Origin of the sequence: Streptomyces sp. NPDC006458 (assembly GCF_040612135.1) — a bacterium.
GTDB lineage: Bacteria > Actinomycetota > Actinomycetes > Streptomycetales > Streptomycetaceae > Streptomyces.
In genome coordinates this window covers 105,806-221,148 of the sequence record NZ_JBEXPR010000004.1, presented here as the reverse complement: position 1 = coordinate 221,148, position 115,343 = coordinate 105,806, and the positions used below count along the sequence as shown (strand labels likewise).

The following is a 115,343-nucleotide window of genomic DNA, read 5'->3' as shown; positions in this document are numbered from 1 at the left end:
GGGCTCCTGATCACCGGCCCCGCCCGCGACCTGTGGCCGATCTCCGCCGAGGACGAGGTGAATGAAGCCCTGGAGCGCATCCGCACAGCCGCGCTCACGGCACTGTCCTCGGTCGCGTCGGAGGCCGGCAACACCCTCGTGGTGATCGCCGTCTCCCTGGTGAGCTGCCTGGGCCTGATCCTCGTACCCCGGCTGCCGATGTGGCGCCAGGCCGCCTTCCTCGCCCTTGCGGTGTCCTTGCAGGCGTTGGTCTTCCTGGTCGTCACCGAGGCGGTCGACCGCAACCGCCCGGACGTGGAGCGTCTCGACGGCTCGCTGCCCACGTCCAGTTACACCTCCGGTCACACCGGCGCGGCCACTGCGGTCTACGGCGGTCTGGCGGTGCTGGCGCTGTCCCGGCTGCGTCGGCCCTGGCGGTACGTCGTGGGCGCAGTGCTGTGCTGCCTGCCGATCCTGGTGGGCGTGGCCCGGCTGTACCGGGGCATGCACCATCCGACCGACGTGGCGGGTGGACTCATGAACGGGTCCCTGTCGCTGCTGATCGTGGGACGCGCGCTGCTCACCGACGGCTTCGTGGCCGCGCCCGCCAAGTCCGCCGCCCTCGTGGCCGACGACGCACGGCGGATCCACGGCCGCACCGTCGTGATCTTCGATCCCCTGGTCACCGGCCCGGCCCTCCGGCAAGAGCTGAACCGGGTGCTGGCCCTGCACGGCTGTCACGAGACGGCGTTCATCGAGACCACGGTCGACGACCCGGGCCGTGGGCAGGCGGCCGCCGCGGCCCGCGACGGGGCGGCGCTCGTCGTGGTCTGCGGCGGCGACGGCACGTTCCGGGCGACCGCCGACGCCTTGGCGGGCACGGGAGTTCCCCTCGCCCTCGTGCCGTGCGGCACCGGCAACCTGATGGCCCGCAACCTCGGCCTGCCCCTCGCCCCGGTCGCGGCACTCGACGCCGCGCTGCGCGGCACGCGCCACCGCATCGACCTCGGCCGTATCGAAGGCGACCACCTCAACGGCACCCACTTCGCCGTCATGTCCGGCGCCGGTCTGGACGCCGCCATGGTGCAGCGCGCCAACGACGACGGCCGGGCCAAGACCCTCTTGGGCTGGCCCGTCTACGTGCTGGCCGCCCTCCGCGTCCTGCGCACACCGCCGCTGCGCATGAGTGTTCGCCTCGACGGGGCGGCGCCCCTGCGGCGCGAGGCCCGCATGGTGCTGCTCGGCAACGTCGGAACCGTGCAGGGCGGCGTCCGGCTGCTACCGCGGGCCCGTCCCGACGACGGGCGGCTGGATCTGCTGCTCCTGCGGCCGCGAGGATTCGGCGGCTGGCTTCGCGCCCTGGGGACGCTGTTGCGCGGCACACCGACACCCGCGCGCACAACGGATCTCGACGCCCGCGGGCCGGTGGAGTTCTTCACCTTCCACCGCGCCGAGTTCACCTTCGACGCCCCGCAGCCCCGCGAGGTGGACGGCGATCCGGCGCCCCCCGGACAACACCTGGTGGCCGAGGTGAACCCGGGAGCGCTGACCGTACTGCTGCCCGCGCGGGGGAAGTAGTGGGTACGGCGACCAAGGTTCCCGAGACACGGGACATGAGCGGTGAGGAGCTGTCCGCCGACGAGGCGTGGGCGACACTGCGTCGCTACGGCGGCTGGTCCCTGCTGCGGGACGCCTTCGTCCGCTTCCGGTACGCCGACGGCTTCAGTCACTCCCGCGCGCTCGCCCTGCAGACGGTGCTCGCGTTGGTGCCCCTGGCGATCGCGTTCGTCGGCCTGTCCACCACTCTGCACACGGAAGACGTGGGCAGGCTGGCCGAGCTGACGATCCACCGGATCGCCGAGGGACCCAGCGCCGACGTGGTCGACGACGCACTCGACCGCAGCCGTCGCTCGGCGGGCGACGGCGCGGAGGTCGCCCTCTGGTTCGGCGCGCTCTTCTCCCTGGCCAACGTCACCACCGCCATGTGCCAGATCGAGCGGGGAGCCAATCGCATCTACGGCAACGAGCGTGACCGGCCTTTCCACCTCAAGTACCTGCGCGGTCTCGTGATGTCCCTCAGCGCCGGGCTGCCGCTCGGCCTGGGGTTCGTCCTCATGGTCGCCGGCGGCGATCTCGCCTCGGCTGCGGTCACCGTCTACCACCTGGACGGCAGCGCCCAGCGGGCCTGGGACCTTCTGCGCTGGCCGTCCGGACTGCTGCTCGCCCTCATCTCGGCGAGCGCCGTCTTCCGCCGCTCGCCCCGCCGGAAGCAGCCGGGCTACACCTGGCTGGCCTTCGGTGCGGCGGTCTACCTGCTGCTGTGGATGACGCTGACCTCGCTGCTGAGCCTCTACCTCGACATCAGCGGCTCGTTCGACACCGTGTACGGGCCCCTCAGCGCGTTCATGTCCCTGCTGCTGTGGGCCTACCTGACCTCCATCGCACTGTTCCTCGGGCTGTCCTTCGCCGCGCAGCTGGAGGCGGCGCGGGGCCGGCGTCCGGGGCCGATCCAAGCCGATCCGGGAGTCTGAATGATGACGCGGGAGGCTGTCCGACACCTTCGTGAACGGCGTCGCGAACGCTGTCGGCGGGCGGACCGGAGATTCGGTGTGCGGCTGCTGGCCTCGGCGGCGGTCGCCGCGGTGGCCGCGGTCGCGTTCGGACTGCTGCTGATCCTCGTCGAGGGCCGGTGGCGGCCGTTGCTCCGGGTCGACACGGGCGCCGCGGAACGGCTGCACCAGGTCGCCCTTCGCCATCCGGGGTGGACGGACACGCTTGAACTGCTGTCCGACCGGGTCTGGGACCCGGTCACGCTGCGTGCGGCAGTCGCGCTGCTGACGCTCTGGCTGCTCCGGCGCGGGGCGTGGCGTCTGGCGGCCTGGGCGGCGGTCACGGCGGTGGGCGGCGGGTTGACTGGCCTGCTGGTCAAAACGGTGGTGGAGCGGGCCCGGCCCGCTCTGCAGGACCCTGTCGCGCACGCTCCGGGCTACTCGTTCCCGTCCGGCCACGCGATGACGGCCACCACCTCCTTCGCCGTGTTCCTGCTGGTGCTGCTGCCCCTGATCCCCCGCGCGTGGCGCATTCCCTGTTGGTGTGCCGCGGTGCTCTCCGTGGCCGGCGTCGGCTTCACCCGGGTCGCCCTGGGGGTGCACTGGTTCAGTGACGTCCTCGGGGGCTGGCTCCTCGGCCTGGCCGTGGTCGCACTCACGGGATGGTCCTTCGAGGCGTGGCGAGCCGACGCCGGGCGGGCACGGTCCGCGGTGAGTGAGGGCTTGGAGCCCGAACTGACCGAAGCGGCCCCGGAGCCGGATCCGGTTCCCCGTTGAGACGAAGTCGGCACGCATGGGTGTGCGAAGTCGGGGTAGACGCTGCGTCGGCAGCCGTTTCCGGCTGAACGACGGCGGGATCGCCCTTGGCGAATCGGGAGGGGAACAGTCATGGTGCCCACGATGGCAGTGACGACTCGGAAGGCAGAGATGCCCGACGTCGCCGATCCTTCACGGGTGGCGCCGAAGGACGCTCGCGAGCTGTCCAAGCTGTTCTTCGAGCAGTTGGCGGTGCTGGAGGAGGGAAGCGAGGAGTACAGCTACGCCCGCGGCACGCTGATCGAGATGAACATGACCCTGGTGCGTTTCGCCGCCGGCCGGTTCCGCAGCCGCGGCCCGGAGGAGATGGAGGACATCGTCCAGGTCGGCATGATCGGGCTGATCAAGGCGATCGACCGGTTCGAACTGTCGCGGGAGACGGAGTTCACCTCCTTCGCCATCCCTTACATCGTCGGCGAGATCAAGCGGTTCTTCCGCGACACCACCTGGGCCGTGCACGTGCCGCGCCGTCTGCAGGAGGCTCGCGTCCAGCTCGCCCGGGCGACCGAGGAACTCGGCAGCCGACTCGGGCGCATCCCGACGGACCAGGAACTGTCCGAGTTGATGAGCCTGCCCGAGGACGAGGTCCGCGAGGCCCGCCTGGCCGCCAACGGCTACAACTCCTCCTCCCTGGACGCCACGATCAACAACAGCCAGGACGGCGAGTCCGCCCTCCAGGACTTCATCGGCGCCGAGGACCAGTCCTTCGAACTGGTGGAGAACGTCCACGCGCTGGCTCCGCTGATCGCCGAACTCGACGACCGGGACCGGCAGATCATCCACCTGCGGTTCGTGGAGGAACTCACGCAGGCCCAGATCGGTGAACACCTGGGCGTCTCCCAGATGCATGTCTCCCGCCTGCTGTCGCGCTGCCTGGCTCGGCTCCGTGAGGGCCTGCTCACCTCCGACTGACCTCCAGGAGCGTCCCAGCGCCGTCCCGATTGGTCCCGCCCCACGCGATCTGCCGGCGCGTGGTTGTCGTATGACGCCTGGACGGCTCTGTCGCACCGGGTGTGACGGAGCCGTCCGGGAAAGGTGGGGCACGAACGGGGGAGAGGTAGATCGGATGGGCGCGGATTCGAGGAGTGGGTGTCGCGACGACCAGTCGTGCCCGGTACTGGCCGAGGCGACGATCGCTCTGTCCGGTGACGGGCCGTGTATCGCCGAGGCCCGGCACTGGGCGGCGGCTTTTCTGGTGGACGAGGCGGTGGCAGGGCGTGTCACGATGCCGGAACGCGTCGTGAGTCTGGCCCAGTTGATCGTCAGTGAGTTCGTCACCAACGCCTGCAAGTACGCTCCCGGCCCCATTCTGCTGCGGCTCTGTGTGACGGCTGGGGCGTTGGAGGTGGAGGTCTGGGACAGCCATCCGGTCCTGCCGGTGGCCGGGCATGCGGACCCTCACCGGGTCGGCGGTCACGGACTGGAGATCGTGAAGGCCGTCGCGGCCGACCTCGCCGTCGTGCCGGAAGTGGTCGGCAAGCGGGTCACCGCCCGCATTCTTCTGGACTCCCACGCCACGCCCGACGCCCGGTCGAGCGGACCGTCGACCAGCGGCCGCGCCCGGCAGGACCGATGAGCGCTGTCCGGCCCGCGGCGGTCACGCGGCGGGGGCGGTCAGCGGCAGCAGGGCGACGACCTGTTTGCCGACGTTCAGCGCGACAGTGTGCACCTGCTTGCACAACAGGTCCACCAGGAGCAGGCCATGTCCTCCGACGCGTTGGGCGTCGGGTGCCTGACGGCGGGGCGGGTCGGGGGAGCTGTCGCGCACCGTGATGCGCAACTGATCGGCGTCCGGCGGGATTTCGAGCAGAAGCTCGTACGGGCCGGGTGCGTGACGCACGGCATTGGTGACCAACTCGCTGACGACCAGCTGGGCATCCTGGCCCGGCCTGTGGTCGGGACGGTGCCCTGCCCGGGTCAGCAGTGTGCGCACTGCTTTCCGGGCGTCCGCGATCGAAACGTGCGACGTGTCCCAGACAGCGCGGTAGCGCCAGGACGCCAACCGTCCGGGGTCGCCGGATGTCTTCTTGCTGAGAGGGGTGACCATAGCTGTGATCCTGTGGGTCTTCTCCGTCTTTCATGGCACGGTGCGGTTGTTTCCCAGGTTCGTTTACCCAGTGTCGTCTCCGGTATGGATCCGTTTCTCGACGGGACGGTGAGAACGAGCCGACGGCCGCCCCGCGCGTGGCGCCGCTGCCGCACCGGCTCGCGGAAGGGTGCGGTGGCAGAGAAATGGCCTTCCCGATCAGGAAGGCCATTTCCGGCAAGGAGGAGGGGCGTCAGCGCTTGAAGACGTCCTTGGACTTCTCCTTGGCTTCCCGGGCGTCCCCCTTGCTCTTCTCCCTCTGCCCCTCCGCGGCCATGCGGTCATTGCCGATGGCGGTTCCCAGAGTCTCCTTGGCCTTGCCCTTGGCCTGCTCGGTCTTCGCCTTGGCCTTCTCGTGGGCGCTCATGGAAAAGCCCTCCTCGTGACGGGGAATACGATGTCGTGGTACTCCACGGGTACCCCGGATTCAATTTCATAAGCAAGGTAGTTCCAGTGAATGACATGGGATTCGGAGGGTATTCGCAGCGTCAGGAGGTCGATAAAGATGGTTCCTGTTCTGTTGGTTCTGCTGCTTGCCCTCATCCTCTTCGGTGCCGGATTCGCCATCAAGCTTCTGTGGTGGGTGGCCGTGGCCGTCCTCGTGCTGTGGCTGCTCGGGTTCGTCATGCGCTCCACGACCTCGGGCGGTGGTCGCGGGCGCTGGTACCGGTGGTGACCTGACACGCTCCCACGCCTCTACCGCAGGGCCCGGGCCACCTCGGCCGGGCCCTGCGGGTATGCCCGTGCGCGGAGAAACCGGCCTCGCGTGGGCGGTAGAACGAAACAGGGCAACTAGGCCAAAAGGTACTGTTGTCGTTTGACAACAATAGCTATGAGGCAACAAAGTAGCCGTGTCAGAGCGCACGGGGAAGGACCTGGAATGCTCCGGTGGACGGAGACCGCTCCGTGTGCCGGCCACCATCACCGCAAGGCGACGGTGGCATCGGCGCCACGCAGGGTCGATCAGGCGGTACGGCTGCCTGGATCCGCGGCTTCGTCGTGTATCTGCGTCGCGGCGGTGACGCAGAACGACTCCAGCCCCTCCAGCAGCGCGATCCGCTTGGCGGCGGGCATGTCCGCCAGCACTTTGTGCAGCTCCTGTTCCCGGCGAGTCCGCAGATCGCCGAGGAAGGTGCGCCCCCTGCCGCTGAGGTGCAGCCGCACCTCACGCCTGTCCGCCGCGCTCACCACGCGTTCGACGAAACCGGCGGCCACCAGCCGGTCGCAGAGCCGACTGGTGGACGGCGGGGTGGACGCGAGCGACGCGGCGAGGGTGCGCAGGTTGATGCCGTCGTGGTGCTCAAGGATGTGCAGCACGCGCAGCTGGGACGCGGAGGTGGGCGCGGTCGAAGCCCGGCCCCACACGACTTCCAGCAGCTCAGCGGCCTTGGTGGTCACACGTGCGACCTCGTCGGGCTCTGGGCGGCGGCGGAAGGCAGTCACGATCACACTCTCGCAGGCACTGGGGTGCCTGTCAGCGTACTAGGCGCACGCGCTGGCGGCAGACGACTCAGAGGTGACGGCCGTGGCCTTCCGGGAACCCGGCCTCATGGGTGAAGTCCGCGCGTGTCCGGTGAAAGATTGGTGTATTCCTCATCATGAAGAGACTTGTGGCCGCTGAACGCGCTCTGCGCACAGCGGCTCCCCACGGGTTGCTCGACGCCCTCCGCGCCGTACTGATCGATCAGTACGGCGCGGAGGACGCCGAACTGTTGCTGGCCGACTACGGCCTGACCGTGCTGCAACCGGTGTCGGCACGGCTGCACACCCTGGATCCGGTGTCGTTGCACAACAGCCCGGCGGGCCGCGCCTTCGGCTCTCAGGAGCCCTACCGTGAGCAGAAGCGGGACGGACGAGTCGACCTGCACCTGCCGGTGAGCGTGCGGGGCGAGCGGCTCGGGGTGCTGACGGTGACCCTGCCCGGAAGCGACCTCGCACGGGAGTGGGAGTCCGAGCTGGCCGAGATCGCCGACGTGCTGGGACGCGAGGTGCTCGTCGCCGAGCGCGACACCGACCGGTACCTTCAGGCGCGGCGCAAGGACCGGCTCACCCTGGCCGCCGAGATGCAGTGGCAACTGCTGCCCGGCCGGTCGTGCTCGCGCCCCGAGTACGACCTGGGGGCCCAGCTGGAACCCGCCTACGCCATCTTCGGCGACAACTTCGACTGGTCCACCAATGCCGACCACCTGATGCTTTACGTCACCAACGGCATGGGCCAAGGCATAGAGGCCTCGCTGCTGACGAATCTGGCCATCAACGCGCTGCGCAACGCCCGGCGTGCCGGGATCTCCATCGCCGACCAGGCCGCCCTGGCCGATCAGGCCGTCTACGCCCACTACCGGGGGCGCTGCTACTTGTCGGTCCTCATGTTCGATTTCGACCTGGCCACGGGCCGGGCGAGCGTCGTGGACGCCGGCTCCCCCCAGTTGCTGCGGCTGCGCGACGGCGTAGTGGAACGGGTCGCCTTCGAGGCCCAGCTGCCCCTGGGAATGTTCGAGGAGACCGACTACGTGGCGCAGGACTTCCACGCCGAGCCCGGGGATCGGCTCGTCTTCGTCAGTGACGGGGTGCATGCCGTGGCCTCGCCCAAGGGGGAGGCGTACGGGGAGGCCGCGCTCGCCCGGGCCATCCAGTCCACCCGGCTGCTGCCCGCTGCCGACGTGCCACGCGCCATCCTGAGGGAGCTGTCCGGTCATCGCGGCAGGCACCTGCCGGACGACGATGCCCTGGTGCTGTGCCTGGACTGGCACGGCAGGCCCTCCGGGCCTTGACGGTGAGCGGGCCCGGTCGAGGCGCCGTGTGGTGTCCGCCTGCGGCTTCGCCCGCCGGCAGATGCACCGGGCGGGCCGCCGCGCCGGGCCATGTCCGGCGGCTACCACCGGCGGGCGGTGTGGGGCGCGGGCCCGGGCGGGGCCAGGCGGTCGGTCCAGGACTTCACCTCGGCGCTCGCGCGGCCGCTCGTGGCCTCGGCCGCCCAGCCCCGCCCTCGCGGCTCCCTCCCGCGGGAGACTCGGGGACCGGGCGCGCGCGATCACGGTGGTGCGGTGTCCGTCCCGCCGGGCGTGTCGTGCTGCGCCGCGCGCAACGCGCGCATGCCCCGTCCCAGGGCCTCCCGCCCGGCGGGCTCCATGGCCGCGAGTATCTCCGCGAGTGAGTGCGACCTGCGCGAGGCCACCTCATCGAGTACCTGCCGTCCTCGTCCGGTGAGGTTCAGCCGTACCTCTCGGCGTTTGTGCGGATGCAGATCGCGCTCCAGCAGGCCTGCCGCCTCCAGGCGGTCACACAGCCGACTGGCGGTCGGCAGCCCTATGTCCATGCTCTCGGCCAGCGCGGTGAGATTGAGCCCGGGTGCCGCCTCAAGGATCCGCAGAGCCCGCAGCTGGTGCGGTGAGAGCCGCAGACTCCCCTCCTGGAGCGCCAGCGACCAGAGGTCCGCGAGGCCGTCCACGGCATCGGCGATCTCCAACGCGAGGGACAACGGATCTGCGCCCGGTCCGCCTGCCTGCCCGTCTCCGGAACCGCTGAGGCGCGTCACGAACTCTTCACTTCCGGCATTCGCTCGCCCATACGGGATATGACGCCCATTGAAACGCGGTACCCGAAGAGTTGCGGCCCAAGCGCGCCGGATCGGCCGTCCCTGAAATCCGGGCCGACCCGGCGCGGCGGTGCCGCGCGGCGTCGTCTTCGGGGATGCGTGGACGACAGCGACACACGCTGCCAGTAGGCTTCGTTCGTTGCCTTACGGCAATGAACGGGCTCCGAGGAGCTCGGCCCAGACCATCGAGCGGAAGCAGGGGCGAATGCTCCCAGCACAGCAGGGGATTGTCGGGGTGCGGGTCGGTCCGGGTTCCGCCGTCGCGGAGGGCGCCGCACGGGCCTGGCATGAGCCCTCGGTTCTCCTGATCGAAGACGACGAGGCGGACGCTCTCCTGGTGGAGGAGCTGGTCGCCGACTGTTCTCCGGGTATGCGGCTGACCTGGGTGCGCTCACTGGCCGGCGCGCGTCAGACGCTGGCGACGGCGTCGTTCGACTGCGTACTGCTGGACCTGCACCTGCCCGACTCCCACGGACTGGAGGGCGTGGCCCGGGTCCGGCAGCACGCCGATGTCGCCGTAGTGGTGCTCACGGGGCTGGCCGAGGAGAGCACCGGCCTGGCCGCGGTCGCCGCGGGCGCGCAGGACTACCTGGTCAAGGGCCGGGTCGACGCCGAACTGTTCGGCCGTGCGGTGAGATACGCCGTCCAGCGCAAGCTCGCGGAACAGGCGGCCGCGGCACTGCAGGCCGGTCAACTGCGGGCGGAGGAGAACAGACGACTGGAGCGCGGCCTGCTCCCCACCCCGCTACTGCGCGACACCGCCGGCCTCGAAGTGGTCGCCCGCTATCGTCCGGGCCGCGAACAGGCGCTGATCGGCGGGGACTTCTACGACGTCGTGCAGACGCCGGACGGCAGCGTGCACGTACTGATCGGGGACGTCTCGGGTCACGGTCCCGACGAGGCGGCGCTCGGCGTGGGTCTGCGCATCGCCTGGCGCACGCTCGTGGTCAGCGGTGCCACCGGTGCCCGGCAGCTGGGGACGCTGGAGGAGATCCTGATCGCCGAGCGAACCGGTGAGCAGATCTTCGCCACGCTCACCAGCGTGGAACTGCTGCCTGACGGCTGCACGGCGCAGGTGATGCGCGCCGGTCATCCGGGGATGCTGCTGCGGACCGGCGGCGGTGTGCGCTGGGTCGAGGTCGCCGGGGGGCCTGCGCTCGGCGTGCTCCCCGGCGGCGTGGCCACCTGGCCGGTGCAGCGGCTCGCCCTGCCGGATGACGGCGCTCTCGTGTTGTTCACCGACGGCCTGTTCGAGGGCCGGACCGGCCCGGGAGGCCAACGGCTGGGCGAGCGGGGTTTGTTGGAGCTGGCACATGCGGCGGCGCGACGGCCGGCCGAGGCGTTCGTGGACGAGCTGATCGGTCGTGCCGAGACACTGGCCGAGGACTACGGCGGACTCGTCGACGACGTGGCCGTACTGCACGTACGCCGGCACCGGCTGTCCACGGGGAGCGAGGAAGCGTGACCGAGACCATGCCCGCCGCGACCCGTTCCCCGGGCCGGCTCAGCCGGATCACCGTGCAGGGGTGGTTCCACATAGCCCTGGCGGCGATGATCGCGCTGGTCGTGACCGGATCGTTCATCGGCGCCGAACTGCTGTCACGGACCGCGCGCGTCTCCGACCAGCTGATCGACGACATCCAGCCGGCCCGTGCCGAGGCGCTGCGATTGCAGAACGCCCTGCTGAACCAGGAGACGGGAGCGCGTGGCTACGTCCTGGCCGCCGACACCCGGTTCCTCGTGCCGTACACCGAAGGGCAGAAGGCCGAGCGTGACTCCGCCGCCCGGTTGCGGGAACTCATCGGCGACCGGGCGACCCTGCGCCAGGACCTGGACGACATCGAGCGCGCGGCGGCCGCGTGGCGCCGCGAGTACGCCGACCCCCTCGTCTCCGGGGTCTCCCTGAGCGCTCCGCGCCCGGCCGACCAGACCGCCACCGCGCGCGGCAAGGCCGCCTTCGACCACCTCCGCACGCTGTTCACCACGCAGAACAGCCATCTGAACCAGGCCAAGGAGCAGGGGCGCGCTGAGCTGGAGCACACGCGCACCGTACGGAACTGGGTGCTGGGCGGCATGATCGCCGGGTTCCTGCTCACCGGCGTCACGCTGGCCCTGTTGGTCCACGCCCTGGTCGCCCGGCCGCTGGGAGGCCTGCGGGCCGCGTCCCGCAGCGTGGCCCAGGGCGACTTCCAGCACCGCATCCCGGCGGAGGGGCCCGCGGACATCCGGGCCATGGCCGGCGATGTGGAAGCCATGCGCCGACGTCTGGTGGCAGAGCTCGACGCCTCGCGCGTCCAGCACGAGCACCTCACACGACAGGCCGCCGACCTGGACGCGCAGGCGGTGGAACTGCGCAGGTCCAACACCGAGTTGGAACAGTTCGCCTACGTCGCCTCGCACGACCTGCAGGAGCCGTTGCGCAAGGTCGCCTCCTTCTGCCAGCTGCTGGAGAAGCGGTACGGCGACACGCTGGACGAACGCGGCACGCAGTACATCGCGTTCGCCGTGGACGGCGCCAAGCGCATGCAGATCCTCATCAACGACCTCCTCACCTTCTCCAGGGTCGGACGCGTCAACGACGCACACCAGCCCGTCGCCCTGGAGCAGACCCTGGACAAGGCGATGGCCAACCTCGCCGCCGCTGCCGAGGAGTCGGGGGCGATGGTCGATCGCGCCGACGCCCTGCCCGAGATCACCGGCGACCCCATGCTGATGGTCATGCTCTGGCAGAACCTGATCGGCAACGCCATCAAGTTCCGTCGTCCCGACCGCGCACCCCGCGTCTGCGTCACCTGCGAGCCCGATACCGACGCCGACGAGGCCACCAGGGCCTGGAAGGTGAGCGTGACGGACAACGGGATCGGTATCCCCGAGGAGTTCGCCGAGAAGGTCTTCGTCATCTTCCAGCGCCTGCACGGGCGCGACGCCTACACGGGTACGGGCATCGGCCTGGCCCTGTGCAAGAAGATCGTGGAGTTCCACGGCGGGCGCATCTGGATCGACACGGCCTACACCGGCGGCACCCGCTTCTGCTTCACCCTGCCCTCGACCACGGCCGCCCCGGCCGGTGTCACCGCCTCGGCCGACGGGACCGCCCCCCGTCGCACCACCCCGGAAGGACAACCCGTATGACCTCGCCCGACGCACAGCCCATCGAGGTCCTCCTGGTCGAGGACGACCCGGGCGACGAACTCATGACCCGAGAGGCGTTCGAGGACAACAAGATCGGCAACACCCTGCACGTCGTCCGGGACGGGGAGGAGGCCCTCGACTTCCTCTACCGCCGGGGCGCGCACACCCAGGCCCCGACGCCGGACCTGATCCTGCTCGACCTCAACCTGCCCAAGTACGACGGGAGGCAGGTCCTCGAACGCGTCAAGTCCGACCCGGACCTCGCGCACATCCCCGTGGTCGTCCTCACGACGTCCTCCGCCGAGGAGGACATCCTGCGCAGCTACAAACTCCACGCCAACGCCTACGTCACCAAGCCCGTGGATCTGGACCAGTTCATCGCCGCGGTCCGTCAGATCGACGAGTTCTTCGTGACCGTCGTGCGCCTGCCGCGTCCGGACATGACCCCCAGGTGACCGGGCCGCTCGGCTCGGAACGGGCTGACAGCCACCGACTCGGCGTCCGGCGGCACCGCCGGGATCCGGGCGGCCGCGTGAGCCGGGCGACTTCCGGGTATGGCTCGCGGAGAGCGACCGGCTCGCAGAGATGAGCGGCTCCAGTTCGAGGGGGATCATGAGCGGCGACGGCGGCGACGCACACGACGAGGACAAGCGCAGACGCACCGAGTTGCTCTGGCGCATCGGTACCGTGGTCGTCCTGGTGGCCTGGATCATCTTCCTGATCTCCATCGCCGATGACCCCGGCCCGGTCTGCGGAACGGGCCAGGACAAGGGCCCCTGTTGAGCAACACGCCGGAGGTCGGGCGCACGCATCGCGCCTCACCGGCATGTCCGGCCGCCGTGAACGGCCCGCGGCCACGCCCGTAGCAACGCCCGTCGAGCAGACCGCGCCTGACGCCCCGACGTCAACCCCTGCGCCCGCGACCGGCGTGCGGGACCACCTGCCCCTCGCCCGGGGCCGTCGACCCCTGCGACAGCGACTCCGCCCACATCGCCGCCGCCGTCTCCTCGGGTGCGTCCCACGGCTCCCTTCACCGTACGTCGACGCGGTCCCCACCCATATGCCCACGTCAGCGAGTTGAAACGGCTGGTCCGCGTGGTGCAGCCCACCGCGCGACCGCCGCCTCGCTCAGGCCGAAGCCCGCGAAGGTCTCCGCCGCCGTCCCCGCGACCGGCGGCGCCACCGTCAGCGTCGGCACCCTCGGTGTGAAGCTGTCCCAGGTGCCCGCCGCCCCGGTCCGGGGCAGAGCGGCCGCGAAGGCCACCGGCCCCGCCGAGAAGGTGGCACTGAACGTCCACGCCCAGGCGGCCGCGAGGAAGGCGGGCGTCAACGGCGTCCTGCTCACCGTCGACCCGGCGGGCGCCACCTCCGCGAAGTCCGCCCGGGACGACGACAAGCTCCGGCTGTCCCTGGACTACTCCTCCTTCAACGACGTCTACGGCGGCAACTTCGGCCCCCGGCTGCGCCTGGTGACGCTCCCGGCATGGGCGCTGACGACCCCGCAGAAGGCGTCCTGCCGTACCCGGACCACGGTGCCGGGCGCTGACAACGACGCCGGGTCCCGGACCCTGACGGGTACGGTCTCCGCCCGCTCCCTCGCCGCGGGCGCCCCCATGCTGCTCGCGGCGGCGGCCGACAGCTCCGGCGGCGGCGGTGACTTCGGCGCCACCTCGCTTTCCCCGACCGCCACCTGGGAGGCGGGCGGCAGCACGGGTGACTTCACCTGGAACTACGGTCTGCGGGTTCCCCCGGCGACGGCCGGCCCGTCCCCGAACCTGTCCATCTCCTACAACTCCGCCTCGGTGGACGGCCGTACGGCCGGGGAGAACAACCAGACCTCCGTGGTCGGCGAGGGCTTCTCGATCACCGAGTCCTACATCGAGCGCAAGTACGGCTCGTGCAAGGACGACGGCCAGTCCGGCAAGGGCGACCAGTGCTGGAAGTACGCCAACGCCACCCTCGTCCTCAACGGCAAGGCCGTCGAGCTCGTCAACACCTGTGCCGACAAGGCGGCCTGTGACACCGCCGCCCTGTCCCAGGCGAGCGGCGGTTCGTGGAAGGTGAAGAACGAGGACGGCACCCGTGTCGAGCACCTGACCGGCGCCACCGGCAACGGCGACGACAACACCGAGTACTGGAAGGTCACCGACTCCTCCGGCACCCAGTACTTCTTCGGCTAGCACCGGATGCCCAACTGGAGCGACAACGGCACCGCCGCCGACGACCCGGTCAGCAACTCGGTGTGGACCGTCCCCGTGTTCGGTGACGACACCGGCGAGCCCTGCTACAACTCGGTCGGCTTCGGCTCCTCCTCCTGCAACCAGGCCTGGCGCTGGAACCTGGACTACGTCGTGGACACCCACGGCAACGCCTCCACGTACTGGTACACCAAGGAGACGAACTACTACTCCAAGAACGCCGACACCACGGTCAACGGCACCGGCTACACCCGCGGCGGCTACCTCGACCGCATCGACTACGGCCTGCGCAGCGACCTGATCTACGCCAAGCCCGCCGCCCAGCAGGTCCGCTTCACCTACGCCGAGCGCTGCGTCGTCTCGGGCGGCTGCTCCAGCCTCACCGCCACCACCAAGGCGAACTGGCCCGACGTGCCCTTCGACATGATCTGCGCGTCCGGCACCAAGTGCACCACGCAGATCGGCCCGTCCTTCTTCACCCGCAAGCGCCTGACCGACGTCACCACCTCGGTGTGGACGGGCACCGGCACCACGCAGCGGGACGTCGACACCTGGCACCTGGACCAGGACTTCCCCGACACCGGTGACGCCTCCTCGGCGAGCCTGTGGCTGAAGTCCATCAAGAACACCGGCAAGGCCAACACCATGGCGGCCGACATGCCGCCGGTCGTGTTCGGCGGCGTCCAGCTGTCCAACCACGTCGAGGGCAGCGGCCCGGACACCCAGCGCTACATCAAGTGGCGTGTGCGCACCATCAAGTCCGAGACCGGCTCCACCCTCACCGTCAACTACTCCGACGTGGACTGCGTCTACGGCTCCAGCATGCCGTCGGCCGTCGACAAGAACACCCGCCGCTGCTTCCCCGTCAAGTGGTCGCAGTCCGGGGCGACTCCGGTCACCGACTGGTTCCACAAGTACGTGGTCACCTCCGTCTTCCAGGACGACCCCTACGGTCACGGCGACACCGGCGAGACGTACTACGACTACCAGGGCGGCGCCGGCTGGGGCTACGCCGACGACGAGGGCCTGACCAAGACGTCCAACCGCACCTGGGGGCAGTGGCGCGGTTACGGCAAGGTCGTGCAGACCTCCGGCGACTCCGAGGGCCCGCGCTCGAAGAAGTCCACGCTCTACATGCGCGGTCTGAACGGAGAGAAGGAACTCGACGGCACCGCCCGGGTGGAGAAGGTCACCGACTCCACCGGCACCGCCGTCGACGACTCCCGCCAGTACGCCGGCTTCGTCCGCGAGACCATCGTCTACAACGGCACCGAGGAAGTCAGCGGCACCATCAACACCCCCTGGTCCCACAGGACCGGCAGCCACACCTACAGCTGGGGCACCACCGAGTCCTGGATCAGCCAGGCCGGTGAGACCGCCACCCGCACCAAGACCGCCACCGGCACCCGCACGGTCCGCACGAAGACCTCGTACGACACCACGTACGGCATGCCGCTCTCCGTCGAGGACAGCGGCGACACCGCCACGACCGGCGACGAGATCTGCACGCGTACCACGTACGCCCGCAACACCTCCGCCTGGCTGGTGGCCAAGGTCAGCCGCGTCGAGGTGTACTCCAAGTCCTGCGACAGCACTCCCGTGATACCCGACGACGTGGTCTCCGACGTCACCACGGCCTACGACGAACAGGCCGTCGGCGTGGCACCCACCAAGGGCGACGTGACCGCCAGGAGACATCCGTCTCCCCGCCGTCGCGTCTATGCATGTTCACCTTGCAGTGGGATTCCTCGGCCCGGTCCAGAGCGCGCCCGATGGAGCGTGTACCTGTCGGCGACGGCTACGTCTCGCTGTTCGACCTGGTAGGTGTTACGCGCAGATCGAGGCGTCATTCACCACGTTGGTGGTGACGTCGTTGAAGGTGTTTCCGGTGCTGGCTGCGAGGCATGCTCGGTGGCTGAAGATGCCGTACTGCATGCCGGTGAATGTGTTGTCGGTGACGCGGGCGCTGACGGGGTGGTCGAGTTTGACTGCGATCTTGTCGGTGTTGCCGATGTCGTGGATGTCGTTGCCGGAGATGACCAGGCCGGTCACGGCGTCGAGGGGCTCACCGTCGGTGCCGATGGCGAGGATTCCGCAAGTGAGCCGTGTTCCGCTGATGTCGTTGTTGCGGATCCTGATGTCTTCGGCGGCGGCATTGCCCGCGTAGATGATGCCGGGGAGGGTGCCGGTGCCGGTGGTGGAGCCCGCACGGATGGTGTTGTCGTGAATGTCGATGTGTGTCAGGTGCTCATCGGCTGAGTTCGGCTCGATGTCGATCGGGCCGGGCATGCCGGAGCGTGAGCAGTGGGTGAAGGTGTTCCGGAAGACCTCGACCGTGTTCCCCGTGACGATGGAGACGCCGTTGCGGTTGTCGTGTCCGGCCGTGAAGGAGTTGCCGGGTCCGATCTTGGTGTTGCTCGACGTTCCCACGTTGACGTAGACGCCGTCACCGATGATGTTGACGAACTGGCAGTTCCTGACCACGGTGTCGGCCAGGGCACCGTGGATCCGGACGCAGTGCCGGTGCTGGGACCATGTCGGCCCCTGGTTGGCGGAATTGCCGTCGAACCTGAGGCCGTCGAGCGTGACGCCCGATCCGGTCACCCTGAGGATCTCGTCGGACTGCCGGTTCGTGGTCGTGGAGTTGTCCGGAAACCTGAGCGTGGATCCATTGCCCTGGACGTGGCAATCAGCGGGGATCGTGAGCGACTTCACGGTGTAGGTCTCGGCGGAGGGGAAGACGAGATTCTTGCCGCGGGCTGCTTCGGCCGCCTCCTGAGGCGAGGAGTGGTTCACCACGAAGACCGTGTCGGCGGTGTCGGGACCGCACTCGCGTGGGGGGCAGTCCTGGGTCCGAGTGCAGGCGCCGACGAGGGGCAGCGACATCAGCGCCAGCAAGGACCGCCGGGACACCTGGCCCCGCTCAGAGAACACCTCCATCTGCGACCTCCACTCAGTAGGGATTCTCGGGGCGATGCGATCACGGAGGCGGCGGATTTCGGGTGAGGCGCAAGCGAATGCGGCAGCAACACCTCGAACAGCCCGAACAGCCCGATCAGACCGGTGTACGCCGGTGAGGACATGGCAGTAGAGTCCGGCTGAAACTTGCTGCAAGCGATTGCATTTCCGAGAGGGGCCGGCCATGCCGGGATTCGCACCGCCCGCCGCCGATGAGCGCACGGCGCTGACCGCCTATCTCGCGCACCAGCGGCGCGCGCTGCGTGTCACCGCCCACGGTCTGACCGATGAGCAGGCCCGCCTGGCGGCCTCCGCCGGCGAGCTGAGCATCGGCGGGCTGATCAAGCACGCCGCACGGTGCGAGACCTTCTGGACCGACTTCACCCTTCAGCGGCAGCGTGGGCCGCAGCGGTCGTCCGACGAGTCGGACGCCGACGAATTCCGGCTCACGCCGGACGAGAGCCTGGCCGACGTCCTGGCCGCGTATGCCGAGGCGGCCGGGCGGACGGACGCGGTGATCGCCGGCATCGCGGACCTCGGACAGGCGGTTCCGGTGCCGCGGGGCCTTCCGTGGTTTCCCGCAGAGGTCGGGGAATGGTCGGTCCGCTGGGTCCTGCTGCACCTGATCGAGGAGACGGCGCGGCACGGAGGTCACGCCGACGTCATCCGGGAGAGCATCGACGGCGCGACCCTCTACCCGTTGCTCGCCGCGGCCGAGGCGTGGCCCGACCCGTGGTTCCAGCCGTGGGAACCTCAGATGTCGGAGACGAGGAGCCGGTAACCGACGTCCATGGTGTCGAGCGTGAGCAGTTCGGCATGACGTGCCTGCCAGCGGCCGCTCGCCAGGTCGTCCGCGAGTCGGGCGAGGCCGGGCGCGATGGTGTCCTCGCCGGTCTGCGCGAGCAGGGAGGTGCCCGCGCGAACCCGAGGGTCGAGGTATGCGTACGGGCGGCGCCAGAAGGCAGCGGCGAATCCGTCCACGCAGTCGTGAGGGACGTGGACCGGTTCCGCACGCGCACCGCCGAGCAGGTCGGCCAGGTCGCCGGGCGGTGTGGCACGGGAGTCGTCGAAGGCGGCTGCCTCGGGCAGGTAGTCCCGCACGAGCCAGAACCGCTCACGGAAGACGCGCTGATCCCACGTCAGGACGACGACGCGGCGGCGGGCGACCCTGCGCAGTTCACGGATTCCGGCGGCAGGGTCGGACCAGTGATGAACGGTCAGCAAGGCCATCACGGCGTCCGCGGCGCCGTCGACCAGCGGAAGGTGTTCGGCGACCGCCTGCACCGCGGGCGCGGAGCCCGGTGGCCGCTGGGCGATCATGACCCCGCTGGGTTCGACCGCGAGGGACGTCTCGGGCGGTTCGTACGAGCCGGTGCCCGCTCCGACGTTGATCACATCCGTGACGTTCCCCAGTGCGGCGTGGATCTGTGCCGCGATCCGCGGATCGGGCTGTCGCGTGCGGGCGTACCTCGCGCCGAGCGAGTCGTAGGTGGCCACTCCCTCAGTATGCGAGGCGGGCGTCCCTCCCGGCTCACGCCGTTCGCGTGTGCCGATTCTCCCTCCGGCGCGCAACCGGGTGCCCTACGATCTGGCTCTCGCGGGGAGACACAGACGGGGGACGCTGTGAACATGTCGACGTGGAGAGCATCGCGTCTTCTGGCGATGCTGGTCGCCCTGGTCGTCGCTACGACGCTCCACAGCCCGGCCGCCGCCGAGGGCGACGAGATCCCGTGGACCTGGCGCATGCAGTCGGGGAGTTGGAGGCCATGTCTGACGATCGCCCCGGCCGGCCTCACCGCCGTCTTCTCCTGGGACCAGGGAGTCGACGGCTGTGCGCCCAAGGACTCCTTCGCCGTGCACTCGTTCCGCGTCTGGGGTGTTCGACCCAGCTACTGGACGGTCTACGAGCAGTACCCCGAGCCGGGACCCTACGAGGTGACCATGCCGGGTGAGGGGCTGTACGTCGCGGACGCCACCTACAGTGATCCTCCCAACTCCTGGCACCCGAACAGCCACTTGTGGGTCACTGTGGGCAAGGACAGCGACGGCGACTTCTTCCCCGACAGCGCCGACGTGTGCCCCTCGGTGCCCGCATCGCCGGAACAGTCGTCGGGGGACGGCTGCCCTCCGCTGCCGGACAACACCGCTCCGGTGGTGTCCGCCGGAGCCGACATCACGCTGAAGGGCCAGGCCGGGACGGCCTTGCACGGAACCGTCTCCGACGACGGCCTGCCGAAGCCCGCCCGGATCACCACGTCGTGGTCCAAGGTGTCGGGTCCGGGCACGGTGAAGTTCGCGGCGCGGAACCAGACGAGGACGACAGTGACGTTCGGAGCGGCAGGTACCTATGTGCTGCGGTTGTCGGCGAGCGACGGGGAACTGTCGGCGCGGGACGAGGTGAAGGTCAAGGTCGTCGAGCACTACCGGGTGGAGATCCGGGCCTGGATTCCGCACCCGAAGGTCGTGGACCCCGTGCATCCCAAGGCCCAGGCGCTCGTGGGCAACACCCCTGACAGCTACAGTGCTTGCGGCGCTCTCTCCGGACCGATGGTGCAGTCCTCCACCTTCCGCGGTGACGACCACCGCACGTTCTCCAGCGGCTCGGACGGTTACCGGGGGCGGTCCTGGGCGGAGTTCGACTGGGACGGGACCGGAGTCACCGGGCTGAAGACCACCACGGACCCCGTGCAGCTGTTCGGCACGACCCACCGCGACTTCGTGATCAAGCGTCCCGGCCTGCCCGACAAGAAGTGCACCGCCAAGCGCCGTGTCACCAAGACGTCCACGGTGAAGGTCATTCGCGACGGAGCGGGCGTACACCTGGATCTGGCCACCCGTAATCCGCTGGTCGACCCGTCCCCGAACATCGACTCCGACCTCGACGTCTGGTTCCCCACGCCCGGCCGCCTCCAGTTCCAGGCCCGCACCGACCTGTTCCCCAGCCACGGGGTGCGGATCTGGCGCAACGGCACCGCCTTCTACACACGTACGACTCACCAGGCCGCCTGCGTCAACGCACTCGGCGTTCAGGGCGCGGCCAACCTGCTCGACCGGCTCACCCACCAGACGAACTCCCGCACGCTCCTGCTCGACATCAACGCCACGCCGAAGTCGGTCGACGAGAGCTGCTGAAACGGGTCCGGCACGGGCGGGCCGCCCTCTTCGACCCGGAGAAAGTGGCCTCGCTCTTCAACGATGGCGACACCTCTGCCGGCAAGCCTCACGAAGCCGATCTCGTGAACGCTGTGGTCCGCGGCTGGTGAGACGCCCTCGGCGCGGATGGTGCACTGCCGGGGCCCCGCGACCAGAACCCGACGTGCACCCGGCCGCCGCCGGTCCGCGGCGGCCGGGACAGGTAGTTGCAGGGGCCCCGGAACCGATTGTCAGTGGTCGCCGCTAGCGTTCTCACATCGTCGCACTGGGGCCGGGATTCCCTCGGCTGAACCGTGCTTTCTTCTTGTGCTCTTGACGCGGAAGGCTGTGGCTCGTGGGTTGGCTGTCGGCAGGTGACGGGTATGAAGTCGCCCTGGTGGAGGGGCGGGTGGCTGCGCGCGCCACCTCGGGCCGGGCGGCGGGGCGGCAGTTGAAATCACTGCCGCGCGCCCTGAAGGACCACCCGGAGGTGGAGCGGCTGCGACGGTTCGCCGAGTGGCTGGACCGGCACGCCGCCGGATGTGTCGCGCAGGTCGACGCCTGGATGGTGTCGTCGCTGCCCGTCCCCACCGGCCTGCTGGCCCGGGTCTGGCCGGACGAGGCGTGGCAGTCCGCGCTGCGCGACCTCGCCGTGGTCGGCGACGACCCCGACGAGGTCGGCTTCCTGCGTGGCGCCACCGAGTCCGGCGAACTGCGGATCGTGAACCTGGACGGCGAGACGGTCCGGCTCTCCCCGCGCACGGTGACACTGCCGCACCCGGTGCTGCTGCCGGACCTCGACGACGTGCGGGAGTTCGCGGCGGAGCTGGGCATCGTCCAGGGCGTCGAGCAGATACACCGGGCGACCTGGCGACGGCCCGACGACCTCGACGTCAAGGCCACCGAGGTACGGGACTTCACCGGGGGCTCGTTCCGCTCCCGCTTCGCCCTCGCCGCGCGCGCGTCCTCGCTGGGCTACCGCGTGTCCGGCGGCTACGCAACCGCCCGGGTCCGGGACGGCGGGCGGACCGTCGAGGCCTCCGTGTGGATCGGGGAGCCGTACTGGGACGACGAGGTGGAGACCGGCGCCCTCACCTGGCAGGACCAGGACGGCCGCGCCCTGCCGCTGCGCGAGGTGGGCCCGGTGGCCTGGTCGGAGGGGATGCGGATGGGCGCGGCGCTGTACGCCGGGCGCGTGATCGAGGAGGGCAAGGACGCATGAGCGGGGGGACCGAGGTGTCGTACGAGGAACTGCTGACGGCGGGCGGGGTGCTGCCGCCGGACACGGAAGGGGCCGGGGAGCGGGCCGTGCCGCTGACCACGCGGACGTACCGCCATCCGGGGCTGGACGACCGGGTGGTGGTGCGGCTGGTCGCCGGGGAGCTGGGCGCGGCGGAGGACCTGGCCGCGGGCTACCTCGGACTGGAGAAGGACGCGGAACCGGCCGTCGTGGGTCTCGGTCTGCGTCAGTCGCTGGGCTTCCCGGAGTGGGTGCTGGTGCATCACCCGGAGGACGGCCACCACGCGCTGGGCGTCGTACCGGACCTGGAGCGGGCGGCCCGGCAGGCGAAGACCAAGCCGAAGGCGGCCCTGGACGCCTACCTTGAGCTGGGCGCCCGGCTCGCGGCCTCGGTGCCGCACTTCCTGCCCACCTTCTACGAGCAGGCCGGGCGGGTGTTCCTGGCGTCGGAGAATGCCACGTACGCGGCCCAGTTGTTCACCCGCGCCCGCAAGGCCGAGGCGGAACACGGGCTGGTGGTCGAGGAGGAGCGGCTGGACGCCGTCTTCCTGGAGTTCGCCCTGGCGGGTGCGCTCCCGGTGAAGGTGCTCTCGGGGTACGCGAGGGAGCTGGCCGCGCGGGTGCCGGCCGAGGAGGCGCTGCGGCGCTTCACCCGGCTCTGCCTGCGCCGCACGGCCGGCGGCCTCCCGCCGTCCGCCCAGATGGCGAACGACCTGCGCAGGCTGGCCCGCGCCGCCGGCCGGGACGCGGAACTGACGGAGCAGGAGTACCTGACCGAGCTGCTCGGTCTGCCGGCCACGCTGCGCGCGGCGGCGGGCTGGTGGAAGGGGCACCGGGCGGCGCTGGTGGCGCTGGCCGCGCGTGAGCCGCGGGTGCGGGGTGCCCTGCTGGACCTGATCCCCTCCTGCCACGACGGCGAGATGCCGGCGATGTGGCTGGACGTCCTTCAGGCGTCCGGTGCCGTGGCGGGGCTGTGGGACGCCTCGCTGCCGGAGGAGGAGCGGCCGCGGGACGGCGCGGCGGGCTGGCTGGAGCGGTTCCTGACGTTCCGGGAACGGGTGCGGTCCTGGCGCGACTCCACCCGGATGGCGGAGCTGTACCCGCTGGTGGAGCGGGCCGCGGACCGGCTGCGGGCCGAACTCCTCGCCGCCGGGCGCGGGCTGAAGGCCGAGCAGGACATCGACCTGATCGACCTGCTGCTGTCCCTGGACGTGCCGGTGGCCGCCCCGGTGCAGGGCGCGCACCTGCCGCTGGTGGCGTGGGCGCCGGGCGAGGGGCACCGCGAGCTGCGGTCGCTGGCGGCCGACCCCCGCTTCCACGACGCCTTCCTGCGCGGCGCCGAACAGTTCGGGGACAACGACCACGCGCTGCGGGCGATCCGCCTGCTGGCGGCGTCGCCGGGCGGACAGCCGCTGCTCGCCGAGTGGGTGCGCCGGGTCGTGCGGCGGTTCACCGCCGTCGGCCTGCCCCAGCTGCCGGACGCGCTGAGCCGCCTGAAGTGGCTGCCCGCCGAGGCACTGGCGCTGGCGGAGGACGAGGTCCGCGCCGCCGTCCGCACCGACCTCGCGCCGGTGCTGGCGCGCACGCTGCGGGCCGGACTCTTCGACGAACTGGGCTGGCCCGCATGGGAGGACGCGGCGGCCGCCCTCGTCCCGAAGAACGACGTCGAGGACCTGATCGTCGCCGACGCCTGGCCCCACCTCATCGTGGCGGGCGCCGCCCAGGCCCGGGTGATCGGCGCGGAGGGCACCGTCCTCACCCACGACCTGCGGATCCCGGCCAACGACAGCTGGGGCGACCCCGGCTTCCACCACGTGGACGGCGAACTGCTCGTCTACTGGCGCCACCGCGGCGACGGCCTGCGCGGCTACTGGCACCCCCGCGCCGACCGGATCCAGACCCTTGAGGGCCCCGCATCCACCCGGGGCACCGAGATGGACTGGTACCGGGGCGACCTGCCGGTCACCCTGCCCCTGCCCGGCGGCGGCCGGACCACGGGCGCCGCAGTCCTGCACGCCGGGGACACCAAGCTGCCCGAGGAGCGCAGGATCATCTCCGACGGCGTCGCCCACTGGGTGTGGCGCGCCGGCGACGACGAGGAGCACGGCTGGTTCGAGTACGACCCGGCCACCGGGGAGACCGGCCGGGCGAGCCGGCCCGCCTTTCTGGCCGACGCGCTGCGCGACGCCCCCGCAGGCAGCACGTTCGACGGCGGCCACCTGCGGCCCTCGCCGACGGTGAGCCCCGCGCCGGCCGCCGCACCGGTGGACGGACTGGTCGGTCTGCGCCGGGTGGCGCTGCCCGACGGCTCCCGGCGCACCGAGGACCTCGCCGGCCACTCCGTCACCCTGCCCCAGGACGTGGGACGGCCGACCGTGCTCGTGGTGTTCCCCGGTGACGACCGCGCCCGCGCCGTCGTACGCGGCAGCTGGCAGCTCGAACTGGTCGATCCGGACGGTGTCGTCACCTCGGTGGCCAAGACGGACCGCACCCCGGGCGTCTTCGGCGAGGGCACGCTGCTGCTGCCTCCGACGCAGTACTGGGAGTGCCTGACGCCCCGCGACCCGGAGGGCTCCGTGGCCCTGCGGCGGATCGACCGGGACACCTCGGCGGCCCTGCTGGCCGCTGCCGCGCAGGAGGACGAGAAGGCGCTGGCGCGGGCCATCCGCAACCTGCTGCCCGTCACCCACGACGCGCTCGTCGCGGGCATCGCCGGTGTGGTGCGGCACGCCGCGGGACAGCAGGCCGTCCTGGACGCGGCGGCCGCCCGGCTGACCCGGGCCCTCGACGGCGACCTGGAGGAGGAGGGCCCGGCCGGCCCGGCCGACACCGTGGTCCAGGACGCGATGAGCGGTCTCGGCGCGCGGCGCGGCTACTGGTGGAACCGCGACGACGAGGCCGACACCGTCTTCCGCACCCTGCGCGTGCTCACCCGGGCCGCCGGTCTCGGCGACACCGCCGTGCCTGCGGAACGGACCGCGCCTCTCCACCTGGACGGGCCCGGACTGCCCTCCGGACAGCCGGACCTGGAGACGCTGCTCGACCGCGTCACCGCCCTGGCGTTCCGCGCGGCGGCCGCCACCACCACCGAGGAGCATCGCGAGGTGCTGCGCACCCTGCTCGCCGGGTTCGACGCGCTCGGTCTGCTGACGGACGCGTCCGGGCGCTGGCGCAAGGTGGTGCTGCACCTGACGGCCGGCCCGCTGCGCACCCCGGCGGGCGAATGGCGTGAGGGCTCGTGGACCGGAATGCTGCCGCTCGGTGGCGGTGCCTTCGTCGCCGTCACGGGACGCGGCTCGCTGGACGACGACGGCTGCGCGTTCACCGGGTTCTTCCACGACCCGGCCGGGCGGTTCGAGACGCCGGAGCCCTACACGCTCCGGGAGTCGGCCCCGCTCGGCGAGGCCGTCGACGCGGGACGCCTCGCCGAGGTCCTCGCGGAGCTGGCCGGCCGCGGACCGGCGCCCTGGTTCCCGGCGGCCGCCGAGGAGTTCGCCCGGCTCACCGGCGTCACCGACACGATGGCCCGGCTGATCGTGGCCGGTCTGCCCCGGGTCGACGAGTACGAGCGGACGTTCCTGACCGCTCAGGCGCGCACCCTGCTCGGTGTGAAGGTCGCCCCGGCCGCCGTCGCCAAGGACGAACTGAGCGGCGTCGACGGCGCCATCCGCGCCGCGGTGGTGGCCGCGCTGGTGCCCGCCGACCCCGCCCAGCTGTGGACCGACGGCCCGGACGTGGCCGCCGCGGCCGAGGTGTGGAACAGCAGGGTGGGCAGGCGGACGGCCGTGCCCGAGGAACTGCTCAGCGACGCGCTGCGCGCCGTCAAGCACACGCGGTGGGAGGTACGGCAGGCGCTGCCGGCCCTGCTGCACCCGGCCGGTGAGCCCCGGCTCACCCAGGACCTGGAGTGGGCGGTCGACGGCGACCGGGTCCGGCCCGTCGGGGAGAACCCGGTCGGGTTCACGGCGGAGACACTGACCGGCTCGGTCGGCCTCGCCGCCTGGCTCGCCCACCGCCTGCCCGCCGGCGACCCGGTCCGGGCGGCGCTGCCGTCGGCGCTCACCGTCGTGCGCGAGCGGCTCGCCCACCCCGGGCTGGTCCTCGACCTCGGGGAGTACATCAACCTCCCCGCCTTCCGGAAGACCGCGGGCGCCCCGACCGAGACCGGCCAGGGCTACGAGCGGTACGGCGCCGTCGTCCTCGCCACCCATGACGACCAGCCGGCCCCGGGCCTGCGGGTCGACCTGCTGGACGAGGCGGGCCAGGACCCGTATCTGCCCGCGCTGCGCGTCGAGCACCAGCGGCCCTACCCGGCCGAGGTGGCGCTGCGCCTGGCCCGGTCCTCCCGGTTCGCCGCCCTTCTCGCCGACCCGGGCGAGCCCCTGGCGGGCGAGCGGGACAAGGACGGCACCTGGTGGCCGCAGGATCCGAGCCGCTCCGTGCCCGACCTGGTCACCCAGGCGGCCAAGGAGCACCGCATCGGCGAGGACGCCGCCACGCTCTACCTGATGCTGCTCGCCATGCCCGACCCCACCGACCGTATGACGGCCCGGTGGACCGGCTGGAAGCCGGCCCGGCTCAAGGCCGCGCGCGCCGAACTGGCCGCCACCGACCTGGTGGTGGAGGCCAGCCGCACCCGGGCCGGGCGCTCGCTCTTCCTGCCCGGCGGCTGGAGCGACCTCGGCGCGCCGCGCGTCCCACTGGAGCCGTGGAAGCTGCCGCTGTACGGCGATCTGATGCATGGCGAGCGGACGTCGTTCGGGGTGGTCGTACCGACCGAACCCGCGGCGGAGCTGTACCGCAGGGCCTGGCAGCGGGTCCAGGACGGCGACGCGCCCCGGTTCGAGGAACTGAAGGTGCGGCGGGGGCGGCGGCGCTGAGGAAAGGGCGGTGGGGCGCCGGCTTCGTCCGGCGCCCAGCCCGGCCCCGTGCCGCGTTTCCACCGTCCTGCCCGGCATACCTCCCCGGCGGCCCGCCGCGCACGCCCTCCGTCCGGACCGGTAGCGCGCGGCGGCCTCACCGGCCCGCTCCGCACGCCGACTTGGCGGCCGCTGTCCCCATCGCGGCCCCACCGGGGCCTGGCGCGCACCCCGGTTCCCCGCCAACGAACCACCCCCACCATCCTGAGCACGACAGACAACCGGACAGACCGAAAGCCCGACGGCCCGGCCGGCCGCCATACGGACCGACAGACCGACAGACCGGCCCGACGACGGACCGACCTACCCGACAAGGAACCTGCATGCCTTCGACCGACACGGCGACGGCCCTTCCGGCCCGGCAGACCCTGCCCGCCGAGGAGCGTCACGCCACCGAACTCGCCTTCCTCGCCGCCCACGACGAGGGGCCCCGCCCGCCCGGCTGGCGGCTCACGCCGCGGGCCGTGATCACCTTCGTGTGCGGCAGCGGCGGTGAGGCGCTGAAGCTGCCCAAGCCGCACGAGACGCTGCCCGACCGGCTGGTGATCGCCCCCAAGTTCGTCGGCGAACGCGCCCTCGTGGAACGGTGCGTGGTCACTCTCGCCGGTGAGCGCGGCCTGCTGCTCGTCGGCGAGCCCGGCACCGCCAAGTCGATGCTCTCCGAGCTGCTGTCGGCCGCCGTCAGCGGCACCAGCGCCCTCACCGTGCAGGGCACCGCCGGCACCACCGAGGACGCGATGCGCTACGGCTGGAACTACGCCCTGCTGCTCGCCCAGGGCCCGACACCGCGGGCACTGGTCGACTCGCCGGTGCTCAGCGCCATGCGCACCGGCCGGGTGGCCCGGGTCGAGGAGATCACCCGCTGCCTGCCCGAGGTGCAGGACGCCCTGGTGTCGATCCTGTCCGACCGGCGGATCAGTGTCCCCGAGCTGTCCGGCACCGACGACGCCCAGGTCGCGGCCGCCCCCGGGTTCACCGTCATCGCCACCGCCAACCTGCGCGACCGCGGTGTTTCGGAGATGTCCGCCGCCCTCAAGCGCCGGTTCAACTTCGAGACCGTGCACCCGATCGCCGACGTCGACGCCGAGACCGAGCTGGTGCGGCGACAGGCCACCGCGGCCGTCGAGCGAGCGGGCGCGGCCTTCGGCGTGGACGACGCGGTGCTCGACGTACTGGTCACCGTCTTCCGCGATCTGCGGGCCGGCCGGTCCGCGGAAGGCTGGGACGTGGAACGCCCGGGAACGGTGATGTCCACCGCGGAGGCCGTACAGGTCGCCACCTCACTCGGGGTGGCCACCGCCTACCTGCCCGGCGGCGACGCCCTCGACCTGGTGCCCGGCCACCTCCTCGGCGTGGTCCGCAAGGACGACCCGGCCGACCACGCGCGGCTGCTCGGCTACTGGGACGGCCCCGTACGCCGCCGCGCCGAGGACGGCTCCGCGACCTGGCGCCGTCTCTGGGACCTGCGGGAGAACCTCCGGTGACACTCGCTCAGGACCCGCGGGACGCCGTCGAGGCCCTCGCCGACTCCACGGCGCCGTACCTGCTCGGGGTACGGCACCACAGCCCGGCGCTCGCCGCCGCGGTGCCCGCCCTGCTCGACGCCGCCGGCGCCGAGGTCGTGTGCGTGGAGCTGCCCGCCGACTTCCAGCCGTGGCTCACCCACCTGGCCGCCCCGGGCACCATGGCTCCGGTTGCGCTGGCCGGGGCCGGCGAGGGCGGGCGGCTCGGCTTCTACCCGTTCGCCGACTTCTCACCCGAACTCGCCGCGGTCCGCTGGGCCCGCGAGCGGGGAGTGGAGGTCGTGTGCTGCGATCTGCCGATGGCGGATCCGGCCTGGAACGGAGGCGACCGCACCACCCCCGCCGAGGACACCCGGAACGCGCTCGCCGACGCACCGCCCGCGCTCTCGCCCACCGCCTTCGCCGACGCGCTCACCGCCGCCGGCACCGGGCGGGACGGTGACGACCTGTGGGACCGCTGTGTGGAGGTACTCGCCCCCGGCTGCCCGCCCGAGGCGATCCGGCGGGCCGCGCTCGGCGTGGGGTGGGCACTGCGCCAAGACGCCGAGTCGGCGGGCGCGGTGCCGTCCATGGACCTGGCCCGCGAGACACACATGCGTGCGACGATCGCCGAAGCCTCGGCGGGTGGACGCCGGGTCGCGGCCGTCGTCGGCGCGTTCCACGCACCGGCCCTGACGGCCGCGGCGTACGGGACGGCCGGGACTGACGAGCCGGACGATCCTGAGGCGCAGCGCGCGGTGCGGGGCACGGGAGCGGCCGACGGGTCGCCGGCAGCGGTCGGTGCGCCCTCGGCCGGCACGCCCCTTACCAGGGAGCGGCCGCCGGTGGTCACCTCGCTGGTCCCGTACTCCTTCGACCTGCTCGACTCCCGCTCCGGCTACCCCGCGGGCATCCGTGACCCGCGCTGGCAGCAGGCGGTGTTCACGGCCGCCGGTGATCCCGAGCTGCTGCACGCCGCCGCCGCGCGGGCGATCACCGACGTGTGCCGGGAGCTGCGAGCGGCCGGGCACACGGCGGGCACCGGCGAGGCCGCCGAGACCCTGCGGATGGCCGGCGACCTGGCCGGCGTGCGGGGTCTCGCCGCCCCCGGGCGGGGCGAGGTGCTGGAGGCGCTGACGACCGTGATGGGCCAGGGCGAGCCCCTCGGCCGCGGCCGGGCCCTGGCGCGGGCGCTCGAAGTGGTCCTGGTCGGCACCGACCGGGGCCGGATCGCGCCGGGCACCCCGAGGTCCGGACTCGGCCCGTCCGTGGAGGCGGAGCTGGCCGCGCTGCGGCTGCCGGGCCCGGACGACCCCGCCGCCCGCGAGCTGCGGCTCGACCCGTTCCGTTCCGCCCTGGACGGCCGCCGCGAGATCCTTCTCCAACGGCTCGCCGTGTGCGGCGCGGGCTACGGCGAGGCCCAGGAGGTGGCAGGCACGGGCGACGGCACGGCCCTCACCACCCGGTGGCGGCTGGCGTGGACCCCGGCGGTCCCCGTGCGGCTCGACCTGGCCGGGACCCGGGGCGTGACCGCGGCCCTGGCCGCCGAGGGAACCCTGCGGGAGACCTTCCGACGGGACTCGGCCGAGAGCGGGCCCACCTGCGCGCTCGTCCTGACCGGGCTGCGCGCGGCGGCCCGCTGCGACCTGCCCGCACTGGTCGCGGAGCGGCTGGCCGACGCCGCCGCCGTACTCCCCGCCGCCGCCACGCTTCCCGAACTCCTGGAGGCGCTCGACCTGTTGGAGGCGCTGCGCCGCGGCCATCTGCCCGGCACCACCGCCGACGGCCGGGAGGCGGCCGCCGCGCTCGCCGCCGACCTGCTGGAGACGGCGGTCCGCGCGCTGCCCGGCCTCGCGGGCAGCGACCAGGCGGGGGACGCCGCCGCGCTGATCGCGCTGGCCTCGCGAGCCGGTGACCACCGGCTCGGACTGCGGATGGACGACGCCCTGGGCACCCTCGCGCGCACCGGCTCCCCGCTCGTCCAGGGCGCCGCGCTGGCCGCCCGGGCCCTGCTGGACCTGGACGACGCCGAAGTGCTGGGCGCGCGCACCGCCGGCTGGATCGACACGGCCACCGGCCCGGACGGGCGGCTCGCGCTGGCCCGCCGGCTTACCGGGCTGCTCAGCGGCGCCGCCCCGCTGCTCCAGTCGGCGCCGACCGCGCTCGACCCGCTGCTCAACCGCATCGACACCCTCACCGACCAGGGGTTCCTGGACCGGTTGCCCGCACTGCGCGGCGGTTTCGACACGCTGAGCCCGGCCGGCCGCGACCGTCTACTGGCCACCGTCACCGAGCGGCTCGGCGATCGCTTGGACCTGTCGCTCGGCGCCTCACCCCGGCTCCTCGCCCTGTGGACGGCGGCCGACGCGGCGGGTCTCGCGGCGGTGACCTCCCTGGGCCTGCCGACGGGGACGCAGACGCACCCGTCCGAGACCGCCGGCACCGCCGCCGCACAGGACGCGTCCCAGGTTTCCCCGGCTGGCGAGACGCCTGAGACACCGAAGGAAGCCGAGGCACCGGCCGACGGCACGGTGGACAACGCCGCGCCCGAGCCCAGGTCCCTGCCCGAGACCGAAGCCGAGGCCGAGCCCAAGTCCCTGCCCGAAGCCGAGGCCGAGCCCAAGGCCCTGTCCGAAGCCGAGCCCAAGGCCCTGCCCGAAGCAGAGGCCGAAGCCGAAGCCGAAGCCGAAGCCGAGACCGCGCCCGAATCCGTGTCGGGGGCCGCGCCCCGGGACGGCACGGCCTTCGCGCTCCACCTCTCGCCCACCGACCGCTGGCGGCTGCTGCTCGGTCGGGAGAGCGAGAAGTTGCCGTCGAACGCCCGCCGTTACGCGCATGCGCTGGACGAGCTGTACGGCACCGGACGGGGCGAGGGCGCCTCCGACCTCGGCCGGGAACGAGGCTCGGGCGGCGGTCAGGAGGCGGCCTTCCCCACCGCCCGCGAGTGGGCCGAGGAACTGGACGTACTGTTCGGCGCGGAGGTCCGCGAAGAGGTGCTGGCGCGCGCCGCCGACCAGGGCCGTACCGATGTGCTGGCCGAGCTGGATCCCGCCTCGGTGCGCCCCTCGGTCGACCTGCTGACCTCCGTGCTGTCCCTCGCCGGAGGCATGCCGGAACAGCAGCTGGCCAAGCTGCGTCCGCTGGTGCGCCGGCTGGTCGACGAATTGGCGAAGGAGCTGGCCACCCGGATGCGTCCCGCGCTGACCGGCCTGGCCACCCCGCGTCCGACCCGCCGCCCCGGAGGCAGGCTCGACCTGCCGCGCACCTTGCGCGCCAATCTCGCGACCACACGCCGCACCGCCGACGGCCGGACCCTGGTGGTGCCGGAGAAGCCGGTGTTCAGCACCCGTTCCCGCAAGGAGTCGGACTGGCGGTTGATCCTCGTGGTCGACGTGTCCGGGTCGATGGAGGCGTCGGTCGTCTGGTCGGCGCTGACCGCGGCCGTGCTGGGCGGAGTGCCGACCCTGTCCACGCACTTCCTGGCGTTCTCGACCGACGTGATCGATCTGACCGACCGGGTGGCCGATCCGCTGTCGCTGCTGCTGGAGGTGCGGGTCGGCGGGGGCACGCACATCGCCGCGGGGCTGGCGCACGCCCGCTCCCTGGTGACGGTGCCCAGCCGGACCCTCGTGGTGGTGGTGAGCGACTTCGAGGAGGGCTATGCGCTGGGCGGGCTCCTCGGCGAGGTGCGGTCCCTGGCCTCCTCCGGAGTGCACCTGATGGGCTGTGCCGCCCTGGACGACACCGGCACCCCGCGCTACTCGGTGCCGGTCGCCCGCCAACTCGTCGCGGCCGGGATGCCCGTCGCCGCCCTCAGTCCCCTCGCCCTCGCCCGCTGGGTGGGCGACCGCCTCCGCGGAGAGACCCGATGAACGCCCAACTGCCCCCCGTGGCACCCGACGTGGTCGCCGCCGCCGTCGAGAGTCTGACCGCGCGGCTGCGCAAGAAGCTGGACGCCGCGATCGAGTCGTACGGAGCCCTGCCCGTCGCCGTCGCCGACGGTGTGCTGCGCGTCAGGTGCGGTGAGGACGCCGAGGTCGCCCTGACGCCCGGCCCCTCCGGCGCGGTCACGGACGCCGGGCAGGCGGTGTGCAGCTGTCTGCTCGCGCCCCGGTGTCTGCACCGCGCCGCGGTGCTCGGCGCCTGCCCGGTCGCCGACGCCGACGCCGACGCCGACACCGACGTGGCCGCGGTCGCAGAGCCGGAGCAGGCCTCGGCGGACATCGGGGTCGACGCCGGGACACCGGTGAGCGCCGAGGCCGGAGCGCCGGCTGAAGCCGGCATATCGGACGCGCCGGAGGAGCCCCCGGCGCCCACCGGCCCGACCCCCGCCCAGGTCGCCGCGGCGACCGCTCTGTGGACGGCCGCCGCGGCCGTTCTCGCCGCCGGGGTGCCCGCCGCGGGCGCGGTGCCCCAGGCGGAACTGCTGCGGGCCGCCCACACGGCCCGGCTGGCCGGGCTGCACCGCGCCGAGGCAGCCGCCCTGCGGGTCGTACGGGGGCTGCGTGCGGCCCGCGCCCGGCACGACGGCCACCGACTGGCCGATCTGGTGGCCAATGTGCGCGAACTGCTGCTCACCACCGGCCTGTTGGCGGCGGCGAATCCGGATCCGGCACTGATCGGCACGGCCCGCCGCGCCTACCGTCCGGGCGGCGGGCTGAGGGTGCACGGCGTGTGCCGGGAACCGGTGATCGCGGCGACCGGCTACGGCGGTGTCGTCACGCATCTCGTCTCCGAGGACGGGCGCTGGTTCTCGGTGGCCGACGTCAAACCCGGCGGCCCCGCCCGGGCCAGGGGCGCGGGCACGGCGAGCGTCACACTAGGCTCGGGCACCCTCGACCACGCCCGGCTCTCCCGCGGCGGACTGCTGATCTCCGGCGCGACGCTCTCCCCGGACGGCCGTCTCGGATCCGGCAAGGGCGTGCGGGCGACTCCGGTCGCCGGTCTGTCCTGGACGTCGGGTGCGCTCGCCACGCTGTTCGCCCGTCCACTGACCGAGGCGGTGTCGGCACGGCTCGCGGGCAGCGCGGGGACCGACCCGGAGCGGGCCGAGCAGTCGGCCGGCGAGCTGATCGGCTGCGACGTGGTCCTCGTCGGCGCAGTGGGCGACCAACTGCTCGCCCGTGAGCTGACTCCGGGCCGTCCCGACGGGGACGGCCTGCTGATCCGCCTGACTCCCGCCAACGGTCACCCCGACCTCGCCCACACGGCCAACTTCCGTCGGCTGGCGTCCCTGCCGGGGCTGCGGCTGCGGGTGATCGGCCGACTGGACCCCGACCGGGCGGCGACGCTGCGGCCGCTCGCGGTGGGTCCGGTGCCGGACACCGAGGTGACGCTCCGGCTGCCGGCGGAGTGGGAGGGGCACGCCGACCTGGGCTACGACCGTCTCCAGGGCGCGCACTTCCCGCCGCCCGACGTCCTGCCGCCCGACGTCCTGCCGCCCGACGTCCCGCCGTCCGACGTCCTGCCGCTCGCGGACGGACGCGACGGCCCTCCGCCGGATCCGCTGGCCCAGGCCCCGCTGTGGCGGCTGCGGCGGCTGGTCGAGGTCGCCGTGTCGGGAGGCCGCCGGGCCGTCGCCGAGCCCGCTCGCGACGGTGACCGGGCCGGCGGAGGGGCAGCGCTGCGGCGCGGCGGGTTCCGGGCGGCGGCCGACCTGTCGGCCGCGCTCACCGCGGAGGCCGACCGCCGCACCCGGGACGTGTTCGGCCGCACCGCCGAGGCCGACCCGGACCGCTACGCCCGGGCGTGGCTCGCCGCGGCGGTCTATCTGGCCGGCACCGAACGGGCGCTGGTGCGGGCGACGTGGGAGCACGAGGAGGCACGCGCGTAGCCCAGGCCCCTGGGACGATCGCGGTTCACGACGGGAGTGGTGAGGCCGTCACTGCTCCCCGGCCGATGGCCCCGGCACACGGTCCGGAACCGAACGGCGCGGCCCGGTCCGCCCGCTGACGGTCCTGCTGTCGGCGACGCGGCGGAGTGCCCGGTGCTTCGCGCACCGGGCGCCTTGCTCGGGCGCCGTCCCCTCGAAGGACACGATCAGCGGTGGAAGCTGTCCTTCGCGCGCTCCTTGGTCGCTCGGGCCTTGCCCCGTGCCTCCAGTGCGGCGCCTTTGACCGCGGTGGTGTTCTTGCCCAGCGCGTGGGCCACCTTCCTGACGGCCTTACCGGCAATCTGCTCGGCCGTGGCCTTGGCCTTCTGCCCGGCGCTCATGTCGGTCCCTTCGTCGACGCTCTACAAGGCGTCTGCCCCCGATGCCGCGGCGGAAACGGGATCCCCGCCCGTCATCAGGCCCAGAGCCGCTGATGATGAAAACGGTGACCGTGGAGATTGCCGCCCCCGTCGATCCGGAGTTCCGTCACGCCTCAGGCGGACTGGCACCCTAGGGGAACCTACGGTGCGCTGGTCCGTCGGACCGGACGCGGACCTGCGGCGGGGTGCTCGTTGCCGACAGGGCCGGCGGTGAGCACGTCGTAGGTTTCGGTCAGGCGGAACAGCCGCGTGGGCTGGTTGCGCAGGCCGGTGACGGTGAAGGAGCCGCCCCCGGCCTGGAGGTGTCTACGCAGCTGCAGCAGCAGGTTCAGGCCGCCGGCGTCCATGAAGGAAACGCCTGACAGGTCAATCTGCAGCAGGGTGCATCCGGGCAGAATGAGGGCTGCGGCCTGGGAGAGTGCGGGACTTGTGGCGAAGTCCATGTCCCCGGTGACGGTGATCACCGTACGGTTGGGGTGCTGCCGCGTGGTCGTGCTGAGGTCGTTCATGGTTCGGCCCTCGATTCGGGGTCGAGCCCATCACGCCCTGGGGGAGAGGGCGTCAAGCACGCGGCGTGGGGCCGCGTACAGCCGAGCAAGACAACCCGTACCGCGTCCCGGCCAGGATGTTGGCCCTCAGGGGCGGCGCGGGGTCTCCCACCAGACCAGGCTGGTCGTCCGTGCAGCGTGACACAAATACCGCGGTCCCGGCCAGCCTGGCCGGCCGACGAGGAGCGACGATGGGCCGGTTACGGCCGGTCCGACGGAGGCGGCAGGCGGTTTCACCGTCCCGCGGGAGCGGGGCCATGCCCGGCGCGAAGAGCGTCAGCAAGGCGAGAGTTCGACCGTCGATGGATCGGGCCGGGCAGACGATGACCGACGGGGGAGAGGGTCTGTACCCCGACCACGGGCGCCGTCTCACAATGAGATCACTCGCACCAGGAAGAACGCCGCCACGAGAAGGCAGCCGAGCACGATCAGGGACAGCCACACATGCGGGTGCTCCCAGATGCCGCCGTCCGGCCGTTCGCGATGAGCCTCGGCGGTGGAACCTTCGGCGGGAGGGGTTTCACCGGGAGGAGGCAGTGACTCGTTCATGATCACGCCGCGTGGATGGCTTGGATCGGAAAGGCGTTTGGGGTGGGCTGCTCCCGTTCCTCGTAGTTCGCCAGGGCGAGACCCAGACCGAAGAACGTGGGAGCCCACTCGCCGACGAAGATGCCCCATCGGTCAGCACGCTCCAGGCTCTCGTTCCTGCTGGAGGTGAGCCAGGACAGGAGGGAGAGACCGATGGACGCGGTGGCGGCCAGGTAGGCGTGCTCACTGCGGACGCCTGTCTCGTGCAGCTTCTTCACGATCATGAGTACTCCTCGACAGTGCAGGGAGCGTCCCGCTTCATGCGGAAAAGCCGTACAGCGGGATGAAAGGTAGTTGATGATTCGGGTCGCGGGGACCGCTCGGATGCTGCTCGACGCAATTCTTTTTTCTCCCCGAGTGCATCCATCGACGGGCCTTGAGGGAACTTCTCGTTCGCAGGGGTTATGGGCTCGCGGTCTGAACCCCCGAGCCAGAGCGCGAGCCCGCCCCTCGGCGACACCGCGGCGACCCGCCGCGGTGTCTCGCTGGAGACCCATCGGCCTCGCCATGATCGGCGGTCCATGAGGCAGACGCCGGTGCCGCCGGTGCTGCCCGGCGGCACGGACAGCGTTCGGGGTTGCGGCTTCTTCCGCCACGCGACCCAGGTCTCAAACCGTGCGGGATCGCGGACGCCGTCGTCGAGGACAGCCGAAGGCGGGGACGTCGTCCACAGGTATGTTCCTGGCCCGGTCGGGCGGTTGGCCGCGTCGAGACGGTGCGGTGCAACCATCTGGCGGCTTCATAGGTCTTCTTGGCGATCACGTTGTGGTCGCATTGACGAGGAGGCCATCATCACCGCCCTACGTAAGACCCTGACCGCCACCGCAGTTGTCGGCGCCGTCCTGGCGGGTTCGGCCGCATGCGGCACCGTGGAGCAGCTCTCCGCGGGGAAGAAGCTCGACGAGGCTTTCGAGAAGCTCGCCAGTGAGAAGACGATCTCCTTCGAGCTCGATCTCGACACCGACGCCCAGAGCCTGAAGGCGCTGGACGCTTCGTCGGAACCGGAGCCCGGTGAGGAGTTGCCCGACGAGGCGGCCGAGCTGTTCAGTGGCGCGAAGATCAGTTTCACCGTGCATTCGAAGAAGCCGATCGCCGAGTCCGGGGAGAAGGACTACGTCGGCATGGCGGTGAAGATCAGCACCAAGGACGGCGACCTCACCGAGTACCGGGTCATCGGCGACTACGTCTACATCCGCTCCGACCTGGAGTCCGTCGGCAAGGCGATCGGCGCCCCCGTGCCGCAGGCGCAGGACCTGCCCCCGGAGGCGAGCGGGCTCAAGAAGGTGCTTGAGGGCGAGTGGGTGAAGATCAATGCCAAGGAGATGGAGAAGACCGCAGCCGAGATGGGAGCGGAGCCCGGTGCGAAGCCCGAGCCCGAGCTCGACGCCGCGACTCAGAAGCAACTGCTGGAGGCGCTCCGCGGGACCATCGCCCGCGAGGTCGACTTCAAGACCGCCGGTGACAAGGACGGCTCCGAGCACATCACCGCCACCGCTCCGTTCCGTACGCTGATCACGGAGTTCTTGGGCGAGATCCGTCCGCTCGCGAAGAAGCTGCCGCCCGGCGTGGAACTGCCCGCGGACAAGGACCTGAAGGACGCCCCGAACACCAAGGTCACGGCGGACTTCACACTCAAGAACGGCGAGCTGACCGAGGTCTACGTCGACCTCGCCAAGCTGGCCGAGAACGCGAAGGTGAAGAAGCTGGGCCTGGTGGTGCGGATGAGCGAGGGCCGGACGCCCACGGCCCCGGCCGGCGCCACCGAGCTCGACATCGAGGAGCTTCTGGGCGGTTTCGGCGCCGCGATGATGGAAGAGGAGGAGCTCGCCGAGGACGCGGCGTAGGCACGCCTCGGGACAGGCGTGCAAGGGGCGCTTCGGACGCCCCGCGCCAAGCTGCCCGTCCCGTGGGCGCTGCGGACGCGCCATGCGGCGCTGCCCGGCCCGTGAGTACTGCGGACGCGCCGTGCCGCGCTGCCCGTCCCGTGGGCGCTGCGAGCGGTGGCTACCGCGCTTCCGTGAGGGCACGTACGCCGCCTCGGGCCGACCCGGCAGGGCGGCCCGGGCGCCTGCTTCAGCCGTCTTCGGGCCGGTCGCACCATGGCCGTGGCCTCAGCGCGGGGGCTGGGCGACGATCGGAACGCTGTGGCAACGTACGGCGGCCAGGACGGCGGTGGGCAGGCGCTCGGCCTGACGGCACGGGCCAACGGGCTTGACCGGATCCGCAGCTCGTGGACAAGCGGCTGCGGCGCCGTCCTGGGTAATCGTCACGGACAAGTCCCAGCCAGGGGGTGTCCATCCACCACCGACTCGGCAGACTGGCCCCATGACAGCGCGATCCATCAGCAAGGGCGCCAATCTGCCGGTCGCCCCGTCCGTCGTCCGCGTCGAACTCAGCTGGTCCGAGCAGGGCGGTGGGCCGGACGTCGACGCGTCGGCCCTGCTGCTGACCGAGGCCGGACGGGTCCGTGACGACGGCGACTTCGTCTTCTACAACCAGCCCCGGCACGCCTCCGGTGCCGTGACGCACACCGGCAAACGAGCTGCCGGCGGTGTCATGACCGACACGGTCGAGGTGAACCTGGGCGCGCTGGAGAGCGGCATCGCGCGCGTGGCGCTGTGCGCGTCGGCCGATGGCGGCACTTTCGGCCAGGTCACCGGTCTGACCCTGAGGCTCCTCGACGCGGCGGGCCAGGCCGAGGTGGCCCGCTTCGAGATGACGGCCGGCACGGAGACGGCCTTCATCGGTGGCGAGCTCTACCGGCGCGAGGGACGCTGGAAGTTCCGTGCCGTCGGCCAGGGCTACGCCTCCGGGCTCGCGGGACTGGCCACCGACTTCGGGATCACCGTCGACGAGGAACCGGCAGCCGCGGTCACCCCGTCACCGGCAGCCGCGGTCACCCCGTCACCGGCAGCCGTCCAGCCCCCGCCTGGCCCGGCGACGCCATCGCCCTCGGCCCCGGCGTCCGGCCCCCGCCTCACCAAGGGCGAGGAGCGGCTCCCCGTGGACATGCGCAAGCGGCTGTCCCTGCGCAAGGAGCAGGTCGCCGTCAGCCTCAGCAAGCACGGCGCGGCCGGCATCACCGCGCGGGTGATCCTGGTGCTGGACGCCTCCGGCTCGATGGCGTTCCTGTACTCCGGCGGTGTGGTGGCGGACGTCGTGGAGCGCATGGCCGCGGTCGCGGCGCAGCTCGACGACGACGGCGAGATGCAGGCCTGGACCTTCGCCAGTAACGCGGCCCGCCTGCCGGATCTCAGGCTGGGCGAACTCCCCGAGTGGCTGCGACTGCATGTGCGGGTGGGGGAGATCAGTCTGTTCCGGCGCGGCAAGAAGCCCAGGAGAGGACTGGAGGCGGGGCAGGTCGACATGCGGTCGGTCGGCATCCAGAACGAGGAGCAAAAGGCGATCGCCGAGGTCAGAGCATACGTACGGGAGAACCCCGCACCCGTACCGACCCTGGTGCTGTTCTTCTCCGACGGAGGCGTCCACCGGGACGCGGCGATCGAGGTCGAGCTGCGCGAGGCGGCCGAGGAGCCGATCTTCTGGCAGTTCGTCGGCCTGGGCCGCTCCAACTACGGCGTCCTGGAACGGTTCGACACCCTGCCCGGCCGTCGCGTCGACAACGTGGGCTTCTTCGCCGTGGACGACATCAGCACCGTCCCGGACCAAGAGCTCTACGACCGTCTGCTGTCGGAGTTCCCGTCCTGGATCACCGCCGCCCGCCGGGCGGGAGTCCTCTGACCAGGGCCGATGCCGTACGGCGGGGGCGTTGTCAGTGGGGCCGGTTACGGTTCGTGACAGTGAGGATCACAGGACCCGTCGACGACTGGGCGACCGTGGCCGGACGGTGACGGTGACGGGGGCGGGGGCGGAGAGGACGGGGAGCGAAGGATGGCGGGGGACGGCATGGAACAGCCGGTATTGGTGTCGTACGCGGTCGGGTGGGACCTGTCCTCCCGCGCCGCGCTGGAGCCGCTCTCCCGGGCCGGGGCACAGGCCCGGGACGCCGCGGGGGAGCCGTATGTGACGGTCCATCGGCGCCCTGGCCGCGCAGAGCCGGTGGAGGTCCACCTGGTGGCGTGGAACGCCTCGTACGTGGGCGTGTGGGCCTACGACGACCAGGGGCGCCGGACGCGCGAGGCGGACTGGCGGCTGATCGAGCCGGAGCGGCTGTTCCTCCTCCGAGTCGCGCAGTGGTGCTACGACTCCCCGGACCAGCCCGAGTTCGGGCCCGGGGTCGCCCTTACGTATCAGGACCTCTGGCCGGACGGGAAGGGCAGCAAGGTGGTCGAGCGCCCGGGCGGCGGATCGACGCACACTCTCGCGGACCTGCCCCTGGCCGAGCGGTGGCTGAGCAGGGACCGGTTCGGTGCGGGAGGCGCCGGAGGGCTGCACTTCCCCGATGCCGGGGGCGGCTCGGGGTGGGCCGAGAACCCGCGGCGCGAGCCGGAGGCGGCCGCCGGGACACCCAAGCCCTGGCAGCCGCCCCGCCCGGGCCGGCCGGAGTGCCTGACCGAGCTCTTCCAGCCGGGCACCCGTCTCGGCACCGACCACCAGCCGGAGATGACCGTCACCGACGTCCGGGAGATCGCGCGGCTGAGGCTGCCCAGCGGCAGGCTGATCGTCGGCGACCCCGTCTCCGGGGGCTCCGACGCCGACCGTGAACTGACCGAGCGGTTCGCGCCGGGCAGTTACCCCCTCCAGACCGCTGTCCTCGCCTACGAGTACGAGTTCATGGGCGAGCACGTCGCCGTGGAGGAGCCGGTCGCAGTCCGCCTCCTGCTGAGCGACGAGCCGGTGGCGTCCTGGGAGTTGGCGCTCGGCGCGGACGACGACGTCCGGCTGCTCCGGGACGGCTCGGTCTACGGCTTCGACACCGACGGCGCCGCGGGGTCCTTCGCGGACGCTTCCGGCTGGGAGGTTCTCGCAGGCAAGGCACGCAGCCACCACGAGGACGGCGGGGACGCCGCGGAGGTGATCGCCGACGGCCACATACGCGCCACCGACGAGGCGACGGACAGCGACCTGGTCACCTTCTACACCGGCGGGGACGGTACCCACCCCGTCTGGCTGGGCCGTTCGCAGTCCGGCGCACCGGTCGGCGTCGCGGTCGTCACGGACTACCTGACCGGCCTGCACCTGCTCTGACAACGCGACCTCCCTTTCGGGCCCTGCGCGCTCGCTCCTGGCGGCCTGGTTGACGCGTACGCCTCCGAGAGCCGACTCATCCCGACCGCTGACCGCCGTGATCCGTCTACTGCCATCCGTCATGTTCAGCCGTGTCGTCGGTCAAGTCGTCATATGACTGGAACGGGCTTCCTTGTTGAACGGTCTCTGAGGGTGCCAGAATTCATCAACTCATCGGACCTCTTCCGGTGAGCGTCCGAAGACCGACCCCGGCCATGGAGACACGTGACCGAGACCGATCTCACCAGCGCTCCCCGTCCCCTGCTGCTGGCCGACGGCCGCCCGGCCGCGGATGCCTGGTCACTGGACCCCGGTGTCAGACACCTGAACCACGGTTCGTTCGGGGCCGTCCCGGTGGCGGCCCAGACGGCGCAGGAGGAGCTGCGCAGGGAGATGGAGCGCAACCCCGTCGTATGGTTCCCCGAGCTCCCCGCCCGGATGGGCCGGGCGCGCAGGGCCGTTGCCCGGTTCCTGAACGTGCCCGCAGGCGACCTCGCGCTCGTGCCGAACGCCAGCGGCGGCGCAAGCGTCGTCTACAACAGTGTGCGCTTCCCGGCGGGAGGCGAGGTCGTGGTCACCGATCACGGCTACGGCGCCGTCACCATGGGCGCCCGGCGACTCGCCCACCGCCACGCCGGCACGGTGCGGACGGCACACGTGCCCCTCGACGCCGACGAGGACGAGGCGTTCGCCGCCGTGATGTCCGCCGTCGGTGACCGGACCGCGCTCATCGTCGTGGACCACATCACCTCGCCCACGGCCCGCCGCCTGCCCGTGGAGCTGATCGGCAGGGAGGCGCGCCGCCGCGGTATTCCGCTCCTGGTGGACGGAGCGCATGTCCCAGGCATGCTGGAGAACCCGTTGCGGGACCTGGACTGCGACTTCTGGGTCGGCAACCTCCACAAGTTCGGCTGCGCCCCGCGCGGCGCGGCGGTGCTCGTGGCGCGATCCTCGTTGCGCGAGGGGCTGTATCCGCTCATCGACTCATGGGGAGCCGAGGATCCCTTCCCCGACCGCTTTGACAGCCAAGGAACCCTGGACGTCACCGGCTGCCTCGCGGCCCCCGCCGCCCTCGGATTCGTCGAAGACACCTGGGGATGGCCGGCCGCGCGCAGGTACATGCGCGAACTCGGCGACTACGCCGAGCGCGTCATCGGCGCCGCCTTCGCGGACCTGACCGGCGATGACCGGCCCGTCGACACCGGGATGCCGGTCGACGCGCTCCGTCTCGTCAGACTGCCGGACGGTCTGGCCGCCACCCGCCTCGAAGCCGACGCGCTGCGCGACCGGGTCGGGCGCGAACTCGACGTGGCGGCCGCGTTCACCAGCTTCGACGGCGTCGGGTATCTCCGGCTGTCCACCCACGTGTACAACACCGCCGCCGACTACGAGTACTTCGCCGAGAGGTGCGTCCCGGTGCTCGGTGAGTGGTCCCGTACCGCGACGCGGGATTGGAGGGGATGACCCGGCAGAACGGACGAACAGGGGCTGAGCGGGTGTGCCAGGAGCGTTCGCCGTCACCGCACAGGTGCCGCCGTACTGAGGGCAGGTGCCCCAGGGCATCCCGCACAGGGTTCGGGTGCCGGGCGACGCGTGGGACGCGGTCGAAGCTGCCTGAAGGTCTTTGCGGCGCCTGCCGGATACGGCGGATGTGCCCGGCCCTGCCCTTGAGTTCGTCTGGTTGCGGAACCGCGGCCGTCAGCCGTGTCAGCTTCCCGGCGGGTCCGTCAGCGCACTGCGCGACCACCGCCGCCGACGCTAGCGTGAGCCACTGGCCTGCACTCGGTTCTCCGCACGCCCGCCCGTTCCTGAGACACTCCCCGCTGGAGGACGTTCCGCCATGCAGCGCGACAGCGGTCCCGGCACGTGGATCCGCCGTTACCGACCCCGGCCGGACGCCACCGTACGGCTGGTCTGCTTCCCGCACGCGGGGGGCTCGGCGGTGGTCTTCCACTCGTGGGCGGCGGCGTTCCCGCAGGACGTGGAGGTACTCGCGGTGCAGTACCCGGGGCGGCAGGACCGGATCGCCGAACCGAGGGTCGAGGACCTCGCGGAACTGGCTAAGGGCGTCCTGCCGGCGCTGAGAGACGCTGTCGGGCATAGCCCCTACGCGCTGTTCGGGCACAGCATGGGCGCCACGCTGGCCTTCGAGGTGGCCCGCCGACTGGAGGCCGAGGGCGAAGGCCCCGAGATACTGGTCGCCTCGGCGCGCCGGGCGCCCTCCAGGCACCGCGATCAGCTGGTGCATCTGCTCGACGACGCCCAACTCGCCGCCCACATCGCCGAGCTGAGCGACGCCAACAGCCGGCTGATGGAGGACGCCAGGGCACGGGCCATGATCGTGCCGACCGTCCGCAGCGACCTGCGGGCGATCGAGACCTACCGCTGCCCGCCGGGTCTGGCGCTGCGCGCACCCATCCTGACGGTCATCGGGGACGCCGACCCCTGGACCACTCTCGACGAGGCGCAGGCCTGGGCCAGGCACACCCGCGGCGGCTTCGAGCTGCGTCTGCTGCCCGGCGGGCATTTCTACCTGGACGATCACCAGGACGAGGTACGCGAACTGGTCCGCGCCCGCCTCGGCCACCGCGTGGCATGAGCCGGGTGCGGGACCGGCGGGCCGCCGTGAGCAGCCGAGTAGGGCCGCGCACTCTGCGGTAAGGCGCACACCGGGTGCGTATGGGCGTCCCGCGAGGACTGCCCCGGCCGTGCGCGCGCATGCCCGGCACCGGACCCGTCGGCCCCGGACGCTGCGACCGTCCCCGGTCCCCCCGGTCCCCCGGCGGCGCGGACCCGCTCGGACTGCGTGGCTGTTCGGCACCCCCTTCGTCCGGTACCCGTACCCGTGAAGGCAGCCGGCAGTGATCTGCAACCAAAAGTTGCGCGTAAACGACTCCCGGCGTAGGCTGATGTGCAACTAAAGGTTGCGAAAGGTCGGGGCATGGAGTACGGCAGCATCGAGCGCGACATCCACGTCGACGCATCACCCGAGGTGGTCTTCGAGGTCATCAGCCGGCCGGAGCATATGCGGGAGTGGTGGCCGGACGAGGCCAGGTTCGAGCCCGTCGAAGGGGCGCCCGGCGAGCTCTTCTGGCGCGACGGGACGACCGGCGAGACGATGACCGTCGCGCTGACCGTCGTCGAGGTCGACCCGCCGTCGCGGTTCTCGTTCAGGTGGTGCTATTCCGGCGCCGAGCGTGACGGGGACTCGTTGCTGGTCACCTTCGATCTGCTGCCGACGGAGCAGGGGACCCTGGTGCGGATGACCGAGACCGGGTTCCGCGAGATGGGCTGGGAGATCGCCGTCCTGGAGGAGCAGTACCGGGACCACACGAGCGGCTGGGACCGCTACATCCCCCGGCTGGGCGCGTACATCACACGGCTGGAGTCGACCCCATGAGTACGCCCGGGGACGACGAGTTGTGGTCGGCGATCGGCGACCCGACCCGGCGCACACTGATCGACCTGCTCCTCGCGTCCGGACCCGGCACGGCCACCTCACTCAGCGCGGGCCTCCCCCTCACGCGGCAGGCCGTGTCGAAACACCTCGCCGTCCTCGACCGGGTCGGGCTGGTCCGCGCGGAGTCGGCAGGCCGCGAGCGGCGCTACCGGGTCGACGAGGCGCAACTCGCCCGTGCGGCCGCGCAACTGGCCACGGTCGGGGCCACCTGGGACGCACGACTGCGAAGGATCAAAAGCATCGCGGAGGCGATCGAACGCAGCCGCACCAACACCGAAGGAGCATGACAATGGTCGACATCCTGCACCGGGTCGGCGCCGTAGCGCCGCTGGACGACGTCTACCGGGCCCTCGCGACGCCCGAGGGCATCGCCGGCTGGTGGACGACCGACACCACCGGCAAGAGCGAGGTCGGCGGCACGCTGGCGTTCCGCTTCGGCGACGTCGGTGGCTTCGACATGGAGATCCTTGAACTCGACCCGGCCGGCCGGGTGCGCTGGCGCGTCACGGACGGCCCCGCGGAGTGGATCGGAACCGAGATCGACTGGAGCCTCAGCCGGCACGAGGAGTACACGATCGTCCTGTTCAGGCACGAGGGCTGGCGCGAGCCGGTCGAGTTCATGCACCACTGCAGCACGAAGTGGGCGATCTTCCTGATGAGTCTGAAGGACTTCGTGGAGACCGGGAAGGGCAGGCCGGCGCCCGACGACGTCCGGATCAGCGACTGGCACTGACTGCGGGGGCGGAGCACCGCACCGTGGCGACAAGTGCCGCTGCCGTACGCCGATGCGGCAGACGGCGTACGGCCCGACGGCGGGGGCGCACAGGGCCTTCAGTCGCTGATCGGCTCGCGGCCGCCCAGCACCCGGCGTACGGCCCACGATGCGCCGGTGCCGTGACGCCAGCGGAGTGGTGATCATCGCGGCAGCCACCGGCGCCACCGCGGAAGATGGTGCCGCAGCCGCAGCCGCAGCCGCAGCCGCAGCCGCAGCCGCAGCCGCAGCCACCGACGCCACCGACGCCACCGCGGACGATGGCGCCGCAGCCGCCGCCCCGGGCATGATTCCCGACGGGTTTCCCCCGTGCGACAGCCAACCGCGGCAGCGCACGGCGCGAGATCTCGTTCCCCTGGTCTGCGCCCCCGCACCGGCGGGAACACGCGTACGGCAGGCCACTCCGCGTCCGCCATGTCCGACGGACCCGGGCGCACCCGAACGGGACGACCGGCCGGGGCTGCCGTACGCACGGTCGAGAGGCGGGCCTCTCAGTAGCCGGAGGTCTGCCAGCTGTACTGGTAGCCGAGGCCCCATGTCGCAGTTCGCCTCGACGTACACACTCACGCCCCTGGGGGCGACGCTGCTGCGTGAGGCGGGACACGGCCCCCGGCCTGCTCCGGGCCCGCCTGCGCCTGCCCCATGACCGGGCGCGCCGACTCCTTCTCCGGCATGAGCGACTGAGGGGCCGACGGATCATGTGCGAATGCCAGACAGGCCCGGGGACATCCCGGGCCTGTCGACCGGCCTGCGCTCTGCCGGGCCCTCGGACGCGGACCGGCGAGGGGGACTCAGTCCGAGATCACCACGCCCTCCGCGAGCAGGACCGGGACACCCTCGCGGGTGCCCGTCCAGTGGCCCGACTCGTCGTCGTAGCGCAGGCGTTGGACGCGCTGGGCGCCGGGTGCCGCGACGAGGCGGCGTGCGGACAGGGTGCCCGGGACGCTCCTCGGGGAGTGGAGATCGGCCGCGCGCACGAGTGCCTCCACGGCTGCCGGGTCGATGGTGGGAGAGGGCGGGAAGGGGACCGTCCACAGGTCTGCCGGATACACGGCGGGGACCGTGTCCTCGCCGTCGAGGAAGTCGGGGGCGTCTTGGAAGACCACGCCCTCCCAGGCGAGCCGGTTGCCGTGTCGCTGCCCCGTGCGCGCGGCGCGGCTCGCGGAGCGGGTGTCCGGCAGGTCCTCCACCGGCTGCTCGCCGTAGACCAGCGTCAGCGACGCGACGTCCTCTCCGGCGCCGTCGCGGACGGAGACGTCCACGCACCACTCACCGTCGCGCCGGACTCCCCGCGCCTCGCGGTGCAGGGTGAGCACGTCGTCGGTGAACCGCAGCCGCGGGAGGCGAACCCGCAGCTCGCGCAGCTCGCGCAGATGCAGCAGGGGCCAGCCCTCGGGAACCACCCAGTCACCCGCGGCCACCGCGTGTTCCAGGACGACGCTGACGGGGACGGCGAGGTCCGCACCGACCCGGAACTCGGCCAGACACGGATGATCGCGCGCCGTCAGGGACAGCTTGGTGCGCAGCATGCGGAAGATCTCGTACTGCTCGACCTGACCGAGATAGTGGTCCAGGGCGTGCAGCCGGGACAGGTCGGGGTGGCCTGTGAGCGTGCCGAAGCCGCGTAGCTGGCCGGGGGAGAGGACGGCGCCGATCCGGCCGAGGAAGACGGACTCGCCGGTGTGTCCGGAGGCCAGTTCGGCGGCCCACAGCCGGGCCCCCTCGGCGGGGTCGAGGGTGGACACGTACCGCACGGCGGCCGCGTAGTTGGCGATGACGCCGAGCCGTTCCCAGGTGGGCCAGCACAGGGTCTGCACGGGCAGCCCGAGGTTGTCGCGTGCCCAGAAGCCCAGCCGGGCCAGCGCCTCGTTGCCTGCCGCGTAGTCGACCTGCCCCACCATGCCGCCCATGCGGCCGGCCAGTGAGCCGACGTTGCTCAACAGCCGCAGCCGCCGGCGGCGTTCGGGCCGGGCGAGGACGGCCGCGACCAGGTTGGCGAAGCCGGTGACCTTCACGTCGACGGTGCGCACGACGTCGTCGGCCGACTTGCGGTCGAAGCGGGCCGGCTCGTCGATGCCGGCGTTGTGCACGACATGGGTCGGTCCCTCGCCGAGCGCGGCGAAGACACGCTCGACCTGGTCGGGGTCCGTGCAGTCGCAGCGCAGGTAGTCGATGCGCAGCCCGTCGGCCGCCGCCCCCGCGAGGTTGCGGTGCACGGCGCGGTCGTCCTCGGCGCGGCGCACCTCGCGGCGTACCTCGGACAGCCTGGCGGGTGTCCGTCCAGTGGCGAGCCGCTCGCGACGCCAACCGGCGAACTCCTCGTCCTCCAGCAGGACTTCGCCTTCCGGCTGCGGGCGCTCGCCCCGTCCGGTGACCACGACCCGGCAACCGAAGGTCTCTGCGAAGGCGCGGGCCGCCGCGAAGCCGACACCTCGGGCGCCGCCCGTGACGAGGACCGTGTCGCCCGGGCCTGGTGCCGTCGCCTCGCCGGGCGGAGGGGTCGGCGCGGGCCGTCCGGCGAGCACATGGCGTCGTCCCGCGCGGTAGCAGACCTCGAAGTCCTCGGGGAGCGCGTACTCCTGGGCGGCCGCCTCGGCGATCACCTCGGCCTCGGCACGGTCCACGTCCACCACGACGATCCCGGCGGCGGGCAGTTCGCGGGGCAGGCACTTGGCCAGGCCGGACCAGATGCCGCTGAGCGGCTGCGGCACCGGTCCGTCGCCGTGGCCGCCGAGCCCGCCGAGATGGGTGACGGCCACGTAGATGTGGTGGCCGTAGCGGTGCTCGGCGGCCCAGCGCGCGTATGCGCCGCGGATGGCCTCGGTGGTGCGGCCGAGTGCCTGACGCCACGAAGTGTCGCCCAACTCGTAGGAGCGGCCGACCACGTTGAGATCGACGATGCCGTCCCAGCCGTCGGCCGGCAATCGGCTGCCGGGGGTGTGGGTCACCACGCGGGCGCCGCGCCGTTCGAGGGCGGCGCCGACCGCGTGGACCAGGTCCGCCACTTCGCCCACCAGCAGCAGCCTGCGCCCGGCCAGCGGTGTCTCCCTGGGAGCCGGGCGTGGTGCTTCGACGGGCTCCCAGACGAACCGGGTCACCGGGCGGACGAAGGCCTCGGGGTCGAAGGCGGACAGATGCGGCCGCAGCGCCGGCCAGTCCCGCTCGGCTTCTTCACGTGTGACAGTCGAGGTCATCGCCCGCGCTCCTCTGCCGTCACCCGGATGCCGTCCTTGGGGAAGAGGGTGATGTACGCGCCGCTGCGGGGCGTCTCGTCGACCAGGGTGAGACGGAAGCGGCCGTGCACCGTGGCCACCGCCTGGTGCAGCAGCCCCAGCCCCATCCGCTTGCCGATGCACTGGCGGCGTCCGCCGCCGAAGGGCACGTACGCGGACCGGTCGCGTTCGGCGGAGGCCTCGGTCGTGAACCGGTCCGGGTCGAAGGTGTCCGGGTCGTCCCACTGGTCGGGGTTGCGGTGGGCGGCGTACACGGAGATCAGGACCGGCGTGCCCGCGGCGACGCGCCGGCCCGCCAGCACGTCGTCCTCGATCGTCTGCCGGGGGAACTGCCACACCGGCGGGTGCAGGCGCAGCGCCTCGTCGACGGCCCGGCCCGTGTACGGCAGCGAGTCGAGATCGGCGGAAGTGGGCGGGCGCACCCCGCACACCTGGTCCGTCTCCGCCTCCAGCCGGTCGCGGACCTCCGGGTGGCGGGCGGTCTCGTACAGCGTCCACGCCAGGGCGAGGGCGGTCGTCTCCACCCCGGCGAGCATGAGAGTCACCAGGTTGGACCAGAAGGCGTCCTCCGGCAGGTCGGAGGCGCGGATGAGGGCGGCGACCTCACCGCCCGAGCCCTCGTCGGCGTCCCGGGCGGCCTGCGCGATGACCCGTTCCAGCGTGTGCCGGGCCCGCCGTACGCGGCGCCGGTAGGGGGTGGGGATGAAGGAGGGGACCAGCTTCTCCAGGGAGCCGACCTCCTTGAAGATGGCCTCCAGCGCGACACTCAGCGCCCCGGCGAACTCGCCGCCGTCTCTTGAGAGATCACGGCCCACCAGGGCGTGCCCGATGACCCGGCAGGTGAGCTGCATCGACTCGTCGTACAGGTCGAACGGGCGCCCCGTGCGGGCGTGTTCGGCCCAGCGGTCCGTCAGATCCGCCAGCGCCGCGTCGGTTTCGGCCGCTCGGGCGGCGATCGCGTTCGGTGTGAAGGCGGGGTTGACGACCTTGCGGTGCTCGCGCCAGTCGGCGTCGTCGAGCGTCAGCAGGCCGTGGCCCATGAACAGACGGAAGGCCTCGTAGTAGGCGCCGCGGCAGTAGTTGTCCGCATTGCCCTGGAGGATCTGCCGGACGGCTGCCGGATCGGTCACCTGCACGGTGGGGTTGTGCGGGATCATCGGCAGCTTCACCACGGTGCCGTGGGCGCGCTGCGCGCGCACCGCGAAGGCCGGCGGGTCGGCGGCGTACAGGATGGTGGAGCCGACCACGGGCCAGGCCAGCGGGCGTCCGGTCGGCCCGTCGGGCTCTGGCGGCGGGGCCTCGCCCGCCAGGGCTCCGGTCACGGGGCAGCGCACGGCGGTGTCCGTGTCACTGCCCTGCGGTGTGCTCTGACGTGTCACGATGTCGCCTCCTGGGCCTGCGCCGTCGCCCGATGGGCGAGGCCGGCGTCACGCGGGCGCTCGCGGTAGGCGCCGGTGGTCTGGTTGATGTGGCCGAGGACCACGCCGGTCATGTCCTTGATCTGCAGCACGACGTCCCCGGCCGCGGTGGCCGCGACGGCCCGGTTGGCCGCGCCGCTCTCCAGGTCGAGACGTGCGGGCAGTGAGTACAGCTCCACGCGGGTTCCGGCGGCGGCGAGTGAGGCGTCGGTGTGGCCGCCGTACAGGTCGATGCGGCGGATCGTGCGGGGGACGGCGAGCGGGGTCCAGTCGCCGCCGTGCTCCGCCAGTTCGGCCCGCTCCAGGACGCACACCCGGGCCAGACCGTCCAGCAGCACGGACGGCACGACGAGGTCGGAGAACCAGCGGTCGATGCCGGGCCGGTCGGGCGCGTAGTGGGCGCGCCGGCCGGACGGGTGGGTGCGGGTGCCGGCCGTGGAGACGAAGACACCGCTGAGGAGTACCGCGGGATTGGGCACGTGGTAGGGATCGGCCAGTGGCTCGGCGCCGTTGTCGTCCCAGTGCTGCCAGCGCGGCGCGGCCACCGGTTCGTCTCGCAGACGGACCCGGGCGCTGAAGTGCCGGCGGTCCTTCACCAGCACCCGCCCGTCCGGCGCCACGACGTCACCGGTCACCTCGACGGCGACGACCGACTCCTGCGGCCCGTCGGACACCAGCCGTGCCTTGATCTTCTTGACCTCGTCGCGGTCGGCCTTGTAGACGCGCAGGAACGACTCCAGGCGTACGTCCTCGATGACGACCGGCACGCGGCCGGGCACGAGGTGCATGGCGGCCTCCGCGGCGAGTTCGGGGACGAACGTGCCGGGCAGCGTGGGGTGACCGTCGACGACGTGCTCACGCAGATAGGCGTCGCGGTCCAGGCCGAAGCGGCGTACGACGGTCAGCCGGCCGGGGGCGCGGTCCACGATGTCGTCGACGTAGAACCCGGGCAGCCGGGGGGCGGGTGCGGTGGGAGCGGGTGAACTCCTCCGCGAGTCGGGCACCTTGCGGCAGAAGTCCAGGTAGCCCGGTGCGGCCGCCTCGATGGCGGCGCGTTCGGCGTCCCCGAAGAACACCGTCACCGGCGTGTGCTGCCCATGGTTCGCCTGGTCCAGTTCGTGCAGGAAGTGATCGATGCCCTCGGCCGTGGGCATCGCGGTGAACTGGGCACTCTTGGCGAGGAAGGTCCGCATGAGTGGGGTGGCGCCCAGGCCGACGTCCCGCCACAGTGTCCAGCCGAGGGTGAACTCCCGTGTGCCGTGGGCGGAGTGGTGCAGGGCGGCGGTGTTGAAGTAGTCGTTGGCCGCGCCGTAGTCGGTCTCGCCCGTCTGGCCCGTGAAGCCGACGAAGGAACCGAAGTTGCACCACAGGCGCGGCTGCCGGTCGCCGAACGCCGCCTTGAGGTGGGCGTAGGAACGGACCTTCAGATCACGGACGGTGCGGAAGTCCTTCAGCCGCTTCTGCTCCACCGAGGCGGCCCGGTTCGTACCGGCGATGTTGAGCAGCAGGTCGATGCCGCGCTCCGCGTCCGTGATCCGCCGTACGGTGGTCTGCACGTCCTCCGCGTCGCGCAGATCGCACCGGTGGTAGGTGACCCGGTCGGCGCCGCACAACTCCCGCAGCGCGGCGAGCGTGGCACGGACCTCGCGGGCGGAACCCAGCCGGTCGTAGGCGCTGTTCGCCTCGCGCACGGTGATCCGGTTCGGACCCGTGGTGCGGACGCGGATGAAGTCCTTGCGCTCCAGTTGCGCGTCTGCCTCGTCGCTGTCGAGGTCGGTCGAACCGATGAGGTGCAGCCGGGGCCGGTCGCGGCGGGCCAGGGCGAGCAGCAGTTCGGCGCCGATGCCGCGGGCGCCGCCTGCCGCGACCACCACCTGGTCGCCGGAGCTCGCCCGCGTCTCCGCACGCTCGCCCGGTTCGGTGACGGCCTGCCACAGCAGCCGGGTGCCGCCCGTGTGGTAGACGACGGGCAGCAGTTGCGGGGTCGCCAGCTCGCGGGCCGCGTCCGCCTCGGCCGTGATCAGGTCGCGTGCCTCGTGCACCACCGCCACGACCGAGGTGTCCGGCCACTCCAGCGCCAGGCTCTTGGCGAAGCCGGTGAACAGGCCGGCGCACGCGTGCGGGACCCGCGCGGAGTCGACGCCGCCGAGCACGAGCACGGAGAACGACTCCGGCCGGGCCGCGCGTTCGACGCAGGCCTTGGCCGTGCGGAACATCGCGTCGTGCACGTCGAGCAGTGCCTCGGACGGGGCCGCCTGCTCGGCGTGCAGATCGACGATGACGCGGATGTGGCGGGGCCGGGCCCGTGCGATGACGTCCTCGAGCGTTTCGTCGAGGGGGAGTGGCTCCGGTCCGCGGACGTGCTGGCCGGTGTTCGTCAGGAGGGCGGTGCCGGCCGGGAACAGTTCCGGTGCCGGGCCGTCGGTGCGGGCCCGGGCGGGAGCCGGGGCCAGCCGCAGGACGTGGCGGTCGAGGAGGTGCGGCTGTGTCGGGCCGGCCTCGTCGGGCTCCGCCTCGACCGCTGTCAGGTCGGGACTGCGCAGGGTGAGCCGGTGGACCGGGCCGCCCTTGCGCACGGGCCGTTCCAGCACCGCCGTGCCGGCCGCCCCGTTCGCCCGGGTCAGGAAGGCGATCAGTTCGCGGGCACCCTCGGCGCCCAGGAGAGTGGTGTCCTGATGGGTGGCGCTCATGCGGCCGCGCTCCTTTCCATGACGGCCAGTACGGGCAGGCCGGCCTCTTCGGCGAGGGAGCGGCGCGTCACCACGAACAGGAACGCGCCCTCGGTGGCGGGACGACCGTCCGCGTCGTTCCAGCCGGGCAGCGCCGCGCCGTTGACACCGGCGACCAGCGCCACGTCGATCTCCTTGAAGCCGAGGTAGAGCCCGGCCACGTCGAAGGCCTCCAGCAGCGAGGCCTCGCCGGCGTCGACGGTGAGACTCAGGCCGCGCAGATCGAAGTAGTTGCACAGCCGGGCCGCGATGACATTGGGCATCTCGCCCGGGAAGGAGTCCTCGGTGGGCGCGGCGATCAGACCGGTGGCCCGCTCCTGAAGCCGCTGCAGGAACTTCGCCGTCACGGCGGGCTCCTCGGCGCCCGTCACGGCATGGGCGATCTCGTCGAGATAGGCGCGGGTCTTGTACAGCAGCGCGTTGCGGGTCGCGCCGGTGTGTCCGACGACGACACCCGCCGTCGTGCGCCGGTTCAGGCAGAACTCCCGGACAGGCTCGTCGAGTTGCTGCACACAGCGGACCAGCATCAACTGCGAGCGGTCCGTGGTGCGGGCCGTCGGGGGCGGCATCCGCAGCTCCTGGAACGGCGGCACCGGGTAGACGGTCCCGAACGACGCCTCGGGATCCGGTCCTTCGCCCGCGGCCCACGCGGCGACCGCCGCGGAATCCGGGTCGCCGGGCAGCCGGGACGACCAGCCGACCACCACCAGATCGTCGTCCACGGGGGCGGGCAGCGCGATCGGGCTGCCGGACCGGGCGGCGGAGGGGTGGTCCTCGGTGAGGATCAGATGGGCGTTGGTGCCGCCGAAGCCGAAGCCCGAGACGGCCACCCGGCGGGTACGGTCCGGCCGGGCCGGCCAGGCCACCGGATCCTGCGGCACCCTCAGCGCCCCGGACAGTCCGGCGAGCGCGTCGGGCAGCCGCTCGAAGCGGTACTGCGCGGGGATGGTGTCGTGCCGCAGCGCGAGCAGCGCATGGATCACGGAGACCACACCTGCCGCCCAACCGCTGTGTCCCACAAGGGACTTGTTGGAGGTGACGTACATCGGCCGGTCGCCGGCGTAGCGTGCGTGCAGGCCGGTGAACTCCGCCTCGTCGCCGGCCGGCGTACCGGTGGCGTGGGCGATGATCCAGTCCACGTCCTGAGCGTCCAACCCGCTTCGGTCCAGGGCGCGTTCCACGGCGAGCTCCTGTCCGGCGGGCGCCGGAGCGTAGATCGCCTTGCCCCGGCCGTCGGCCGACAACCCGATCGCCGACAGCAGCCCGAGGACCCGGTCACCGTCCGCACGGGCCCGTGACAGCCGCTTGAGTACGACGAGACCGGCGCCGTCGGAGAACAGCGCACCGTCCGCTCCGGCGTCCAGCGCACGCACCGCGCCGCCCGCCGACAGCCCGTTGAGCTTGGCGAACAGCACCGAACCGCTCGGCGCCAGGGCGAACGAACCACCGCAGACGGCGACATCGCTCTGCCCGGACAGCAGGTCACGCACCCCGAGGTCCATCGCGTAGAGCGAGGAGGAGCACGCGGTGTCGACCATGTGCAGCCGGGTGCCCGCGGGCAGGATGCCGGCCATCGCGTCCTCCCCGACCCGGTGGGGGAGATACCCGGCCGACGGGTCGTCGCCGCGGTGGAAGCGGCTGCGCAGCGCCTCCCCGATCGGCCCCTCGACCGCGTCGTCACCGTCCTCGGCCAGCGTGTCCAGCGCGGCGCGCAGCACGAAGGCCTCTTCGAGGTGCTGGCTGCCGTCGGGGGTGTAGCCGACGCAGAAGGAGAAGCGGTCGTGGGGGTCGCGGCGTACGCCCTCCAGCGCCTGGTGGAGGCTGTGCCGCAGCCACAGGGTGGTGTGGTCGAGACCCGCGGTGGCCGGACCCTCGGCACGCAGCCGCTCGTGCGGCTCGAAGGAGGTGATGAAACCGGAGCGGCGCTGGTAGGTCTTGTCCGGCGCGCTGCGGTCCTCGTCGTGGAAGCGTGCGATGTCCCAGCGGTCGGCGGGCGCCTCGACGAAGAGTTCGCCGCCCTCCAGCAGCAGTCGCCAGAACTCGTCCGGGGAGGAGGCGCCGGGGACGGCCAGGCCCATGCCGACGATGGCGATCGGGTCGTCCTCGTCGGCCGTCGCCTCGGCCTCCGTCGCCGCCGCGGCTGCCCTCTTCGGGGTAGTCACCTCGGCGGGCGCTGTGAGTGGCGCGGTCACCTCCGCGGCTGCCGTCTTCGTCGCGGTCACGTCCGCGGCTGCCGTCTCAGGCGCGGTCGCCTTTGTGGCTGCGGTCTCAGGCGCGGTCACCTCCGCGGACGTCTGCCGCACGTGCGACGGCTGCTCCGGGCTCGGCGACATCGCCGACCGCAGCAGCGTCAGGCCGCCGTCCGCCAGCAGCGTCTGCCCCGTGACCCAGCCGGAGCGCTCCGAGGCGAGGAAGACCACGACCTCGGCGAGATCTTCGGGGCTGCCGAGACGGGCGAGCGGGGTGGCCGCGACGGTGTTGGCGCTGACGTCCTCGAAGGCCGGGAACATCTGGCCGACAGGGTTGTCGATCAAACCGCAGGACGCCGCGTTCACACGGATGCGGTCCTCGGCGAGCTCGGCGGCGAGGTAGCGGGTCAGCGACTCCAGCGCTGCCTTGGAGATGCCGACCGGAAGGTAGTTGGCCGGGGCGGTGATCGAGCCCAGGGAGGAGAGGTTGACGATGGCGCCGCCCTGCCGGGCAGCCCGCGCGAGCAGAGGCCGGGCGTAACGGGCGCACCACAGCGGGCCCTTGACGTTGGTGGCGTAGGTCCGGTCGAGGAGCTCCTCGGTGATCTCCTCGAACGGTACGAAGGAGCCGGCCGCGGCGTTGTTGACGAGGATGTCCAGGCGGCCGTACTCCTCGCCGATCTCGGCGAACATCCGCTCGACCTGCTCCGGCTTGGCGACCGAGGCCCTGACGACCCTTACGTCCAGACCCTGTGCGGTGAGGGTGTGGACCACGCCCTTGGCGGCGTCGTAGGAGTGGAAACAGTTGAGCAGCACGGTCGCGCCCTGCTGGGCGAGCCGTTCCACGATCACCCGGCCGACGCTTCCGGCGCCACCGGTGACCAGTGCGACGCGACCGGCGAACTCGCCGGTGGACACGGGCGGACGGGCGCTCATCGGGCGATCTCTCCCTCGGCGAACGCGCCGCCCGCGACACCGGCGGCCACGAAGTCGACGACCTTGCCGAAGGTGTCGTAGTCCGCCACACGCAGCCCGCTCGGCGGCGCGCCGAGGCCGAAGCGGTCGCCGAGCCGGCTCAGCAGCTCGGTCTGCTTCACGGAGTCGACCCCGAGGTCCGCCTCCAGCAGTACGTCGTCGGTGAAGACCTCGTGGGGGTACTCCATCGCCTCGGCGTACAAGGTCCGCACCCGGCCGGCGAGTTCGTCGCGGTCGACCGGCGCGGATGTGGCGCTGGGCGCGGCCTCGACGGTCTGAGCCGCGGCTTCCGCGGTCAGGTCCACGGTGACCGGGCCGCTGTCCGCGACCGGATCCTTCACGACCTCGGCCGACGTGACCGGACGGGCGTCGGCGAGCCCGCTGAACGGATCCCGCAGCGCCTTCGCGGCGGCCGCGAGCCCCGCCTCGTCGTCGTGGCCCGCCAGAGGTGCCACCGTGTGCACACCCGGCAGCGCCTCCTCGGCCAGGCCCGTGAGCACCCGTCCGGCGCCCATCTCGACAAAGGTCCGTGCGCCGGCGGTGTGCAGCGCGGCGAGGGACGTGCGGAAGGCGACCGGGGTGACCAGGTGCAGGGCGAGCAGCTCGGCGAGGTCGTCACTGTCACGGTAGAAGCGGCCGAGGATCGGTGAGTAGACCGGCACGGTCATGTCGTGGCGCTCGAACGAGGCCAGGCGGTTGGCCAGTTCGCGTCGCGCACCCGCCAGCAGCGGGTTGTGGAAGGGGTGCGGGGAGCGCAGCGGGATGGTGGCTATGCCGAGGTGACGGGCGATCGCTTCGGCGGTGTGGATGGCGTCGGCGGGGCCGGACAGTACTGTCTGGTCGAGGGCGTTGTCGACGGCCACCACCAGGCTGGTGTGGTCGATCAGGGCCACGAGCCGTTCGGCCCGCTCATGACCGCACCGCAGCGCGAGCATCGAGCCGCCCCGGCGGTCATGGGCGCGCACCACGGAGATCCGCTCGCACAGCACAGCGGTGGCGTCGGCCAGGTCGTAGGCGCCCGCACAGGTCAGCGCGGCCACCTCGCCGAGGCTGTGTCCCATGTGCAGCGAGGGGCGCACGCCGTTGTCGGTCAGCAGGCGGTGGGTGGCCACCGAGGTGGCGAAGATGGCCAACTGGAGTGTGTCCGGGGCCTGCTGGAGGAGGGTGGCCGGGCTGGGCGGTGAGGGCTGGAACAGCACCGAGGAGATCTCCTGGCCGAGACGCTCCTTGGCGACCTCGTCCACCACCTCGAAGATGCCGCGCACGGCGGTCGAGCCGCGCTCCCACAGGCCCGCCAGGGCCCCGGCACGGTAGGCGCCCTGTCCGGGGAACAGCGCGACGGTCAGGTCCAGATTTCGGTTCATGGGAGGACTCCTGTGGTGGTCAGACGCCGGATACGGCGAAGTGCTCGTCCAGGCTGGTCGGATCGGTCAGGTCCACCAGGTGCACGGTGTCGGCCCGACCGCCCTCGACGGCGATGGCGAGGGAGTGTCCGGAGGCGGTGCGCAGCAGCTCGAACCACCAGCCGGGCCCGCTGCCGTGCGGCTGCTGCGGGTCGTGCACGGTGATGGTGGCGGCGGTGCGCGGGGCGAAGGCGAAACCGTCGAAGTCGCGCCGCCCGCCGATGCCAAGACCCTTGATGTACGCCTCCTTGAGCACCCACAACTCTGTGGTGCGCTCAGCGCGTTCGGCTTGCGGCAGGGCAGCCAGTTCGGAGCGCTCGGAGGGGGAGAAGAACCGGGCCACGTGAGTGGCCGACTCCTGTGACAGCGGGCTTTCCACGTCCACGCCGCAGGAGGCGCCGTCGGTCACGACGCAGCAGATGAGGCCGTCGGTGTGCGAGAGGTTGAACCGCACGCCGTAGCCGTCGGGACTGGGCTCGGGCCGCCCGTACTCGTTCACCGGGAACTGCCAGCCGTCCGGAGGATGACCCGTGCGCATGCTCAGCGCATGCCGGCACAGCAGCCGTCCGGCGAGGAACTGCCGACGCCGGCGCGGCATCAACATCCGTGCCATACGGGCGTGTTCCTCCTCGCAGAGCAGCCGCTCGCCGCCCATGCGCTCTGCGAAGGCGCCCGCCGCCTGCTCGGGAAGCAGCCACAGGTCCGTCATCGCGAGGCCTCCTCGGCGCCGTGCCCACGTGGGATGCGGAAGCCGTCCGGGAGCTGTCTGGAGTCGGCCAGTGCGGCCCGGGCCGCGTCGATGGGCAGCGACCGCGGGTCGGAAGCCTGCCGCCCGTCGTCGCCGTGAACTCCCTCGGTGACCGCGCGCCCGGCCGGGATCGAAGGCGGCAGGGTGCTGCCGATCCCGGCGGGATAAGGGTTCGCGGTCCTCATCGAGCCGACTCCTTCGTGTCCTTCGTATGCCGGGAAGGCGGGGCGGCACAGACGTGCGGGGAGGTGGCCCTGGGCGTGCGTCGGCCTGAGCGGCCGGGGCAGCCCTGAGCGGCGCGGGTGCGTCGGCGTCGGGGACGGGGGGCGCGGTGTGTGGCGGACGGTGTGGGGCATCGGCCCCAGCACAACACCGGGACCACGCGGTCTCATGAGTGGGAGGCACTCAAGCGCGGCCAGCCGCCTACTCCCCGACGCGGGGAGCGTCCAGCGGTGCTTCACCGGTGGGGCACGGGTGCAGGGCCCTATCAGGTGTTCGAATTGAGTGTCGACTACTCGCGCGGCGGTCCTGGCTGAAATGATGTGCTACGCCCGCGCAGTTGGAATGCTGTGATTCCGCGCGTGGCTGGGGCCGGCTTTCCGGAGCCGTCCGGTTCGTAGGTGTGGGCTCGGCCGGTGCTGGAACCGCACTTGCCGGTCGCGGTGTCGGGCAGGTCAGAGGCGGGTCGGCGGCGGCTGATCGAGGGGATCCCGCCGGACCGTGCGGACAGGTGCCGCGTGGACAGATGTGCCGCCGGAGTACGAGCCGCGGCAGACGGCCTCCGACTCTTCCGTCGGTGGCGGCATGGCGGCGGCTGGTGTGTGCTGCTGACCAGACCGCGGGTCTGAGCGGACTCGAAGGCCGGAGGTCCCATCGCGGAGCCACGAAAAGGCAACGGGGGGCTGATCATGCGAGAGGTCCTGGGATCAGCCCGACCGCTCCGCCCTCTACGAGCGCACGGGGAAGGGCGACGCCTGGACCAGGGACGGCGGTCCCGGCACCGCGTTCGCCTTGACCGGCGAGAACCGCTACGGCCTGATCCCCGACCGCTCCGCCGTCGTCGAACGCGGTACCACAAGGGGTGAGCCGAAGCCCGTCGGCGGGGCGGTCTGCCACATCTTCGTCACCGACGCGCTCCCAGCGGCCAGCCCGGTGACCGGCGACCCCTGGTTCAGCCGCTCCAGCATGTCCGGTTCCCTTCCTCTTGACGACCACCACGCTAGGCAGCGCCCACCACCCCGGACCCGACATTCTGTGCCCGGTCAGGTCGGGTGCACGAGGCATTCCGGAAGGTCGAGCGGCAGTGGTCGACCGGCTCACTCTCCTTTTGAGCGTCTCAGGGTTGCCGAGGGAGATCGTCAGCCCGTTCCGCCCCGATCTCGACCAGTTGGTCAGTGGACTGTGCGAGGTTGCCTCTCGCGAGGTGCCGGCAGGGGCCTGGACCTCTCGGCGTCTTGCGGCTGCCGAGCCAACGAGTGGTTCCAGGAGACCTGTTGTCGCAGTCCCTCGCGCTCGTTCCCGTGGAGCCGAACGTGTTGTCTCCGTCACGTGACTGCCTCATGCACAGGTTCGGCAACGTGGAGGACGGGCCGGGCAGGGGAGAATGAGGGCAGTACATAACGGTCGACCTTTACGGAGGAGCGGGGATATGAACGACGCGCGAGCTGGACAGGTGGCAGGGCCCGAGGATCTCGTCGATGTGGCCCGCCTGGTCACGGCGTACTACGCGCTGCACCCCGACCCGGCCGAGCCCGGGCAGCGGGTGGCGTTCGGCACCTCCGGGCACCGCGGCTCGTCCCTCGCGGCGGCTTTCAACGAGGACCACATCGCCGCCACCAGTCAGGCCATCTGCGAGTACCGCGCCGCCCAGGGCACCGACGGCCCCCTCTTCCTCGGCGCCGACACCCACGCCCTGTCCGAGCCCGCGCGGATCACGGCGCTGGAGGTGTTCGCCGCCAACGACGTGACCGTCCTGATCGACCAGGCCGACGGCTACACGCCCACCCCTGCCGTCTCGCACGCCATCCTCACTCACAACCGCGGCCGCACCTCCGGCCTCGCCGACGGCGTGGTGGTCACCCCCTCGCACAACCCGCCCGCCGACGGCGGCTTCAAGTACAACCCGCCCAGCGGAGGCCCCGCCGGATCCGAGGCGACCTCATGGATCCAGGACCGCGCCAACGAGATCATCACGGGCGGTCTGAAGGACGTACGGCGCATCCCCTATAGCCGCGCCCTGGCCGCACCAGGCACCGGCCGCCACGACTTCCTCGGCGCGTACGTGGCCGACCTGCCCAGCGTGCTGGACCTGGACGCCATCCGGTCCGCCGGCGTGCGGATCGGCGCCGATCCGCTCGGTGGTGCCTCCGTCGCCTACTGGGGCCGTATCGCCGAACAGCACAGGCTCGATCTGACCGTGGTCAACCCGCTCACCGACCCCACCTGGCGCTTCATGACGCTGGACTGGGACGGCAAGATCCGCATGGACTGCTCCTCGCCGTACGCCATGGCCTCGCTCATCGAGCAGCGCGACCGCTTCGACATCGCCACCGGCAACGACGCCGACGCCGACCGGCACGGCATCGTCACGCCGGACGGGGGCCTGATGAACCCCAACCACTATCTGGCCGTGGCGATCTCGTATCTGTTCTCCCACCGGGAGCAGTGGCCCGCGCGCGCCGGGATCGGCAAGACCCTGGTGTCGTCCAGCATGATCGACCGGGTAGCGGCGGACGTCGGCCGGCAGCTGGTCGAAGTCCCGGTCGGATTCAAGTGGTTCGTGGACGGCCTGTCCGACGGAACCCTCGGCTTCGGCGGCGAGGAGTCGGCGGGCGCCTCCTTCCTGCGCCGCGACGGCTCGGTGTGGACCACCGACAAGGACGGCATCCTCCTGGCTCTGCTCGCCTCCGAGATCGCGGCCGTCACCGGCAAGACGCCTTCCGAGCACTACGCGCAGCTCACCGACCGCTTCGGCGCCCCCGCCTACGCACGCATCGACGCCCCCGCCTCCCGCGAGGAGAAGGCACTGCTCGCCAAGCTGTCCCCGCGCCAGGTCACCGCCGACACCCTCGCCGGCGAACCGGTCACCGCGGTGCTCACCGAGGCCCCCGGCAACGGCGCGGCCCTCGGCGGCATCAAGGTCACCACCGCCAACGCCTGGTTCGCGGCCCGCCCTTCAGGAACCGAGGACGTCTACAAGATCTATGGGGAGTCCTTCCACGGTCAGGACCATCTGCACCGGGTTCAGGAGGAGGCCAAGTCCGTGGTCCTCGCGGCGCTGGGTGCCTGAGACGGACGAGCCGACGGGGGCCCCGGCCGTAGACACCCCGGTGCGAGACACGACACCGTTCGCCGTGGCACAAACGGCAGAACCGTCACCGTGCGTCGCTTCGGGGTGCGCGGCCGAGAGCCTGTCCCGGATGGGGCGCGGACGCACGCGTCCTGGTCGGGGCGTCCCCCGAGGCCGTACGTGTTCCGCACGCACCCCACCGGCGCGATGGCCCGCGCCTCGGCCGGCCGGCGCAGGTTCTCCTCGCCGCCATTGACTGACGCCGTCCGCTCTACGAGACCCGCCCCCGGCCGACACCGGGACCTCAGCGCGGCGTCGGCAACGGCCGTCCGATCGCCTGAACCGCCCACGACGACAAGAACAGTTTCGTTTCCAGGGCAACGCCCGGCTCGCCCGAGGCGTCCGGTCCCCTCATGGGGGCCGAAGCCACTGGTTGCGAGCGGTCGATGGACGGTTGCCCAGGACCAGTAGGCACGGATCACCCGGCTTCGGTGTGCCCGTCGGCACGAGCGGCCCCGGGAGAGAGCCCACCGCGCACATATGCCGCGGAGTCGGCCCCATCGAGTGTCGGCGGCTCCTAGAGTGCCAGGTACGAGCGGGGCGAGCCGGGGGCGTGATGGCACGTGTGGTGGCAGTGCACGGGGTGGGCAAGCAACTGCTGGGAGAGGATTCGCTGTTGACGGAATGGCGGCCGGCCATGGCCGACGGGCTGCGCCGGGCCGGGGCCCTGAGCGCCGCAGCGGAGCTGCAGGTGGAGATGGCGTTCTACGGGGATTGCTTCCGCCCGGCCGGTGACTTCCTGGCCGCCGGGGACGCGCCGTATGTCGGTGGCGACGTGGAGCAGGGCTTCGAGCAGGAGCTCTTGCTGGAGTGGTGGCGTGAGGCCGCGGAGACCGACCCGGCGGTGGTGCCACCCGGCGCGAAGACACTGGCCGCCACTCCCCGGTCGGTCCAGGCGGCACTTCGGGCGCTGTCGGGGTCGCGGTTCTTCGCAGGAGTGGCGCTGCGCGGGCTGATCTTCGACCTGAAGCAGGTACATCTGTATCTGACGGACGCCGACGTCCGTGAGCGGGTACGCGGCCGGGTCCTGGACGTGATCGCCGAGGACACTCGTGTCGTGGTGGCGCATTCCCTGGGCTCGGTAGTTGCGTACGAGGCGTTGTGCGCCCGGCCTGGGCACGGGGTGCGGGCGCTTGTGACCCTCGGCTCACCGCTGGGAATTCCACACCTGGTCCTGCACCGCCTGGAACCGGTGCCACGGGGCCCGGGGGGTGCTGAGCGGGGGGTGTGGCCCGGCGGCCGGGAGATGGTCTGGACGAACATCGCTGATGACGGCGACGTCGTGGCGCTGGTGAAGGACCTCCGCCCGAGCTTCGGTGACCTGGTCCGCTCGGTGAGGGTCCACAACGGCTCGCACGCCCATGACGTGACCGCGTATCTGACGGATGCCCTGTGCGGCCGTGCCATCGTCGACGGCCTCGCATGAGTCCGCACGTCGGCGGGGCCGCGATGGGCGAGGAACCGCGCCGCTTCCTGATCGCCACAGCCGTCGCCCGACACTCGCGGTGTCCCGCCTGGGACCGGCCCGGCCTGGTTCAGGCGCGTGAACGGATCATCGAGCTGTTCGGCAGGCAGCTCGGATACCGGCACCAGAGCGAGCTGGGGCTGGATCCCACCCGCGCCCAGCTCACCGACCACCTGCGCGCGTTCTGCACCGCCCCGGACCGCCGGGAAGAGGACCTGCTGGCCGTCTACATCTCCTGCCACGGTGACGTCCTCGACCACAGCGGCGACCATGTCCTGTACACGGCCGACACCGACCCCGATGACGTGGCGTACACCTCGCTCCCCACGGCAGACCTCGCTCGGGTGACGCTGCTCGGAACAGGGATCCGCCGTCTGCTGCTGATACTGGACACCTGCTACTCCGGCCAGGGAGGCAACGAACTGGCCGCCGCCGCGCTCGGCCGCGTCAGCGCCGGCTGGAGCCGGTCCGCCGGGTCCGGCCTGATGATCATCTCATCCGCTCAGCCACATCAGGAGGCGATGGCCGGCCTCCTGCCGAAGCTGTTCACCGAGGCGGTCGGAAACTGGGCCACCGCCGGGCAAGGACCGCAGGCGCTCCCGGTCCCCACCGTGGTACAGGCGATGAACGATCACCCCGACCGGCCCGGTCACCAGCGCATCTCTCTCACCATGATCGGACTGACCGGAGAGGCACCCCCGTTCCTGGCCAACCCCCGGCACAGCACCCGGCTGACGGACGTGGACCTGGCAGTTCAGCAGGCCGCCGAATTCGCCCGCCGGGAGACCGAGCTGACGTCGCGTCTGCTGGTGCGCGCCAAGGCCTATCACGGCGACGCGGCGGAGGGCTGGTGGTTCTGCGGTCGTCACTCCGCCCTCGCCGACATCACCGCCTGGCTAGGCCGGCGCGCGACGGACAGACACTCGCCCCCGCTCGTGGTCACCGGAGGGCCCGGCTCGGGAAAATCCGCGGTCCTGGGCCTGGTCACCGCTCTCTCCCATCCTGAACGCGGCCGCACCGTGCCCCGGGAACATCTCGGCCTCGCCCCGCGCCTGGTGCCTGACAAAGGCTGCCTCGACGTAGCCATGTACGCGCAGAATCTCACCGACAGCGAGGTACTCAAGGGCTTGACGGCCGCGGCGAACGTGCGCGCCGGCACCGTCGACGAGTTACTCGGAGCCCTTGAGGCGCGCCGAGACGCGCGGCCCTTCACCGCGTTGATCGACGCTCTGGACGAGGCTGCCACGCCCGAGACCCTGTGCTCCACCGTCCTGCGCCCACTGATCGAGAAGTCCCGCGGTCGCATCCGGTTCCTGCTGGGTTCGCGTTCCCACCTGCTGAAGGACCTCGGCCTCGAAGCCGCCGCAAGCCCTGCACACGGCGGGCCGGTCATCGATCTGGACGCCTCCCTCTACGCGGACCGTGAAGCCCTGCACGCCTATACCGTGCGCAGCCTGTTGGACTCTCACCCCACCTCCCCCTACCGGCACGACCGAACGGCGCTGCGCTCGGTGGCCACCGCGGTCGCCGATGCCGCCGGAACCTCCTTCCTCGTCGCCCGTATCACCGCTGGCACCCTGGCCGCGGCCGACCATGTCGCCGACCCGCATGACCGGCGGTGGCTCGCAGGACTGCCACGCCACGCCGGGCAGGCCATGCGCGAGGACCTCACCCGCCGCCTGGGCCCAGACGCCCAGCGCGCGGCGGATCTGCTGCTCCCGTTGGCCTTCGCCGCGGGCCAGGGACTGCCCTGGGAGGACATCTGGGCCTCCTTGGCGGGCGCCGTCTCCGGCCGCGTCTACACCGACGAGGACCTGCTGTGGCTGCGTCACAAGGCCGGCTCCTACGTCGTGGAGGCCACGGAGTCCGGCCGTTCCGCCTACCGGCTCTACCATCAGGCGCTGGCGGAACATCTGTGCGAGGGAACCGATCCCCAGGCCGTGCACGCCGCCTTCACCGTCACCCTCACTGCTCGCGTTCCGTACCGGACCGACGGCACGCGCGACTGGTCCCTCGCCCACCCCTACACCCTGCGCCACCTGCCGGCCCACGCGGCTGCCGCGCAGCGTCTGGACGACGTGGTCACGGACCCCGGCTTCCTGGTCAACGCCGACCCCGACACCCTCGTACCCGCCATGCGCTCCGTCCGGACGGCCGAGGCCCAGGCGGTCGCCTCGATGTACCGCGCGTCTCTCGAGCAGCACCGCCGCGCTGACCCGGGGGCCAGACACCACATTCTCGCCCGCGACGCCGCCCGGCACCGGCTCGCTGGTCTGCACGCGTCACTCACCGAGCGCCTGCCCTCGAACAGTTGGAAACCACGATGGGCCACCGCAGGCGCCATCCCCTCGGGAGCCCTGCTGGACACGCTCATCGGTCACACCAGCGGGGTTCTCGCCGTTGCCTGCACCACGGTCGACGGCCGTCCGGTCGCCGTCACCGGCAGCTACGACCGTACTGTGCGCATCTGGGACCTGGAAACCGGCCAGTGCCTCGTCGATCCCCTCCCCAGCCACACCAGCTGGCAGTGCGCGGTGGCCTGCACCACGGTCGACGGCATTCCGGTGGCCGTGGTCGGCGGCGACCGCGAGGCGACGCGGGTGTGGAATCTGACCAACGGCCGGCTTCTGGGAGAACTCCCCACCTCCGCCCGCGGGATGCGCACGCTGGCCTGCACCACGGTCGACGGCCGTCCGGTCGCCGTCATCGGGGACGGTGACGGGGTGACGGTGTGGGACCTCGCCACCAGCCGCCCTCTCGGTGAGCCGTGGCCCATCCCCGTCCACTCGCCAGGGTCCCTCGCGTGCGGCGTGGTCGACGGCCGCCCGGTCGCCGTGATCGGCCACGACTCCGTACGGGTGTGGAACCTGACCGGCGACGAACCCCTGCCGGATTTCATCCGGTACTACATGGGGAGCGCTGCCCCGGTCGCCTGCGCCACAGTCGAGGGCCGTCCTGTCGCTGTCGCCGTCGACGGCGGCGGGGAGCGGACGCTGTGGGTCTGGGACCTCGCCACCCGCAGGCCCCTCGGCGGCCGCTTGTCCGGCCACACCCAAGCGGTATACGCGGTGGCCTGTACCACGGTCGCCGGCCGGCCCGTCGCCGTCACCGCCGGCGAGGACCGGACGGTCCGCGTGTGGGACCTCACCACCCGCCGTCCCATCGGCGATCCTCTGACCGGCCACACGAGACGGGTGGTCGCGGTGGCCTGTACCACGGTCGCCGGCCGGCCCGTCGCCGTCACCGGCAGCGAGGACCGGACCGTGCGCGTGTGGGACCTCACCACCCGACGGCCCATGGACGAGCCCTCGTCCGGCCACGCCGGACCGATACGCGCAGTCGCCTGCACCACCTTCAGAGGCGTTCCCGTCGCCGTCAGCGCCAGTGACGACGGGAGCGTACGGGTGTGGGACCTGGCCACGGGTCAGCCGCGCGACGAGGGCGTGGCCGGTCACGCCGGCACCCTGTGCGCGATGGTCTGCACGACGGTCGACGGCCGACCGGTCACCGTCAGCGCCGGCGAAGACGGCAAGGTGCGGGTGTGGGACCTGGCCACCGGCGGGCTGCGGGACGAGATACTTCCCAGCTACACCGGACTCCGTTCGAAGCCGGTGCTGGCATGCGCCACGGTCGACGGCCGGCCCGTCGCTGTGATCGGCAGCGAGCGTGAAGGGCTGCGGGTGTGGGACCTGGCCGCCCACCAGCCCCTCCTCGGCAGCCCTGTCGGATCCTCGATACGCGCGATGGCCTGCGCCACGGTCGACGGCCGGCCGGTCGCCGTCACCGGCAACGAGCAACGGACGGTGCACATCTGGGACCTGGCCACCGGCCGGCGGATCGGCGAACCCCTCACCGGTCACACCGGAGCCGTACACGCGGTCGCCTGCACCACGGTGAACGGCCGCCCGGTCGCCGTCACCGGCAGCGAGCATCGGACGGTGCGCGTCTGGGACCTGGCCACGCATCGGGCGATCGGCGAACCCCTGAACGCCCATGCCGGAGCGGTGCGTGCGATCACCTGCACGACGGTCGACGGCCGCCCGGTCGCCGTCACCGGCGGCGACGACGCCACCGTACGAGTGTGGGACCTGGAGCATCACCACTGCATCGCAGAGCTCACCATGCCCGCGCCCGTATTCGCCTGCACGGCCGGCCCGGACGGAGAACTGGTCGTGGGCACGGGGAGCAGCGTCGCGATGTTCAGTCTCGACCGGAGTAGCTTCCCTCGGTGACGTGGTGATCCCCGTGCTCACTCAGCTCCGCGGGGCGGCCCCCGCCATGTCGAAGCCGGCGGCCCGGCTGCGCAGGTCGAGGGCGAATAAAGGCACGGGCCCCGACACCCGGGTCCACGCGGCCGTACAGGCCGTCGTCGAGCGAGGCGGGCCATGGCGAGTCGTTCGCCCTCCGGCCGGAAGGCGAGGGGTCGCGCCGGTGCGGGGTTCACGCCCGAGCCGGAACTGCCGCTGCCCTGCGACCCTCTTTGATGAACCGTCAAAGCCCCCTGCGGCAGCCGTCGTCGCCCCTCGGGCCGGGCCGGGCGCCTCCCAATCGGCGGTCGAGTCGTCGTGGGGAGCGGGGCGGCCAAGCCTCCGGAACCACAGTCGGCAGCCAGTTGAAAGCCACACCCCGCTCCCCTGGGTGCCTCAACCCTACGAATGGCTGCGGTCAACCCGTGGTCAGAAAGGCAGAGCCAGTTGACGGACACCTGGCCGCGCTGTCGACGCGGACACCGTCGACCAGATGCCCCCGCACGGTTCTCTCCTGCACCAGCGGCGACTGTTCTTGAGTTGACTCAATCGTTCCGGCTCAGGCGGCACCTTTCGCTGTCGATCAGTCAGATCGACCGTGGTCATCCGCCGACGACGAAGAGCCCCCGCACCACCGACAGAAAGTTGTTGATCAACGGAGTCCGCTGCGAGCGGCTCCAGACGACGCCGATCTGCCAGGAGGCCGCCTCATGGTCGAGCGGCACGATCCTGACCGTGGACGGCGCGATGAGCCGGGCGCCGGCGGGGACCAACGCGACCCCGACGCCCGCCGATACCAGGGCCAGGATCGTCAGCTGGTCCTGGGCGTCCTGAAGGACCCGCGGCCTCGCCCCGCAAGACGCGAGGAAGCGTTCGACCTGGTTGGCCTGGCCCCGGCCCCGTAGCGGGTCGAGCCGGATGAAGCGGCGGGTCTCCAGCCACGCGCCGAGGTCGGCCGGGTCCCCGGGCGGCGCGTCGTGCTCCGGTACGGCGAGGGCCAGCCGGTCGCGCTGGACGAGGATGCGGCCGATGTCGTCCGGCACCGGCAGCCGGGCGAAGCCGACGTGCAGTTCGCCCGAGCGGAGTCGGTTCACCTGGGCGTCGGACGACATGTCGTCGAGGGTGATGTCGGCCTCGGGGTAGTGCTTCCGGAAGGCCGCGACGGCCTGCGGCGCCAGTTCGATGCTGGACAGGCCGAATCCGATGTTCAGATGCCCGGTCTCCCCCCGGACCGCCCGGGCCGCGCGGCGCACCAGCGCGTCGGTGCGCCGTACGACATCCGTCGCGTCCGGCAGCAGCATCTCGCCCAGTTCCGTGAGCACCGCTCCCTGACGGCTGCGCACGAACAGCGTGCAGGCGAGCTGAGTTTCCAGTGAATGAAATCTGCTTGCTCAGTCCCGGCTGGGAAACGGAGAGGCTTTCGGCAGCCAAACCGAAATGTCCGTGATGGGCAACGGCAAGGAAGGCACGCAGTAGTCGCACATCCATTCTTGGACGTTATCACGCGGGATACCAGCCAAAGACTGGGAGCGAGATTCCTCTCCTGAAACGGAGGGCCGCCAGCACTTCCAGGGTCAGGTTCCGGGACAAGTCTCTCTGGCGGTAGGCGCGCTGGGTAACAGGAGCCTCGCAGTAGCGACCCACGGGACGTCCGGCCTTCGTTCATTCCATCCAGGAATCGTTCCATGCAATTCATTCATTAGACTCCCTCGGTTTTCGATGTTTCCCTGGGAAGGCGGCGGGTGAACTGAGGTCGCCCTGCGCAGCGTGTGCACCCGCATCAGGTGTCCGGTGTCCGTCTCTCAAACAGGATGGAAATATGCTTGCCCTTGGCGTTACCAACCGAGATCTCGCCGGTGCCTGCCTCGTCCGTGACGCGGAGATCGTCGCGGCTGTGAGCGAGGAACAGTTCACCAGGGTCAAGGACCACTCGGTGTGGCCCGAGCAGTCCATCGACTTCGTCCTGCGGGCGGGCGGGGTCAGCCTTGCGGACGTCGACTGCGTCGCCCATGGCCGGTCCGCGGGCTTCCAGGCGGACAAGCACCTGTTACTGCACGTGGACCGTGTCATCGACGAGGCGCAGCACCGCCCGGAGGGCCTTGCCCAGCTGCGTGCGCCCGTCGCGAAGGAGCTTCCCCGCGACAAGACGTGGCGCGACGAGTTCGACGTATGGGCCGAGCGCAACGGGCTGCGGTCGCGGGTCGTCCACCGACCACCACGAGTCGCACGGCCTCGGCGCCTTCCTGCGCTCACCGTTCGACGACGCCCTGGTCGTGACGTGCGACGGACGTGGCGACTACCAGTCGCTCACCGTTACCCACGTCAGCCCGCACGCCGAGGACGTCCTGCAGCGGGAGACCGCCCTGGACAGCCTCGGCGCACGTCCCCACCCGCAACGTCTGCCTCGCACGCGGCGTCTCCGCCAATATCGAGCTCAACCAGCACCGAGAAGTTCGCCAAGACCTGCCCGGCCGTCGTCCATGACGACAACACCGCGCGCCCGCAGATCGTACGGCAGCAGGACGATCCTTTCCCGCACCGGCTCCTGATGGAGTGGCACGCGCGCTCCGGGCAGGCGGCGCTCGTCAACACCTCGTACAACAAACACGAGGAGCCGATCGTCGGATCGCCGCGGGACGCCCTCGCTCCGCTCCGGGACGGCGTTGTGGACCTGGTCCCCGGCGACGACGTGTTCCTGGTCTGGAGGACCCGCGACGTCTCGTTCATGGACAGCCGTAAGGCGTGATCCCGAGTCCTGTCGTCACCCGCCGGGCAGACTGCCGGGCCCATGACGACAGGACCTGACGGGCCCCGCCCCTCCCCGTTCGGCCGGGAGCGGCGGCACCCGCGTTCCTCGTCCCTCGCGATCCGGCCGCTCCCGCGGAGAGGATCCGCCCGGCCGACCACCGGAGCCCACATGCAACAGCCCGACACCTGCCTCACGACCAGCGCCGTCATCTTCGACATGGACGGCGTGATCATCGACTCGGGACAGGTCATAGAGAAGGCATGGAGCGAGGCCGCCGCACGGCGCGGCATCGTCATCACCGAGCAGGAGGCGCAGCGTTCGATTCACGGCCGCACGGGGGCGCAGACCGTCGAGATCCTCTTCCCGGACCACACGCCGGAGCAACGCCTGGCGATCTGGCGCGAGGTGGACATGGCTGAGGAGGAAGCCGCCTACGAGGCCATCGCGGGGGTCCAGAGTTTCCTGCACGCCCTGCACGACAACGGCGCGGTGCTGGCGCTCGTCACCAGCGGCTGGCCGCGCAAGATCGAGAAGGCGCTGGACTCACTGGGCCTTGGCCACCTCTTCGCACTGAGGCTGACCCGCGACGACACGACCCGCGGCAAACCTCACCCCGAGCCGTATCTGACGGCCTGCCGAGAGCTGGGCATCCAGCCCGCGCAGGGTCTCGTCTTCGAGGACTCGCTCAGCGGGGTGCGCAGCGCCGTGTCCGCCGGGACCGCGTGCGTCGGAGTCGGCGCCCCGGACCTACTCGCTCTCGGCGCCATCGCCGTCGTACCGGACTTCACCGGACTGAGCGTGACGCGGACCGCGACGGACCTGGTGCTCGGCGGGCTTGCGAGTGAGGTGCGCGTCACGACGCCGGGGAGTGCCTGCCGTGACTGACGCGCTCGCCACTCCCGGCAGTCCCGTCGAACCGCACTCCGCGGCACCGCCCGCACCGCCCTCTCCCGGACGGGTGGGGGTCCTTGCCGCCTTCGCCGTCTTCTTCGTGACCGGTGCCACCACGGCCTCCCTGGGCGCGGGGCTCCCGCTGCTGGAGGACCGGTTCGGTCTGACGCACGGCGCAGGGCAGGTGGTGGTCTGGTACAACGTGGGCGCGTTCGTGGCGGTGGCGGCCCTGGGCGCCGTCGGCACCTGGCTCGCCCTGTCCCGGGCCGTCACGCTAACGCTGCTGCTCTTCAGCGGCGGCTGCCTCGCCATGGCGGCGAGCCCCGCGTGGGCCCTGTTCTGCGCCACGGCGGTCGTGGCGGGGTGCGGGTACGGCGGGCTCGGCCTGATCCTCAACACCGCCTTCGGCCGCGGCTTCGGTGCGAACAGCGTGGTGATGGTCAACCGGCTCAACGCCGTCTTCGGTATCGGGGCGGCGGCGGGCCCCCTGGCCGCGGGCACGCTGGGCCGCTGGCACATCCAGGCCATACCGCTGATCGCCGCGTTCCTCGTCCTCCTCTGCCTGCCGGCCCGGCTTCTCGACAAGGGCGGTGACCGGCCGCCGGTGACGGCCGCGGAGACCACGCCGTCACGCTCGACGCCCGGCATGTGGATCTTCCTGCTCTGCGCGACGGGATTCCTCTACGCGGGGACGGAGACCAGCATCGGGGCCTGGGAGAGCACCCAGCTCACCTGGGACGGCTGGAGCGAACCGGACGCGGCGCTCGCGACGTCGGGGTTCTGGGGCGGTCTCGTCATCGGCCGCCTGGTCCTTCCTGCCCTGACCCGGCGTATACCGGCGGCGACGCTGCTGCCCGCGTATCTGGCCGCGGGCACGCTGTTCATCGGTCTGTCCGCGGTGTCCGGTCTCACCTCCGGCGCCTACCTGCTGGCGGGCATCGCCGTCGCCCCGGTACTGCCGACGCTGATCGCCTGGCTGATCGCCACGGTGGACAAGCCCCAGAGGTGGAGCTCCGTGCTCATCCTCGGCGACATGGCGTCCAACGCGGCCATGCCCGCCGCGGTGGGGCTCCTCGCCGGGTCACAGCAGCCGTTCCTCGTCAGTCTCGCGCTGGCCGGAGTCTGCGGTATGGGCCTGGCGGTGGCTCTGGTCGCCCGGCGGAGGGCCCGGCAGTGGCCGACCTGATGCCGCGGGCGGGAAGCGATCTTCAACACCCTCTCTTCAACACCCTCGCGCACTCGCTGGTCAGGCCTACTCGTGAACACCCAGCGGAGACGCCCTCACGATGCTCCGGCGGCCCTCGCACACCCGATACGCGTACGTAGGAAAAATACCTAATCAATACGCTCAAATCCTGCCGAACAGATGTAGAATGAAAACACCGGGAGTACTTCGCACACCGGCTTTCAAGCGGGTGTCATTTCCGGCGATCACGAGAAACCGGGCTGCCGACGGGCAGCCCGGGGGCAGGTCCGCACCATGACCACCACCCTCGACCGGACCTCGCCGCGCGACCTCGCCGCAGAGCCCCCGGCACGCTTGTCTCTCACCCCGAAGACCACCCTCGCCGGCCAGCTCGACGGGGCCTGGTGGCCCCGTTCACGCGATCTCGAGGCGGAGCTTCCGCCGCTCGCGGCCGCACTCGACAAAGTCTGGGGACGCATCACACGCGTCACCGTGAACCCCACCCGCTGGCCCGTCATCCCACGCAAGGTGCCTGTGGCCGGGCACACAATGCATGTGGGCTGGTTCACCGAACAGCACCCCGACAAACTGATTCTGCTCTCCTACGCCACCGGCCGCTGGGACCTGCTGGTGATCCCGCCCGAGACCGAGCCCGCCGCCGCGGCCCGCCTGATGGCCGCCGCAGCGATCCCCGGGAGCGTCCTCACCGCCGGCGCCCTGATGGCCGATGAAGTCGTAATCGGACGTGACCTTGGCGATGCGCTGCGCCGTGAGGCCAGCTGGGAAAGCGAGGGCGGGGCCTGCATGTCCCCCTTCGGCAGCCCGATGGGCCACAGCGTCCTCCCGCTGCCCGGCACCTGGAGGTGAGTTCCATGGAGACCCTCGTCCTCATCGCGGCGATCATCCTCGCGATCGGCATCGGGATACTCCTGATCCGCCTGCTCAACGCACAGCACGACGCCCGGATCGCGGCGCACCACTACAGCGAGCCCCTGCCGAGACCTCCCCGTCAACCGGACGACGCCGGTCGTCGAGCACAGCGTACGCATGCCGACCGGTGAAGCAGCACTCTCCTCCGACCGGGGGCAGCGAGTGAGGCGCACAGCGCCTCACTCGCCGACTTGTCGCCCACTGCGAAGGGAACACGCCGACGTGCGATACATCGAGACCCAGACGATGCCGTCACTCGAACACGCCGAGGTCCGGATCGTCGCGCACACGCCTGAAGCCGCCCGCGCGGTCGCGGAAGTGCTCCGCCGTGCCTTCGCGGGCACGGAACAGCGCAGCTATCCCGGCCTCGACGGCGACACCCGCCTCCATCTCACCGTGGACACGGCGACACCTGCGGGACCCGCCCGGCCCTGGCTGGCCGCCAGCAGAAGCCCCGTCGGCATCAGCACCCATTCCGACGAGATCTGAGCCGGGCCCGGGAACGCGCCCCGCACACGCGCGCGGACCGCGGACACCACACGACACCCCGGTATGACCGGTCCCTCGGGCCGGAGTCTCATACGAATCCCAGGCGTGCCAGTTCCCGACTCTGTGAATCCGTGCGCCTGGGTCGGGCCTGGCGGACACCCCCGACGCCGGCGCGACCCTGACCCGCATCCAGGAGCGCGTGAACGGCGACACCGCCAAGTAGCCGCTGACGCCATCCTGCGCCGCCCCGCCCTTCCTGACCGGGGCGGCGTTCCGGCGTCTCCACGCTTTCGAGCCCGCGGTAAAGCGCCCGGCGCCCGTGGATTCCCAGCTTCGGCGCGCTTCACGGCCTCGGCCCCGCGGCCGGCCGGCGACGGCCCGCTCGAAGGCAGCGACATGGTCAAGCCGTCAAGCCGCGTCACAGTTCCCGGCTGACAAGGAAGGCGAGCAGCGACCGCAGCTCGTCGGTCGCCGTTGTCCGCAGTGGCATTCCGGCGAGCGCCGACTCCACAGCGGCGAGATGCCGCCGTGCCTCGTCCAGTGCCGCCGATCGTCCGCCCACGTCCTCGATCAGGTCCGCAGCACCTCGTGGATCGGTGTCCAGGAGTGGGCGCCGCCGTCCCGGCACGGCGCGGCTCCCCCCGTCGGCGAGGCCTGACCGTCCGCAGGCCGCGCCCGGCCGCCGTCAACCCAGCCGATCCAGTTCGTCGCCGATCGCCTCCCGCAGCACGTCATGCCGCGGACCGAGCTCGAACCGCTCGTCACTCCACCGGTCACGCGGGTACAACCACACCGGCCTGCGCACCAGTTCGGCCGGTTCCCACTCGTACCTGGGCCAGATGTGGGCATGCAGGAACGGGTCGGTGTTGCCGAGGATCTCCAGGTTGACCCGCCGGAATCCGGGATCCAGCCTCCGGCAGGCCCGCTCGACCGCTTCCCCGAGCCGGTCCATGTCGGAGAGGAACATCAGCCGTTTCACTCTCGGCAGGTCGGACAGCCGTTGAACGTCCGGTACATCGGTCAGGAGAACGCAGTACCCGGGCAGGAACTGGACGTCGCCGATCACCGCGAAACCTGCGTCGAGGCGTCGCAGCACCGTCGGATTTCCGCCCCGCAGAGCGGCTCCGACACGATCCGTTCGCCAGTCACCGGGCATGGCGTAGAGCCTAGTCCCGGCGGTCGCTGTGCTCGGTCATGAAGCGCTCGATGATTGCCGGACTTTCTGGACAACTGCCCACGGAGTGCGGCACCTTCTGCCCGCAGCGCGGTGAACGGTGGCGGACGCGCGTCGGCCCCGCGCCGCGATCGCGTCGCCGCCCAGGCGTTTGGCGGAGTTGATCCACTTTTCGAACAGCCGCTACGGTGCTGATCAGAACAACTGCCGGACGCTGCGGGAGTGGTGGGCATGACGCGCTCGGGGAACGGGTGCCGTGGCCGGTGCCGGACGTGAGCGCGTCGTCGTCCGGACGCGGAGCGCCGCCCGCGCTGCTGGGGCGCGACGATCTGCTGCGCGCCGTACGCGTCCACGTGGAGCGCGCGGGCGCGGGCCACGGTGGCCTGTTGCTGATCACCGGTGAGGCGGGCATCGGCAAGACGTCCCTCACCGGCCGCGCGGTCCACGAGGCGCGCGGCGAGGGCATGACCGTGCTGCGCGGATCGTGCTGGGACGCCGACGGCACCCCTGGCTACTGGCCCTGGACGCAGGTCATCCGGAGCCTGCGCGGGTCCGCGAGTACGGCGACCTGGGAGGCCGTCTCCGAGGCCGCCGGAGCGGCCTGGCAGGTCCTGCTCGGCGGCGGGGCCAAGGCCGAGGACGTCGACCGGTTCCAGTTGTTCGACGCGGTCACGACCATGCTGGTCACCGCCGCGCGGCACCAGCCGGTGCTGGTCGTGCTGGAGGACGTGCACTGGGCCGACCCGGCGTCGATGGCGCTGCTGGAGTTCGCGGCCCAGCATCTGTCACTGGAGCGGGCTCTCATCGTGGCCACGTGCAGGGACGTGGAGATCGAGCGACCGGACCATCCGCTGCGCGACCGGTTGCGCTCGCTCATGACCCGGGCCACGACGCTGGCGCTGACGGGCCTCGGCGCGGCCGATGTCGCCGAACTGATGCACCGTACGGTGGGGAGGGCACCGGACGACACCCTGGTCGCCGAGGTTGTGCGCCGCACGGGAGGAAACCCCTTCTTCGTGCAGGAGACCGCTCGCCTGTGGGCCGGCGGCCACGAGGTGACGGCGATGTCGCCGGGTCTGCACGCCTCGCTCCAGCAACGACTGCGGCTGCTGGAGGAGCCCGTGGCGGCCTGTCTCGCAGCCGCGTCCGTGCTGGGGCGGCGGTTCCACACCGACACCCTGGCGAGAGTGGCCGGCGCCTCGCCGGGCCAGGTACGCCGTTGGCTGGGCCGGGCCGCCGACGCCCAACTGGTGGAGTGGGAAGGCTCGGGGGCGGCGGTGTTCAAGCACGACTTGGTGCGCGAGACCTTGTACGCGGGCCTGCACGCCCAGCGTGCCCGAAGGCTCCACGCCGCCGCCGTGCCCGCGCTGCGCGACACGGCGGCGGCTCCGCCGGACGTGCGACTCCCCGTCGAGCTGGCCCGCCATGCCCATCTCGCCTTCGAGGAACTGGAGCGCGACGAGGCCGTGGACCTGATGATGTCCGCGGCGCGGCACGCGGAGAACCGTCTGGCGAACGAGGAGGCGGCGGGCCATTTCGGGCGCGCCTTGGACCGCATCGCCGACGCGGACCCCGCGCGGCGAGTGCTGATCGAACTCGACCTCGGACTGGCGCTCCAGCTGTCCGGTGAACAGGAGCGTTCCTGGCACGTGTTCGCCGACGCCGCCGCTGCGGCACGGGACCTCGGACAGCCGTTGCTGCTGGGACGGACCGCGCTGACCCTCTATGGCGCCGACGGACGCGGCGACATGGCCCTGCTGAAGCCGCGCGCCCTGCGCTGGGCGTACGAGCGACTGATCGCCGCGGGCGGGACGGCGACTGCGACGGCACCTGGGCCAGGACCCCATGGCGACGGACCACCCCATGGCGCCCGATCCCATGGCGCCCGATCTGATGGCGCCCGATCTGATGGCCCCCGATCTCATGGCGACGGACCAGATGAGCCGGACGACGGTGAACCGCCGCTGTCGCAGTCCCACCTGGCCCGAAGCGTCGCGGCAGCGGTGGTCGCTCAGGCACGTGCGGCGGGCGACGACGACACCCTGCACATCGGGCTGTGGGCACGGCTGCAGGCGGAGTGGGGGCCACAGGCGGCGGGGGAGTGCCGCGCCCTCGCGGCCGAGCTCATCGCGGTGTCCCGGCGTCGGGGCGACCGCTGGACGGAGCACGTGGCGATGTCCATGCGGTGGGTCGCCGCGCTCGAAGCGGACGACCCGCGATTCCTGGAGGACTTCCATGACATGGTGGCCGTGGCGGCCGCCGACGGCTCACCCCGGCTGCGTCTGACCTCGGTCATCGACCGGAGCGTCGTCTACGCAGTGACGGGCAGGTTCGCCGAAGCGGCGGAACTCCTCGACGCGTCGGAGTCCATGAGCAGCCCCGGCCCCAACTACTACCGGTACTTCATCTCACACCACCGGTGGGCCCTGCTCGTCATGCGGGGCAGGTTCACCGAGGCGAGGCCGTTGCTGGACGAGTTGCGAAGCCAGCAGCATCCGTACGTCGACCTGGTGGAAGCCCTCACCGAGCTGGAGGCCGGTGAGAGCCCGCGCGTACCCGTGCCCCGGCCCGGAGCGGGAGCCGACGGCGACACGGTCCTCCACCGAAGCGTCACCCCCCTCTGGCTTCGCTACCAGGCGCAGGCGGCCGCCGTCTCGGGCGATCCGGCCTGGTGCGACAACGCCCGCGCCGCGCTGATGCCGTACGAGGGCCAGTGGCTGGTCTCGCTCTTCGGATGGGACATCGGCGGCCCTGCAACGCTCTGGCTGGGACTCCTCGACGTCGCGCGCGAACAGTGGGACTCCGCGGTCCGCCACCTCACCGAAGCACGACGATCGGCCGACCGGATGCACGCACTGCCCTGGTCGCTGCGGGCTCGAATCGAACTGGCCCGTGCCCTCGCGGAGCAGGGAACGCACGACGAGCGCGACCTCGCCGCCCTGCTCGACGAAGCGGCGTCGCAGGCGCACCACCTGGGCATGACGCACTTGCTCGCCCGTGTCGAACACCTCACCGCAGGGCGCCGGCCCGTGCGGCCGGGCCATGACCACCAGGTCGGAGCCGTGTACGAGTTCCGCCGCAACGGCGAGGTGTGGCGGCTGACGTACGAGGGCCACACCGTGCACATGCCCGACGCGAAGGGCCTGCGGGACCTGCACTGCCTTCTGAGTCTCCCCGGCCAGGACATCGCGGCCGTCCGCCTGCTGAACCCGGACGACGACTCCGTCGCCACCGTGCACGGCATGGGAGCCGACGAGGTCCTGGACGACGAGGCCCGCAGACGCTACCGCCGGCACCTGGAGCGGCTGGAGACGGAGATCGACCGAGCCGTCGAGCGAGGCGACGACGAACGGGCGGCCGCCCATGACCGTGAGCGTGCCGCCCTGCTGGAGGAGTTGCGCCGTCACGCCGGTCTGGCGGGCCGCCCACGCCGGCTGGGCGACCCGCGCGAACGGGCCCGCAAGAACGTCACCGCCCGCATCCGCGACACCCTGCGCCGACTGGACGACCAGCACCCGGGCCTCGCCGCGCACCTGCGACGCACGATCTCCACCGGCACGATGTGCCGCTACACCCCCGACCAGGACATCCGCTGGCGCCTGTGAACCCTGGGCCCGAGGGCTCCCACTGGGTTCCTGCTCACAGCGGCTGCCAGTCGTGCCAGGTGCTGCCGGGCTGGTGTTGCCAGCGGTGGTGGACTCCGCCGGGGTTGTTGGCGAAGATCTCGAGTCGGCCGTCGTGGTTGCGCAGGGCCTGGATGAAGTAGCCGCCGTTTCCGAAGTCCTGCCAGGTGTGCCAGGTTCCGGTGGTGTCCTGTTGGTAGTTGTGCTGGAGGAGGTCGTCGTTCATGGCGAAGATCTCGATGCGTTGGTCGTGTGAGGTGACGGAGGCGAGGCGTGCTCCGGCGGGGCCGCCAAGGGGCTGCCAGTCGTGCCAGTCGCCGCCTGGTGTGTTCTGCCAGCGGTGGTGTACGCCGGTGGAGTTGGAGGCGAACACTTCGAGCCGGCGGTCGTGGTTGTGGGCGACGGTGAGGTGTTCGCCGCCGAGGCCGAAGTCGACCCATTGGCGCCAGGTTCCGGTGAGGTCGGTCTGGCAGGTGTGGCGGAAGATGTCGTCGGTGAGGGCGAAGACTTCGAGTCGTCCGTCGGATGCGGGTGCGGCTGCGAGGCGTGCGCGGGCGGGGCCGCCGAGGGGCTGCCAGTCGTGCCATGTTCCGCCGGGGGTGTTGTGCCAGCGGTGGTGTACGCCGGTGGAGTTGGAGGCGAAGACTTCGAGCCGTGCGTCGTGGTTGGCGGTGACCGTGAGGTGGTCGCCTCCGCCTCCGAAGGTGTACCAGTCGGCCCATTCTCCCGAGGCTTTGGTCTGGTAGCGGTGCATGAAGGTGTCGCTGTTCATGGCGAACAGTTCCAGGCGTCCGTCGGGTGAGGCCGCCAGGGCGATGGTCGCCGATGCGGGCCCGCCGAACGCCTGCCAGCCGGACCAGGCGCCGCCGGTCTGGAGCTGGTAGGTGTGGTAGATCTGGTCGATCGCCGCGTGGAACACTTCCGCACGGCCGTCCGCCGACACCCCCACCGCCAGCCGCTGCCGCCGATCCGGCACCACCGGACCGTTCCACCAGCTCGTCTCCTTGCGGGCGCCGGCCCACGAGAAGCTGAAGTGGATGTGGTCGGTGTGGGGGTTGGCACCCCGGTAGGGCTGCCAACCGGCGTCGGGACGGCTGGCCATCCAGATGCGCCGGTTCCAGATCATGTACATGATGCCGAAGCGGCGGGCGAGAGCGTGGGCGTTGCCGTGCCGGTCGGTGGCGTGGAGCCAGTCGATCAGGTCGTCGGCCAGGTCTCCCTGGCTCTGCACGCGCACGCCCCAGTCCCAGGCGCGGCCCTCCTTGTGTTCGCTCTGGCCTCCGCTCCCGCAGGCCCTGGTGATGCCCAGGCTGGTGGTGCCGGGGTAGGCGGCGAGCACCAGGTCGCGGAAGCCGAGCAGCCCGGGTTTGGCGTCCGGGTCGCAGTCCCGCTGGGGATCGTAGAGCGCGTAGGGGTCGATGTCGGGGCCGAAATCGGGTGTGGTGGGGGCCATGCCGGGCTCCTTCAGCCTGCTTCCCTCGCCCGGTGCGAGGGGCCGTACTCGTGATGCGCGTGATGGGAACGCGCGGCGGCCAGATGCGATCACGCGCCTCTCATACGACCGGCCCCTTCCGGCGCCCTCACCGGCAGCAGCAGGTCGAGGGCGAACAGCGCAGCGGCGTCCGATCAGGTCACCTCCGGTGCGTCCGCGCGCCGGGACCACGCCCAGGAGGAAGGCTTTCGTCGTGACCAACAGCAGAATTCCCTTTCGGGCGTCCGTCGTGGCGACGGCCTGTGCCCTGACGCTCCCCGCCCTGGTGTCCGCCCCGCTCGCCTCCGCCGCGCGCCCCGGCCCCTCAGCTGCCGACACCCGGCATGGCGCTGCGACCGGCGCCACCGGTGGCGAGACCGTACGTACGGACGCGGGGCTGGTCCGAGGGACCCGGTCGGCCGGGTACCGGATCTTCCAGGGCATCCCCTACGCGGGCGCCCCCGAGGGTCGCCACCGTTGGGCCCCGCCCCGCCCCGCGCAGGCCTGGAAGGGGGTCAGGGACGCGACCGAACAGGGACCGTTGTGCCCGCAGGTGCCTTCGCAGTACGCCCCGATCTCCAGCGCGGAGGAGGACTGCCTGGTCCTGAACGTCACCACACCGGCGGTGGCCGACCGGCGGCGGCCCGCGCCCGTGCTCGTGTGGATCCACGGGGACGGCTCCGTGGGCGGCGGCGCCTTCTTCGACGGGCGCCGGCTGGCCGAGCGGGGACTGGTGGTCGTCACCGTCAACTACCGTCTCGGCGTCTTCGGCGGCCTGGCCCTGCCCGGACTGCGGGGGTCAGGCACCTTCGGCCTCCAGGACCAGCGGGCGGCCCTGACCTGGGTACGGAACAACGCGCGTGCCTTCGGCGGCGACCCCGGCAACGTCACCGTGGCCGGCGTGTCGTTCGGCGCGTCCGCCATCGCCGGGCATCTGACGTCCCCCGCCTCCAAGGGCCTCTTCCACCGAGCCGTCATGGTGAGCGGTGAGGGCATGATGGACATGCCGGCCGGCGCGATGGGACCGGACGTGCCGGGGTACCCGTGGTACGTGTGGCGGACCGGGCGGGAGATGGAGGACATCACGACCGAGATGACCTCGTCCCTCGGCTGCCGCGACGACCGTCCCGCCCGCGTCCTCGCCTGCCTGCGCGCCCTGCCCGTGAAGACGATCCTCAAGGTGCCGTACATCATGAACGCCTTCCAGGCGTTCGGTTACGGCAACCGCACGCTGCCGGAGCTGCCACCCACGGCGCTGCGCGCAGGCCGTTTCCACCATGTGCCCGTCCTGTCGGGCGCGACCCTCGACGAACACCGCGTCATCGTCGGGATGATGTACGACGCGGTGGGCAAGCCGTTCACCGAGGCCGACTACGACCGCGCGCTGCGCACCGCCTTCGGTGAGCTGGCAGGGCGCGTCCGGGACGAGTACCCCACGACCGCCTTCCCGTCCCCCGCGCTGGCATGGGCCACCGTGATCACAGACCGCATGTGGGCGCGCGGCACACAGACCATGCACGACGCACTGGCCCGGCACGTGCCGGTGTACGCATACGAGTTCGCCGACCGGGAAGCGCCGATGTTCCTGCCGCTGCCCGGCGACTTCGACTTCGGCGCCTTCCACGCGGGTGACATCCCGTACCTGTTCGAGGACGAGGTGGCCGAGCCGCTCTTCACCCCGGCGCAGCGCCGCCTGTCGGCGACGATGACCGGGTACTGGGCCGCGTTCGCCCGCACCGGCGCCCCGCGCGGCGCCGGGCTGCCCGCCTGGCCGGCCCACCGCCCGAGCGTCGCGCTCCCGCCGTACACACAGTCACTGGCGCCGCGACGAATCGGTCCCGTCGACTACCACCGCACGCACAACCTCGGGTTCTGGAACCGCATGCCCTGACACCCCGACGCACGTCGTCGCCGTGCGCGATCGGCGCGCTCCGGCCGGAGAGGAACGTGGGTGGCATCCCGTCGTAGTGAGGAAGGTGCTCAAGGCGGTGCGGGCGCATGTGCTCGCCGGGATGGCAGGGTGGCCGTTCGACCCAAGCGGTGCCCTGCCACCATGACCTCGTGAACATTCCTGGCTCGTCGGCGCGGCGTCGCATGCTGATCGACGCGGTGGTCGTGGTCGCGGCAGCTGCAACGGCTCAGACGGCCTGGCTCGAGAAGTACGACGTGCCGCCGGACGAGATCGCCCTGGGCTTCGATGACGCCCTCCGGCCGGCTGGGCGACCGGTCGAGGAACGACAGCTCAGTCCTGCTGTGCCGCCTCGTCCGCAGAAGATCGAAGAGGTCTTCGGCGAGATGACCCAGGACGCAACAGTGGAGCGATGGACAAGAGAGGCATCGGCCACCGACGCGGGCTGGGATCGTGCCCGGCAGTGGGCGCGAGAAGTCCTCACCGCGGAAGGTGAGGAGGACGCACCGCTGCCGGGCATCCGCGTCATCCGCTGAGTGCCTGAGCCCAGCCGCGGATCTCAGGACACGGCCTCGCGCGCGAATGCGGCGGGCCGGTTCTTCCTAGTGGGCGGCGACGGCCCGTTCCCGCAGCCGGACGGGGACGTCGAGCGGGGGAAGCCTCAGGCCGACCACTCCTTCATGGGCGGCGAGCCGGTCCAGTACGGCGTCTATCTGACTGGTGTGCCACGCGGTCAGCCGCCCGGTGTCGTCGAGGTGGACGGCGCACGCGGTGACGGTGTCGACCAGGCGCTCCAGCAGGGCGACGGCCTCGTCCGCGCCCTGGGCGTGCCGGGCGAGGGCGGGCAGTTCGGCGGCGGTCAGCGCGATGGCGGCATGGGCCTCGGCGAGCGTGCGATACGCCTCGCGGCGCAGGCCCGAGCGCCGGGCGCTGTCGTCGGAGCCGCTCATCACGTGTGCGAGGTAGCTCTGTGCGGCCTCGGCCGCCGTCACGAGGCGGGCGCGGACACCGCCGCCTCGATCCCCCGGCAGGGGCACCGGCAGATGCCCCACGACCAGGACGATCGCACAGGCCAGCAGGGTCTCGCCGATCCGGCCCGCGGAGGCCTGTGGTTCACCGCCCACCATGACCAGCGCGAGCACCAGCACCGTCACGACCGCGGTCAGCGCGGCGAAGTGCCGCGTGGCGACGGGGAGGAGCGCCCCGCACACGGCCACGACCGCGACGAGCCCCGCGGGTCTGGGCAGTACGGCGGCCGAAGCGGCGAACACCAGAGCCCCCAGCACCGTCCCCGCGGCCCGGCACAGCACCCGGGAGACCAGCGGCCCGAGGTCGGGCTTGACCAGGAACACGGCTGTGACGGGCAACCAGTACCAGTGGGTGTGCGGCCCGTACCACTGAGCGTGGTGCAGCCACTGCGCGACGGCTGCCGCCACCCCGAAGGACAGTCCCACGCGGAACCCGTACTCGCGCCCGCCGACGCCGAAGGCCTGGCGGACGGCACCGGCGAGATAGCGCCTGCGCGTGTGCAGATCGCCCCCGTCCCCCTGGTCGAAGGCCTCGGCAGCGGCCAGAAGCGCGTCGTCGAGGGCGCGCAGCGCGGGCGCGGACCGGCAGGGGGCGGGCAGCGGACCGCTGTGCGTGGCCCCGCGCACAGCGGCTGCGAGCCGCCGTAGCGCGTCGCAGGCCCGCCTGTCGACGGCCCTTCCGGACCAGGCCAGCGCGGTCGCCGCCTCGGCGAGCGGCAGGGCCGCGGCGTACTGCGCGTGCAGTCGGCGTTCCGCGGCGGACGCGGCGTACCGTCGTAGCCGGGGACCTCCGAGCGCGTCCTGGGCCTCGTTGAGCGCGGCGGTCAGCGCGGCGCGCCGGGCCACGGCGTCCCCGCTTCCGGCGGCGTCGAGGAGCCCGGCGATCGTGTCGTACACCCGGGCGACGGCCGCCCGCTCCCCGTCGAACCGGAAGTCACCGGCGAGTGCGCCGGGAGTGGGCAGCGCGAGGCGCAGCAGGAGCAGCCAGCCGGCCCCGGCGAGATAGGCGAGCCCTCGCTGCCAGCCGGGTTCGGGCAGCGGCATCCCGGCGCCCACGGCCGCCGCGACGAGCAACTGCGTGGCCGCCGAGGAGGCCACGGGCCCCACGGCACTGACACACCCCGCGAGCATCCCGAGCACCAGCAGGACGAGGCTGAGTGCGACGGCCCCAAACGCCTGCCCCGCACACGTCCCCACGACGAGCCCGAGCGCCCCGACGACTGCCGGTGCCCCGAGCCCCTTCACCGCGGAACGCCGGCTCCCGGGACGGTCATTGATCCCGGCCAGCATGGCCGCGATCGCGGCGACGACCCCGAGGGAGACCCGGCCCACGGCCAGGGCCCCCGCCAGCAGCGGTCCCGCCGCCAGCGCCCCCCGTCCCACCGCACTCCACGGAACCGGCCCCCGCTGAGCACGCAGCGCGTGCCCGAGCCAGGGCGGAGGAACGACAACTGCGCGACGCGACACGGGGCTCCTGTCCGTACGAGGGCGAGACACCTTCGGACGACAGCGGCCGTGCGGTGGACTTCAGCGGGCTTGGGTGCTGTACATCGTAGATCGCGTTGTTGGAGGGGAGCGAACGGCAGTATTTCGGCGGTGTGACGAAGACTCCGCAGCGGTCGCGACCACGGTGCCCGCGCGCATCCGCCGCGCCCGAGCCGGAACCGGGGGAGTCGGCGGCGTTCCCCAGCGGCCGGGCGGCGGACTCGGGCGGGAAGCGGAGGCCGGGCCAGGACGTCGGCGCGCAGACCCGGCGGGCTCACTGCTGCGCCGCTCCCGAGGCCGGACCGTCCGGTGCGTGACGGATGGGCAGGTGCTAATAGCGGGCGAGAACGCCACGGGCGCCGGTCAGTGCGATCGGGTCCGGCGGCTCCTGCCGTTCCAGAAGTTCCACGAGTTGCCGCAGCAACAGCTCTGGCTGGTGCGAGTCCTGCGCGTAGACGCTGCCCTGCTCCGTCCACAACGCCCACAGCGGAGGAGCCGTGTCGGCGTTCGCCTCCGTGTCGAGCATCGAGGCCAGCACCGCCACGAGCCCGGCGGCTCGTTTCACCTCGCTGTCGAGGAGCAGGGCGAAAGCCATACTGCCGACACACTGGCGCCGCAGGGCCGGCGGCAGGACGGAGGCGAGAGGCGCCAGCACCTCGTACGCCTCGCGCGCCCGTCGCCGGCGGAGCAGCAGATGCCCCCAGTTGAAGGCGATCTCCGGATCCTTGCCGTAGATCTCGTACGCCTCGCGCAGCGCGTCCACTGCCTCGCCGTCGCGTCCCGTCAGCACCGGTGTCCGCGCCGCGGCCTGGGCGGAGCGGGCCCGGCGCTGGAGGTCGGCCTCCTGTTTCACCTGCTCGCTGAACGCGGCCGGCGTCTTCGGGGTCCGCAGGGCCGACGCGGTCTGCGGGTCCCCGAGCATGAGATGGACCTGGGCCGCGAGGAAGTCCAAGCGGTTGTCGGTGGGCCATTTGGCCTTCAGCTCGGCGAAGGCGGACATGAAGACCCCGATGAGACCCAGCCTGGCGGCACATTCCAGGAACAGATGGCGGCACGGGCGGATGTTGGGCTCGATGCTGATCGCTCGTGCCGCCAGGTCGAGGGCGGCCTCGTCGTCGCCCTGGGCGCGATGGCACGTGGCCAGCAGATGGAGCGCGCTGACGTCGTCCGGGTGAACATCTATCAGTTCCCGGCTCATGCGGGCGGCGTCCGCCCACTGCCGGCGTTCGACCGCCGTGCACGCGCGTTCGTAGAGCTCGGGATGCTGCGACGGCAGGCGGTGGGCGGCCTCCTCCAGTTCGAAAACGCCACCGTGTCCCCGGACGGTGAGTGCCTCGGGAACGGCGGGTACGTCGATGTCCCGGAGCTGGGCGAGGGCCCGCGCGGTCCTGGCGGACACCTCCTCGGCCCGCTCCTGATCGCGAATGATCTTGATGAGGTGCATCGTGAGGCCGGAGCGGCGGTTGGTGAGCGGATGGACGATGCGTTCCCCGCCCTCCGCGAACCACGGGCCGATGACGTACTCCGCACCGTCGCAGACGACGATGCGGCCCTCGTAGTCCTCCGGGCCGTCCGTCGTGAGATCGAGGTACGCCTCCATGGCCGCTCCTACAGTGCCGTCATCGGGTCGGTGGGGGGCAGTGACAGCTTCAGGAACAGTGGTGTCCCCACCAGTCGTTCGGGCGTGGCTTCCAGCAGCAGGAAGACCGTCGTCATCGACAGTTCGAGGTCCTGGTCGAAGAACCGTCTGTTGGCGGAGCTGACATTGAAGCTGCCGTCGGGGAGGGGGCCTTCGCTGAAGTTCCGTAAGGAGCAGTCGAGGAGAAGCGGCCGGCCCGCGACCTCCGACGCGATCGTGATCACGCCGTCCACCGTGCGCTCGGTCACGGGCTCGGTGACGCGGAACTTCCCCGCGTGGTGATAGCAGCCCGCTCGCCGGCCGGTCTCGCGCAGCAGCTCCGCCACGCCGGGGATGTCCTCCTCCCCGGCGACACTCAGCAGCACGTGCCGCAGCTTGGTCAGGTAGGTCTCCTTGACCTTGACCTCGCGCTGGACGAACCCCTTGCGACCGTAGGTTCCGCCGGTCTGGAAGAGCTGAACGACGTGCGGGATCCCCCAGTTCACGTCGGCCCTGGCCCCGAGGCTGTGCTCGGTGCTGCGCAGTTCGGTGACCTCGTCGTCCACGGACGGGTCGATCTGGGCGTACATCTGGTCGACCTTGTTGCGCGAGATGTAGCAGAAGTAGGAGACCTCCGGCGCCTCGTGGTCCTGAGTCGGCGCGACCGCCCGCACTTGAGCGACGGACCTCCCGCCCGATCCGGGATTCCCGGCGCTTGCGGCCGGGTCGGCACCACGACCGCGCGGAGGGCGAACAGGGGGAAGCCGGGTGAGCGAGAGCAGACCGGCGAGAGCGCTCACCGCCGCGCACGCCGTGAGCGCGGAGACGCCGCGGCTTCCGTCCAACAGCACATCGGTGCCGGCCAGTCCGACGGCGAGCGCGATGAACGCGCTGCCCGTCAGAGCCCGGCGCCGCCGCCCCGTTCTCACCATTCCAGACGTCATCCACCCAGTATGGTCCGCTGGTTGAGCTGCCGGGTGTGAACCACTGCCCCGAGGACGCGGTCAACTCCCGTAAAGGCTCGGCGGAATGACCTCCAAGACGGGTGGTTCACATCGGTACTGACGGACCGAGGCAGATCCGGGACTCCTGTCCCGGCCGGGGCGGCGCCGGCGCGACGTCAGTAGCCGGGATACGGGCCCAGGAAGGCGCCGACGGCCACGGTGATGACAACGCCTTCGACACCGCGTCCGAAGGGCAGGAGGATCACGGCGAGGGCCGGATCACGGCGAGGGCCGCGTACCCGACCGTGCTGGACCGCGGCTCGCGGACGGTTACCGGGTGCGGCTTGTCCGCGCTTCCGAGCCGGGGCGCGCGACCATGCCCCCGGGCCGCGTTGAACGCGCTTCTCGGCATCGCGGGTTCCGGTCGATGCGGCCGGAGTCGCAGCCGCGTGCGACAGGCAGCTGGTCGATGGCGGGCGCACTGCGCGCAGAGCAGCGCCACACGGCCGGTGCCGACGGGCGCCACCGAGGATCGTCGGTGTCTCGGACTTTCCCCGCGCACGCTGCACCGGCGCCTGCGCCACCTCATGGACATGGCCGGAGTCCGGACCCGGATGCAGCTCGGCGCCCACGCCGTGCGAAACGGCTGGGCGGGGCCCCCGGGAACGTGACCGGGGAGGTGACGGCTTCCCCGCGAACGGTTCGCCGTGCGGGAAGTCCTCGCCGCAGCCTCCTCTTCCGGCGCCGAAGACTGCACCACCAGGGGCCTCCTGTCGCCCGGTTGGATTCGACACCGACGAGCTGTGCGGGAGGCCCCGCTTTCATGCCCGGCCGGCCGAGCTCACCCGACCGGGTCGAGGCTGGTCAGGGGGTGACGGCCACCTGGTCGACGGTCCAGAAGGCGCTGTTGGTGCCCGTGTAGTGGAAGCGGAGCTGGACGGTGGTGGCGCCCTCCGGGACGGCGATGGTGAGCTTCTCGAAGGTGTTGAGGTCCGTGTCATAGGACTTCAGCGGTTGCGGGGTGCCGCCGTCGAAGGAGACGAGGACGTCTCCGGTCTGCGGTCCGTCCACCTTGTAGTTCGTCGCGTAGGAGACGGTCGCCGTCGTGCCGCCGGTCACCGGGTACGCGGGGCTGATGAGGGTGGAGTCGAACTGTCCGTCGCCGTGTGTGTTGTCGTCCCACTCGTCGGAGTCGGCGACGGCGAAGACGTCGCGGGCACGGACGTTGCTCTCGCGGCCCTGGCCGAGGTCGGTGTTGGTCCAGAATTCGTCGGTGGCGAAGGACCAGCCGCGCCACTCGGTGACTCCACCGGTGGGCATGGCCGAGTTGTCGATGCTCCAGCCGGTCGGCGGGGTGGTCGTCCAGCCCTTCAGAGTGGACGGCAGACCGGTCTCGTCGACCGGGGTCTTCAGGGCGGGGCGCAGGGTGTCGAAGGCATAGGCGGCGAGGTTCTTGATCGGCGTGCCGTCCAACTGCCACGCGGGCACGGCGGAGACGCCGAAGTGGGCGAGGACGGTCGGGGCGATGTCGGTGATCTTGACGTCGTTGCGGACCGAGCCCGGCGTGAAGCCGGTTCCCTTGGCGATGACGAAGGTCTGCCGCTCGCCGGGGGTGCTGCCCCCATGGCCGCCTTGGGGGGTGTGACCGTGGTCGGCGGTGACGATGATCTGCCAGTCCTCGTTCGTGTAGGTGGGCCTGGCCTTCACCGCCTGGAGGAGCTGGCCCACTCGCGCGTCGGCGGCCTTGAGGGCGTTCAGGTAGTCCGTGCTGTCGGTGCCGTGGGAGTGGCCGGCCTCGTCGACGTCGTTGAGGTGGACGAAGGCGGCATCGGCGTCGGTGGTGGAGAGCTTGGAGACGGCAGTCGTGGTGGTGTCCGTATCGCTGACGCCGCCGAGGCGGGTGTCGACTGCCGGGCCGAAGATGGTGGTGGGGATCGCGCTCCAGGTGCCGACGACCACCGTGTTCAGCGCGGGGTTGGCAGTCTCCAGCCGGGTCGCGTAGTCGGGGTAGAGGTCGTAGCGGGCGCCGTTGAAGCTGTTGTCGACGACGTGGTGCTTGTCGGGCCAGGTGCCGGTGGCGATCGTGGACCATCCCGGGCCCGAGACCGTAGGGGCCATGGGAGCCGCGTAAAGGTTGCTGACGGCGGTCATACCACCGGTCATCAGGCTCTTGACGTTGGGCATCTTCGCCTTGCTGAACTTGGCGAACGTCGCGCCGTCGATGCCGATCACCAGGGACTTGGGGCGCTTGGCCGCCGCAGCCGCCTGGGCGGTGCCGCCCTGGCCCGCGGCGTCGGCGTGGGCGGCCGCCGCGAACGGCAGCGCGGCGGCGATGGTCACCGCGAGGGCCGCACGCATGGAACGGGACAGGTGCACGGATTCTCCTTGGGGAAATCCGCCCGCAGATCGCGGGCAGATGGCTGTACGTGTCGGTCGTCAGCGGTCACCCGCTGAGAGATGCGAGGGGTCGGCGACATGCCGGCTCTGGTCGCGGCAGCGGGCGAATCGCGAACGCCGCCGTCGTCGCTCGTGTGCCGGCCGGCCGTTTGGATCAGCGGACTGCGCCGTTCAGGCGGAGGTCGTTGAAGGCTGCTCCCCGTCACTACGGCCGCAGCCGGCCGGAAGGGGGAAATGTGCGAAATGCCCTCATCTGCCCCTTATTGGCCCCATGGGCAGAGGAGAGTTGGGGTCGGCGGGGTCCGGCCGGTCACTCTCCATGTTCGCGTTAACAAGGCGGTGCGGTGAGTCTGAGAGCAGGGAGCGAGCGTGTCAAGAGAGCTTGCGCGAGAGGCCGTCGAAACCGCTGAGGGAAGGATGGCGGCGCCCGCCTGCCAGCATGTTCGAGGCTGACGGTGTGTCAGGTCACCACAGCTGAACAGGCGACCGACCCGATCGGGGAATCCGCTCCGGCGTCGGGATGAGGCTCGCGCAGGCGAAGGAACAGCCATTGGCTGATCTTCAACACGGCCAGGAATTCGAGGGGGATCAGCGCGATGACCGCATCAGGCACTGTGCGCCCGCACGCCCTCGCCGAGGGCGAGTTCGCCACGCTCAGTCCCGATGTCGCAGGTCAGCGCGATGGGCGCGCAGCTGGACGAGCGGGTCGCGGTCTTCCGTGACCGGCCCTTGGTGCAGGGGCCCTACGCCTTCGTACGCGTCGACGCGCCGGCCCAGGCAGTCCGCGAAGGCGGCCGCGTCATCGACGTCCGCCCGCACCGGCTGGTCGCCGCGCTCGCGGCGCCCCCGTCAGTCACCTCCTGGCAGAGGCCGCACCCGCTGCGCGCGCAGTCCGCTCCGGCGGGTTCCCGAGTCCGCTCAGCCGTGGGTTGCCACCCTGCTGTGGACCGTCACAGGTCCGTGGACGGTACAGACGTCTTCGCGTGGTGCGGCCGCAGGCCGAACGCCCACAAGACCCCGGCCACAGTGGACCGGGGACCGGTACAGGCAGGACTGCTTCGCCATGGACCGGGTCGACCAAGGGACGGCGTTCTCCGGCTTCGACTCCGGCTCCGGGCAATCGGATGGGTGATCTGCTCGCCCATCACCGTGCGAGGGCGGCCCGGTCGAGGTTCGTCCGGCAGCCCGTCAAGGAGGTCCGCCAGGAGCCGCCGACGTCACCTCGGCACCGTGTCGCGCGACCCCAGCACTCTCCCTCACCACCCGGCGTCGATACCGGGGGAACCGTCCTCCGCGGGCGTCGTCGCAGGTCAGGATCACGCAGCCCCGCATCGCCCGGTTCCGCTCGGACCGACGCCACCGCATCCAACCCTTCGACGCCGGCTGTTCGGCCTCCCCGGGCTCGCGAAGGGTGATCGCAACGGCGTCGCCGCCGAACCGGTTCATTCACCTCCGGACGCCCGCGAGGGACAGGGCCGAGGGCTGCGGATACCAGTCCGACAGGTGGCACACCGGGCGCCGCCTCCACTCGCCGCGGAAACGCCTCCGTGCACGACCGTTGACGCCCCCCAAAGGTGCGTGCTGCACTGTCTGCGCTTTATGTGAACGTAAACATGCGAGATGCGATCGCTTTGGTCACGCTTCTCCTGCCGAGTGTGCGGCGACCTGCCCGGCGTACGCTCCGCCTGGTCGGCCGACCGGCATGTGCCACGTTCACACCTCTGCTCCACCTGGTGAACGGAAACGCCCCATGCACATCCCCGACGCCTTCCTGGACCGCCGACGCTTCATCGCCTCGGCAGCCGTGACCGCCGGCGTGATCGCCCTGCCCGGGCTGGGATCGCCCTGGGCGTATGCCGCCGTCCCCCCTCAGGTCACGCTCCCGCAGCGGGGCATGTACGACACCACGCCCGCCACGAACTGGGGCGACGGATTCGTCACGGGCAACGGTGAGTACGGTGCCGTGGTCCACGGCACGCCGACGGACGAGCGCATCATCCTCAACCACCACCGCTTCGTCCTGCCGAACGGCACCCGCGACATCAGCCCGCCCGATCTCTCCGGCCGACTGGAATCCGTTCGGGACAAGGCCCTCGCGGGCGACTACTGGGGAGCCGCCACCGAATTCTCCGACGGATGGGACCTGCGGTGGACGCAGACCTTCCACCCCGGCTACGAGCTCCGGCTCAGCACCCCCGCGATGACCACCGCGAACGACTATGCCCGGATCACCGACTTCCGCACCGGCGAGGTCACCCACAGCTGGAAGGACGGGTACGGCGTCTGGCAGCGCCGCGTCTTCGTCTCGCGGGCGGACAAGGTCATCGTCCATGAACTGACGCCGGCGCCCGGGCGGACGATCGACACCACGATCCGGGCGAACACCGTGCTCGAAGGGGTGCCGAGTAACGTCTCCTTCACCGGCATCGCGACGGTCAGCAACCGCAACGGCTATCTGAACCTGCGCGGCACCTACCCCGCCGGCCAGGGGGCGTACGGCTACGAAGGCGTGACCCGTGTCGTGGTCACCGGCACCAAGGCCACGGTGAGCGCGAGCGGCTCGACCCTCGTCGTGGCGAAGGCGTCCAAGGTGCTGCTGCTCACCAAGCTCGACCGCTACGAGACGGCCACCGGCTGGAACTCCAAGCCCCTGCACACCGCGCTCGCCGCCCTGTCCGCCGACTACGCGACCCTGCTGGGCCGCCACACCCCCCTGCACCGGGCGCTGTTCGACGGCTCGTCCCTGGACCTCGGGGTGTCGGACGCCGACCGGAAGCTGTCGACGGGTGAGCTGACCACACGTCAGGACAGCGACCGCTCGAAGATCGACCTGGCGCTGCTGGAGCGGTTGTACGACTCCGGGCGCTACTTCTTCGTCAGTTCCACCGGTGTACTGCCGCCCCGTCTGACGGGCGTGTGGTCGGGCACCTGGACCGGCGCCTGGGCGGATGACTTCACCACCGACGCCAACATCAACCTCCAGGTCGCCGGCGGCAACATCCTCAGCCACGGCACCGCCATGCAGGGCTACTTCGACCTGGTCCTCGGCCAGCTCGCCGACTGGCGCGTCAACGCCCAGAAGTTCTACGGTGCCCGCGGCTTCCTCGCGCCGACCCGCACCGACGGCGAGTACGGCCAGATGCTCCACTTCAACGGCGACTTCCCCGGGCAGTGCTGGACCGGCGGCGCGGACTGGCTGCTGTATCCGCTGCTGGAGTACTACGAGGTCACGGGCGACACCGCCTTCCTGCGTGACAAGCTCGGCCCGGCCCTCATGGAACTCGCTCTCTTCTACGAGGACTTCCTCACCCGGACCGACGCCGACGGCAAGGCCGTCTTCGTGCCGTCCTTCTCGATGGAGAACTCACCCTCCAACACCGGCCAGCCGCTCTCGATCAACGCCACCGGCGACATCATGGCCGGCCGGCACGCACTCCAGGCCGCCATCGACGCCGCCGACGCCCTCGGCGTGGAGCAGGGCAGCGGGCAGGGAGTGGCCCGCTGGAAGGCCCTCCTGGCCAAGCTGCCCGAGTACAAGGTCAACGGTGACGGCGCGCTCGCCGAGTGGTCCTGGCCCGGCCTGTACGACCGCTACAACCACCGGCACGCCCACCACCTCTACGGAGCCTGGCCCCTGCACGAGATCAACCCCGAGGACACCCCCGACCTGGTCCGCGCCTCCCGCCGCGCCCTCGTCCTCCGGGGCGACGAGAACTACTCCGCCCACGGCGCCCTCCACCGGGCATTGGCCTGGGCCCGCCTCAAGGACGGCGCCGGCGTCTACGACAACCTGCTCAAGATCCTCGGCAGCAGGATGGTCTGGCGCTCGCTGATGACCTCCCACAACCCCGACTGGCACATCTACAACAGCGACGCCGCCAACTCCCTGCCCGCCATCCTCTCCGAAGCACTCGTGTACACCCGCCCGGGCATCCTCGAAATCCTGCCCGCCCTGCCCGACCAACTGGCCAAGGGCACCATCAGAGGCGTACGCGGCCGCAACCGCGTGCTCGTCGAGAGCCTCACCTGGGACACCGCCACGCGCAGTGCCACCGCCACCGTCACCTCGGACATCACCCAGGACATCACCCTGGTCTGCCGCCGGGGCATCAACTCACTCACCACCACCGCCCCCGTCGCCCCGTCCCCGCTGGGCGCCCACGCCAGGAAGGTGACCCTCACCGCGGGCGTCCGGACCCAGCTCACGGTGGGCCTGATGACCGGCACGTACCGTCTGGTCAACCGCCACAGCGGCAAGGTGCTGGACGTCTCCGGTGCCTCGACCGCCGACGGCGCCGAGGTCATCCAGTGGCCCTGGACCGGCGGGAACAACCAGCGCTGGGCGCTCAAGCCCGGCTACGACGGCTCCTTCCGCCTGTCCAACCTCCACAGCGGCAAGGTCCTCGACAACCCCGGTGCCTCCACCACCGACGGCGGGTCTCTGGACCAGTGGACCAACACCGACAGCGCCAACCAGTGGTGGAAGCTCGTCCCCGCCGCAACCAGCGGCCACCACTGCCTGGTCAACGTCTCCAGCGGCCTGTACGCGGATGTGGAGAACGCTTCCGCAACCGACGGTGCCCGCGTCGTCCAGCGCACGGCCACCGGCGGCCCCAGCCAGGAGTGGCGCCTGGAGAGCGTCTGAGCTTGGTGTTTCAACCTCGACGGATCACCTGCCCTGCTGCCTCGACTTCGTCACGAGGCAGCAGGGCGGCCGTACTTCACGCTTCGAGGTGCAGAGCAACGCCGCATGAAGGAACGGCCGCTGGTGAAGAGTGCCGCCGACGTCGGCGCGGGTTCGCGGAGCTGAAGTCCCAGCGGCCGGGGTTCACTTCATCGCCCGGGCGTAATGGACGGCTGCCCGGCCTCGCCCACGTGCCGGCCGTGCGCGTCGGGAAACGGTGGCATCCACTCAGCTGGGTTCTGGTCCGCTTTCGAGCGGTCCGGGCCCTGCGAGTGCGCGGATTCCTTCACGGCCCGGATGACGAACTGGCCGGCCGACGCGCACTCCCGTGCGGACTTCGCGGCGGGTTCACCGGCGGGCCGTAGCCACGCCGGTTCGTACGGCAAGGCGGAGGTGGCCTTCCGCGGGGCACGCCGGCCGGGCACGACCGCGTGACGGAAGGGGGCTGCGCCGATCGCCGACGCGCCGCCGACCGCGTGACGGAAGGCGGCTGCGCCGATCGCCGACGCGCCGCCTTCCGCCACCGTGGTCGACTCACCGACGTCGACGACCCTCCGGGTCACCCCGCTCGTCCCGACCGGCGACCCGGCCGTACGACCGCCCGAGGCGTCCTCTCTCGTCCCGTGACGCGCCCGGCGAGCGGGGTTACCAGCCGACCTCGCGGATCGGAGCCCAGGTCACGGACGGCAGGGCCGGTGTCGGGCCCGAGGGCGGTGTGACGCCGTGGATCGAGCCGTCCCAGGGCGAGACCGTGAGGACGAGGTCGGCGCGGGCCGCGTCGTCGAGATGCTTGAGGTCGATGCTCCAGGACTCCCCGTGGTAGAGGTCGTTGGTGAGCGGCGTCCCCGCTGCGACCAGCGTGGCCTCGGCGCCCCGGTAGTCGAGGACCAGGCGGGCCTCGGCCAGCCCGGCCAGGGCGGCCGGGTCGCTGGTGATGCGCCAGCGGCCCGTGCCGACGGACGTGATCTTCGGTGCCGCCGGACCCGAGGCGAGGGAGAAGGTGTACCGGGCGAACGGCGCGGCGGTCTTCGCGGACCGCCACCCCGCCGACGGTGAGAGCCCGGCGGCCGGGAAGACGTCGGCGGTGATCGTGGTGCCGGCCTTCGCCGCGAACCGCACGGTCGGCCGTACGCCGGTCAGTTCGGCCGCTCCCGTGAGGATCAGACGGTCGCGGCCGTTGAGCGGAGCCACGACCGCGCCCAGGGACTCGGCCTCGCCGAGCACGATGATCCGGGCGCATACGGTGGTGGTCCCGGGCCGTTGCACGAGCAGCGAGGTGCGCTGCCCGGCGGGGACGGTCACGACGAGCTCGTCGGTGGTCAGGGCCCGCGTGACCGTGCCGAGTTCGCTGGTGAGTACGACGTCCCGGTCGAAGGCGAGCTTGCGGTCCGTCCACTGCGGAGCCCAGTACACCCAGGTCGGCACTGAGGCGTCGGACAGCTTGGCCAGCGGTTCGACCGTGGCCCAGCGCAGGTCCACGCCGTTCAGGTCGGTCATCACGGGGAACACGACGGAGCGGTCGGCCGGCATGGCCAGGGGCGTGTCGGGCAGCGTGACCCGCCGTCCTTCACGAACATTCCGGACGTCTTCGCGGCGATCTGCGCGAAGTACGCGTCGACCTTGGCGAGGTAGCCGGGGTCGTCGGACCGACTCGAGGGGGTGGGGGTCCGGCGCGGAGACCGCGGCCGTGCTCTGCCGTACCTGCTCGGCCGGGGCCGGGGCCGTGGCGAGCACTGCGCACAGCAGCACTCCGGCCGACAGGGCGGCCAAGGCCGCCGACGGATCGAGAAGACGCCTGTTCATGTCACGTCCTGCGGGAGGAGCGGGAGGAGCGGGAGGAGCGGGAGGAGCGGGTGGCCGGTCGGTGGGTGGGCCGGGTCACCATTCGGAGGTGAAGCGGAGGGGGGTGTCGTCGACGGTGAAGTCCCGGAACCTGAAGGGGGCGTCGGTGTCGGACACGCTCTCCACCTCGGCCAGCACCCCGACGCGGGCGCCGCTCAGCCAAGAGGCGTCGATGGCCGCGCCGAGGGGCGTGAAGGTGCTGCCGTCGAGAGAGTAAGAGGCGATGACACCGTCCGCCGTGCGCTGCAGGCGCAGCCAGATGTCCTGCTGCTCCGGGTCGGGCACGCGGTACGGCTCCTCGGCCCAGCCGCCGCGCTCGGTGGAGAGGGTGACGGTGGGGCTGCCTTGGTTGTGCTTGCGCTGGAGCGCGATGTAGTCGTCGTCGCCCCGGTAGAGGACGAGCCCCGCCTCCATGTAGCCGCGGGGTGACCTGGACCGTGGACAAGTTCGGCGGGCGCGTGGCCTACGTCGACGCGGACAGGCGCGTCCATGGGCGTTCGTCCCCAACGGCACGTACATGTCAAGCTGATGGCCTCGCCCCGACGACTCGGGACCGGCGTTGACCGTGTAGTGCGGATCGCGGCGAACTGGTCGGGCTGCAAGGAGATCGTGGGCGTCGGCGACATCACCGGTGACGGCAAGTCGGACATCCTCTCCCGTGACACCTCCGGCAACCTGTGGCGCAACAACGGCACCGGCTCGGGGACGTTCGGCCCCCGCGCGAAGATCGCCTCGGGACGGCCGGTGTGCAAGGGCGTGTTCTGACGGCCCGGCGCGCACCGCTCCCTCGAAGGCCCGGACCATGCGGCCTGCCATGAACCTGGTCAAAGACGGGGTCCGTGCGCGAAGATCACGCCCGCAGCGCACCACCGCTTCCACGCCATCCGCAACGGGAGGATATACATGGCTCACCGCACACCCCGCGGTCTGCTCGCCGCAGCCACGGCCACCGTGGCCCTGATCGTCACGGCCGGCTCGGCCTCCGCCACCGCCCCCGCCGTGCCCGGCCCGCAGGCCCGCGTCTTCATGGTCAACCCCGTCCAGTCCTCGGGCGACCAGACCCTCACCGACGGCAAGGACGCCGCCGCAGCGGTCCCCGCCACCGCCTATGCCACCGTCGCCCTGCGCAATCTGGACGGCGACGGCGGGCTCTCCGGCCGGTGGGCCTCGGTCCGTTCCGACACCGGCGCCTCCGCGCGGCTCGCCGACGCCGCCTCGTACGACCGGCACGACGACCAGTTCGAGCAGGTCATGGCCTACTTCTGGGTCAATGAGGCGCAGGAGTACCTGCAGGGCCTTGGCTTCGGCAGCGAGCTGCCCGGCGCCAACGACCGGGTGCAGCCGGTTCGCATCAACCAGTGGGGCGCCGACAACTCCTTCTTCACCGACAAGAAGGCAGAGATCCGCCTCGGCAAGGGCGGCGTGGACGACGCCGAGGACGCCGAGGTCGTTGTGCACGAGTACGGCCATGCCGTGCACCATGCCCAGGTGCCCGGCTTCGGCAGTTCCCTGGAAGCCGGCTCCATCGGCGAGGCGTTCGGCGACTACCTGGCCGTCGCCGTCGGCGAGCACGCCGCCGCACGGTACGGCTGGCCGCTGAAGGCCGACGTCGCCTGCGTCGCCGACTGGGACTCCGTCACGTACAGCAACGCCCCGCACTGTCTGCGCCGGATCGACTCCGACAAGACGTACGCGGACCGGGTCGGCGAGGTCCACGCGGACGGCGAGATCTGGTCCCGTGCGCTGCTCGACATCCGTACCGCCCTCGGCCCGCGCGTCGCCGACCGGATCATCGTCAACGCCCAGTTCGGCTTCGCCCCCGACACCAGCTTCGCGGCGGCCGCGAACACGACGGTCGTGACGGCGCAGAAGATGTACGGCAAGAGCGCGGCGGACGCGGTCCGCGCCGCGTTCCAGGCCCGGGAGTTCCCCGGCGTCGCCTGACGCGCGACGTCCCGGAGGCAGCCGGCCGGCCGCCTCCGGGACACCGTCGGCCTCGCGATCACCAGCTGATCGGCACGACCTACGCCGCACGCGTTCCCTTTCGCGTAGCTCCTGCTCCCGGGCATCGGATGCGGCTCGCGCGGCGGAGACATGGTTGGAGAGGCCCCAGCCGTTCGGGGGATACGCGGGCCGCATCCGGCGCGTTTCCCGTCCCGCCGGGGCATCCCTTGGTGGAACGAAAGGGAGACATGATGCCGCTCTATCTATCGAGGTTCAGCTACACACCGGAGACTTGGGCGAGGCTGATCGTCCACCCCGAGGACCGCGCGAAGGCCGCTCAGGCGTACATCGAGTCCGTCGGCGGGAAGCTCCACGGCTTCTGGTACGCCTTCGGCACGCACGACGGGTACAACCTCTGGGAGGCCCCCGACAACGTGTCCATGGCCGCGGTTGCGCTGGCGATCAGTGGGGGCGGCGCGCTCAGCTCGTTCGAGACGACAGTTCTCCTGACCGTCGACGAAACCATGGATGCCCTGCGCAGTGCCGAACGAGTCCAGTACCGGGCGCCGGGCGCGTAGCGGTCCAGGGCCGACGCGTGTCGGGTGACAGGTGAGCTGTCCGGACTGCGCACTCCGGCCGCGGTCCCACAACTCGATGGTCGGCATACCGAAGCTCTCGCCGTCGCCCAGCCCTGTCCTGCCCTGCCTCTGACCATCCCACCTGGCCGGGAAGCAGGGCGGGTTCCGCCGTTCAGCGGCGACGCCCTGCGCTCGCAGCTGCCCGAAGTCCCGTACGGTGACCCGGACATCATCGAAGTCACCTGCCAGGTCACCGCCGCCGCAGCCGCCGCAGCCGTCGCAGCGATCGGTAGGGCGGTCGGCGGAGCGGTCCTCCGGGGCTGCCGGCGAGGACGGGGCCGACGCTCGCTGACCCGGCCCGTCCCCTGTTCGTGCAACCGCCCGCTCGCTCCCGTGTCCGTCGGTACGATCATCGCGTGCGAGCGGGGGCTCGTGAGCGAGGGGGCGGGGATGGACGACGACAACGCCGTTGTGCACAGGAGGACTTGGTCGTGGCGGGGCGCCGCGTCGGTCGCCACGGCGGCCGTGGTGCTCGGCGGCTGCGGTTTCGGGGACGACGGCAAGGCGGCCGGGCCGAGCCCTTCGGCACCTTCGAGTTCCACGGCCGCCGCGTCGGCGTCGCCCTCGGGTGGTGACGCGTCGTCGCTGACGCCGATCCAGGCGGACCCCGCCAAGGTGCCCAGGACGAAGAGCCGGGCCGAGGCGCTGGCAGCGGCCGTCGCGCTGAAACCGCAGGAGTGGGGCGCGGATTTCCGGGCGCAGGAGCCGGCCGTGAGCACCCCGGGCACCGTCGCCGTGCTGGACGAGCGGTGCCTGTGGGACCGGCAGGCACTGCCCCAGGGCGTCCTGGCGTCCCTGACCCGCTACAGCGAGATTCCCGCGGCCGACGGCAGGGGCGAGGTCAAGGTGACCGCGTCGGTCACCGTGCACACCACCGTGCGTGACGCCGACGAGCGGCTGGCCTCCACTTTGGAGGAGCCGTTGCGCTGCAGGCAGCAGCAGGTCCGCGCCGACGAGTGGATCTATGGACTCATGTCGACCGCCACTCCCTACGGCCAGGGCAACAACACCTACTCCGACGACCAGGTCGTGGAAATAGGCAAGTACCTCACCGGGAAAAGCGAGCAGACCTACCGCTGGTACGTCACCCGGCTCGGCACGGTGACCCTGGCGGTGTCGGTGAAGGGCGCGCAGGGCTACTCGGACAACGAGTTGGACAAGTACGCGTCGAACGCCAACGGCACGATGCTCAACCGCGTGGAGTTCGAGCTCGGAGGAGACAGCTGATGGAGCCGCTGCGTTCGTCGGATCCCGCGCGAATCGCGGACCACCGCCTGCTCGGGCGGCTCGGCGCCGGAGGCATGGGCGTGGTGTACCTCGCGCGCACGCCGGGCGGCGCGCTGGTGGCGCTGAAGGTGCTGCTCGCCGAGTACGCCGAGGAGCCGGGCTTCAAGGAGCGGTTCCGCCGCGAGGTCGAGGTCGCCCGGCGGGTCGACAGCCCCTGGGTGGTGCCGCTGGTGGACGCCGACCCGGACGCCGAGGCGCCGTGGCTGGCCACGGCGTTCGTGCCCGGACCGTCGCTGGGCGAGGCCGTGACCGCGTACGGGCCGCTGCCCGAACACGGTCTGCGGCTGCTCGGCGCCCGGCTGGCCGAGGCGCTGGGCGAGGTGCACCGGGCCGGGCTGGTCCACCGGGACCTGAAGCCGGGCAATGTGCTGATCGCCCATGACGGGCCGCGGCTCATCGACTTCGGCATCGCCCGCGCGCCCGAGGACCGGACGCTCACGGCGACCGGGATGGTGGTCGGCACGCCCGGTTATCTGTCTCCCGAGCAGGCCGAGGGGCGTGTCGGGGACGGTATCGGCCCCGCGAGCGACGTGTTCTCGCTCGGCTGTGTCCTGGCGTTCGCGGCGACCGGCCGGGCGCCGTTCGGCAGCGGAGCGGTCGACGCGCTGCTGTACCGGGCCGTCCACGACCCGGCGGACCTCGAAGGGGTGCCGGCAGGCCTGCTCGACGTGCTGGGCCGCTGCCTGGAGAAGGATCCCGCCCGGCGGCCGGATGCCGGTGAGCTGGTGCGGGAGCTGACGGCCGACGGCGCCGCGCAGGAGGCAGGGGCGGCCGAGGCCGCACCGCGGGACGAGGGGGTGTCCGGGTGGCTGCCCGAGCCGGTCGCCCGGCTGATCGCCGAGCGCTCGGCCGCCGCGCTCGCGCTGCCGGACATCGACCACACCCTGGTGCCGTCCGACGCGTCGCACGCTCCCGACCCGGCGGAGCCCGACACGGGTGAGACGTCCGGGACGGAGGAGCCGCAGGACTCCCGCCCGGCCGGCCGGCGTCGTTTCCTGCTGCTCGCCGGCGGGGCCGCGGCGCTGGCGGCGGGTGGGGGTGGGGCCTGGTGGGCGGTCGCCCGCGAGGGCGGCTCGGGAGGCGAGAGCCCTGGCGCCGCCGCGTCCCCGCGCCGGCCGGTGCACACCATCGCGTTGCACGGCGACCTCAGCGGCCCGCAGCGGGCGACGGGCCGGGCCCAGGAGCGCGGACTGCGGCTCGCGGTCGCGGAGTTCAACGCGCGCGCCGACGCCCCGTTCACCGTGCAGGTCAAGGCCGTCGACGACGGGGGCGATCCGGCGGCCTCGGCCCGGGTCGCGGCGGAGCTCACCGACGATCCGGCGGTCCTCGCCGTGGTCGGCCCGACCACCGACGACACCGGGCAGGCGGCGCTCGCGACGTACGACGCCGGGCTGCTGCCGGTCGTCGCCGTGTCCCCCGGCACGACCACCCTGTCCATCCAGGGGTTCCGCTCGTTCCTGCACGCACGGCTGCCCGACGCGGTGCTGCCCATCTACGTGAGCAACTACCTGCGCGGCGCCGCGCGATCGCGCAAGGTCGGCATCGTCGTCGACCGCCCGGCCGGCACCTACGGGACGAATCTGGCCAGTTCCCTCAGCAATGTGCTCGGCAGCATCCCGTACCCGTCCGTACCGGAAGTGGTGAGCGCGATGCGCCGCGATTTCGGCACCGCGGTGGACTCGGTTCTCTCGGCCGGCGCCGACTCCGTGTTCTTCGCCGGTCTGCCCGACCGGGGAGCGCTGATCGCCGAGACGCTGCGGGAACGCGCCTTCCAGGGTGCGCGGGTGTCCGGCCCGGCGCTGCTGGACGAACGGTTCCTGACGCAGGCTCAGGAAGGGGCCGAGGGCTGGGTGATGGTGGCCCCGGTCATCGACGCGACGCGCAAACCCGAGGCGCGGAAGTTCGCCGCCGCCTACCGGGAGCGCTTCAAGGAGGCGCCGCCCCGCTACGCGGCCGAGGCCTACGACGTGACCGGGATGCTGCTGAAGGCCCTGGCCGGGCTGCCGTCGAAGAGCCGCACCCGGCGGAACCTGCTCACGGCCGTGCGGGACGGGAAGTACCAGGGCATCACCAAGGCGTTTGCCTTCGAGAAGAACGGCATGATGACCATCGACGGCACCGGCGGTTTCCTGTGGCGGGTGGACCAGGGTGACTTCGTGTACGACGGCCCCGCGCCGCTCACCGCCTGATGGAACCCCTGCGGGCCGGCGACCCGTCCAGGATCGGCCGCTACCGTCTGCTGCGGCGGCTGGGCGCCGGCGGAATGGGCGTGGTCTTCCTGGCCCGTGCGCCGGGCGGGGCGATCGCCGCGGTGAAGACGGTCCGGTCCTCGTACGCCGACGAGAGCGGGTTCCGGGCCCGTTTCCGCCGTGAGGTCGAGGCCGCCCGGCAGGTCGCCAGCCGCTGGGTGGTCCCGCTGTTGGACGCGGACGCCGACGCGGAGACGCCGTGGCTGGCGACCTCTTACGTGCCGGGGCCCTCGCTCGCCGAGGCGGTGGACGCCTTCGGGCCGCTGTCGCTCGCCTCCGTGCGCGTGCTGGGCGTGCGGCTCGCCGAGGCGCTGGAGGCGGTGCACGGGGCCGGTCTCGTGCACCGCGACGTGAAGCCGGGGAACGTCCTGCTGGCCCCGGACGGGCCACGGCTCATCGACTTCGGCATCGCCCGCGCGCCGGAGGCCACCGCGCTCACCTCCAGCGGCGTGATCGTCGGCTCGCCCGGCTTCCTGTCGCCCGAGCAGGCGCGGGCGCGGGGCGGCGAGACCGGCCCGCCCAGCGACGTGTTCTCGCTGGGGTGCGTGCTGGCGTTCGCCGCGACCGGGGTGCGGCCGTTCGGCGGCGGCGCGGCGGCGGGGGTGCTGCTGCGCACGGTCTACGAGGAGCCCGATCCGGCGGCGCTCCCGGACGGCCTGACGCCCCTGCTGAGAGCCTGCCTGCACAAGGACCCGGCCCGCCGCCCGAGCCTCGCGCGCCTCCGTGCGACGCTCGGGGAGGCTATGGCGGCCGACTCCGCCGGACCGTCCGACTGGCTGCCCGCGCCGGTCACTCGGCTGATCAACGACAGGTCCGCCGCCGTGCTCACCATCGGCGCGATCGAGCCGACCCAGGTGTCCGCGTCCACACCGTCGAACACGGCGAGCACGGTGTCGCCGGAGGCCGCGACGCTGACGGCCGTCACCGCCACCCGCCCCACACCGCGGGCGATAGGCCGCCGCGGGTTCCTGCGTGTCGGCTCGACGGCGGGGCTCCTCGCGGCGGGCGGTGGCGGGGCCTGGTGGTGGAGCACCCGGGCGAAGCCGGGAACGTCCACGCCGTCCGGGACCGGCCGTCCGCGCCCCGAACTGGTCGTGGCGTTCCACGGCGATCTGACCGGCGCCCGCAAGGAGAGTGGGAAGGCCCAGCTCAACGGCGCCCGGCTGGCCGTCGAACAGCTCAACGCGCAGCGCGACCGCCCTTTCCGGCTGAAGCTGCGGACGTACGACGACGGCGGCGACACCGGGCGGGCCGGCGCGCTCGCCACCCGGCTGACGAAGGACGCCGAGGTGCTCGCCGTACTGGGCCCCACCACCGACGCCTGCTTCCGTGTCACCGAGAGGACGTACACCGAGGCGGTGATGCCCGTCGTGTCCGTGTCGGTGGGCACCGACACACTGAGTTCGACGTTCGGCACGAGCGTCTTCCACTGCCATGCGGCGCTGCGCGTCACGTACGGGCTTCTCGCCGCCCCGTGCGTCCGCTATCTCAGCAACCACGTCGACTCCCGTCATGTGTTCCTCGTGGACGACCGGGCGCAGGGCGACTTCGCCTGGACCGTGTGCGGTCAGACCGAGCAGGCGCTGCGGCAGAACGGCCGGGACGTCACGGTGACCCGTGTGGCCGCCGGGAGGATCGACTACGCGTCGCTCGCCGCCGAGGTGAGGTCCGCCGGCGCGGACGCGGTCGTCTTCACCGGCGACGCCGTCAGGGCCGCGGGGCTTGCGTCGGCGCTGACCGCCGCCCGGTTCACCGGCGCCCGGATGGCGACGGAACGCGCTCTCGACCCGCGGTTCCTCGCGTCGGCCGGCGCCGCCGCCGCGGGCTGGGTCTTCGTCACCTCCTTCACCGACCCGACGGCCCGCGCCTCCGGCCGCGCGTTCACGGCGGCCTACCGCGCCCGCTTCGGCGCCGACCCCGGCTGGTATGCGGCGGAGGCCCACGACGCCGTGATGTTCCTGGCTCAGGCCTGCGACAAGGACGGCACCACGCTGACGGAACGGGGCGCGATCGCCCGCCGGATGCCCGAGATCACGTACTCCGGTATCACCCGCACGGTCAAGTACGAGCCGGGGTACGGCTACAACCACGACGCGATGTTCGAGTTCCAGGCCGTCGACGGCGCGTTCCGGTACCTGGGGCAGTACCGGGAGGCTGCGGTGTCGTGAAGTGGGACGGCCGCAGTGTGTTCCGGCCGGGTGCGGACCCTTCGTCCGTCGTCAGGGCGAGCTGCGGCGCACGCGATCCGAAGGACTCGTCGGCGGCCTGGTCCTGCCCGTGAGCCGCTCATCGGGCTGCGGTGGCGGCGAAGCCCTGCCAGCGTGTGCTGGCAGGGCTTCGCCGTGGGCCGCGTTCCGTTGGAGGCCGCACGGCCGGGAAGGGATGTACGCCTTCCTGCAAGGCCCCCTGGCGCGCTCCCCCGGGGGTGAGCGGTTCTTCGCGCTGCCCGCTGTTTCCCGAGGGCGGTGCTAGGTCAGCCGGTCATGCCGCTCATCTTCCAGACGGTCATGGACTTGACGGTACTGCCGTCGCCGAAGAGGCGCAGCCCGAGGGAGAGTGGGTCGTCTCCTCGTCCGCCGGGGGTGATCCGGCTGACGGCGGTGCCTGCGGTCGACGCTCCCCCTCCGCCCGAAGCGTCCCGGGGGCGAGTCTGCGGACCTGGGGTGACAGCAAGGCGGCCCCGGTTGCCAGCACGATCAGGGCGGAACAGCCCGCCAGCGCCTGCCGGGTGCCGACAGTGTCGGCAACGGGCCCGGCAACGAGCAGCCCAAGCGGTGCGAAGGCCAGAGAGCCGAACCATTCGTACGAGCTGACGCGGGAGAGTGTCTCTTCGGGAACCTCGCGCTGGATGGTCGTGGACCACAGCACCGCGAAGACGTCCGCGGCGACGCCCGAGCAGAACATGGCCACCGCGGTCAGCCAGACCGGAGCCGAGACGGCGAGCAGAGCGATGGGCAGGGCAGCGGGAAACGTGGCGAGAACCGCTACCAGGACGGGCCGTCTCACCTGGACACGTGCAGCGAGACCGGCGCCGGCGATGGTGCCGAACGCCTGGGCCGTGACGATGAACGACCAGGCCCGGGCCCCGCCCAGGGACTCCTGGGCCAGCAAGGGCCCCAGGACTCCCACGTTGGCGTTGAGGGCCGCGACGACGACCGCGTACTGGGCGACGACGACCCACAGCCATTGCCGGGAGGCGAACTCCCGCCACCCTTCCTTGAGATCGTCCCATCCGGACGACGCCTTGGCCGCCCGATCCGGAACCCGCAGGCGAGCGGTCAGGAGCGCGCTGACGACGAAAGAGGCGGCGTTGAGCGCGAGAGCCCAGCCGGCCCCGATCCACGCGACGGCAAGCCCTGAAAGTGCCAGTCCCAGCAGCAGACTGCTGTTCGTGCCCACCCGCAGCAGTCCGTTGGCCTGCTGCAACTGCTCCGCCGGAACAACCAGCGGCACCAGGCCGTCCATGGCGGGAGAGAACAGCGCAGTCGCGGTGCCGGCCACGACAGCCAGCACGCACATGAGGGCCAATGGCGCATGCCCGGACAGCACGAGCATCGCCAGCCCCGCGTAGGCTGCCGCGCCGACTGTGTCAGCCACCACCATCAGCCGTGCGCGGGACATCCGGTCCGCGATCACTCCGCCCACCAGGATGAACACCAGCTGGGGCAGGGCCTGACACGCCAGGACCAACGACAGCCGCCCCGGCGTCGCCCCCGGCAGGGCGAGCACGGCGAAACCCAGAGCGACGCGGGCAAAGCCATTGCCCAGAACGGAGATCGTCCGAGCTGAACCCAGCAGGAGAAACTGCCGGTCACGCCACAAGTGGGACCGAAGGGGAGAAGCAGGCACGGTGCCGCACTCTAAGCGTCACGGCTACGGCTTCCGTCTGCAATCAGCCATCTGCGAACCCGCGATCGGACACCGACCACGCCCGCGCCCGCGCGGTCATGGCCCCTGCATGGCTCGGTGACATCGTCTCGCGACGAGGGCCCTGAGCGACGCCCAGGCGGGTTGTGTGCGAGTGGAGGGCCTACGGCTCGGTGGCGAAGAGGAGGGCGAGTGGCCCGGCGTGCAGGAGGAACGGGCCTTCGCGGACGGCCTGAAGGAGTTGTCGAGCGGCCACCACATCAGTGTGTAAGCGCGTAGGGCCGTCCGTCGCGTCCAGCGTCGATGAATCGACGCCAAGGGCTGAGCCCCACTCCTGCTCGCACGGGAGTCATCCCGGACTGCCGGGCGCAGGCTGGTGGCTGTCGGCGGTGGGCTCGAACCCGGCCAGCATGTGCTGCAGCGCCGCCTGGTCCGGCCCTACGAACGCTGATTCCCCGGCCGCCGAGCCCAGCGTGTCGATCATCGACTCGGTGATCCCCGAAGCCGGTGGCAGATGTGTGGAGAGGACGAGATCCGGCTTCCTGTCCCGCAGCAGCTGAAAAGTGCCGAGGAACTTCTGGGCATCCACGTTGTGCACCCACGGGCTGTCGACCGTGGCCCACAGCAGCTGCGCGGCCCGCAACTCCTCCACACCGGCCGCACGGACGTCATCGGCGTGTGCCAGTTCGGGGCTGGCCATCGGCCCACCGAAGCAGTCGGAGCTGAAGCAGACCCCCGACTGGTCGTCGAAGAGGGCGACCGTGGCGGGGTTGTCGAACAGCGGCGGCCTGAACCCCGTGAGGGTACGGTCTCCGACGTCCAGGGCCTGCCCCGGATTGAGCAGATACAGACGGTCGAGCGGCAGCGGCCGCTCACAGGACATGATCCCGGCCGACAAGAACGTGGTCACCACGCGCGCCTCGGGCGCCGCCTCCAGCAGGTCGAAGATCCCGCCCGTGTGATCACGGTCCGGGTGCGTCAGCCAGATCCATCGCACATCGGCGGGATCCAGCACGGAACCGACGACCTCCAGGAAATCGCGGTCGGGCAGCCCGAGTCCGGTGTCGATGACGACGGGCTGCGAGGCGAGCAGTACGAAGGCGTTCACCGGGAGGTGCCCGATCCCCGGCACCTCAAGGCTGTCATTCAGGACGCTGATGTCGGGGCGGACCCTGTGAACCGGCATGTCGCATCTCCATGCCCCCAGGATGGTGATCGCGCCGCGGCCTACTCGTCCATCATCGGCCCCTGCCCCAGGTGCCGCATCCCCGCCGGCATCAGCACGCGCGGGTCCAACGGGTCACATGGCAGCACCTGTCGGAGTCCTGGACGCCGGTGCTGCTCGTGCTGGTCGGCGTCGGCGGGTTGGTCGTGATGACGCTCGGCGGCCGCACGCCGCCCGCCAGGGCTCAAAAGCGGCCCCAGCCCGGTCGACCGCGCACGGCCGGGCAGCAAGCGTCACGCCGGGTGGCACGGGCCAGATGAGCCAGGACCGGTGCGGGTCCTCGATGTCCTGCCGGGCGGGGGCAGCGCTTGGCGTCGATGTCGGGGGTGTTCCTGTGGCGCCACATGGCGCGGGTTGTTCGAAGCGTCTTCTGGCGTCCACAAGGTCCGGGGCAGGGCCGCTTTCACAGGCGGAGGCCTTGTGGTCCGGGCGCGTCGAGACGATCCGCACCGGCAGGTCCGGCTTTCGTTCCTCGGCTGGGCGGCCGCGGCCGCTGGCGGCCCGGGCGGCGTGCCCCGTGCTAACGTTGGGCGTTTGCAGCGTCGCTGTGTCGGTGCCCTGTTCGGTGTTCCTGGCTGGTGGCTGCGTCCCCGCCGCGCCTTCCTCGGTACGGTCCCTTCGGAGGAAGGCTCTCTGTGAGCGAATCAGCACGTGCCGATGCCCGGCGGGATGTCTGTGTGTCCGAGGCGTCGGGCGCCGCTTCGGAGCTGGCCACGGCGGTGTCCTTCGCGCAGCTGGGGTTGCCGACCGAGGTTCTGCGGGTGCTCGACGAGCGTGGTGTGACGGTGCCCTTCCCCGTTCAGGCGGCGGCGCTGCCGAACGCGCTCGCGGGACGGGACGTCCTGGCCCGGGGCCGCACAGGATCCGGCAAGACGCTCGCCTTCGGCCTGGGGATGCTCGCCCGCACGGCCGGGCGGCGCGCGCAGCCCAAGGAGCCGCTGGCGCTCGTTCTGGTGCCCACCAGGGAGCTGGCGCAGCAGGTCGGTGAGGCGCTCACGCCGTACGCCGAGGCGCTGCGGCTGCGGCTCGCGACCGTGGTGGGCGGGGTGTCCATCGGGCGGCAGGCCGCCGTGCTGCGGGACGGCGCCGAGATCGTCGTCGCCACGCCCGGTCGGCTGCACGACCTCATCGAGCGCAGGGGCTGCCGGCTGGGGCGGGTGCGCATCACGGTCCTGGACGAGGCGGACCAGATGTGTGATCTGGGGTTCCTGCCGCAGGTCACCGAGATTCTGGACCAGGTGCGTCCCGACGGGCAGCGGATGCTGTTCTCCGCCACCCTCGACCGCGACGTCGACCAGCTGGTGCAGCGCTACCTGCGCGACCCTGCCGTCCACTCCGTGGACCCCTCGTCCAGCGCGGTCTCCGCGATCGAGCACCACGTCTTCGTCGTGCACGGCCCGGACCGGTACGCCGTGACCACGGAGATCGCGGCCCGGGACGGCCGCGTCCTGCTGTTCCTGGACACCAAGCACGGCGTCGACCAGCTCACGCGGCATCTGCGGGCCAGCGGCGTGGCCGCGGCCGCCCTGCACAGCGGGAAGTCACAGCCGCAGCGCACCCGTACCCTGGCCCAGTTCAGGAACGGGCAGGTCACCTCGCTGGTTGCGACGAACGTCGCCGCACGCGGCCTGCATGTCGACGACCTCGACCTCGTGGTCAACGTCGACCCGGCCACCGATCCGAAGGACTATCTGCACCGCGCGGGCCGCACGGCCCGGGCCGGCCGCTCCGGCACCGTCGTCACACTCGTCCTGTCGGGACAGCGCCGAGAGACGAGCCAGGTCATGGCGGACGCCGACGTCGCCCCCAAGGTCACCAAAGTGCGCTCCGGCGAGGCGGAGCTCAGCCGGATCACCGGCGCCAGGGCCCCTTCCGGAAAGCCTCTCGACGGCGGGCCTTCCGTACCGGCCCCCAAGAACCACAACGCCCCGTTCCGCGGCCTGGGCAGCACCAAGGACGCGAAGAGCGGTTCGGGTGGCGGGTCGTCCCGCAAGAGCAGTGAGGCGCGCAAGCTCGCTGAGGCCCGTAAGGCGGCCCGGGTGCGACGCGGCGGCTGAGCCCGGCTTCCTGGCCTGCCGCGCGGTGTCGTCGCTCACGCTCCTGGACGGATACGCGGGACCGGAGACTCGGCGGAGTGCACCGGACGGCGTGTCGTACGGGTGACCGTGCGTCGCCTCCGCCCGGACGAGACGTAGACCATCGTCCACGTCTCCCACGTCCTCGACAGCACCTACCGACGCGTCCCCCCTCCGCAACCCGTTCGACGCCCCCGGCCTCGTCGGCCCGCCCGATGCGAAAGGAAAGTTGCGCAAAATCTGTTGTGCAATTTTTCTTTCGCACCTACGGTCGGCTCATGACGGAGAAGGAGAACCGCCGCATCACCGATCTGGGCACGCTCAAGGCGCTCGCCCATCCGCTGCGTATGAAGCTGTACCGGCTGCTGTTCGTGGCCCGCGCGGCGACCGCCTCACAGCTCGCCGAGCAGGTCGACGAGGCGGTCTCCCTGGTCAGTTACCACCTGCGCAAGCTCGCCGAGCACGGGCTGGTCGAAGAGGCCGAGCCGCGCAGCGGGGACGCGCGGGAGCGCTGGTGGCAGCCCGCCACGGGCGGCGTCACCGTCCGGGACGAGGACTTCCGCGACGCGCCCGAGAAGGTCGCCGCGCATCTGGCGGCCTCCCGGCTCTTCCAGGACCAGCGCTCCGAGATGTACCGCACCTACCTCGACGAGCGCGCCCACTGGGGCCGCGCCTGGAACGAGGCGGCCTCCGACTCGGAGTCCCTGCTACGGCTGACCGCCACCGAACTGGCCGAGCTGAAGAAGGAACTGCTCGACGCGGTCAAGCGGCACGACGACCTGGCGCGCGCCCGGGAGGCCGCCGGCGAGAGCGAAGGCCGCGAGAACGTCGCGCTGCACGTGTACGGATTCCCGTTCCGTGTCTGAGGAAGGCACTGCCTTGAGCATCGTGCCCGCACCCGTCGTACCGCGACCCGCCCCCGGCCGCCCCGCCCACCGGGACCCCGACGTCCTGCGCTGGCTCGGCGCGTACGCGTCCTCGGCCCTCGGCGACAACGTCTACTACCTCGCCCTGTCCTGGGCGGCGGTACAGGCGGGGACGCCCACGCAGGCCGGGCTGGTGATGTCGGTGAGCGCCGTCCCGAGAGCCCTGCTGATGCTCGGCGGGGGAGTGGTCGTCGACCGGCTGGGGCCGCGCCGGCTCGTCATCGGCAGTGGCACGGTGCGCTGTGCTGCCGCGCTGGGCGTGGCCGCGCTGCTGTTCCTGGCCGGGCCCGGCCTGTGGGCGCTCGCCCTGCTGGCCTTCGTCTTCGGATGTGTGGACGCCGTGTTCATGCCCGCCATGGGCGCCCTTCCGGCGCGGATCACCGGCAGGGACCAGCTCGCCCGGGTGCAGGGCATGCGCGGACTCGCCCTGCGCCTCGCGAGTGTGGTCGGCGCCCCGCTCGGCGGCCTCGGCGTGGCCCTGGGAGGCGCGGCGGCCGCGTTCGGCCTGGCCGGGCTGCTGATCGCCGTCTCCGTGCCGCTGCTGATGACCGTACGGGTGCGTGACCTGCCCCCGGACGACAGCGCGGACCTCGCCGACCGCACCCCCTGGCGGGACCTGCGGGACGGGCTGCGCTACATCCGCGGTCACCGTGTCCTCGCCCCGCTCATGGTGGCCATCGCCCTCGGCGACCTCGGTTTCGTCGGCCCCCTCAACGTGGGGCTGACCCTGCTGGCCGAGGAGCGCGGCTGGGGTGCTTCCGGAATGGGCTGGGTGCTAGCGGGGTTCGGCGCCGGCGCCGGCCTCGCCTCACTGCTTCTGACCGTGCGGGGCCGGGTGCCCCATGCCGGCCGGGTCGCAGGGGTCGCCGTTCTCGCCGGGTGCGTGGCTATCGGTGCCCTCGCCTTCGTGCCCCGGCTCGCCGCCGCCGTCGCCGTGGCCCTGCTCGTCGGGCTGCTTGCCGGGCTCAGCGGCGCCCTGTGCGGTGCCCTGCTCCAGACGCAGTCCGATCCGACGTACCTGGGCCGCGTCACCTCCGTCGCGAGCCTGGTCAGCCTCGGCCTCGCCCCGCTGACCATGCCGCTGTCCGCCGCGGCCGTCGGCGCCTGGGGCATCGGCCCCGTGTTCGTGGTCAGCGCGGCTGTGTGCGGCCTCGGAGGGGCCGTCGTGCTGTGCGTCCGCGACCTGCGCCGCGCCGAACTGCCCCGCTGACCTCGGAAGCCGTCTCTCAACCGAGCGTGATCGTTAGGTCTTGCTGGTCAGGCATGGTGCCTCGCCGGGTGAGAGAGGCATGCGGCGTCCCGTCCGGCTCCTCGTACTGACCCTGCTGGGCACGCTGTCCTTCAGTACTCACACCCCCACTCCGGTCCGACGAGGGGAAGGCGCCGCGTTCCAGCGCCTCGTCTGCACGCTCGACCTCTTGATCCCGATCGGTGGTCCAGTCAGACCCACAGGTCGTCCGGCAGGACGCCCGGTTGCGCATTGTTCAGCAGCTGATCGAGGGCGCGGTCGAGCCCCTTCCCGTCGACATGTGCGACCCACGGCACTCCATCGAGTACTACTGCCAGGCGGTGCGTGACGCTTCGATGGACCGCTTGAGCAGGGCGGCGATCCTGGCGTCGGCAGCGCCATCACGGCTACCACCCTCAGCTGCCGGCCTCGGACCTTCCTCCTCCCGGCGCGACCGCTCGGCCCGGATCGGCCGGACGAGTCACATCGGGGGTGAGTCCGCCTGGGCGGGGAACGCGCCCTGCATGAACGAACTCATGCCCCTGGCCGCGTCCGGGTTCCCGTCGCTGTTCCTGATCGTCGTCGGCATCGTGCTCGTCCTGCTGATCCTCGGCGCGTTCTGGTGGGGATCCCGCCGCGCGGCCCGAGGCAAGTCTCCCGGCCCCGGGCCGACCGTCCAGCCCCCGGCCGCAGCGAGGCGCGAGGACTCCTGGGACACCCCGGACGGCGACTCCGGCCGCCGGCGCCCCTGACCACCCCGAATCCGCGCCGTGCACACGCCGCCGACACGACCGGTCGGGTGGGAGTGTGGATTCGTCGTCGGCGGCCACGATGTCCACGACGACAAGTCCCGGCTCCGGGACAAAAGGAGTCCTGTCATAGCGCAGGCGCAGGAGCCCTCCGCTGCGCAGAAGGCGATCGGTGGCATCGCCTCGAAGCCCGCGGACCTCACTGATGAGGTGTTGTTCGGTGGTGAGTGGGAACGCGAGGGGCTGTCGCCTTGAGATCGCAGCCCGGTCTCGGTCACGGCCCTGATCGCCCCCGTACCGCAGCGATCAGCTCGGCTTCCACCTGAAGGTCGCCCTGGAGAACGGGCCGAGCGAACCGGAGCCGGCCGAGGCCATCACGCACCTGGCCTTCTACGCCGGGTGGCCCAACGCCATTGGCGCGGCCGGCCAGCTCAAGGCGATCCTCGCAGACGCCGACCAAACCCCTCCACACGTCCGCCCATGCTGGGGCGGGAAATGGAAGTCCTTCTTCATGAGCAAGGTCATTTTTGTCACCGGGGCCGGGCGTGGCCTGGGCATCGACATCGCCTGCCAGGCCCTGGACGCCGGCCACCAGGTCGTCGCCACGGCCCGCGACCCGCAGACGATCCTCGACGCCCTGGGCGGTGAGCAGGACAGGCTGTTGGCCGTCGCCCTGGACATCACCAGCGCGGACGCCGCCCGCGCCGCGGTCGAGGCCGCCGTGGCGAAGTTCGGCCGGATCGACGTGCTGATCAACAACGCTGCGATGTTCCAGGCCGGCTACTTTCGAGGAGATCGCCGGTTACTTCGAGGAGATCTCCGACGCCCAGATGCGGGCGCAGATCGAGACGAACCTCTTCGGTCCGATGAACGTCATCCGCGCCGTCCTGCCCGTCATGCGCAAGCAGCGGGCCGGACACGTCGTCACCATTTCCTCGCTCGCCGGGATGATCGGCCAGGAGTTCTGCGTCGCCTATGCCGCGTCCAAGTTCGGCGTCGAGGGATGGATGGAGTCCCTGCGCTTCGACGTGGAGCCCCTCGGGATCCGGACCACGATCGTGGAGCCGGGCTTCTTCCGCACCGAGCTGCTGGTCGATGCCTCCACCAGCTGGGCGGAGGGCTCCATCGACGACTACGCCGAGCGCACCGCCGAGACGAAGAAGGTGTGGCAGTCGATGAACGGGCAGCAGGCCGGCGACCCGGCCAAGCTCGCCGACGCCCTGCTGACGGTGATCGGCCTGGACACCCCGCCGCTGCGGTTCGTCGCCGGTGACGACGCCGTGCCCGCTGTCGAGGCCAAGGGCAAGGAGATCTCCGACCAGGCCGCGGCCTCGCGTTCTCTGGGCACCGGCCTCTCGTACAACGACGCAGTCTGAGCCCGGCGGTCGGGACAGGTGCCGCCGAGGCCGATCCCGGCGAGTACCCGGCCGTGGACGCCGCCTACCGGGAGAAGTACGGGGTACTCGGGAGCCCGGGAAGGGAGCGTGCACGATGACGACTCCCGAACCCGACCCGAGGCGGCCCCCGGACTTGAACCGGGCGGCGGGCGGTGCCCGGCGAGACGCCACCCCAGGTGGCGGTCGGACTGATCGCCATGGTGGTGGCCCTGATCGCGTGACGCGCACCGCTGAGATGCCTCCGACATCTACAACAGCACGGCAGATTCCGCCCATGGAGCGGTGCGCGGACACCGCTCCGTAGAAGAGACAGGTGAACCCATGACGAAGAAGCCACGCCCGTCCGAGCCGACCCACGGCAGGGGCACCAGCCGAGACCAGGGCACCGGCCATCACGGCTGGGCCTCCGACGTGGACGAGACCCGACAGCAGGACAACCCAAGCGCGCATCGCTCCTTCCACACCGAGGAGTACGGCGGCGAGAAGGGGCCGGGCCGTACGAAGTCCAAGGAGGAGACCCGGCCGGTACCGGGTGACGCGGTGAAGAGCGACAGCACACGCGGCGAGGAGTACGCGAGCGGAGACGAGGAAGGCCGCCGGTCGACAGGACGCAGGGGCCGTTCCCAGCGTCCCAGCGGCACCAAGGACGCCTCCGCGGTGACCGGAGTGGATCCCCAGGAGCCGCGGTCCGGGCCTCGACCGGGCTGACGGCCTGTTTCGGCAGCCGCGGGGAGCGTCGATTCTGGAGGGAGGCGTTCGCGTAGGGTGTGCGGCAGCCGAAGGCGGCCAACGGCCGAGGGAGCCATGTATGACGGTATGACGCGGTACCTGATCTCGTTCGATGACGGCGCGATGAGCTTTCCCGAGGAGGAGTTGGCCGAGGTGGCCGAGGCCTCGCACCAAGTGGTGCGGGAGGCTCAGGACGCCGCTGTGTGGGTCTTCGGTGGTGGACTGGAAAGGCAGCAGGCGAGCGTCGTGGCCACCGACGGGACCGTCACCGACGGCCCGTATCCGGAGACCAAGGCGGTCCTCGGCGGGTTCTCGATCATCGATCGGCGGGTTCTCGATCTTCGATGTGCCCTCACGTGAGGACGCGCTGATGTGCCCTCACGTGAGGACGCGCTGAAGTGGGCTGCCAAGATCGCCGCCGCGTGCCGGTGCGCGCAGGAGGTCCGGGAGATCATGCCCGACCGGACCGTCTGATCGAAGACGGGCCGCCGCGGCTGGGGCCTGGTTCGGAAGCGGCTTGGGATGATGCTGTTCTCGAATCCGGGGGTGGCCTCAGCCGGAGGTGTCCATCAGCCGGAGGTGTCATCGCCGGGCGGTCGCGTTTCGTCGAGGCGGCGCCGGTCCTGCTCGTCCCATTTGCGGGTGTCCCGGGGCTGGGTGTAGGGCTCGGCGTCGGGCGGATAGCCGCCCGCGATGGCCCGCTGCCGGGCGGTCTCGGCGTCGAACTCCAGGCCCAGAAGAATCGCGATGTTGGTGATCCACAGCCAGATCAGGAAGACGATGACGCCGGCCATGGTGCCATACGTCTTGTTGTACGAGGCGAAGTTGGCGACGTACAACGCGAATCCGGCGGAGGCGATCATCCAGATCACCAGCGCCAGGAAGCTACCGGGAGTGATCCAGCGGAAGCCCTTCACCTTCGCGTTGGGACTCGCCCAGTAGAGGATCGCGATCATGATCGTGACCAGCACGACCAGGACGGGCCACTTGGCGATCGACCACACGGTCAGCGCCGTGTCTCCGACGCCGAGTACCTCCCCCACCTCGCGCGCCAGACCGCCGGTGAACACTACGATCACCGCGCTGGCCACGGCCAGCACCATCAGCACGATCGTCACCCCGAGACGCACTGGCAGGATTTTCCAGGCCGGCCGCCCCTCGGGCATGTCGTAGACGGCGTTCGCGGAACGGATGAACGCCGCCACATACCCGGACGCCGACCACACCGCGAGCACCAGGCCCACGATCGCCATCAACGAGCCTATGCCGGCATTGCCCTGCAGCTGTTCCACGGCCCCGGTGATGATGTCGCGCGCCGATCCGGGGGCGAGCTGCTGGATGTTCTCCAGCACCTTGTCCGTGGTCGACTTTCCGGTGATGCCCAATAGGGAGACCAGCACCAGCAGCGCGGGGAAGAGTGACAGCACCCCGTAGTAGGTCAACGCCGCCGCACGGTCGGTCAGCTCGTCGTCCTTGAACTCCCGCATGCTGCCCTTGAGCACCGCGCTCCAGGCGCCCTTCGGCAGCTTGCTCGGCGTATCCGGCTCTCTGCGTTCCACCTCCGGTCCCGGCCCGGCCTCCACCGGTGCCTCGTCGTTGGTGTGGTGGTTACTACGACCTGGAAGATGCAGTTTCGCCATGTGCGCCGTGTACCCACGCTTTGCGCGAGTATCAGGGCTTCCTTTCCGGCGTTCAGGTCCGCGGATCTTCGGCTTGCTGCGATCGCGGGCCCGGCTGGGCAGCGCCCGCCGCCGACTTGCGGTGGGGTGCTCGGCTGACGACTGGCTCGCGCCGGCTCATCAAGCGAAGGAGGGCCGGGACCATTCGCTCGTCGACCGGGCCGCCGACTGCTCACTGAGTGCTTCACGAGTTTGGATGGGAAACCCGGGTAATCGTGCTTGAGTGAGGCTTTTGCATAATTTGGGTGACGTGGATCGATC

Annotated in this window: 86 protein-coding genes and 5 pseudogenes (2 of these 91 running past the window's edge); 57 read left to right on the top strand and 34 right to left on the bottom strand. The window is 71.6% G+C overall.

The window, feature by feature from the left end:
* The 5 genes from ABZZ79_RS07590 to ABZZ79_RS07570 all read left to right on the top strand — a co-directional run.
* Positions 1-1,557, top strand: partial view of a diacylglycerol kinase family protein gene (locus ABZZ79_RS07590; protein ID WP_356687489.1) — the 3' portion only. 168 nt of this gene lie to the left of the window's left edge; the window shows 1,557 of its 1,725 coding nt (coding positions 169-1,725); its start codon lies off the left edge, out of view; its stop codon occupies positions 1,555-1,557.
* Positions 1,557-2,510, top strand: a complete 954-nt coding sequence (locus tag ABZZ79_RS07585) for a YihY/virulence factor BrkB family protein (RefSeq protein ID WP_356687487.1) — start codon at positions 1,557-1,559, stop codon at positions 2,508-2,510. Before ABZZ79_RS07590 ends, ABZZ79_RS07585 begins: the two co-directional genes overlap by 1 nt.
* Positions 2,511-3,305 (top strand): phosphatase PAP2 family protein, encoded by a 795-nt coding sequence (locus ABZZ79_RS07580; RefSeq protein ID WP_356687485.1) that lies wholly within the window; start codon positions 2,511-2,513, stop codon positions 3,303-3,305.
* A gap of 123 nt (positions 3,306-3,428) precedes the next feature.
* Entirely contained in the window at positions 3,429-4,256 is an 828-nt protein-coding gene (locus ABZZ79_RS07575) for an RNA polymerase sigma factor SigF (RefSeq protein ID WP_356687483.1), read from the top strand.
* 154 nt (positions 4,257-4,410) lie between these two features.
* Positions 4,411-4,920 (top strand): ATP-binding protein, encoded by a 510-nt coding sequence (locus ABZZ79_RS07570; protein WP_356687481.1) that lies wholly within the window; start codon positions 4,411-4,413, stop codon positions 4,918-4,920.
* Positions 4,921-4,941: 21 nt separating this feature from the next.
* Here the strand turns inward: ABZZ79_RS07570 and ABZZ79_RS07565 are convergent, their stop codons facing one another.
* Together ABZZ79_RS07565 and ABZZ79_RS07560 are read right to left on the bottom strand one after the other, a co-directional pair.
* On the bottom strand, positions 4,942-5,391 hold the full coding sequence (locus ABZZ79_RS07565) for an ATP-binding protein (RefSeq protein ID WP_356687479.1): 450 nt from the start codon (positions 5,389-5,391) through the stop codon (positions 4,942-4,944).
* A 232-nt stretch (positions 5,392-5,623) separates the two neighbouring features.
* Positions 5,624-5,797 (bottom strand): CsbD family protein, encoded by a 174-nt coding sequence (locus ABZZ79_RS07560; RefSeq protein WP_356687477.1) that lies wholly within the window; start codon positions 5,795-5,797, stop codon positions 5,624-5,626.
* A 138-nt stretch (positions 5,798-5,935) separates the two neighbouring features.
* Between ABZZ79_RS07560 and ABZZ79_RS07555 the strand changes: the two genes are divergently transcribed.
* A complete protein-coding gene (locus ABZZ79_RS07555; protein WP_356687475.1) occupies positions 5,936-6,106 on the top strand; it encodes a hydrophobic protein in 171 nt (56 codons plus the stop codon).
* 287 nt (positions 6,107-6,393) lie between these two features.
* On the opposite strand, the gene ABZZ79_RS07550 is transcribed toward ABZZ79_RS07555, so the two are convergent.
* The gene (locus tag ABZZ79_RS07550; protein WP_356687473.1) at positions 6,394-6,828 is read right to left on the bottom strand and encodes a MarR family transcriptional regulator; all 435 of its coding nucleotides are present in this window, start codon (positions 6,826-6,828) and stop codon (positions 6,394-6,396) included.
* 200 nt (positions 6,829-7,028) lie between these two features.
* On the opposite strand from ABZZ79_RS07550, the gene ABZZ79_RS07545 reads away from it, so the two are divergent.
* Entirely contained in the window at positions 7,029-8,201 is a 1,173-nt protein-coding gene (locus tag ABZZ79_RS07545; RefSeq protein WP_356687472.1) for a PP2C family protein-serine/threonine phosphatase, read from the top strand.
* 260 nt (positions 8,202-8,461) lie between these two features.
* Here the strand turns inward: ABZZ79_RS07545 and ABZZ79_RS07540 are convergent, their stop codons facing one another.
* Positions 8,462-8,965 (bottom strand): MarR family transcriptional regulator, encoded by a 504-nt coding sequence (locus ABZZ79_RS07540; RefSeq protein WP_356687470.1) that lies wholly within the window; start codon positions 8,963-8,965, stop codon positions 8,462-8,464.
* Positions 8,966-9,230: 265 nt separating this feature from the next.
* On the opposite strand from ABZZ79_RS07540, the gene ABZZ79_RS07535 reads away from it, so the two are divergent.
* The 5 genes and pseudogenes from ABZZ79_RS07535 to ABZZ79_RS07515 all read left to right on the top strand — a co-directional run.
* Positions 9,231-10,490: a fused response regulator/phosphatase gene (locus tag ABZZ79_RS07535; protein WP_356687468.1), complete on the top strand. Its 1,260-nt coding sequence runs from the start codon at positions 9,231-9,233 to the stop codon at positions 10,488-10,490.
* A gap of 8 nt (positions 10,491-10,498) precedes the next feature.
* Positions 10,499-12,157 (top strand): CHASE3 domain-containing protein, encoded by a 1,659-nt coding sequence (locus ABZZ79_RS07530; RefSeq protein WP_356687699.1) that lies wholly within the window; start codon positions 10,499-10,501, stop codon positions 12,155-12,157.
* Entirely contained in the window at positions 12,154-12,612 is a 459-nt protein-coding gene (locus ABZZ79_RS07525; RefSeq protein WP_356687466.1) for a response regulator, read from the top strand. The genes ABZZ79_RS07530 and ABZZ79_RS07525 overlap by 4 nt, the downstream gene beginning before the upstream one ends.
* 157 nt (positions 12,613-12,769) lie before the next feature.
* The gene (locus ABZZ79_RS07520) at positions 12,770-12,940 is read left to right on the top strand and encodes a hypothetical protein (protein WP_356687464.1); all 171 of its coding nucleotides are present in this window, start codon (positions 12,770-12,772) and stop codon (positions 12,938-12,940) included.
* Between the two features lie 992 nt (positions 12,941-13,932).
* A pseudogene (locus tag ABZZ79_RS07515) lies at positions 13,933-16,044 on the top strand (hypothetical protein); the annotation flags it as partial.
* Between the two features lie 138 nt (positions 16,045-16,182).
* Here ABZZ79_RS07515 and ABZZ79_RS07510 read toward each other — a convergent pair.
* Complete coding sequence (locus ABZZ79_RS07510) at positions 16,183-17,295, bottom strand: hypothetical protein (RefSeq protein WP_356687462.1); 1,113 nt, start codon at positions 17,293-17,295, stop codon at positions 16,183-16,185.
* 202 nt (positions 17,296-17,497) lie between these two features.
* Here ABZZ79_RS07510 and ABZZ79_RS07505 point away from each other — a divergent pair, with 202 nt between their 5' ends.
* On the top strand, positions 17,498-18,094 hold the full coding sequence (locus ABZZ79_RS07505; RefSeq protein ID WP_356687460.1) for a DinB family protein: 597 nt from the start codon (positions 17,498-17,500) through the stop codon (positions 18,092-18,094).
* Here ABZZ79_RS07505 and ABZZ79_RS07500 read toward each other — a convergent pair.
* Positions 18,067-18,810 carry a methyltransferase domain-containing protein gene (locus ABZZ79_RS07500; RefSeq protein WP_356687458.1) on the bottom strand — a complete coding sequence of 248 codons (744 nt, stop codon included), beginning with the start codon at positions 18,808-18,810 and terminating at the stop codon, positions 18,067-18,069. The genes ABZZ79_RS07505 and ABZZ79_RS07500 overlap by 28 nt on opposite strands.
* A 132-nt stretch (positions 18,811-18,942) precedes the next feature.
* Between ABZZ79_RS07500 and ABZZ79_RS07495 the strand changes: the two genes are divergently transcribed.
* The 6 genes from ABZZ79_RS07495 to ABZZ79_RS07470 all read left to right on the top strand — a co-directional run bounded on the left by ABZZ79_RS07495 (position 18,943) and on the right by ABZZ79_RS07470 (position 33,939).
* Positions 18,943-20,445 (top strand): hypothetical protein, encoded by a 1,503-nt coding sequence (locus ABZZ79_RS07495; protein ID WP_356687456.1) that lies wholly within the window; start codon positions 18,943-18,945, stop codon positions 20,443-20,445.
* Between the two features lie 355 nt (positions 20,446-20,800).
* Complete coding sequence (locus ABZZ79_RS07490) at positions 20,801-21,667, top strand: DUF4132 domain-containing protein (protein ID WP_356687454.1); 867 nt, start codon at positions 20,801-20,803, stop codon at positions 21,665-21,667.
* Positions 21,664-26,565 (top strand): DNA-binding protein, encoded by a 4,902-nt coding sequence (locus ABZZ79_RS07485; protein ID WP_356687452.1) that lies wholly within the window; start codon positions 21,664-21,666, stop codon positions 26,563-26,565. The genes ABZZ79_RS07490 and ABZZ79_RS07485 overlap by 4 nt, the downstream gene beginning before the upstream one ends.
* A 362-nt stretch (positions 26,566-26,927) precedes the next feature.
* Positions 26,928-28,088, top strand: coding sequence for an AAA family ATPase (locus tag ABZZ79_RS07480; protein ID WP_356687450.1), 1,161 nt, complete (start codon positions 26,928-26,930; stop codon positions 28,086-28,088).
* Positions 28,085-31,978 carry a DUF5682 family protein gene (locus tag ABZZ79_RS07475; protein ID WP_356687448.1) on the top strand — a complete coding sequence of 1,298 codons (3,894 nt, stop codon included), beginning with the start codon at positions 28,085-28,087 and terminating at the stop codon, positions 31,976-31,978. Before ABZZ79_RS07480 ends, ABZZ79_RS07475 begins: the two co-directional genes overlap by 4 nt.
* A complete protein-coding gene (locus ABZZ79_RS07470) occupies positions 31,975-33,939 on the top strand; it encodes a hypothetical protein (protein WP_356687446.1) in 1,965 nt (654 codons plus the stop codon). The genes ABZZ79_RS07475 and ABZZ79_RS07470 overlap by 4 nt, the downstream gene beginning before the upstream one ends.
* Before the next feature lie 206 nt (positions 33,940-34,145).
* Here the strand turns inward: ABZZ79_RS07470 and ABZZ79_RS07465 are convergent, their stop codons facing one another.
* From ABZZ79_RS07465 to ABZZ79_RS07450, 4 genes are all read right to left on the bottom strand, one after another.
* Positions 34,146-34,319 (bottom strand): hypothetical protein, encoded by a 174-nt coding sequence (locus ABZZ79_RS07465; protein ID WP_356687444.1) that lies wholly within the window; start codon positions 34,317-34,319, stop codon positions 34,146-34,148.
* A gap of 179 nt (positions 34,320-34,498) precedes the next feature.
* The gene (locus tag ABZZ79_RS07460) at positions 34,499-34,867 is read right to left on the bottom strand and encodes an STAS domain-containing protein (protein WP_356687442.1); all 369 of its coding nucleotides are present in this window, start codon (positions 34,865-34,867) and stop codon (positions 34,499-34,501) included.
* Between the two features lie 408 nt (positions 34,868-35,275).
* Positions 35,276-35,455, bottom strand: coding sequence for a DUF6480 family protein (locus tag ABZZ79_RS07455; RefSeq protein WP_356687440.1), 180 nt, complete (start codon positions 35,453-35,455; stop codon positions 35,276-35,278).
* Positions 35,456-35,457: 2 nt separating this feature from the next.
* Positions 35,458-35,718, bottom strand: a complete 261-nt coding sequence (locus ABZZ79_RS07450) for a hypothetical protein (RefSeq protein WP_356687438.1) — start codon at positions 35,716-35,718, stop codon at positions 35,458-35,460.
* 645 nt (positions 35,719-36,363) lie between these two features.
* Here ABZZ79_RS07450 and ABZZ79_RS07445 point away from each other — a divergent pair.
* From ABZZ79_RS07445 to ABZZ79_RS07410, 8 genes are all read left to right on the top strand, one after another.
* Positions 36,364-37,338 (top strand): hypothetical protein, encoded by a 975-nt coding sequence (locus ABZZ79_RS07445; protein ID WP_356687436.1) that lies wholly within the window; start codon positions 36,364-36,366, stop codon positions 37,336-37,338.
* Positions 37,339-37,819: 481 nt separating this feature from the next.
* Positions 37,820-39,235, top strand: a complete 1,416-nt coding sequence (locus ABZZ79_RS07440; protein ID WP_356687434.1) for a VWA domain-containing protein — start codon at positions 37,820-37,822, stop codon at positions 39,233-39,235.
* A gap of 165 nt (positions 39,236-39,400) precedes the next feature.
* On the top strand, positions 39,401-40,642 hold the full coding sequence (locus ABZZ79_RS07435) for a DUF4241 domain-containing protein (protein ID WP_356687433.1): 1,242 nt from the start codon (positions 39,401-39,403) through the stop codon (positions 40,640-40,642).
* Between the two features lie 264 nt (positions 40,643-40,906).
* Positions 40,907-42,145, top strand: a complete 1,239-nt coding sequence (locus tag ABZZ79_RS07430; protein WP_356687431.1) for an aminotransferase class V-fold PLP-dependent enzyme — start codon at positions 40,907-40,909, stop codon at positions 42,143-42,145.
* A 376-nt stretch (positions 42,146-42,521) separates the two neighbouring features.
* The gene (locus tag ABZZ79_RS07425) at positions 42,522-43,280 is read left to right on the top strand and encodes an alpha/beta fold hydrolase (protein WP_356687429.1); all 759 of its coding nucleotides are present in this window, start codon (positions 42,522-42,524) and stop codon (positions 43,278-43,280) included.
* Positions 43,281-43,622: 342 nt separating this feature from the next.
* The gene (locus tag ABZZ79_RS07420; protein ID WP_356687427.1) at positions 43,623-44,081 is read left to right on the top strand and encodes an SRPBCC domain-containing protein; all 459 of its coding nucleotides are present in this window, start codon (positions 43,623-43,625) and stop codon (positions 44,079-44,081) included.
* Entirely contained in the window at positions 44,078-44,428 is a 351-nt protein-coding gene (locus tag ABZZ79_RS07415) for a metalloregulator ArsR/SmtB family transcription factor (RefSeq protein ID WP_356687425.1), read from the top strand. The genes ABZZ79_RS07420 and ABZZ79_RS07415 overlap by 4 nt, the downstream gene beginning before the upstream one ends.
* 2 nt (positions 44,429-44,430) lie before the next feature.
* Positions 44,431-44,874 (top strand): SRPBCC domain-containing protein, encoded by a 444-nt coding sequence (locus ABZZ79_RS07410; protein ID WP_356687423.1) that lies wholly within the window; start codon positions 44,431-44,433, stop codon positions 44,872-44,874.
* Between the two features lie 830 nt (positions 44,875-45,704).
* Here ABZZ79_RS07410 and ABZZ79_RS07405 read toward each other — a convergent pair.
* The 8 genes from ABZZ79_RS07405 to ABZZ79_RS07370 all read right to left on the bottom strand — a co-directional run bounded on the left by ABZZ79_RS07405 (position 45,705) and on the right by ABZZ79_RS07370 (position 58,795).
* The gene (locus tag ABZZ79_RS07405; protein WP_356687421.1) at positions 45,705-48,107 is read right to left on the bottom strand and encodes an SDR family NAD(P)-dependent oxidoreductase; all 2,403 of its coding nucleotides are present in this window, start codon (positions 48,105-48,107) and stop codon (positions 45,705-45,707) included.
* Positions 48,104-49,525: a cytochrome P450 gene (locus tag ABZZ79_RS07400; protein ID WP_356687419.1), complete on the bottom strand. Its 1,422-nt coding sequence runs from the start codon at positions 49,523-49,525 to the stop codon at positions 48,104-48,106. Before ABZZ79_RS07400 ends, ABZZ79_RS07405 begins: the two co-directional genes overlap by 4 nt.
* Positions 49,522-52,254 carry an SDR family NAD(P)-dependent oxidoreductase gene (locus ABZZ79_RS07395; protein ID WP_356687417.1) on the bottom strand — a complete coding sequence of 911 codons (2,733 nt, stop codon included), beginning with the start codon at positions 52,252-52,254 and terminating at the stop codon, positions 49,522-49,524. Before ABZZ79_RS07395 ends, ABZZ79_RS07400 begins: the two co-directional genes overlap by 4 nt.
* Positions 52,251-55,418: an SDR family oxidoreductase gene (locus tag ABZZ79_RS07390; protein ID WP_356687415.1), complete on the bottom strand. Its 3,168-nt coding sequence runs from the start codon at positions 55,416-55,418 to the stop codon at positions 52,251-52,253. Before ABZZ79_RS07390 ends, ABZZ79_RS07395 begins: the two co-directional genes overlap by 4 nt.
* On the bottom strand, positions 55,415-56,821 hold the full coding sequence (locus ABZZ79_RS07385) for an acyltransferase domain-containing protein (protein ID WP_356687413.1): 1,407 nt from the start codon (positions 56,819-56,821) through the stop codon (positions 55,415-55,417). Before ABZZ79_RS07385 ends, ABZZ79_RS07390 begins: the two co-directional genes overlap by 4 nt.
* Positions 56,822-56,840: 19 nt before the next feature.
* Positions 56,841-57,569 (bottom strand): 4'-phosphopantetheinyl transferase superfamily protein, encoded by a 729-nt coding sequence (locus tag ABZZ79_RS07380; protein ID WP_356687411.1) that lies wholly within the window; start codon positions 57,567-57,569, stop codon positions 56,841-56,843.
* On the bottom strand, positions 57,566-57,793 hold the full coding sequence (locus ABZZ79_RS07375; RefSeq protein ID WP_356687409.1) for a hypothetical protein: 228 nt from the start codon (positions 57,791-57,793) through the stop codon (positions 57,566-57,568). Before ABZZ79_RS07375 ends, ABZZ79_RS07380 begins: the two co-directional genes overlap by 4 nt.
* An 843-nt stretch (positions 57,794-58,636) precedes the next feature.
* Entirely contained in the window at positions 58,637-58,795 is a 159-nt protein-coding gene (locus tag ABZZ79_RS07370) for a hypothetical protein (RefSeq protein ID WP_356687407.1), read from the bottom strand.
* Between the two features lie 461 nt (positions 58,796-59,256).
* Here ABZZ79_RS07370 and pgm point away from each other — a divergent pair, with 461 nt between their 5' ends.
* The 3 genes from pgm to ABZZ79_RS07355 all read left to right on the top strand — a co-directional run bounded on the left by pgm (position 59,257) and on the right by ABZZ79_RS07355 (position 66,654).
* Entirely contained in the window at positions 59,257-60,897 is a 1,641-nt protein-coding gene (gene pgm / locus ABZZ79_RS07365; RefSeq protein ID WP_356687405.1) for a phosphoglucomutase (alpha-D-glucose-1,6-bisphosphate-dependent), read from the top strand.
* 616 nt (positions 60,898-61,513) lie between these two features.
* Complete coding sequence (locus ABZZ79_RS07360; RefSeq protein WP_356687403.1) at positions 61,514-62,383, top strand: hypothetical protein; 870 nt, start codon at positions 61,514-61,516, stop codon at positions 62,381-62,383.
* Positions 62,380-66,654 carry a caspase family protein gene (locus ABZZ79_RS07355; protein WP_356687401.1) on the top strand — a complete coding sequence of 1,425 codons (4,275 nt, stop codon included), beginning with the start codon at positions 62,380-62,382 and terminating at the stop codon, positions 66,652-66,654. The genes ABZZ79_RS07360 and ABZZ79_RS07355 overlap by 4 nt, the downstream gene beginning before the upstream one ends.
* A gap of 617 nt (positions 66,655-67,271) precedes the next feature.
* On the opposite strand, the gene ABZZ79_RS07350 is transcribed toward ABZZ79_RS07355, so the two are convergent.
* From ABZZ79_RS07350 to ABZZ79_RS07340, 3 genes and pseudogenes are all read right to left on the bottom strand, one after another.
* Positions 67,272-68,012, bottom strand: coding sequence for a LysR family substrate-binding domain-containing protein (locus ABZZ79_RS07350; RefSeq protein ID WP_356687399.1), 741 nt, complete (start codon positions 68,010-68,012; stop codon positions 67,272-67,274).
* Positions 68,013-68,058: 46 nt separating this feature from the next.
* Positions 68,059-68,157: pseudogene (locus tag ABZZ79_RS07345) on the bottom strand (LysR family transcriptional regulator); the annotation flags it as partial.
* A gap of 292 nt (positions 68,158-68,449) precedes the next feature.
* Positions 68,450-68,680: a hypothetical protein gene (locus ABZZ79_RS07340; protein ID WP_356687720.1), complete on the bottom strand. Its 231-nt coding sequence runs from the start codon at positions 68,678-68,680 to the stop codon at positions 68,450-68,452.
* On the opposite strand from ABZZ79_RS07340, the gene ABZZ79_RS07335 reads away from it, so the two are divergent.
* From ABZZ79_RS07335 to ABZZ79_RS07310, 6 genes are all read left to right on the top strand, one after another.
* Positions 68,603-69,415 (top strand): carbamoyltransferase C-terminal domain-containing protein, encoded by an 813-nt coding sequence (locus ABZZ79_RS07335; RefSeq protein ID WP_356687697.1) that lies wholly within the window; start codon positions 68,603-68,605, stop codon positions 69,413-69,415. The genes ABZZ79_RS07340 and ABZZ79_RS07335 overlap by 78 nt on opposite strands.
* 171 nt (positions 69,416-69,586) lie before the next feature.
* Entirely contained in the window at positions 69,587-70,303 is a 717-nt protein-coding gene (locus ABZZ79_RS07330) for an HAD family phosphatase (protein WP_356687397.1), read from the top strand.
* Entirely contained in the window at positions 70,296-71,495 is a 1,200-nt protein-coding gene (locus ABZZ79_RS07325; RefSeq protein WP_356687395.1) for an MFS transporter, read from the top strand. Before ABZZ79_RS07330 ends, ABZZ79_RS07325 begins: the two co-directional genes overlap by 8 nt.
* Before the next feature lie 294 nt (positions 71,496-71,789).
* The gene (locus tag ABZZ79_RS07320; protein ID WP_356687393.1) at positions 71,790-72,362 is read left to right on the top strand and encodes a DUF5994 family protein; all 573 of its coding nucleotides are present in this window, start codon (positions 71,790-71,792) and stop codon (positions 72,360-72,362) included.
* Positions 72,363-72,367: 5 nt separating this feature from the next.
* Positions 72,368-72,556: a hypothetical protein gene (locus ABZZ79_RS07315; protein WP_356687391.1), complete on the top strand. Its 189-nt coding sequence runs from the start codon at positions 72,368-72,370 to the stop codon at positions 72,554-72,556.
* Positions 72,557-72,671: 115 nt separating this feature from the next.
* The gene (locus tag ABZZ79_RS07310) at positions 72,672-72,914 is read left to right on the top strand and encodes a hypothetical protein (protein ID WP_356687695.1); all 243 of its coding nucleotides are present in this window, start codon (positions 72,672-72,674) and stop codon (positions 72,912-72,914) included.
* A 418-nt stretch (positions 72,915-73,332) separates the two neighbouring features.
* Here ABZZ79_RS07310 and ABZZ79_RS07305 read toward each other — a convergent pair whose 3' ends face one another.
* Together ABZZ79_RS07305 and ABZZ79_RS07300 are read right to left on the bottom strand one after the other, a co-directional pair.
* The gene (locus ABZZ79_RS07305; protein ID WP_356687389.1) at positions 73,333-73,542 is read right to left on the bottom strand and encodes a hypothetical protein; all 210 of its coding nucleotides are present in this window, start codon (positions 73,540-73,542) and stop codon (positions 73,333-73,335) included.
* A 57-nt stretch (positions 73,543-73,599) separates the two neighbouring features.
* Positions 73,600-74,070: a diadenosine tetraphosphate hydrolase gene (locus ABZZ79_RS07300; protein ID WP_356687387.1), complete on the bottom strand. Its 471-nt coding sequence runs from the start codon at positions 74,068-74,070 to the stop codon at positions 73,600-73,602.
* A gap of 290 nt (positions 74,071-74,360) precedes the next feature.
* Here ABZZ79_RS07300 and ABZZ79_RS07295 point away from each other — a divergent pair, with 290 nt between their 5' ends.
* Complete coding sequence (locus ABZZ79_RS07295) at positions 74,361-77,693, top strand: AAA family ATPase (RefSeq protein WP_356687385.1); 3,333 nt, start codon at positions 74,361-74,363, stop codon at positions 77,691-77,693.
* Between the two features lie 34 nt (positions 77,694-77,727).
* Here ABZZ79_RS07295 and ABZZ79_RS07290 read toward each other — a convergent pair whose 3' ends face one another.
* On the bottom strand, positions 77,728-79,164 hold the full coding sequence (locus ABZZ79_RS07290) for a hypothetical protein (protein ID WP_356687383.1): 1,437 nt from the start codon (positions 79,162-79,164) through the stop codon (positions 77,728-77,730).
* Between the two features lie 232 nt (positions 79,165-79,396).
* Between ABZZ79_RS07290 and ABZZ79_RS07285 the strand changes: the two genes are divergently transcribed.
* Positions 79,397-81,073: a carboxylesterase family protein gene (locus tag ABZZ79_RS07285; RefSeq protein WP_356687381.1), complete on the top strand. Its 1,677-nt coding sequence runs from the start codon at positions 79,397-79,399 to the stop codon at positions 81,071-81,073.
* A 203-nt stretch (positions 81,074-81,276) separates the two neighbouring features.
* Positions 81,277-81,627, top strand: coding sequence for a hypothetical protein (locus ABZZ79_RS07280; protein WP_356687379.1), 351 nt, complete (start codon positions 81,277-81,279; stop codon positions 81,625-81,627).
* A 66-nt stretch (positions 81,628-81,693) separates the two neighbouring features.
* Here the strand turns inward: ABZZ79_RS07280 and ABZZ79_RS07275 are convergent, their stop codons facing one another.
* The 5 genes from ABZZ79_RS07275 to ABZZ79_RS07255 form a co-directional block, all read right to left on the bottom strand.
* Positions 81,694-83,586, bottom strand: a complete 1,893-nt coding sequence (locus ABZZ79_RS07275; protein WP_356687377.1) for an FUSC family protein — start codon at positions 83,584-83,586, stop codon at positions 81,694-81,696.
* 349 nt (positions 83,587-83,935) lie between these two features.
* Positions 83,936-85,204, bottom strand: a complete 1,269-nt coding sequence (locus ABZZ79_RS07270) for a CDC27 family protein (protein ID WP_356687375.1) — start codon at positions 85,202-85,204, stop codon at positions 83,936-83,938.
* 8 nt (positions 85,205-85,212) lie between these two features.
* Positions 85,213-86,166 (bottom strand): hypothetical protein, encoded by a 954-nt coding sequence (locus ABZZ79_RS07265; protein ID WP_356687373.1) that lies wholly within the window; start codon positions 86,164-86,166, stop codon positions 85,213-85,215.
* An 864-nt stretch (positions 86,167-87,030) separates the two neighbouring features.
* A complete protein-coding gene (locus tag ABZZ79_RS07260; protein WP_356687371.1) occupies positions 87,031-88,542 on the bottom strand; it encodes an alkaline phosphatase family protein in 1,512 nt (503 codons plus the stop codon).
* 481 nt (positions 88,543-89,023) lie between these two features.
* Positions 89,024-89,176, bottom strand: a complete 153-nt coding sequence (locus ABZZ79_RS07255; protein WP_356687718.1) for a hypothetical protein — start codon at positions 89,174-89,176, stop codon at positions 89,024-89,026.
* A 37-nt stretch (positions 89,177-89,213) separates the two neighbouring features.
* On the opposite strand from ABZZ79_RS07255, the pseudogene ABZZ79_RS07250 reads away from it, so the two are divergent.
* A pseudogene (locus tag ABZZ79_RS07250) lies at positions 89,214-89,391 on the top strand (transposase); the annotation flags it as partial.
* 922 nt (positions 89,392-90,313) lie between these two features.
* Positions 90,314-93,208 (top strand): RICIN domain-containing protein, encoded by a 2,895-nt coding sequence (locus tag ABZZ79_RS07245; RefSeq protein WP_356687369.1) that lies wholly within the window; start codon positions 90,314-90,316, stop codon positions 93,206-93,208.
* Between the two features lie 684 nt (positions 93,209-93,892).
* Here ABZZ79_RS07245 and ABZZ79_RS07240 read toward each other — a convergent pair.
* Both ABZZ79_RS07240 and ABZZ79_RS07235 read right to left on the bottom strand, forming a co-directional pair.
* Positions 93,893-94,777: a hypothetical protein gene (locus ABZZ79_RS07240; RefSeq protein ID WP_356687367.1), complete on the bottom strand. Its 885-nt coding sequence runs from the start codon at positions 94,775-94,777 to the stop codon at positions 93,893-93,895.
* Positions 94,778-95,125: 348 nt separating this feature from the next.
* Positions 95,126-95,503 carry a hypothetical protein gene (locus tag ABZZ79_RS07235; protein WP_356687365.1) on the bottom strand — a complete coding sequence of 126 codons (378 nt, stop codon included), beginning with the start codon at positions 95,501-95,503 and terminating at the stop codon, positions 95,126-95,128.
* A 75-nt stretch (positions 95,504-95,578) separates the two neighbouring features.
* On the opposite strand from ABZZ79_RS07235, the gene ABZZ79_RS07230 reads away from it, so the two are divergent.
* The 6 genes from ABZZ79_RS07230 to ABZZ79_RS07205 all read left to right on the top strand — a co-directional run bounded on the left by ABZZ79_RS07230 (position 95,579) and on the right by ABZZ79_RS07205 (position 103,375).
* Positions 95,579-95,854 (top strand): VCBS repeat-containing protein, encoded by a 276-nt coding sequence (locus ABZZ79_RS07230; protein ID WP_356687363.1) that lies wholly within the window; start codon positions 95,579-95,581, stop codon positions 95,852-95,854.
* A 138-nt stretch (positions 95,855-95,992) separates the two neighbouring features.
* Complete coding sequence (locus tag ABZZ79_RS07225) at positions 95,993-97,033, top strand: M4 family metallopeptidase (protein ID WP_356687361.1); 1,041 nt, start codon at positions 95,993-95,995, stop codon at positions 97,031-97,033.
* Between the two features lie 251 nt (positions 97,034-97,284).
* Positions 97,285-97,611 carry a GYD domain-containing protein gene (locus ABZZ79_RS07220; protein WP_356687693.1) on the top strand — a complete coding sequence of 109 codons (327 nt, stop codon included), beginning with the start codon at positions 97,285-97,287 and terminating at the stop codon, positions 97,609-97,611.
* A 450-nt stretch (positions 97,612-98,061) separates the two neighbouring features.
* Positions 98,062-98,898 carry a hypothetical protein gene (locus ABZZ79_RS07215; protein ID WP_356687359.1) on the top strand — a complete coding sequence of 279 codons (837 nt, stop codon included), beginning with the start codon at positions 98,062-98,064 and terminating at the stop codon, positions 98,896-98,898.
* Positions 98,898-101,147 carry a bifunctional serine/threonine-protein kinase/ABC transporter substrate-binding protein gene (locus ABZZ79_RS07210; RefSeq protein ID WP_356687357.1) on the top strand — a complete coding sequence of 750 codons (2,250 nt, stop codon included), beginning with the start codon at positions 98,898-98,900 and terminating at the stop codon, positions 101,145-101,147. The genes ABZZ79_RS07215 and ABZZ79_RS07210 overlap by 1 nt, the downstream gene beginning before the upstream one ends.
* Positions 101,147-103,375 (top strand): bifunctional serine/threonine-protein kinase/ABC transporter substrate-binding protein, encoded by a 2,229-nt coding sequence (locus tag ABZZ79_RS07205; RefSeq protein WP_356687355.1) that lies wholly within the window; start codon positions 101,147-101,149, stop codon positions 103,373-103,375. The genes ABZZ79_RS07210 and ABZZ79_RS07205 overlap by 1 nt, the downstream gene beginning before the upstream one ends.
* A 337-nt stretch (positions 103,376-103,712) precedes the next feature.
* On the opposite strand, the gene ABZZ79_RS07200 is transcribed toward ABZZ79_RS07205, so the two are convergent.
* Together ABZZ79_RS07200 and ABZZ79_RS07195 are read right to left on the bottom strand one after the other, a co-directional pair.
* Entirely contained in the window at positions 103,713-105,029 is a 1,317-nt protein-coding gene (locus ABZZ79_RS07200) for an MFS transporter (RefSeq protein WP_356687353.1), read from the bottom strand.
* Positions 105,030-105,423: 394 nt separating this feature from the next.
* Positions 105,424-106,260, bottom strand: coding sequence for an MBL fold metallo-hydrolase (locus tag ABZZ79_RS07195; protein WP_356687351.1), 837 nt, complete (start codon positions 106,258-106,260; stop codon positions 105,424-105,426).
* Between the two features lie 716 nt (positions 106,261-106,976).
* Here ABZZ79_RS07195 and ABZZ79_RS07190 point away from each other — a divergent pair.
* From ABZZ79_RS07190 to ABZZ79_RS07150, 9 genes and pseudogenes are all read left to right on the top strand, one after another.
* Positions 106,977-108,356 carry a DEAD/DEAH box helicase gene (locus tag ABZZ79_RS07190; protein WP_356687691.1) on the top strand — a complete coding sequence of 460 codons (1,380 nt, stop codon included), beginning with the start codon at positions 106,977-106,979 and terminating at the stop codon, positions 108,354-108,356.
* Positions 108,357-108,652: 296 nt separating this feature from the next.
* The gene (locus ABZZ79_RS07185) at positions 108,653-109,240 is read left to right on the top strand and encodes a helix-turn-helix domain-containing protein (protein ID WP_356687349.1); all 588 of its coding nucleotides are present in this window, start codon (positions 108,653-108,655) and stop codon (positions 109,238-109,240) included.
* A gap of 22 nt (positions 109,241-109,262) precedes the next feature.
* Positions 109,263-110,510 carry an MFS transporter gene (locus ABZZ79_RS07180; protein ID WP_356687689.1) on the top strand — a complete coding sequence of 416 codons (1,248 nt, stop codon included), beginning with the start codon at positions 109,263-109,265 and terminating at the stop codon, positions 110,508-110,510.
* A 542-nt stretch (positions 110,511-111,052) separates the two neighbouring features.
* On the top strand, positions 111,053-111,280 hold the full coding sequence (locus tag ABZZ79_RS07175) for a DUF6479 family protein (RefSeq protein WP_356687347.1): 228 nt from the start codon (positions 111,053-111,055) through the stop codon (positions 111,278-111,280).
* 126 nt (positions 111,281-111,406) lie between these two features.
* Positions 111,407-111,728 (top strand): annotated as a pseudogene (locus ABZZ79_RS07170) (carboxymuconolactone decarboxylase family protein); the annotation flags it as partial.
* A 60-nt stretch (positions 111,729-111,788) separates the two neighbouring features.
* Positions 111,789-111,995: pseudogene (locus ABZZ79_RS07165) on the top strand (SDR family NAD(P)-dependent oxidoreductase); the annotation flags it as partial.
* A gap of 112 nt (positions 111,996-112,107) precedes the next feature.
* On the top strand, positions 112,108-112,653 hold the full coding sequence (locus ABZZ79_RS07160; RefSeq protein ID WP_356687345.1) for an SDR family NAD(P)-dependent oxidoreductase: 546 nt from the start codon (positions 112,108-112,110) through the stop codon (positions 112,651-112,653).
* 342 nt (positions 112,654-112,995) lie between these two features.
* Positions 112,996-113,382: a hypothetical protein gene (locus tag ABZZ79_RS07155; protein ID WP_356687343.1), complete on the top strand. Its 387-nt coding sequence runs from the start codon at positions 112,996-112,998 to the stop codon at positions 113,380-113,382.
* A gap of 108 nt (positions 113,383-113,490) precedes the next feature.
* Entirely contained in the window at positions 113,491-113,763 is a 273-nt protein-coding gene (locus ABZZ79_RS07150; RefSeq protein ID WP_356687341.1) for a hypothetical protein, read from the top strand.
* A 209-nt stretch (positions 113,764-113,972) separates the two neighbouring features.
* On the opposite strand, the gene ABZZ79_RS07145 is transcribed toward ABZZ79_RS07150, so the two are convergent.
* Complete coding sequence (locus ABZZ79_RS07145) at positions 113,973-115,043, bottom strand: YihY/virulence factor BrkB family protein (RefSeq protein WP_356687339.1); 1,071 nt, start codon at positions 115,041-115,043, stop codon at positions 113,973-113,975.
* 289 nt (positions 115,044-115,332) lie between these two features.
* Here ABZZ79_RS07145 and ABZZ79_RS07140 point away from each other — a divergent pair, with 289 nt between their 5' ends.
* Positions 115,333-115,343, top strand: the beginning of a protein-coding gene (locus ABZZ79_RS07140) for a phosphatase PAP2 family protein (protein ID WP_356687337.1). 511 nt of this gene lie beyond the right edge of the window; the window shows 11 of its 522 coding nt (coding positions 1-11); the start codon lies at positions 115,333-115,335; its stop codon lies beyond the right edge, outside the window.

Coding starts and splice junctions, on each gene's coding strand:
- ABZZ79_RS07580 (WP_356687485.1), top strand. CDS start 2,511: ATGATGACGCGGGAGGCTGTCCGACACCTTCGTGAACGGCGTCGCGAA.
- ABZZ79_RS07575 (WP_356687483.1), top strand. CDS start 3,429: ATGGCAGTGACGACTCGGAAGGCAGAGATGCCCGACGTCGCCGATCCT.
- ABZZ79_RS07570 (WP_356687481.1), top strand. CDS start 4,411: ATGGGCGCGGATTCGAGGAGTGGGTGTCGCGACGACCAGTCGTGCCCG.
- ABZZ79_RS07565 (WP_356687479.1), bottom strand. CDS start 5,391: ATGGTCACCCCTCTCAGCAAGAAGACATCCGGCGACCCCGGACGGTTG.
- ABZZ79_RS07560 (WP_356687477.1), bottom strand. CDS start 5,797: ATGAGCGCCCACGAGAAGGCCAAGGCGAAGACCGAGCAGGCCAAGGGC.
- ABZZ79_RS07555 (WP_356687475.1), top strand. CDS start 5,936: ATGGTTCCTGTTCTGTTGGTTCTGCTGCTTGCCCTCATCCTCTTCGGT.
- ABZZ79_RS07545 (WP_356687472.1), top strand. CDS start 7,029: ATGAAGAGACTTGTGGCCGCTGAACGCGCTCTGCGCACAGCGGCTCCC.
- ABZZ79_RS07535 (WP_356687468.1), top strand. CDS start 9,231: ATGCTCCCAGCACAGCAGGGGATTGTCGGGGTGCGGGTCGGTCCGGGT.
- ABZZ79_RS07530 (WP_356687699.1), top strand. CDS start 10,499: ATGCCCGCCGCGACCCGTTCCCCGGGCCGGCTCAGCCGGATCACCGTG.
- ABZZ79_RS07525 (WP_356687466.1), top strand. CDS start 12,154: ATGACCTCGCCCGACGCACAGCCCATCGAGGTCCTCCTGGTCGAGGAC.
- ABZZ79_RS07520 (WP_356687464.1), top strand. CDS start 12,770: ATGAGCGGCGACGGCGGCGACGCACACGACGAGGACAAGCGCAGACGC.
- ABZZ79_RS07510 (WP_356687462.1), bottom strand. CDS start 17,295: ATGGAGGTGTTCTCTGAGCGGGGCCAGGTGTCCCGGCGGTCCTTGCTG.
- ABZZ79_RS07505 (WP_356687460.1), top strand. CDS start 17,498: ATGCCGGGATTCGCACCGCCCGCCGCCGATGAGCGCACGGCGCTGACC.
- ABZZ79_RS07495 (WP_356687456.1), top strand. CDS start 18,943: ATGTCGACGTGGAGAGCATCGCGTCTTCTGGCGATGCTGGTCGCCCTG.
- ABZZ79_RS07485 (WP_356687452.1), top strand. CDS start 21,664: ATGAGCGGGGGGACCGAGGTGTCGTACGAGGAACTGCTGACGGCGGGC.
- ABZZ79_RS07480 (WP_356687450.1), top strand. CDS start 26,928: ATGCCTTCGACCGACACGGCGACGGCCCTTCCGGCCCGGCAGACCCTG.
- ABZZ79_RS07470 (WP_356687446.1), top strand. CDS start 31,975: ATGAACGCCCAACTGCCCCCCGTGGCACCCGACGTGGTCGCCGCCGCC.
- ABZZ79_RS07465 (WP_356687444.1), bottom strand. CDS start 34,319: ATGAGCGCCGGGCAGAAGGCCAAGGCCACGGCCGAGCAGATTGCCGGT.
- ABZZ79_RS07460 (WP_356687442.1), bottom strand. CDS start 34,867: ATGAACGACCTCAGCACGACCACGCGGCAGCACCCCAACCGTACGGTG.
- ABZZ79_RS07455 (WP_356687440.1), bottom strand. CDS start 35,455: ATGAACGAGTCACTGCCTCCTCCCGGTGAAACCCCTCCCGCCGAAGGT.
- ABZZ79_RS07450 (WP_356687438.1), bottom strand. CDS start 35,718: ATGATCGTGAAGAAGCTGCACGAGACAGGCGTCCGCAGTGAGCACGCC.
- ABZZ79_RS07440 (WP_356687434.1), top strand. CDS start 37,820: ATGACAGCGCGATCCATCAGCAAGGGCGCCAATCTGCCGGTCGCCCCG.
- ABZZ79_RS07435 (WP_356687433.1), top strand. CDS start 39,401: ATGGAACAGCCGGTATTGGTGTCGTACGCGGTCGGGTGGGACCTGTCC.
- ABZZ79_RS07425 (WP_356687429.1), top strand. CDS start 42,522: ATGCAGCGCGACAGCGGTCCCGGCACGTGGATCCGCCGTTACCGACCC.
- ABZZ79_RS07420 (WP_356687427.1), top strand. CDS start 43,623: ATGGAGTACGGCAGCATCGAGCGCGACATCCACGTCGACGCATCACCC.
- ABZZ79_RS07415 (WP_356687425.1), top strand. CDS start 44,078: ATGAGTACGCCCGGGGACGACGAGTTGTGGTCGGCGATCGGCGACCCG.
- ABZZ79_RS07410 (WP_356687423.1), top strand. CDS start 44,431: ATGGTCGACATCCTGCACCGGGTCGGCGCCGTAGCGCCGCTGGACGAC.
- ABZZ79_RS07405 (WP_356687421.1), bottom strand. CDS start 48,107: ATGACCTCGACTGTCACACGTGAAGAAGCCGAGCGGGACTGGCCGGCG.
- ABZZ79_RS07395 (WP_356687417.1), bottom strand. CDS start 52,254: ATGAGCGCCACCCATCAGGACACCACTCTCCTGGGCGCCGAGGGTGCC.
- ABZZ79_RS07390 (WP_356687415.1), bottom strand. CDS start 55,418: ATGAGCGCCCGTCCGCCCGTGTCCACCGGCGAGTTCGCCGGTCGCGTC.
- ABZZ79_RS07385 (WP_356687413.1), bottom strand. CDS start 56,821: ATGAACCGAAATCTGGACCTGACCGTCGCGCTGTTCCCCGGACAGGGC.
- ABZZ79_RS07380 (WP_356687411.1), bottom strand. CDS start 57,569: ATGACGGACCTGTGGCTGCTTCCCGAGCAGGCGGCGGGCGCCTTCGCA.
- ABZZ79_RS07375 (WP_356687409.1), bottom strand. CDS start 57,793: ATGAGGACCGCGAACCCTTATCCCGCCGGGATCGGCAGCACCCTGCCG.
- ABZZ79_RS07370 (WP_356687407.1), bottom strand. CDS start 58,795: ATGCTGGAGCGGCTGAACCAGGGGTCGCCGGTCACCGGGCTGGCCGCT.
- pgm (WP_356687405.1), top strand. CDS start 59,257: ATGAACGACGCGCGAGCTGGACAGGTGGCAGGGCCCGAGGATCTCGTC.
- ABZZ79_RS07360 (WP_356687403.1), top strand. CDS start 61,514: ATGGCACGTGTGGTGGCAGTGCACGGGGTGGGCAAGCAACTGCTGGGA.
- ABZZ79_RS07355 (WP_356687401.1), top strand. CDS start 62,380: ATGAGTCCGCACGTCGGCGGGGCCGCGATGGGCGAGGAACCGCGCCGC.
- ABZZ79_RS07340 (WP_356687720.1), bottom strand. CDS start 68,680: ATGGGCGACGCAGTCGACGTCCGCAAGGCTGACCCCGCCCGCCCGCAG.
- ABZZ79_RS07330 (WP_356687397.1), top strand. CDS start 69,587: ATGCAACAGCCCGACACCTGCCTCACGACCAGCGCCGTCATCTTCGAC.
- ABZZ79_RS07320 (WP_356687393.1), top strand. CDS start 71,790: ATGACCACCACCCTCGACCGGACCTCGCCGCGCGACCTCGCCGCAGAG.
- ABZZ79_RS07315 (WP_356687391.1), top strand. CDS start 72,368: ATGGAGACCCTCGTCCTCATCGCGGCGATCATCCTCGCGATCGGCATC.
- ABZZ79_RS07310 (WP_356687695.1), top strand. CDS start 72,672: ATGCCGTCACTCGAACACGCCGAGGTCCGGATCGTCGCGCACACGCCT.
- ABZZ79_RS07300 (WP_356687387.1), bottom strand. CDS start 74,070: ATGCCCGGTGACTGGCGAACGGATCGTGTCGGAGCCGCTCTGCGGGGC.
- ABZZ79_RS07290 (WP_356687383.1), bottom strand. CDS start 79,164: ATGGCCCCCACCACACCCGATTTCGGCCCCGACATCGACCCCTACGCG.
- ABZZ79_RS07280 (WP_356687379.1), top strand. CDS start 81,277: ATGCTGATCGACGCGGTGGTCGTGGTCGCGGCAGCTGCAACGGCTCAG.
- ABZZ79_RS07270 (WP_356687375.1), bottom strand. CDS start 85,204: ATGGAGGCGTACCTCGATCTCACGACGGACGGCCCGGAGGACTACGAG.
- ABZZ79_RS07265 (WP_356687373.1), bottom strand. CDS start 86,166: ATGACGTCTGGAATGGTGAGAACGGGGCGGCGGCGCCGGGCTCTGACG.
- ABZZ79_RS07245 (WP_356687369.1), top strand. CDS start 90,314: ATGCACATCCCCGACGCCTTCCTGGACCGCCGACGCTTCATCGCCTCG.
- ABZZ79_RS07240 (WP_356687367.1), bottom strand. CDS start 94,777: ATGCCGGCCGACCGCTCCGTCGTGTTCCCCGTGATGACCGACCTGAAC.
- ABZZ79_RS07235 (WP_356687365.1), bottom strand. CDS start 95,503: ATGGAGGCGGGGCTCGTCCTCTACCGGGGCGACGACGACTACATCGCG.
- ABZZ79_RS07230 (WP_356687363.1), top strand. CDS start 95,579: ATGGGCGTTCGTCCCCAACGGCACGTACATGTCAAGCTGATGGCCTCG.
- ABZZ79_RS07225 (WP_356687361.1), top strand. CDS start 95,993: ATGGCTCACCGCACACCCCGCGGTCTGCTCGCCGCAGCCACGGCCACC.
- ABZZ79_RS07220 (WP_356687693.1), top strand. CDS start 97,285: ATGCCGCTCTATCTATCGAGGTTCAGCTACACACCGGAGACTTGGGCG.
- ABZZ79_RS07215 (WP_356687359.1), top strand. CDS start 98,062: ATGGACGACGACAACGCCGTTGTGCACAGGAGGACTTGGTCGTGGCGG.
- ABZZ79_RS07210 (WP_356687357.1), top strand. CDS start 98,898: ATGGAGCCGCTGCGTTCGTCGGATCCCGCGCGAATCGCGGACCACCGC.
- ABZZ79_RS07205 (WP_356687355.1), top strand. CDS start 101,147: ATGGAACCCCTGCGGGCCGGCGACCCGTCCAGGATCGGCCGCTACCGT.
- ABZZ79_RS07195 (WP_356687351.1), bottom strand. CDS start 106,260: ATGCCGGTTCACAGGGTCCGCCCCGACATCAGCGTCCTGAATGACAGC.
- ABZZ79_RS07185 (WP_356687349.1), top strand. CDS start 108,653: ATGACGGAGAAGGAGAACCGCCGCATCACCGATCTGGGCACGCTCAAG.
- ABZZ79_RS07175 (WP_356687347.1), top strand. CDS start 111,053: ATGAACGAACTCATGCCCCTGGCCGCGTCCGGGTTCCCGTCGCTGTTC.
- ABZZ79_RS07160 (WP_356687345.1), top strand. CDS start 112,108: ATGCGGGCGCAGATCGAGACGAACCTCTTCGGTCCGATGAACGTCATC.
- ABZZ79_RS07155 (WP_356687343.1), top strand. CDS start 112,996: ATGACGAAGAAGCCACGCCCGTCCGAGCCGACCCACGGCAGGGGCACC.
- ABZZ79_RS07150 (WP_356687341.1), top strand. CDS start 113,491: ATGACGCGGTACCTGATCTCGTTCGATGACGGCGCGATGAGCTTTCCC.
- ABZZ79_RS07145 (WP_356687339.1), bottom strand. CDS start 115,043: ATGGCGAAACTGCATCTTCCAGGTCGTAGTAACCACCACACCAACGAC.